Consider the following 85,435-nt stretch of genomic DNA (forward strand, 5'->3'; position numbering starts at 1 on the left):
GTTCCATCTCAATTCTTTCCTTAAAATTTCATGCTGATATCGAGGCCCGTGCTGCGGGGCTCACCCAAATCCCGCCACGTTGGTCACGCCGATGCGGGCGCCCAGCAAGCGGATGAGGCGCGACCTGCATATTCTGTACGACCGAACCGAGATCGGCCAGTTCCGTGCCGTCCGCTACCTGGGTCGGCGTGGTAGCCTGCGTCGTTTGCGCAAGCACCGGCGCCTGAATCACTGCCGTCGCCATGAGCAAGGGCATTATCCGCTTCATCCATCCCCTCCTTCCATGGTCCGGGCTCGATCAATTTTATTCTGTTGAGTCGATCGAGTGCTTATGTGGCGGTGGATGTTACGGGTCGTGTCCGCGCCGTGCATCCTCCATAATGATTACGCAAAATTTTGTGAATGGGGGAGAATTTTCTCGGAAAAGCGTAATAATGATGCCGGTATGGCACGAATCAGGCGATTGATCCGCGCATTGCGTTTCATCTGAGTTATAAATAGCTGGATTCTTGAAAGCGTAAATTCGCGCTCAGACGGAGGCTTGGTCGGCATGGCTGCGGGTTTGAAGATCGATGACAGCGCAAGAGGGCATCTCCAGGAAATTGCCAATTCTCCTCAATCCCCGCGGTCGCTGGTCCAGCGTTCGAAGATCATATTGGCGTCGAGCGTTCCGGGCGTGTCGGCTGCGGACATCGCGCAGCGGCATGGCGTGTCGGCGGCAACGGTCCGTCACTGGCAGAAGCAGTTTTCGGAACGCGGACTGGACGGTTTGGCGGACGCGCATCGGATCGGCGCGCCCCGTCAGATCGGCGATGCTGCGCGTTCGACCATTATCGACCTTCATGCCGCCGGCCTCGATACGCGCGAGATAGCTCGGCGCTGCGGCATCAGCCAAAGCTCTGTTTCCCGCATCATACGTCAAATGAAATCGGCTCCGGCCCCTGATCGGGTGGATCCGGACCTGGATTCCCTGGTGTTGGAATTGTTCGAAAGCCTGGCGGATGAAACTCCGCTAGTCCGATTTCTCAAGAAATTTCAACAAGCAACGAAATCCATATATTGCGGCCTGCTGACTTTTTCAAAAAATAAGCTGAAGCCGAGTCTGCTTTTGTCGGACGGTTTGCCGCTTCCGGGTACGGACGATTATATCAATACATATTATGCCAAGGAATTTCTTTGCTCTATTCCAGAAGGCGTAGTGGTTACGGCTAGCGACTTATTATCTGTCGAAGAAATGCGTGAAGAGGATTATTATAAGGAATATCTCAGCCAATATGGTGTCGGCTATATTCTGGGCATCGACGTTGGCACGGTGCGCGGAATTTCCGGAAAATTTCGCATGGTCCGGTTGGAGCAGGATGAAGATTTCGGTCCAAGGGAACGCGCGCTTTGCCAGGCGCTTGTCCCATATCTGCGCGCGGCGCTGAATATCTTCGTGATGCGTGTCGATATGCAGGCGGAAAGGGACGCCCTGTCGGCCACGGTGTCGGGCATGTCCGTGGGCCGCATCCTGGTCGATTCCGACGGCCAGGTGCTGGAGGCTAATCCGCCGGCGCTATCGATATTGGAGCAACGGGACGGCCTGTCCTTGTCGAGGGGCGCGCTGGTCCTGGATGACCCGAGAAAATCCAAGCAGCTTCACGATCTGATCCGGAAAAACGCGGAAGGCGCTTTTGAGCCTGCGGCGCGAGGATCTGCGCGAACCATGATGATCGACCGCCCCTCGGGGCGTGAAAGCATCAGCCTGCTTGTCCGCTCCGGCTCTTCCGGCGGGCAGATGACGATGCGGCAAACCGCGCTTATCCATCTGGTCGACCCGGCGCAGCCCCGTGTTCCCGTGATAGAAGCGCTGATCCAGCTGTTTGACTTGACTCCTGCCGAAGCGAAGGTGGCCCTGTCCCTTTCCAACGGGAATTCGATTGCTGAAACCGCGCAGGCCAGTTCGATCAGCACGAACACGATCAGATCCCATGTCCGTTCCATCTTTGCAAAAATGGGAGTCAACCGTCAGTCGGATCTGATCAGGACCGTCCTGATCAGCGTCGCGATGCTGCCCATGCATGACCAGCCATAAGCCCGATCATGCCGATCTTTCCATGGCTCGCAGAAGGCGGTTGAGGTGAAAATTGGAACTGTACCATGGTTCAGTTTTGTCGTTGACGAAGGCCGGGGATTTGCTATTTTGGCAAAAATAAAGAACAAACAGTTATAGGAGCATTGCCTGTCGCGCTTCATGATAACTGTACTATAAGTCAGTACGAAGCGAACGGCGAAGCGCTGCTGGAATTGGGTTAACACGACCGATTCAAAAGCAGTTCAGGAGAGAAGCAAAAATGACCGGTCTTCCAGAAATTCCTTCACTTCCCCATGTCGGCATCACGCCGATACAGCCGCTGATCGGCGCCGAAATTTCTGGCGTGGATGTCGGTAATGCCAGTGAGGAGGAGCGCCGACTCATCCATGCCGCGCTGCTGCGGTACAAGGTCATTTTCTTTCGCGACCAGAATCTCTCGCGCGCGCAGCATGTCGCCTTCGGTCAGCGTTTCGGCGAGCTTGAAGTCCATCCCCTTTCAGCGCATCCCGATCATCCCGAAATGCTGGTCCTGAAATCCGAGGGTGAAGCGCGGGAGGGCATGCTGGCGCCAGCGGCGGATTATTGGCACACCGATACGACCTTCCGGGAACGGCCGTCGGCTGCGTCCATCCTGCTGGGCTATGCCATTCCACCGCTGGGCGGGGACACTCTGTGGTGCAACATGGTGGCTGTCTATGAGGGGCTGGACGAAGAACTCAAGGCCCGGATCGAAGGGCTGGAAGCATTCCATAACGGGCTTGTATCCTTCGAGCGGCATCTGAATACCCCGGAAAAACAGGCAGCATTTCTGGAACGTTATCCGCCGCAGCTTCATCCTGTCGTCCGCATCCACCCGGAAACCGGGGAAAAGATGCTTTTCGTGAACAGCGGCTTCACCACGCATATCGCCGGAATGGCGGAAGAAGAGAGCAGGGCGCTGCTCGCCCGTCTCTACGATGAAGTGAAACGGCCCGAATATCAGGTTCGATTCCGCTGGCAGCCCGGCTCCATCGCTTTCTGGGATAATCGGTCCACCCAACATTATGGCGTTGCCGACTATCAGGGCTTCCGTCACCTTGAACGTGTGACCGTGGTGGGGGATAAGCCCTTCGGAGCCCCAGCGCGCCACTGAAAGAAAGGGTCGGAACGATGACGGCAATCAATCCGGCGCAGGAAGAGATCGCTATTGCCACGGACTCACTGTCCGCCTGGCTGATGCTTGGCGTTCTATTCCTGGTCCAGATGCTGGTCGTGGGCGGCATAGCCTATGGTTTCGGCCTGCTGGCCAAGCCGATGGCGGCGGAATATGGGCTGTCGCGCGCCGACATGAACATCGGGCTGATGGTGCTGATCGTCGGCATGGGGCTGTTCTCGCCGCTCGTCGGTCGCGCTCTGGACAGATTGCCGGGGCAACTGGTCATCACGGGCGGGGCGCTGCTCTTTTCATTGGGCTGCTTCATCGTTGCGATGGCGCCTTCGCTCCCGGTGATGATCGCCGCCTCTTTCCTGCTCATTGCGTCCGGCGGAGCAGCGCTCGGGCCCCTGCCCGGCTCTACCCTGACGGCGCGCTCCTTCGGCATGGCGCGCGGCCGGGCGCTCGGGATCGTGTCGGTTTCTTCCTCGGTCGGCGGACTGCTGGTCCTGCCGGCCATGGCATGGGTGGTCGAACATGACGGATGGCGAGCGGCTGTCGCGGTCATGGGCCTCGTCGTGCTGCTGGTCGGTTGTGGCCTCGGCTGGCTTGTGCGGGTCCCGAAGAGCGCAAACGGGCAGGGTGCCGGCAGGAACGGCGTCAGCGAATGGACCATCGGCAAAGCCATGGCGACCAAGGATTTCTGGCTGATAGCGCTTGCGATCGGCCTGATGATGTGCGTCGATCAGGCACTGCTCGCCTCGCTGATTTCCTATGGTACCGACCGGGGATTTTCCTTGCAGGCCTCTACCCTTATCGTGTCGCTCATCTCGGGTTTCGCCATTGCCGGGAAACTGGCGATCGGAAGCTTGTCGGACAGGATCGATCCGCGCTGGCTGTTCCTGTTCGTGGCGTCGCTCAATGCCGCCTTCCTGGTCGTGCTGATGCTGCATCCATCCTATCCGATGTTGCTGGGAGCATCCGTGATCGTCGGTTTGGGATTTGGCGGCACAATGCCTTTGTGGGCCGCGTTGATCGCAAATCGGTATGGCATAGCCGCGTTCGGGATCATCATGGGCATGATGACCCCGCTTCAGATGCCGTTCACCATCGGCGGTCTGCGCTATGTGGGCCATGTATATGACAGTGTCGGAAGCTATATTCCGGCATTTGGCGTTTTTCTGGTGCTGGTGGTGATGTCAGGCCTCTTCATCCTGCCGGTGCAAAGGCGGCGAGAAATCGTCTAGGCCGAACAGCTCGTCGAAAATGCGTGCGGATTGCCTGTCCAGGAAATCCCGGCGATGGCCCTTGGGTTGGATCAGCGCCCTTACGGCGAGCGAGGATGTCGCCGAAGACCAGACGATGCCGTCCAACTGATCGGCTTGGCGATAGCCGCGCGCCTGTAACCAGCGAAGGCCATCGACCCCGCGCAACTGCCGTAGCGTCAGAGCCAGTTCAGGCAGTTCGCCGGACCGTATCGCCGCATTGTTCAGCGCGACCATCGCCCCCATCTCCCATCTTTCTTCCTCTTCCTCGGTCAGGACGATGGTGGAAACAAATTCCGCCTGGGGCGTGCGTTCGTTGACCACTGCCTGCACCGCCTGACGTTGAATCGCGCGGAAGGCGTCGACGACGATGTCGTTCTTGGTCGCATAGAAATACGTTGTGGAGGCCAGCGATAGTCCCGCTTCCGCCGCGATCCTCCGATGGGTCAGGCGCTCCAGTCCCTGTGCGCCGATAATCCTGGTCGCTGCCTGGATGATCTGTTCCTTGCCCTTGGGCATCGCCGGGGAATGAGGCGAAAGTGGCAGGTCGTGCTTTGCCGGTACCAACGGCGTCGGCCGGCGGGCGATGCGATCCTGCGTACGCCAGATCACGGCGGAGATAAGCGCATCGCGCCGCGCATCGTCGGTGTCGAGCATGATCAGCGGCAACAGGCCCTGCGCCACCGCGGTCCAGACTTCGGCATCGTCGGCGGGCATGGACAGGGCGGCGAAAAGGGTCCGCCAGAAATGCCTGTCGGCCTCATCGTTCCGTTGCATCCGATCGCCCAGATCGATGTCGCCCCGCACGGCCATCCGGTTCAATTCCTGCAACAGCAGGGCGTGCCGACTCATGTGGCGCACCAGATGGCTGATGGTGGCGGCAATATGCGCCTGGGCAGGCATGAGATGCGCCAAGGGGTCGTCAAGGCTGCTTAACCGTCCCGCACGCCATTCCATCAGGGACTCATCGATCAGTGCGTAAATGGCGGACAACAGGCCGGCCAGCGATTTGAAATGATAGATCACCGCTGACGGCACGATGCCGACCTCTTGAGCAACCGCACGCAGGGTAACGCTTCCCGCGCCTTCATGCAGGGCAATGCGCATGGCGCTTTCAACGATGCTGCGCTGGATGTCCTGACCCGGAATTTTGGTGGGCATGTTCGTTCCCTAAGCTTTGGAAGGCTCTAGAGGACTGCGCATGGAAATAGGAACTGATTTTGTGTTTCAGGATAATCCGCAAGCGACAGCGACTTCGGGTCGGGCCTTGTTCCACCGATGGTGTGGGGTTATCCTTGGCCCGTGACGCAAAATGTGATGATCGATCTTCGCGATACGCCAGATTGCGTAACCCGTCCCTGGACGGTTCTCGCCGCGATGGACAGTGCGGCGGCATGGATCGAATTGCGCCGCTATGACCTGCCGCGACCCAATGAGATGTGGGAACTGGATGACGCGCCCATCCTGTCGATCACCATGCCCCGGGCCGAGGGAACGGAAGGGGAGATCATGTTCGACAGTGGCGAACGCCGCCGCCATCGCGTGGGCCGCCTGATGTTGCGTCCGGCGGGCATCGCGATGCACTCACGTGGCGATGGCGGGGTACTCGACATTTTGAGGTGCCGTTTCGATCCTGTCCTGTTCGCGGAAGTCACGGGGATATCCGATTGGGATTCGCGCTTGCTCGGCCAATGCGCTGCGTTGAGTTCCGCGCCGATCATGAGTCTGGCCGAAAAGCTGCGCCATGAAATGGTGACGCGCGATTTCGGATCGGATATGGCGGTCGAGGCGCTGGTGCGCCTGTTGCTGGTCGAAATCGGGCGGATGTTCCGTTCCCCCTTGCTGCGATCGCGCGGCCAGGCCAGCCTCGCGCCCTGGCAGATCGCCCGGGTCGAGGATGTGCTCCGCAACAGCGACGGAGCATGGCCGACGACGGAAGAACTGGCGGAACTGTGCGGCATCAGCCGTTCGCATCTGTCGCGCTCCTTCGCCGCGACGACGGGCCGGTCGCTGGCCGATCATGCCGCCGCCATCCGGCTGGAACGGGCGCAGGACATGATCCGTCTGGACAAGCTGCCGATGGGACAGATCGCGGAAACGCTGGGCTTTGCAACGGCCAGCGCCTTCAGCGCCGCCTTCCGCCGCGCCACTGGCTATACCCCCAGCCAGTTCCGGCAGAGCTTGCGCTGAAAACCGCAAGGCCTGAGCCGGAGTCCCCTGCCTCCGGCTCGCCCAATTTTTCGCAAGATGCTCTAGCGACGATAGGCCAGCGTGATGCTGTAGCGGCGCGGCGGCGAATAATAGGCCTCGGTGAAGCCGAAGCTGGTCGACGCGTCATAGCCCGCGGTGATAATCCGGCGGTTGGTGATGTTGTCGACGCCGGCCCGCACTGACAGGCCGCTATCCGCAAAGCGCAGTTCCGCGCTGGCGTTGAGAATGGCGTGGTCGGGCTGGCGCAGCAGGGGCGTGTTTTCCGCATCGACGAAGACTTCGCTCTTATAGGCGACGTCGAGGCGAAGAACGCCCTCCACCGCGTCGCTGAGCGGCGCCTGATAGACCGCGCTGGCGTTGGCGGTGATGTCCGGCGCCTGCTTCAGCTTGCGATTGCTGACATCCGTTGGCACGCCGTTGATGACGGAAACATAGTTCAGATATTTGGCGTCGAGCAGGCCGAGCGCGCTGGTCAACGTGAAGCGCGGCGTCACCCGGAAATTGCCTTCCAGTTCAATGCCCTGGATTCGCGACCGTCCGGCATTCTCGTTCCGCACGACGATGATGCCGGTCGATGGGCTGACCGTCGAGACAAGGATCTGCTGATCCCGATATTCATTGCGGAAGACGGCCAGATTGATCGTCGCGATCCGTCCGAACCCCGCCTTGATTCCTGCTTCATAGGCGGTCAGATGTTCAGGATCATAGGAACCGATTTCCTCCACCGACGTCGGGCGACCGTTGAATCCGCCGGACCGGAAACCCTTTGAGAAGGATGCGTAGGTCATCAGATTGGGCCGCACCTTGTAGGACAGCGAGGCGCGCGGGGTGAAGGCGTCCCAGCTTTTTTCCAATGTATAGCTGGGCGTCCCGGCCAGCAGCGGCTCGCCGGAATAGATGCGCATGGCGGATTGGGAAAACTTCTTCTTTTCCCACGTGTAGCGCGCGCCGAGCTCCAGCGACAGGCCGTCCACAAGTTCGTAATTGCCGTTGGCGAACAATGCCAGATTGTCGGTGCGCTGGCGGTTGCGGAAATCGATGTTGAAGTCGAGCGATGAGGCCGGGATGGCAAGGTCGGGACCGAGGGGGAAAGGGTCCAGTCCCGCCGCGACCAGCGCCGGATAAAGGCCGTCCGCTACAATCAGCCGGGTATTGTCGCGCGTCTTCTCGCGATAGGCGAAGGCGCCGAGCAGCAGCGTGCCGCGCCCGCCCAGGTCGAGCGCCAGTTGCAGCTCCTGGCTGATCTGCCGCGCCTTTTCGTCATGGATGTCGCCGGCATAGTTGATCGCCGCCGACGCGTCACCGTCACGCCCGAACAGCGCGTCGACATAACGATAGGCGGTGATCGACTTCAGCGTGGCGCCGCCCAGATCGGTGCTCAGCGTCAGCGACGTGTTGAAGGCGTCGGTCTGGTCCTTGTTGAGTTCCGGCGAGCTGTCGGTGCGGTCGATGTCGCCGGGCACCGTGCAGCACGGCGCGAGGAAGGTCGATTGCAGCGTCGAGAAGAAGGTCGGCGTGAACGCAATCATGCTGTGCGGCGCGCTGTGCTGGCGCCGGTGAAGCCCGTCGGCCTGGAATATGGCATCCAGCACCTCGCCCTTATAATGCAGCGCCATCTTGCCCGCGACGACATTGCGATTGCCCAGATTGTCGCCCGAGGGGATCTTCTGCCACCCCTCGCCAAACTCGCCGAGCGCCGCGACGCCCAGTGACCAGCGGTCCGATAGCGGCGTTTCCGCATAAACGCGGCCGCGCACCGTATTGAACGAGCCATAGCGCAGGTCGGCTTCGATCTTCTGATCCTGGCCGGGGATCGCGGACACGATGTTGATCGCGCCGCCCACCGTGTTCTTGCCGAACAATGTGCCCTGCGGCCCGCGCAACACCTCGATCCGGTCGATGCCCAGCAATTCGGTCGTGGCGCCGAAGGTGCGCGCAACATAGACGCCGTCGATATAGACGCCGACGGCGGGGTCCGACGTAATGATGAAGTCGTTTTCGCCCACGCCGCGAATGAACGGCGCGATGCCGCCGCTATTGCCGCCCTGTCCCGGCGTGAACTGGATATTGGGAGCGATCTGGCTGACCTGCGTTACATTGTCCAGGCCCCGGCTGTTCAGCGAAGAGGCGTCGACCGCGCTGACCGCGATGGGCACGTCCTGCAATCGTTCCTCGCGCCGTCTGGCGGTTACGATGATCTCGCTATCGTCGGAGCGGGCGGTCGGCATGGCTTGTGTCGGGGTCTGCGCCTGCACGATGTGGGGCGCCGCGAGAACGGCAAGCGACGTGACGGCCAATGATAGATGAGACACGGATTTCCTCCCCCTTTTTGGTTTCCGCATGTTTCGCAGGAAGCGCGCCGGCATCCCGATGGTGACGCTCCCTGCTTTTCCCAATATAACGCAATGCTGGCCGCGTGAACCCGGTTTTGGGTTGCCAATCCGGAAACGGCAGAGGCGATTTCGGTCATGGATACGCAAATATTGATATTTATCAGCGTTCCATCGCAGGAATGCGTCAGTTTTTCTGATGTTGTCTGTTGGAAATTCGAAATGGCGGCCTTATCGTCCAACGTCTAATCAGGGGTGGCGACCTCCCTTGTCGCGCTAGAGGAGAGTGATGTGAAGGCCATGATATGCGCCGCGTTCGCGCCCGTCGAAAGCCTGACGCACGGCGATTTCCCGGTTCCCGCAGCCGGCCCCGGCGAAGTGGTGATCGACGTCGTCGCAGCGGGCGTCAACTATCCCGACGTGCTGATCGTCCAGGGCAAATATCAGACGAAGCCGCCGCTTCCCTTCGTTCCCGGCAGCGAGGCCGCAGGATATATCGCCGCCATCGGGGAAGGCGTGGAGGGCTTCGCGATCGGGGACCGGGTCATTGCCTTTACCGGCAGCGGCGCTTTTGCCGAGCAGGTGAAGGCACCCGCGACGCAGGTCTGGACTGTGCCCGAAGGCGTCGATCTGGAGGTCGCGTCGGGAATCGCGATCACCTATGGCACATCCTATCACGCGCTGAAGGACCGTGGCGCGCTGAAGCCGGGCGAGACGCTGCTGGTGCTGGGCGCGGGCGGGGGCGTGGGGCTGACCGCCGTGGAACTGGGCAAGCATTTGGGCGCGCGCGTCATCGCCGCGGCGTCCGGCCCGGAAAAGCTGGCGCTCGCCAAGGCGCAGGGGGCTGACGACCTCATCGACTATGCGCAGGAGGATCTGCGCGAACGGATCAAGGAACTGACCGGCGGCAAGGGCGTGGATGTCGTCTATGACCCGGTCGGCGGCGCGACCAGCATCGTGGGCGTCCGCTCGCTCGCCTGGGGCGGCCGGCATCTGGTCATCGGCTTTGCGGGGGGCGAGATACCGGCCATCCCCGCCAATCTGCTGCTGCTCAAGAGCGCGGCGGCGGTCGGCGTGCTCTGGGGCAATATGGTGCGCGCCGATCCGGTCAACCAGGGCGCCAATATGCGGCAAATCCTCGACTGGCTGGCGCAGGGCGCGCTCAGGCCCGTGATCGACGCCCGCTTCGACCTGTCCGACGCAGTGGCGGCGCTCCAGCATCTCGAAAAACGCAAGGTGAAGGGCAAGGTGCTCCTGACCCGTCACAGCGCATCCTGAACAGGAAATAAAATGTCCGATACAGTCAGTTTTCACGTCCACGGCGCCATCGCCGAAGCGGTCGTCGACAATCCGCCGGTCAACACAACCTCCGCCAGCGTGCGGCAGGGCCTGGCCGAAGCGATCCGCAAGGCGGAGGCCGATCCGGCGATCCGGGCGCTGGTCATCCGTTGCGCGGGCAAGACCTTCATCGCCGGGGCCGACATCAAGGAATTCGGCAAGCCGATCGCGGAGCCGCATCTGCCCACGCTGCTGGAGATGATGGACCGCGCGGCCAAGCCGATCGTCGCGGCCCTCCATGGCACGGTGCTGGGTGGCGGGTTCGAGGTGGCGCTGGCGGCCCATTATCGCATCGCCCTGCCCGATACCCGCTTCGGTTTCCCGGAGGTCAAGCTGGGCGTCGTGCCCGGCGCGGGGGGCACGCAGCGCACGGCGCGGCTCGCAGGGCTGGAAACGACCATCAAGCTGACGACCGAGGGCGGCCAGATCAATGCCGCCAAGGCGCGCGCCAGCGGCCTGATCGACGCCATTGCGGAGGAAGGCGACCTTGCCGCCGCCGCGCTCGCCTATGCGGAGAAGCTGGTGGCGCAGGGCCAGGGACCGCGCAGCGCCGGGTCGCTGCCGATGCCCGCCGATGACCCCGCGCTGTTCGAGGAGGCGCGCAAGACGCTGTCGCGCAAGATGCGCGGGCAGACCGCGCCGCTGAAGATTTTGGATGCGATCCGCCTCGGCTACGAAATGGATTTCGACGCCGCGCTGGTGCAGGAACTGGCCCTGTGCCGGGAGAGCATCGCCGGGCCGCAGTCCAAGGCGCTGCGCCATATGTTCGCCGCCGAACGGGAAGTGGCGCGCATCCCTGGCCTTCCGGCCGACACCGCCACGCGCCCGGTCGACCGGGTGGGCGTCATCGGCCTCGGCGCGATGGGACGCGGCATCGTCATGGCGATGGTCAGCGCTGGCGTGCCTGTGATCGCGGTCGGTCTCGATCAGGGCCATGTCGATGCGGCGATGAAGGCGATCACCAAAATGTGGTCCTCCTCGGTCGCCAAGGGCAGCATGACGCAGGAGGCTATGGACAAGCGGCTGGCGCTGATCACCATCAGCACCGATCCCCGCGACCTCACTGCCGCCAACCTCGTCATAGAGGCGGTGACGGAAAATCTGGACGTCAAGAAGGCGGTGTTCGCGACGCTGGGGCAGGTGACGCGGCCGGGCACGATATTGGCGTCGAACACCAGCTTCCTGAACATCGATACGCTGGCGGACGCGTCGGGACGGCCGGAGGATGTGTGCGGGATGCATTTCTTCAATCCCGCCCATGTCATGCGCCTTCTGGAAAATGTCCGCGCCGCGAAGACCGACCCGGAAGTCGTGGCGACGATCATGGCGCTGGGCAAACGCATCGCCAAGCTGCCAGTGCTGTCGGGCGTGTGCGACGGCTTCATCGTCAACCGGATGCTGTCGAAGCGTTCGCGCGAAGCCTTCTTCCTGGTGGAAGAGGGCGCCAGTCCCGCCGTCGTGGACAAGGTTCTGCTGTCCTACGGTTTCCCGATGGGACCGTTCGCGCTGGGCGATCTGGCGGGTCTGGACGTGCAGGCCGCCGCGCGCAAGGCGCGGGCCGCCACCGCGACGGAGCGGGAACTGCGCGCCGATTTCGTCGAGCAGATGGTCGGCGAAGGGCGGCTGGGGCAGAAGAGCGGGTCGGGCTGGTACAGCTATGATGAAAACCGCAAGGCCAGCCCCAATCCGCAGACCGACGCGATGATCGCCGCCCATGCCGAGCGCCATGGCCTGACGCTGCGCGAGATCGGCAAGGAGGAGATCCAACAGCGGCTGCTCTACGCCATGGTCAATGAGGGCGCGAAGCTGTTGAGCGAAGGCATCGCCCCGCGTCCGCAGGAGATCGACGTGGCGATGGTCAACGGGCTGGGCTGGCCCAGCTATACCGGCGGACCGATGTTCTGGGCCGACCAGATCGGCCTCGACAAGGTGCTGGCGACCATCGAGCGGTTTCGCGCCGAACAGGGCGACGCCTATTGGACGCCCGCGCCGCTGCTGGTCCAATATGCGGCCGAGGGCAGGGGATTTTACGCATGAGCTATGAACCCAATGCGAAGACCGCCGATCTGCTGGCGCGGCTGCGCGCCTTCATGGATCAGCACATCTATCCCAATGAGAAGCGTTATTATGAGGAAGTGGCGACCGGCGACCGCTGGGCGCATGTCACGCTGATTGATGAACTCAAACCGCTGGCGAAGGCGGCGGGCCTGTGGAACCTGTTCCTGCCCGACAGCACCCATGGCGCGGGCCTCAGCAACCTGGAATATGCGCCGCTCTGCGAGGAGATGGGCCGGGTGCACTGGTGCCCCGCCGTGTTCAACTGCGCTGCGCCCGACACCGGCAATATGGAGACGCTGGAACGCTTCGGGACGCAGGAGCATAAGGAACGCTGGCTCAAGCCCCTGCTGGCGGGCGAGATGCGGTCGGCCTTCGCCATGACCGAACCGGCGGTCGCATCCTCCGACGCGACGAACATCGAAAGCTCGATCGTCCGGGATGGCGACGACTATGTCATCAACGGCCGGAAATGGTGGATTTCGGGCATGGGCGAGGCGGATTGCGCGCTCATGATCTTCATGGGCAAGACCGACCCGACCGCGCCCAAGCATCAGCAGCAGTCGATGATCCTGGTGCCGCGCGACACGCCGGGCATCACCGTGCTGCGGCCGATGACCGTCCTTGGCTATGACGACGCGCCGCACGGCCATATGGAAATATTGTTCGAAAATGTGCGCGTTCCCGCGTCTAACATGCTGTTGGGCGAAGGGCGCGGGTTCGAGATCGCGCAAGCGCGACTAGGGCCGGGGCGCATCCATCACTGCATGCGCATGATCGGCATGGCCGAACGCGCGCTGGAGGCGATGTGCCGCCGGGTCAAGTCGCGCGTCGCCTTCGGCAAGCCGCTCGCTGAGCAGGGCGTCATCATCGAACGCATCGCCAACAGCCGCATCATGATCGATCAGGCGCGGCTGCTGACGCTGCACGCCGCGCATCGCATGGACACGGTCGGCAACAAGGTGGCGAAGGCGGAGATCGCGATGATCAAGGTCGCGGCCCCCAACATGGCCTGCCAGGTGATCGACTGGGCGATGCAGGCGCATGGCGCGGCGGGCATCAGCCAGGATTTCTTCCTGGCGAACTATTATGCCCATGCCCGCAAGATCCGCTTCGCCGATGGGCCGGACGAGGTGCACCGGCACCAGCTCGGCCGCCTGGAACTGGCGAAATATGGCTGAGGCACGGGATGTCCATGCACTCGACCTGGCGCGCTTGGCGCCATGGTTGCGGGACCATGTGCCGGGCGCGGACGGCGCGATCGCGGCGGAAAAATTCGCGGGCGGGCAGTCCAATCCGACCTATCTGCTGTCGGTCGACGGCTCACCCCGCTTCGTGCTGCGCCGCAAGCCCGACGGGGTGCTGCTGCCCTCCGCCCATGCGGTCGAGCGCGAATATCGCGTGACCGACGCGCTCAAGGACACGGCGGTGCCGGTGGCCCGTCCGCTGGCGTTGTGCGAGGATAGCGGCATCGTCGGCACGCCCTTCTTCGTGATGGACTATGCGCAGGGGCGCAATTTCTGGGACGCGCGCCTGCCCGAACTGACGGCGGCGGAACGCGGCGCCGTCTATGACGAGATGAACCGGGTGCTCGCCGCGCTCCATGCCATCGATCCGGCCGATGTGGGCCTGTTCGACTATGGACGTCCGGGCAATTATTTCGCCCGGCAGACGGCGCGCTGGACCAAACAGTATCGCGCCACGGAAACGCAGCCCATCGAGGCGATGGAAAGGCTGATCTCGTGGCTGCCCGCCAATGATCCGGGGCTGGAGGCGAGCCGCATCGTCCATGGCGATTATCGCAACGACAATATGATCTTCGCGGCCGACGAACCCCGGATCGTCGCCGTGCTGGACTGGGAATTGTCGACGCTCGGCCACCCGCTGGCCGACCTTGCCCAGCATGTCATGGCGTGGCGCGTGCCCAAGGAGGGCTATCGCGGCCTGTCCGACGCCGACCTGCCCGCGCTCGGCATTCCGGCGGAGGCGGATTATGTGCGCCGCTATGGCGAGCGCAGCGGCGTTGGTGAAATCGATCCCGCCCATTGGCGCTATGCGCTGGTCTTCGCGATGTTCCGCAATGCGGGCATCCGGCAGGGCGTTTATCGCCGCGCCATCGACGGCAACGCGTCGAGCGAGGCGGCGGCGATCCATGGCGCGCGGGCGGGCGAGATTGCGGGGCTTGCATGGCGCATCGCCTGCGGAGAGGAGGATGCACGGCTGTGAAGGAACAGATGATCGACGTCGGCGGCTATCGCCTGCGCGCGGTGGAGCAGGGGGAGGGGCCGGTCGTCCTGATGATCCATGGCTTCCCCGGCCTTGCCTGGTCGTGGCGGCACCAGATGGCACCGCTCGCTGTCGCAGGGTATCGCGCCGTCGCGATCGACAGTTTGGGCTATGGCGGCAGCGACCGCCCGTCCGACCCGGCCGCCTATACCGCCGACCGGATGAATGATTATCTGCTGGCCGTGCTCGACCATTATGGCGCTGATCGGGCGGTGGTCATCGGTCAGGATTTCGGCGCGCAATATGCCTGGAATCTGGCGGTGCGCGCGCCCGAGCGTGTGTCCGCGCTGATCGCCACCATTCCCTATGATTATGACATGGCCGGGCGCGCGATGCTGGGCAGCGCGCCGCGCTTGCCCGCCGATGCGCCTGTTCAGCCCGATTCGGCATCCCCCGATCATCTGCCGACCGAACGGTTCGCGGTCATGGCGCGCGAGCATTTCGTTCATCTCCATTATTTCCAGCATGTCGGCCCCGCAGAGCGCGAACTGGCCGATCGAGCGCCGGAATTTCTGGCCCGGCTGTTCCATGAACTGTCGGCGGAAGGCGATCTCTGGCGCTGGAAGACCGTGCCTTCGGAGGGGAGCGGCTATCTCGATGTCCTGCCGTCCGCGCCGTCCTTGCCCTGGACCTGGCTGAGTGAGGCGGAGTTCGACCGCTTCGTGGCGGGCTACGACCATGCCGATCCGATGCTGCGCTTCATCGGCGGCCTCAACAGCTACCGCACCGCCGACGCCAATTGGCGTATCGGCAAGCAATGGGCCGATTGCGATGTCGAGACGCCCACCCTGTTCCTCTATGGCGCAAACGACCCGTCTTTCGTCTTCTTCCCCGATTGGGAAGAACGGTTGAAGACACGCGTTCCGGGCCTCAGGAAGATCGTCGCCGTGCCCGGCGCGGGCCATTTCGTGCAGCAGGAAACGCCCGAAGCCTTCAATATGGCCGTGCTCGATTTTCTGGCGGAGATGCGGGGGTGAAGGACAGGCTGCGCCTCGCCGGGCATCTGGGCCTCAGCGCCCCGGACCGGCCGCTGCTTGCGCATATCGGGCGGTCGGTCGATCCGCTCGACCAGATCGATGCGCTGGCGGACCATGGTTTCGCGGGCGTGCAAGACTTGTTCCTGAAGCTGCGGCCGCCATCGGAACAGGCGGCGATGGCGGAGCATATGGCGCGGCGCGGCCTGGCCCTGTCGAGTTTCGGCGGCGATCCGATGCACTGGAACCTGCCGCTGTGGAGCGCGGAGGATGAGGCCGGGCGCGATGCGGTGGAGGCGAGCGTCGCGTCAAGCTGCGACTTGGCGGCGCGTTTCGGCGGGACGGGCGCGGTGTGCGTCGCCGGCTTCGATGCCGCTCGACCTCGGAGCGCGCAACTGGCGGCAATGACCGAGAATTTGAAGCGCCATGCCGAAGCGGCCGCGCGCTCTGGGCTGGTGCTGCTGGTCGAACCGATTGCCGAGAGCCGCATCCCCGGGCTTCTCCTCCACAGGTTGGAGGACGGGCTGGACATGGTGCGCGCCGTCGCCATGCCGTCGGTGCGGCTGCTGTTCGACATCGGCCATGTCGCCATGATGGGCCATGATGTTCCTACTGCTCTGACGGCGTCTCGCGACGCGATCGGCCTCATTCAGCTGGCGGACATCCCGGGACGCGTCGATCCGGGCCTGGGACAACTGGACTGCGCGGCGATCCTGCGTCAGATCGCGGCGGAGGGCTATGCGGGACTCGTCGAACTGGAATTTGAGCCGGTGGACCAGACGGCGGAAGGTGAAAAGCGAATGCTTTCACGTCTTGCGGGCATGACCGGCAGCTGACGCATCGAGAATGCAACAAAGCCGGTTGGCAATCATATTCAGCTATGATACCCGATCCACGTAATTGAAAAAAAATAATAATACGCAAACCGCTAATCCGGTGGGCAGCTAAGGAGGATATTCGGCGTAAATCCCTGTTCGGCGCCTTCGATTATTCGAGGAGCGGAGACCATCCAAGCCGAACAGCCGCGTGCCGATAATCTGCCTCAGTTCCCCGAAATTCGCGCCAGTTTGACTATGAGTGAGAGGGAATGATGAAATCTGTCTTATCCGCCGGTGTTGCCGGTCTTGCGATGACATTTGCCGCAGCTGCGGGCGCGCAGGACCTGCCGCAAAATAGCGCGCCGCAGCAATCCAGCAATCTTGGTGATATTGTCGTGACCGCGCGGCGTTCGGCGGAAACGCTTCAGGACGTGCCCGTCGCCGTGACGGCTCTGGGCGGCGATTTCATCCAACGCCAGAATATTTCCAGTGCCGTCGACGTGCCGCAGTTCGCCCCGAACCTGACCGTCGCGCAGCAGCCCTCGAGCCTTTCTGCGGCGTCCGTGTTCATCCGTGGCATCGGCAACCAGGAACCTTCGTCCGTGTCCGAACAGGGCGTGGGCATTTATCTGGACGGCGTCTATCTCGCCCGTTCGGCAGGTGCGGTGTTCGATCTGGTCGATCTGGAACGCATCGAGGTGCTGCGTGGCCCGCAGGGCACGCTGTTCGGCCGCAACACCATCGGCGGCGCTTTGCAGCTGATCACCAAAAAGCCCGCCAATGACATGGGCGTTACCGCCAAGGCGGGATTTGCCCGTTTCAACGACTGGTATGTGCGCGCCCGGCTGGATACCGGCTATATTATCGGCGACGTGATCAAGGCGTCCATTTCGGCGCAACATCGCCAGTCAAACGGCTTTGTGAACAACACTTTGACGCCGTCGTCGGAGGATCCGGGCGCGCTTAATGCCGAATCGCTCGCCGTCGGCCTCCAGGGCGACTTTGGCGACCTGACCGTCAATTATAATTTCGATTATGACGACCGCCGGGGGACGCCGAGCTTTTTCCAGATCGTCGCCGCGACGCCGCTGGCGCAGGATTATTATTCACAATCGCCCAGCTATGGCGGCGCGCCCTTCCTGGTCAATCCGGTGCGGCAGGGGACGGTGCAGCAGGCGGGCTTCATCGATCGCAATGGCGATTTCCGCTATGGCAGCAAGACTCGCGTGCAGGGCCACGGCCTGACGCTCAGTTACGAGGCGACGCCGGAACTGACGCTCAAGTCGATCACCGGCTATCGCAAATTCTTTCAGGACACCATCCTGAACCTGTCGGGCAACGGTGTCCTGCGTGGCCCGGTGATCGACTTCACCTCGCCCACGCTCGTTTCGGTACAGCAGGTCACGCCCTATACCGGTAACAACGCGCCCCAGCGGCAGTGGCAGTTCAGTCAGGAATTTCAGGCGCTCGGCAAGGTCGGCGATGTCAACTATCTGCTCGGCATGTATTATTTCTATGAAAAGGCGAGTGAACGTAACCAGCAGGCGTTGACGGTGGTGACGCCCGTGGCGGGACTGACCGCGCTGGGCTTCGACCAGCCGACGGTGGACGCCATCACCGCTCTCAATCCTGGCCTCCAGACCGTTGGCCTTAACGCCAATCCGCTCCAGGCTTTCGGCGGCACGTCGCAGTCAATGGCGGTATTCGGGCAGATGAGTTGGAAACCGTCGGCGCTCGACGACAAGCTCGAAGTGACATTGGGCGGCCGTTATACGGGCGACGACAAGACCGTCTATCTGGCGGGCGACATCAGTCCGGTGCAGCGGGGCCGCAAGAGCTTCGACAACTTCTCCTGGCTCGCTTCGGTGTCTTACGACATCGTCCGGGACGTGATGATCTACGGCCGCGTGTCGACCGGCTATCGCTCGGGAGGCATCAATCCGCGCGCCAACACGATCAACAGTTTCGATCCCGAAAAGGCGACGGCCTATGAAGTGGGCGTGAAGTCGCAATTCCTCGACAATCGGCTGCGCCTGAACCTGGCCGGCTATGTCACGGACTATGACGATCTTCAGGTGCAGCAGTTCGCCGCGAGCAGCGCGGGCGCGACGTCCCAGATCGTCAACGCGGGCAAGGTGCAACTGTCCGGCTTCGAAGCCGAGATGACGGCACTGCCGTTCGCCGGTTTCCAGATCGACGGATCGGTCGGTTATGTGAAGACGAAATATAAAAGCTTCTTCTTCACCCCGACATTGGACGTCGCCGATCAGGCCAAGCCGCTTTACACGCCGAAATGGAGCGTTCACCTGGGCGCGGAATATTCCCATCCCATCGGCGATGCATTGATCCGCCTGCGCGGCGACTATTCGTACCGGACGAAAATCTATTTCAACGCGCTTGATTTCGCCAATACGACGCCGTTCAATGAAAATGTGATTTCGCCGGCGCAGAGCAACGTCAAGGCACGTCTGTCAGTAGAGGAAATCTCGCTCGGGAGCGGCAAGCTGGACGTCGGCCTGTGGGGCGACAATCTGCTCAACCAGAAGCGGCTGACCTACGGGATCGACTTCGGCCCGTTGGGCTTTGCCGGCGCGACCTTCAACAAGCCGATGACCTATGGCGTCGACGCCCGTATCCAGTTCTGATCGACTTCATCCAGTGCGGCGGTAATCCCGTCGCACTTAAAAGGGGCGCGATCCGGTTTCTGAAACCGGATCGCGCCCCTTTTTGCGTAAGCCCAGTCCGAGGAGCGCGCTGCGTTAAATCGAACGCAAATCGCGCGCTCCAGTGACGTGTTGCCGCACGATGCTCTATATGGTCGTCAGATCTTCGCGATCACCTCGTCCGCGAAGCGTGCCATGTCGTCCAGTTTCTGCTGAAGCGGCTGGGTATCTTCTTCCACGGCATAGAGGTTGCGGAAGGCGACCGGCATGTCGGTGACGCCCAGATCCGCGTGCCGCTTCACCACATCGGCGTCAATGGCGCCCATGGCGGTCGCGAAGATGCGGAACGGCTTGTCGAGCGTGCCCGCCTCGCCGCGATATTGGGCAATCTTCGCGACGACATTGGCCAGGTCGTCGGTGCCGCCATCGCCGCCCGCATACATGAAGCCGTCATTATGCGCCGCCCGCTTGAACGCCGCGTCCGAATAGCCGCCGATCAGGATCGGCAGCGGCTTGGTCGGTACGGGGTTCAGCTTGACCGGCGACAGATCGTAAAATTCGCCATGAAATTCAAAATAGCCGCCCGCGCAGAGGCCGCGCACGATTTCGATGCATTCGTCGAACCGCTTGCCGCGCTTGGCGAAGGATACGCCCATGGCTTCATAATCTTCGGGCCAGACGCTAAGGCCCACGCCCAGGTTGAAGCGGTTGTTGGTCAATGCCGCGATGGATGCGGCCAGCTTGGCCGAATAGAGCGGCGGGCGGACGGGAAGCTTGACGACATTGGTCGTCATTTCCAGCGTCTTCGTTGCCGTGCCGATCGCCGTGGCAAGGATGAAGCTTTCGATGAAGGGCTTGTTTTCAAGAAATTCCCGCCCGCCATCTTCGGTGTAGCTGTAGCTGGTGTCCGAAGCCTTGGGATAGATCAGGCTGTCGGGAATGGTGAAACCGGCATAGCCATGCGCTTCCGCAGCCTGGGCCAGCGGAACATAATTGGTGATGGCCGTCATGCTTTCGGCATAGTGAAACCGCATCTTGATCTCCTGTTTGTGGGAAAGGGGGGAGGCGGCGCGCGCCACTTCCCCCTGATTTGATGTCAGCGTCCCATCGCCGCGACGGCTTCGGCGGCGCCGCGGATCGCGCCCTCGATATAGGTAACGCCGGTGCCGTCGCCGATCTCCGTCACGTCATGGCCAGCGGCGCGCAAGGCGTCGGCCAGCGTCGAATCGCCATGCGCGCCCATTGCGACGACGACATGATCGGCGGCGATGTCTTGCGCTTCGCCCGCCTCGCTGGTGAAGCTGACCGCGCTCTTGCCGATGCGGATGTCCTTGGCGCCGGGGAACATGGCGACGCCATGTTCGCGCAGTTCGGCCAGCAAGCGCATCCGCCGCACCAGCAGCAGCCCGCCGCCGAAGCGGGGCGCTTCGCCGACGATGGTGACTTCACGCCCGCGTTCCATCAGGAATTCGGCCAGTTCGCAGCCGACCAGCTCGCCGCCGATGATCACGACCTTCTTGCCCAGCGGCATCCAAGTGTGGGTCGCCTTGCGCACGAGGTCGAGATTGGCGGTCGCGCCGGTGGCCGCGCCGACCTTGGTCGCGATGCGCGTCGCCCAGCTCGTCTTGCGGCGGATCGAGGCGCTGTCTTCGCCCAGCATCATGCCGCGCAGATCGTCGCCGGACAGCACGAAGTCCTGATCATTGCCCGGAATGGGCGGCATGTCGCGGACCGCGCCGACCGCCACGATCACCTTGTCGGGCTTCAAGCTGGCGATGAGTTCGGGCGTCGCCTGGGTCTTCAGCCGGACATCGACCGAGGACTTGTCGATCTCCCGCTTGAGCCAGTTGAGCAGCCGCTCATTGGGTTCATAGGCCAAAGCGGCAAAGCGCAGCGTCCCGCCCAGCCGGTCCGATTTCTCGATCAGGGTGACCTTCGCGCCGGCCTGATTCAGCCGCCGCGCGGCCTCCATCCCGCCGGGGCCGCCGCCGACGATGACGACATGGCCGGGAACGGCGGCGGGCGACCAGTCCAGATCCTCATAGCCCGTTTCCGACCGCACGGCGCAACGCACCTGCTCACGCAGATAGGCGGTCGACACGCAGGTGTAGCAATAGATGCAGGGGCGGATGTCGTCCGTCCGGCCTTCCGCTAGCTTCACCGGCAGGTCGGGGTCGGCCAGGATCTTGCGTCCCATCGCCAGAAAGTCGAACTGGCCGTCGGTCAACGCCTTCTGGCCCCGATCCAGTTCCACCCGGCCCGATGCGATCACCGGAATATTCACGACCTTGCGGATCGCGGCGGCGAATTCGAGATGGACGCCGGGTTCATGCGGAATGTTGGAGGCCGAGTGCAGCTTGCCCTGTCCGGTGTCGTGATAGGCGGTGACGGTAATGCCGTCTGCGCCCGCCGCCTCGACCATCGGCGCGAGTTCCAGCGCATGTTCGATAGCGATGCCGTTCTTCTTGCCGATTTCGCGCGAGTCCATCTTGACCCACATCGGGAAGTCCGGGCCGACGGCTTCGCGCACGGCGCGCACCACTTCCAGCAACAGCCGCGCGCGGCCCTTCAGGTCGCCGCCATATTCGTCGGTGCGCGTGTTGGTCGCGGGCGACATGAAGGAGGAGAGGAGATAGCCATGGCCGCCATGGATTTCGATGCCGTCGAATCCCGCAGCCTTGGAGCGCCCGGCGGCGGCCGCGAACTGCTGCACCGCAACCGCGATATCCTCTTTCGTTAGCACTTTGATTTCCGGCACGACAGTCCCGGCAAAGCGGCCCATTTCTTCCGGTAGGAAATAACTGGGGAAATCGCCCGAGAAAGCGGGAGGAATCGATGGAGCCCAGAGCGGATGGCCGCCGTCGTCGGCGGAATAACCCGCCACCAGGCCGCCATGGTGAAGCTGCGACGCGATCCGGCCGCCTGCCGCATGCACGGCGTCGACCAGGCGTTTCAGTCCCGGCAGGAAGCGATCGTCGGAAATCGCCGTCTGATTGGGCTGCACCGCGCCCACCGGCCAGGCGACGCCCGTCACTCCCATCACGATCATGCCCGCGCCGCCCTTGGCGTGAGCGACATGATAATTGATCAGGCGATCGCCCACCGACCCGTCTTCCTCGGCCAGGCTGACGCCCATGGCGGTGACGAAAATGCGGTTGGCGACGGTCAGCGAGCCGATCCGCCCCGGACTGGACAAGGTGGTGGTCCCCGAGGTCGTCCGGGGGGAAGTGGCCGCAGACATGGTGTCTCTCCTAAACATAGCGATGCGTAACTTTGACCTTTATCTATCACGCCAAAGAGCGCTAGTCCTGTCAAATAATTTTGTATCGCGTAGATTCCTTGCGGTTTGGGAGGAGAGTGATGTCACAGCCTTGGCTCGATCGGATGGCGCTGCACGATCTGGTGATGCGCTATTGCCGGGGATGCGACCGACGCGACTTCGCGCTCGTTCGCTCGCTTTATCATGACGATGCGCTCGACGATCACGGCACCATGTTCAGCGGTGGGCCGGATGCGTTCGTCGCCTGGCTGCGTGAAACGACGGAGCAATGGGATCTGACGCGCCACAGCATCTACAACAGCCTGTTCGTGATTGACGGGGATCGGGCCGAAGGCGAACATTATGTGGAGGCATGGCACCGCACGCGCGGGCCGGACGCCAGGCAGTATATCGTATTGGGCCGCTATCTTGACCGCTATGAACGGCGCGAGGGGGTGTGGAAATTCCTCTATCGCAGTCTGGTGTTCGACCATGGATCGATCGTCCCGGTGGATCAGGAGGCAATGGAGATCATGCGCAAGGATGCCCCCAATGGCCGCATGGATCGTGCCGATCCGTCCTTTTCCTATCCTTTGCTGGCGGGGCTGGGCGCATGAGGGGGGCGGTCTGGGACGGGACGTCGCTGTTCGTCAGCAACCGCCTGACGCTGCGTCCCGTGGGTGCGGGAGAGGTGCGGCTGCGGGTGCTGCGGTCGGGCATCTGTCATAGCGATCTTGCGATGATGACGCCTCATCTCCCCATGTTGCCGGTAGTGCTGGGGCATGAGGCGGCGGGCGAGATCGCGGAATTGGGCGCGGGCGTCGAAGGCTGGGCGGTGGGCGACCGTGTGGCTGTCGGCACGCAGACGCCCTGTGGCGAATGCCGCGAGTGTCGTCGGGGCGAGCCGCATAATTGCGACATAAATTGGGGATTTGTCCCCAGCTATCCCTTTTCGCTGGATGGCAAGCCCGTGGCATCCTTCGCCAACGTCTCCTCCTTTGCCGGGGAAATCGTGGTGAAGGCATCGCAGATTTTTGCCATTGCCGACATGCCGCCCGAACAGGCTGCGCTGATCGGCTGCGCGGTGTCCACCGGCGTATGTGCGTCGCGTGTGCTGGGTCGCGTGCGCGCCGGTGACAATGTCGTGATATTCGGTGTCGGCGGGATCGGCGTCAACGCGATACAGGGCGCCGCGCAGGAAGGGGCGCATGTGATCGCGATCGACGCCAACCCGGCCAAGGAAGCCGTGGCACGGCAATTCGGCGCGTCCGCCTTCATGTTGGCCGACCCGGCGCAGGACAGCGCTACCGCCGCCGCGATGCTGGCGCAGGAACATGGTCCGATCGATGTCGTCGTGGAGTGCAGCGGCGCGGTCGGCGCGATAGAAACCGCGTTGCGCTGCACGAAGCGCGGCGGGCGCGTGGTGCTGATCGGCATGTCCAAACCGGGCGCGCAGGCGTCGGTGCCGCTCGACAGCTTCGTTACGGGGGGCGAGGTGATCGCCACCATGAACGGCGGGGCCTTGCCGGGCCGGGATTATCCTGAACTGATCGCGCAGGCGCGGGACGGGCGGTTGAATCTGGCCGATCAGGTCAGCGGCGTTTGGCCGCTGGACCGAATTGGAGAGGCGATTGCCGCTCTGAAGGCCGGTGAGGTTACGCGCGCGCTGGTCGATCACCAACGTTGAGCGCCGCTCCGGCGCGGCTCCGCCTGCCCGGGCTGCCGGCATGAAACTGCGCGGCGGCCGTCTCGTAACTGCGCCGCGCTGCGTCCTCCAGCGGCAAGGCGCGCAAGGCGTCGGACAGGATTTCCACGCCATAGGGTCCGGCATAGCCCGTGCTTTCGACCGCCGCGATGAAGGACGGCAGGTCGAATTCGCCTTCCCCGCAAAGATGGCGATAGCGCATGGTGTCTTCAGTGATGGGTCCGCGCATCGACCGGTCGGCATCGCAAAGTTCGACCGCCTTGATGAAGGGCAGCGGAACATCCGCCACATCCTCGACCCTGCCGCCTGAGCGGACGACATGCCAGATGTCGATCAGCAGTCCTCCGTTCGGGGCGTTGGCTCGCATCACAAGCTCGAGCGCCGATGGCAGATCGGGCAGATCGGAAAAGGGGATCATCTCCAACGCCATCTGGAGGCCGTACCGGGCAGCATCCTTGCACAGCGCGGCATAATGTTCGGCCAGATCGTCGATATTCCGGCCTTGCCCGCCGAAGGGCGGCATGACCTTCACATGACGCGCGCCCAGTTCATCGGCGGCGCGAAACAGGTCCGACCGCGCGGCGTCGGACCAAAGGCGCAACTCTCCGTCCGCGAACCATTCCGCCAGATATTCCAGTTCGATGACGGTCAGCCCCGCATCGGACAAATGGGCGCGGAGCGTCGCATAATCGCCGCCGCGTTCCCGCCACAGTCTGAGGTCGCCGAGCCAGAAGCCGAACCCTGTATAGCCAGCCCTGGCCGCTGCCTCGATCCGCTGTTCCAGCGGCCAGAGGCTGCAATTGTCCGGTTGATCGGCACGGACATTGCCGGCGGTCGTCCAGCAAGTGGCGATGAGATCGGGGACAGAGCGGCGATCCGTCATCGGCGGCTCGTTCCCACCGCTCATCTGTCCCTGAACTCCGGCGCGCGCTTGTCGAGAAAGGCCGCGACTGCTCCATGATGATCCTCGGTCTGGTGAGCGAGGGCCTGATAGGCTGCGGCCAGTTCCAGCAGCGACGGCAGCTTCATATGGGCGCCTTCCCGCATCAGGCGCTTGGCCATGCGCGTGGCGTGACCCGGATTGGCGGCGATCCTGCGCGCCAGTTCCAGCGCGCGGTCGAGCAAGCCGGCGCCGGGCACGACCTCCGCCACCAGGCCATATTCCAGTGCTGTCGCGGCATCGACGGCATCCCCCGTCAGCGTCATCAGGCTGGCGCGCTGCGGCCCGATCAGGCGCGGCAACAGCCATCCGCCGCCGCCGCCCGGAATGATGCCCAACTTCACATAGCTTTCGGCGACGACGGCGGTGTCGGCCATGATCCGAATATCGCACATGCAGGCAATGTCGAGGCCAAGGCCGATGGCGGGGCCATTGATCGCGGCGATGACGGGGACTTCCAGTTCACTGATCGCGGGGCCGATCATCTGCACGCTGGTGCGATAATTGTTGCGGATCTCATAGGGGGTGCCGCCGAACAGGGCGGTCCGTTCCTGCATGTCCTTCACATTGCCGCCCGCGCAAAAAGCCTTGCCCGCGCCGGTCAGCACGATGGCCCGGACTGATGGGTCGCGCGCCATGCGCGCGCAGAAATCAACGATCTCCTCGCTATCGGAGACTTTGGAAATGGCATTGCGTTCATCGGGGCGGTTGAGGCGGGCGAGGACCACCGGGCCGTCACGTTCGACTAACAGGAAGGGGTCCACGGGAAGCTCTCCTCGCCCAACGGAGCGGATGGTCGGGCCCGACCTTTTTAAGCAGCCAGTCCGCGCATCCGCAACAGCGCATCGACCTCTGGCGCGCGTCCCGCGAAGGCCTGGAAATTCTCCGATGCCGGACGGCTTGCACCCGCAGCGAGGATTTCCCGGCGGAACGCGGTCGCGCCGCCCCCCGGGATATTGCCATGGGCGAAAATCTCGAACGCGTCGGCGGACAGCAGTTCCGCCCAGAGATAGGAATAATAGCCCGCCGCATAGCCGCCCGCGAAAATATGGCTGAAGGCATGGGGAAAGCGGTTCCATGCCGGTGGATGCACCACCGCGACGGCGGCGCGAACCTGATCCAGCTTGGCAAGGACCTGTGCGCCTCTGGCCGGATCATAATCGCGATGGAGCAACAGGTCGAAGGTCGCGAACTCGATCTGGCGCAGGATCGCCAGTCCCGCCTGGAACTGGCGCGCGGCCAGCAGCCGGTCGAACATGGCGTCGGGCAACGGCTCGCCGGTATCGATATGGCCGGACAGGCCGATCAGCGTGTCCCTGTCCCAGGCGAAATTCTCCATGAACTGGCTGGGCAATTCCACCGCGTCCCATTCTACACCATTGATGCCGCCGATGGACGGAAGATCCACCTCCGTCAGCAGATGATGCAGCACATGGCCGAATTCATGGAACAGCGTCTCCACATCGTTATGCGTGAGCAGGGACGGCCTGCCCCCCGCAGGCGGCGCGAAATTGGTGGTGAGATAGGCGATGGGCCGGTGGAAACGGCCGGCGTCGCGGAAGCGGGAGCGGCATACGTCCATCCAGGCGCCGCCGCGCTTGCCAGCGCGGGCGAAGAGATCGAGATAGACCCCCGCCACGACCGCGCCATCGGCGTTGAGGACATCGTAAAACAGCACATCGGGGTGCCAGACCGACACGCCTTCCCGCGCGATCAGGCGAATGCCGAACAGCCGCTCGATCAGGGCCTGCGTTCCGGCGATCACGCGCGGCAGGGGGAAATAGGCCTTCAACGCTTCCTGATCGACGCCGTGCAGGGTGCGGCGCATCGCTTCGGCCACATAGGAAAGATCCCAGGGCTGAAGGTCGTTGAGGTCAAGATGTTCGGCGGCGAAGGCGCGGGCCTCGGCCAGTTCGTCCGTCGCCACCGGCTTTGCGCGGCGGGCGAGGTCGGCCAGGAATTCCAGCGCCTCATCGGCGTCGGTGGCCATTTTGGTTTCCAGCGAATGAGCGGCGGCATCGGCGAAGCCCAATATCTGCGCCGCTTCGTGTCGCAACGCCATGATGGCGTCGATCCGTTGGCTATTGTCATGGCTTTTGTCGTCAGCCTGGTCGGAGGCGCGGGTGTTGTGGGCGCGATAGACCCGTTCCCTCAGCGCGCGATCCTTTGCGTGCAGCAGGATCGCCAGCACGCTCGGCTGGCGCAGGGTGATGAGCCAGCCCGTCAGCCCCTTTTCCTGCGCATAGGCGGCCAGAATCGCCTTGTCGCTGTCCGACACGCCGGCAAGCATCGCCTCGTCGATGATATGTTCGCTCCATGCCTCCGTCGCGTCGAGCACGGCATTGCCGAATTTGGTGCTGAGGTCGCTGAGCGCCACGCCGATGTCCAGGAAACGCTGCCGCGCCTCGCCCTCCAGCGCCACGCCCGCCAGCCGGAAGCCGCGCAGGGCAAGGTCGACCGCTCTTTTGCCGGCAGCGGGCAGGTCGACGAAATCGGGCCGGGCGGCGACGCGAGCGACCGCGTCGTGATGCGCGCGGTTTTGGCCGGCTTCCATGAGATAGGCGGTGAGTAACGCCTGCGCGGCGGCATGGGCTTCGCGCAATTCGGGCGTGTCGGCGACCGACGCCAGATGACCGACCGGCGACCATGTGCGCGACAGCAGGAAGTCGGCGCGCTCGGCCGCCAGGATCACCTCGTCGAAATCATCCGTGCCGCCAGCGGCGATCGCTTCGACGGCTGCGCGGTGTGCGGCGATCGCGTCTTCCATGGCCGGGACGACATGGGAGGGTTGGATTGCCGCGAAATCGGGCAGGTCGAGATCGGCGAGAAGGGGATTGCTGGTCATGGTCACTCGCGGTTTGGATGGTCCCCCCTAATTGGGTCATCCAGCGCGGCTCTTCAAGCGTCGATGCGCGGGCGTGATACTGCCCGATTTCCAATGGCCCAGTCCGAAACCGGGGAAACACGGCACCGTCCTTCGTTTCGGCATGGCCAGGGGGCAGGCGGTCGCGCGGCGGGACCTGGCCGGTAATCGCCTTCAGTTGCGCGAACCGATCGCTTGAGTCGTGACGGGGTTTTGCATAAATATGGCTATCCGACTGAAAAGATTGCGCGGATTTGCCTATGCTGAATTCCGATGAACTGCGCCTGTTTCTGGCCGTGATGCGAGAGGGCAATATGCTTGCCGCCGCGCGCCGGATCGGCGTGGATCACAGCACTGTCGGGCGGCGTATCGGCCATATGGAAGCGACCCTCGGCGCGCGGCTGTTCGACCGGTCCCCGCGCGGGGTGACGCCCACGCCCGCTGCCTTCGCACTGGTCCCCCATGCCGAGCGGGTCGAGAGTGAATTGCTGGCGGCGATGAACAGCATCGCCGGGCGCGACCGGGAGGTGGAGGGGACGGTGCGGCTGGCGACGCCTGAGGCCTTCGCCGCCTGTCTGGTGGCGCCTCATATTGCGGACTTCCGTGCCCGCCATCCCCGGCTGACGCTGGAACTGGCATCGGAAAGCAGGGCCAGCAGCCTGTCGAAGCGTGAAGCCGACATGGCCGTGATGCTCAAGCCGCCGCCCAGGGGCCGGCTGATAACGCGCAAGCTGGTGGACTACCGGCTGGGGCTTTATGCGTCGCGCGCCTATCTTGAGCGGCACGGCGAACCCGGTGGGCGGGCCGACCTCCATCGCCATGCCTTCATATCCTATATCGAGGAACTGGCGGGCTTTCCGGAGATGATCGCGCTCGACCAGATTTTGCCCGGTGCGCCCATCGCTTTCCGCTCGAGTTCCAGTGCGGCGCAGCATGCGGCGGTGGCGGCGGGATGCGGTATCGGCGTGTTGCACGCCTTTTCCGCGGATCAGGATGAGAGGCTGGTTCGCCTGCTGCCCGGACAGGTGGAGGTGTGGCGCAGCTATTGGCTGGTGGTGCACGCCGACCTCCAGCGATTGCCGCGCGTCCGCGCGACGGGGGAGTTTCTGGACGAAGTGGTGCGCGCGACGCGGACCCGCTTCTGAGGCTGATTGAGGCGAAGCGGCCGGGATCAGGCCGGTTCCAGCCTCTTGTGGATGATGGCGCTGGCGGCCTTGGCGTTGACCTCCGCGAAATGGTCGAACGCCGCTTCGAAATGCGCCATGCCCTGGCTGAGCGATCGCAGTTCCGCCTCCAGCCCATGCAGTTCCGCGCCGGGCAGCAAAATCTCGATCATATCCCAGCGCGACCAGCCCTCCCGGGGCGCGATCCCCAGCAACTGGCCCCTTTTGCTCGCGAGATAGGACGTCACGCGGGAGGTGGCGGTACCGGGCGCGGCGATCGAAACCTGCGCGAAGGGTTCCAGCAGATAGGGGCCTGCCCCGGCCAGCGCCTCCGCCATGGCCGTCCGCCCCGCCAGGCGAAAGGCCAGTTCGGAACTGTCCACGCTGTGGAAGCTGCCATCGATCAGCGTGACCGCCACGTCCACGACTGGAAAGCCCAAAGGCCCCTTCATCATCGCATCGCGGACGCCGATTTCGACGGCGGGAATCCATTGTTTGGGTATGGCGCCGCCGGTGATGCGTTCCTCGAACCGAAAGCCCTGATCGCGCTCCAACGGGCGGATTTCCAGAACGACGTCGCCAAACTGGCCATGGCCTCCGGACTGCTTTTTGTGCCGGCCGCGTTGGGTGACGGATTTTCGGACGGTTTCGCGGTATGCGACGGGAGGCAGATGGGTCGATATGTCGACATTATAGCGCCGCTTCAGCCGTTCGAGCGCGACGGCAAGATGTTCGTCCGTCACTCCGCGGATCAGCATTTCCTGACTCAGCGCGTCCGGCGACCAGTCCAGCCCCGCATCCTCCTCGACCAGACGCCCGATGGCGGAGGACAGCAGCACTTCATCCTTGTGATCCTTGACCGACAAGGCGAGGGCGCAGTTCGCCATGATCTTTTCCGCGGGCAAAGGGGCAGCCGCCCGCTTGCCCGCGATGCTGAGCCGATCGCCCGCCTGTACCCCGTCCAGCTTGGCAATGCCGACGACATCGCCTCGCTCGACCGAGCGCAGCTTGGCGGCGGAAGCGCCCTGCAAAGCGAACAGCGCGCCCGCGCGCAGGGGGCGGCCTTCGTCATCCACCCAGTCCGCGGTTTCCGATGCCGGTCCGCCAAACAGGCGCGTCAGCGCGAGCCGCCCGACCGGACTGCCGTTCATGATCTTGAAGACCGGCGCTGTCCCTTCGTCCAGGCCCAGACGCTGCGCTGTTTCCTCCATCGCCGGGGTGTCGTGACGCAGCATCTTCAGCAGCCGGCGCACCCCGAAACCGTTGAGCGCCGAACCGAAAAGGACGGGCACCGCCTGTCCCGCCGCCATTTCCCGATTCAGGTCGGCGAATATGAGGTCGAGGCCGGGCACCGCATCGTTCAGCAATTGCTCCAGCAATATGTCGTCATGATCGGCAAGCTGCTCCAACATATGAAAACGCGCCGCCGCCTCGATCTCCTGGATATTGGCCGGCATGGGAATGCGTTCGGACGGTTCGCCGACCCGGTAGTGAAAGGCCCGTTCCAGCGCCAGATCGACGAAGCCATCGATATGCTCGCCCGACCGGATGGGGATTTGCCGAGCCACCAACGCCGCCTTGGAGAGCGGCTGCAAGGCTTCCAGAAGTTCCTCGATGGTGGCCCGGGCCTGGTCGATCTTGTTGACGAACAGGGCATGGGGCATGCCCAGCATTTCCAGATGGCGCAAAACCGGTTCGACCTGCGGCGCCCGGGCCGGGTCGGGGTCGATCACGACCAGCGCCAGGTCCGCCATGCCCAACGCCGCCCGGCCGTCGGCGGCAAAGCCGGGGGAGCCGGGAATGTCGAGCAGGACATAATTTTCGTCCATCCAGCCGAACCGCATCAGGTTCAACTCGGTCGAACCGCCCCGCGCCCGCGCCTCCGGGCTGGCATCGCCGGTGCTGCTGCCCTGTTTGACCGCGCCGAGCCGGGGGATGGCCCCCGCCGCGAACAGCAGGGATTCCGCCAGGCTTGTCTTGCCCGTGCCCGCCGGTCCGATGAGTGCGATGACCTTCGAGCTGTTGCCGATTGCCTTCATGTCCCCTCTCCATATCTCGTGCGTCATAACCACGCGGGAGGTCGTTTGCCGGAGTCGCAAGGATCGACCCAAGCGGACTGCAAAGCAAGAGGGGGCAAGACGGAAAGGTTTATACCCGACCTGTATCGTTACAGGCCGGGTCGGGCATCAATCCAGACCCAACAATTGCCGCGAGGTTTCGTTGAGCGAGGGGTTCGCCCGATCGGCCAGGAAGGCCGCACGGCTCTCGACCGATTGCGCGGTCATCGGAGGATCGTTGTCGACCCAGAATTCACCGGCCGCGATTTTCGCGATGAAGCGGCGGCATGCCTCGTCTGTTTCCATGCCGTGGGCCGCCATCATGTGAGCCATGACCGCACGATTCCGGGCTGCGTCGGCAGGCTCGCCCTTGCCCGCCTCCGCGTCGAAGATGCTGGATTTGACCATCGCCGGAACGACCGAACTGACATGGATCGGCGCGCCCGCGACCTGCATTTCCAGATAGAGGCATTCGCTGAACGCCTGGATGGCGTGCTTGCTCATGATATAGGCGGTCTGCGTCGGCATCTGCCCAAAGGCGCCGATGGAGGCGAGATTGGCGATCCACGCCTCCTGGCCCGCGCGCAGCATATGCGGCACGAAGGCGCGTACGCCGTGAACGATGCCATGGATATTGACGTTCAGCGTCGTTTCCCACCGTTCCACCGGGATTTCCCAGGTGAAGCCCAGCGTCTCGATCCCGGCATTGTTGATCAGCAGCCGGACCGGGCCATGCCGGTCGACGACATCCTGCGCCAGCGCATCCAGCGCTTCGGGTCGGGAGACATCGACCCGGATGGCTTCGGCCTTGCCGCCCGCCGCGACGATGCCGGCAGCAACCGCTTCGGCGCGCGCGCCATCGACGTCGGTAACGATCACCGTCATGCCGATTTCGCCGCAGCGCCGCGCCAGCCCCATGCCGATCCCGGCACCCGCGCCGGTGATGACGGCGACGCCGCCGGAAAAGATCCGCTCTTCTTCAGTCATGACAACCCCTTATAATTCGACGACCGACAGGATGTGGCTATCCTTGCCGGGGAAAACATAATCCAGTTCCAGCACCATGGACTCGCCCAATGGCCCGCTGCTCAACAAGTCGGTTTCGACAAAGACCTGCACGCCGTTGCGGCCATAGGCAAAGCGGGTCACGCCGCCAAAGACCGGGGAAGCATCCAGCCGTGCGTCGATGTCCGCATCGCCGGGCCGAGGCCGGTTCACGATGATGCTGAGCCGTCCCTTGAACGCCGGATCGCTGTCCTCCAGTGCCTGGAGCGCCAGCGTGACGCGCTCCAGTTCCTCCAGAGAATCCAGCAGGGCACCCACATGGAAACTATATTCGGGGTCGCCGTCCAGCGCGGCGCGCAGGCCGGCTATGGCGGGATGCGCCTGCGGCGTACCATGGCCCAGGGCCTCCCGCGCGGCGGCGATCAGCGCCGCCTGCGCGGCGGGAACGGTGCTGAGGTAAATAATGCCATCGCCCCGCTTGCTGTGTCTTTCATCGACGACGAACCGATAAAAGTCGCCATCCGGCAAAGGGAGCTTCTGCGTTTCGACAAAGCCAATCACGTTCAGCAAGCGGGCGGCGAGCGGCCCTGCTTCCTTGCCGGGATAATGCAGGGCAACATGACCCATGGTCCGCATCTGGGGCCGCGCATCTTCCATCCATCCGCTCCCGTTCAATTGGCTGTTCTCGATGCGGAACATTATATCGGAAAACAGGATAACGCAATGACGGGTTGATCAAACCCTACGCATTATATCATCATGAAAAGACGATAATGTCATTTTGCGGATGATTTTGACAAGGAGGCCGGATTCCGCCCCATCGCCACACTACGAAAAATTAACTTTTCGAAGCTGCCCGGACTTTGCAAAAGAAGTCCGCATGAGCCTGGACGAAAAACATGGCGTGGCGGCGCTGTACGGTCTGCATCAGGCCGAATTGCGGCGTCTGCTGCTCGCCCGTACCGGCGATCCGGCGGAGGCGGAGGACCTGCTCCAGGAATTGTGGCTGCGCGTGCGGCAGCGTCCGACGGGGCCGGTCGCCAATGGCAGGGCCTATTTGTTCCGCATGGCGCAGAATATGGTGGTGGATCGCCTGCGGGAGCGCCAGCGGCGCATGGCTCGCGACCGCCGCTGGGCCGATCAGGAAACCGATTTCGCCGGGCCCGGAATTGAGCCGGTCGACCGGCATGACAATGCCGAACAGCAGATGATCGCGCGGGAGGAGGTGGCGACGCTGGTCTCTGCCATTGCCAACCTGCCCGACGGCGCGCGTCGCGTCTTTGAAATGCATAAGCTGGAAGGGCTGAACCATGCCGAGGTCGCCGCGCGGCTCGGCATCAGCAAGAGCGGCGTCGAAAAGCACATGGCGGTGGCGATGAAATATTTGCGCCGCGCCCTGCTGGGCTGGGGTAAGGGATGAACGTTGCCGTCTGGTGACTTGTGACAGGGAAGAAAGGGACTCGCCATGACGGCGCGGTCGGACATTGACGAAGGCTTGATCGAGCAGGCCCTGCATTGGCAGACGGCGCTGGAAAGCGACGATGCCGATTGGGACAGCTACCTGGCCTGGCTGGAGGCAGATAGCCGGCATCGCGATGCCTTCGACGCGGTTGCGCTGGTGGCCGCTGCGGTGGATGAGTATAAGGATGCCGTGCGGGCCTTGTCGGAAGCGCATGTCGCGACGGACGCGCGGCGCCCGGGGCGCAGCAAGTGGCTGTGGGGCAGTGGCGCCGCGGCCGCGCTGGCGCTGGTCGTCGCCGTGCCGATGCTGCGCGCGCCCGAAACGGCGATGATCTATGCGGCGGATGCCGGAGCGAGCCGGTCGGTCTCGCTGGCCGGCGGGACCGCCGTCACCTTGTCGCCCGCGAGCCGGATCGTGGTGCGCGGCAAGGATGCGACGCGCATCGAGATGGCCAGTGGCGAGGCCTATTTCGCGGTCAGGCACGACCCCTCCCGCAGCCTGACGGTACAGGTGGGTAATTACCGCATCACCGACATTGGCACGCGTTTTTCCGTCAATATTTCCGATGGCGGGTTCCGCGTCGCAGTGTCGGAGGGCGCGGTCGCCGTCTCCTCCGACACTGCGGAAGGAGAGGTCAAGGTGACGGCCGGGCACCAGTTGATGGCGCGGCAGGGCGAAGGTCTGGCCCTGTCCCCGGTCGTGGCGGCGGAAATCGGCAGCTGGCGGCAGGGACGGCTTTCTTACAGCAACGCGCCGCTTTCTCTCGTCGCGGCAGATATTTCCCGTTATTCGGGCAAGCGCGTCATTGTCGATCCTGCGCTGGAGGCCGATCATTTTTCGGGTACGCTTGTCATCGGTGATGGATCGAGGTTGCTGGCTGATCTGGCGGCGGTCATGGATCTTTCGGTCCATGCCGAGCGTGCCGGGAACGGCGATGCTCTTCGTCTTGGCAGGACTGGCGGCCGCTGAGGCTCCGGCAGAGGCGCGCGAGCCGAGCTACAGTTTCGACCTGCCGGCCGGACCGCTGGCAGCCAGCATCGCCCGCTTCTCTCAGATTACCGGCCTGTCGGTGGGCTATCCGGGCGATCTGCCCATGGTGGTGGCGCGGCGCGTCACGGGCACCCTTTCGGCGGAAAGCGCGTTGCGCAAACTGCTCGAAGGCACGCATCTGCGCGCGGTGAAGGTCGGGCCGGGATTGTATCGCCTCGAACGCAAGGCGAAGCATGAGGATGCTGCGTCGGCCGCCGCGCCGCTGGCCGCCATTGCCGGGGCGGACATCATCGTCACCGGGCAGAAGCGGGAGCAGGCTTTGTCCGCCATACCGCTCTCCGTCTCGGTGCTGTCCGCCATCGACAGCGGCAAGGCCGCACGGTCGCTCGGCAGCCGCGACATGAGCCTGGACATGGAGGGGCTGGCCATGACCAATCTGGGTCCGGGACGCAACCGCCAGTTCATTCGCGGGGTCGCGGACAGCCCCTTTGACGGCCAGAGCCAGTCCACCGTCGCGGTGCAGGTGGACGAGGCGCGCGTCACCTTCAACGCGCCCGATCCGGACTTGCGGCTGATCGACGTCGACCGGGTGGAGATATTGAAGGGCCCGCAAGGTCCGCTGTATGGATCGGGCGCGTTGGGCGGCATCTATCATGTCGTGACCCGCCGTCCCGATCCGGCCGATAGCGCGGGCTGGATCAGGCTGTCGGGTTCGGCGGTGGAGCATGGCCGGCCCGGACATGGGGCGGAGGCGATGGTGAACCTGCCGCTGGTGGACGACCGGCTGGCGGTCCGCCTGGTGGGATATGATTTCCTCGACGGCGGCTGGATCGACAACGCGGGCGTGGGGAAGGACAGCAATTCCACCCATACCAACGGTCTGCGGCTGGCCCTTCAGTGGCGCCCCTCCGACCGCTGGACTGTCGATGCCGGTTACTGGATGCAGAATATCGATTCTCGCGACAGCCAATATGTCATGGCAATCGAGCATGATCTTCGCCGCGACAGCCCTATTGCGGAACCGACCGACAATGATTTCAAAATGGCCCATGCCGCGATCACGGCCATGCTGGGCGGGTTGGAACTGCTGTCTGCCACCAGCTATGTCGAGCAGCGCTTTTCCACCACGCTCGATGCCAGCGCGTCGGCGGGCTTTTTCGGGCTGACGGGCCGCGCGCGGTTCGACGATGCCCGCCGATATTCGGTGTTGAACCAGGAATTCCGCCTGTCGGAGGGCAAGCGCAGTCGCTGGGTGGCAGGCATGTCCATTTTGCGGGCGACGACCCGTGACCTGGGGAGCATCACCGGAGACGATGGCGCGCCCCGCACGGTCGAGGATTTGCACCGCGTGGTCAGCGAATATGCGCTGTTCGGGGAAGGGAGTGTCAAGCTGGCGCATCGGCTGGATGCGACAATGGGCTTGAGGCTGTTCTATTCGCTCGCCAAGGACGATGCGAAGGCCGACCGGGCGGAGGCGGAACGGCTGCGCAAGAGCGGCAAGCTCATCCTTTCGCCCAGCATTGCCTTCTCCTATGCGCTGCCGGACGATGGCCTGCTTTTCCTGCGCTATGCGCGCGCCATGCGGCCGGGCGGCCTTGCTCCGGCGGGGATGAAAGCCTCGGGCCATTTCGACGCCGATGAACTCGGCACCTTCGATCTGGGATATAGAAAAAGCTTCTGGGACAATCGCCTGTCCGTTTCGGCGGGCGCCTATTATACGCTGTGGAACGAGATTCAGTCCGACTATCTGCTCAGCAACGGGCTGGTTTCCACGCGCAATGCCGGGAGTGGACGGATCGTCGGGCTGGAGGGCACGATCGATTGGCAGATGGGCGGCGGCTTCGCGCTATCGCTGGGCAGCACGGTGCAGGATGCGAAGCTGCTGCGGTCGGAAACCGGGCAGAAGCTGGACGATCGCCGCTTGCCGGTCGCGCCCGACATCACGGCGCGCGCCGCGCTGTCCCGTCATTACCGGATCGGAGGTTGGAACGGGCAGAGCACGCTTCAGGCCAATTTCATCGGTAGCGCGCGTTTGTCTTTCGACGACGATCTGGATCGCAGCATGGGCGATTATACGGTGATGTCGGCCAACAGTTCGATGGAGCGGGGGGCCTGGTCGGTGGCGGTGCGGCTCGACAATCTGTTCGACGTGCGGGGCGACAGCTTCGCTTTCGGCAATCCCTTCTCGATCCGCCAGGCGCCGCAATATACGCCGCTTCAGCCCCGGACGCTGACGCTTTCCCTCGCGCGGCGATGGTGAGGGTGCTAGACGGACGCGGCAGGGGATCATCACCGAAGCTTTTGGCATCGAAACATCAGGACGCAATCATTGTCTCTGCATCTCCTCATCGTTGAAGACGACGATGCGCTGGCCGCGCAACTGGCCGAGCAACTGCGCCAGTCCGGCCACGAGACGACCCTGGCCGCGGATGGCCGTATCGCGATTGAACTGGTCGCCAAAAACCGTTTCGACCTCATCATCCTGGACCGCATCCTGCCGAAGATGGACGGCATCGCGGTTCTCAAGAGTTTGCGCGAGCATCAGATCCTGACGCCGATCATCATGATGACGGCGCTGGGTCAGTCGCGCCAAAAGGTCGAAGGGCTGGAGGGCGGCGCCGACGATTATGTGGTGAAGCCGGTCGATCCCGCCGAGCTCAACGCCCGGATCAACGCGCTGATGCGCGCGCGCGGCTGGACCGGGCGGGGATCGGAAGAGACGCTGCGCGCGGGCGATCTGCTGGTCAGCCCGACCAAGCATAGCGCCTGGCGCAACGGCAAGGCGCTCAACCTCCAGAAGATCGAATTCAAGCTGCTGACCGAACTGGTCCGTAATGCCGATACGACGGTCACGCGCGCCATGCTGCTGGAGCGTGTGTGGAATTATGATTTCGAACCGGCGACCAATATCGTGGAGGCCTATATCCGCCGGTTGCGGATCAAGCTCACCGAATTTGGCGACGAGGATCCGATCAAAACCATTCGCGGCGTCGGCTATATGTTGAGGGGATGATTTGCAGTTGCGATCGCTGCGGGCGCTGACGCTCGCTTTCCTTCTGGTCTTTCTCTGCGCGACGCTGGCGACGGCCTTCGGCATTTACTTCGCGACATTTCGGACCATCGACCATCTGGTCGAGCAGCGCATCGGCAGCACCAGCGAAATCATCGCCCCGCGGGGGGAGGCCGCGAGCGCCCGGCGCATCGGCGCGCGGATCATGGCGGCATCGCGTTACCGGGATACCGGCGATCTTGGTTTCATCCTGTTCGAAGGGGGGCAGCAGGTGGCGGGCAACGTCCGCGTGACGCGTCCATTGCCGCTGGGCCTGTCGCGGGTCGACGTGGCCGACAGGATCAAGGGGCTGACCGATGGCAAGGTGCTGACGCGCGATCTGGGCGGGGACCTTCGGCTGGCGGTGATCGCGGAAACCGAACCGTTCGATCATTATAATGCGGCGCGCCAGCGCATCTACCTGATCGGCTTCGGATCGATCGTGGCCATTGCGCTGGCTGCCGCGACGACCTTCACGCTGATCGTGCGGCGGCGCATCACCGACATGCGCCGCACGGTGGAGGCGATATTCGAGGGCGACCTGTCGCAGCGGGTTCCGGTCGACGGATCGGGCACCGCCTTCGACCGGCAGGCCGAAGCCTTCAACCGGATGCTGACCCGGATCAACGAGTTGATGGAGGAGGTCCGCAACGTCACCAACGGCGTCGCGCATGAGCTGCGCACGCCGCTGGCCCGGCTGCGCAATCAATTGAGCCTGATCGCAAGCGATCCCGTCGCCGCGCCGGTGCGGCCGGGCATCGTGGCGGCGCAGGCGGAGACGGACCGGCTGCTCGCGCTGTTCGCGGCGCTGCTGCGCATCGCAGAGGTGGACAGCGGCGCGCGGCGGGCGAACTTCATGTCCGTGGACCTTCGCGCGCTGGTGGAGGAGAATGTCGAGGCGCTGGAGCCGGTGATCGAGGAAAGCGGGCACCGGATCGCGGCGCTGACGCTTGCGCCGATGGTCCTGACCGGCGACCGGCAGTTGCTGACGCAACTGGTGGTCAACCTGATCGAAAATATCCTTCGGCATACGCCTTCCGGGACGGTCATGACGATCGCCTTGCAAGGCGAGGGGCGGATGGCGGTGCTCAGTATCGCCGATAACGGCCCCGGCATCGCGGCGGAGGACCGGACGGTGGCGCTGGATCGCTTCGGGCGGTTGTCTGCCGGCGGCAATGGCAAGGATCATGAAAAGGGCCATGGCTTCGGCCTGCCGCTGGTGGCGTCCATCGCGCGGCTGCATGGCGGCACGATGGAACTGGACGATGCCCGGCCCGGATTGCGGGTGACGGTGCGGCTGCCCTGCGCCTGAAGCGGGTCCCGGTAATTGGCGCATGAAAAAGGGGCCGTGGCGTGCGGGGGTGCACGCCACGGCCCCTTTTCTTACCCGGATCAGAAGTTGACGGTGCCTTCGATGCCCCAGGTGCGGGGCGCGTTGAAATTCGCATAGTCACCCAGCGTCGCGGCATTGGCAGCCGAACGGCGATAGATATGCGCTTCGTTGAACAGGTTGCGGCTCCAGGCGGAGACGGTGAAGGTCTGGCCGTGATCGTTCATGCGGATGTCGGCCAGCGCGATGCGGCCGTTCACGATGAAGCTGGAGTCGGTCTTGGTCGGCTCGTTCTGGAAGCTGTACATGCTGTCGGCATAGTTGCCGTCGACGTGGAAGCGCAGCTTGGTGTCGCCGCCGATGACCGAAACCGGCACCTCATAGTCGATATAGCCCGACGCTGCGTTGCGCGGCGTGAACACCACGAACACCTGGGTCAGCGGATTGCCGGCCAATTGCGGGTTCGGTGTCGCCGGGATCTTGGTGTAGGTATAGGCGTAGGAAGCGCCGATCGTCAGACCGTCGATCGGGTTCGTGGTGAAGTCGGCCTCAATGCCCCGGATTTTCGAGGTACCGGGCGCATTGGCCGTATCCTCGGTGTGGAGGTTGAAGGTCGGGTTGGGCGCGCCATTGGCCAGGGTCGGGCTGGTGTCGACATGGTCGAAGTCGATCTGCGTGCCCTTGCGGTCCATGATGTAGCCGGCCAGGTTCAGGCGAACCTTGTGGTCGAGCATGTCCATCTTGGCGCCGACTTCATAGGATTTGACCTTTTCCGGGCCGAAGGCGCCGAAATTGGACGAACGGTCGTTGGCGCCGCCCGCACGATAGCCGGTCGCATATTTGGCGTAGAGGTGGACATCCTTGGACATGTCGAAGGCCAGGGTCGCCATCGGATCGAAGCGGTCGTTGTCGAAGGAGAAGGTCCAGGGCGTAGGCACGCCCGACACCATCGTCAGCGCGCCGCTGCGCTTGTCCCTGGTGTAGCGGCCGCCCACCGTCAGGTGCAGCATGTCCATGCCCGCCGGGGTCCAGGTGGCCTGGGCGAACGCGGCATAGCTGTGTGCCGTGGCATGGCTGTCACGCTGAATGAAGCGCGAGCCATAGGCCCAGCCCTGGTTGCTCGACGTGATCGGACCGAACACCTGCGGCTGGGTGATGGAATAGGCCGTGCCGTCGGCATTCCACTGGTTGGAAGACGGCGTCGCTGCCGATTCCCGCGCATTTTCCTGGAAATAGTAAAGGCCGACGACATAGTCGAGATTGGTCAGGCTGCCCACGGCCTGGAATTCCTGGCTGAACTGATGCTGGGTCAGGTCGGACAGGCTGTAACGGCTGAAAAGGGCATTGGGAGCGAACACGGTGCGGTGCGCGCCGCCCGAATTGTCCCACTGGGCCGTGGTCACGCCGCGCCATGCGGTGATCGAACGCAGCTGGAGGTTGGACGTCGCGTCATATTTGATGGTCGAGGACACGCCATGGGTCCGGTCGACGCTGAGCTGCTGCGGCACGCCGATGTCGGCGACCTTCATTCGGTTGTCGCCGCTGACGACGACCAGCGGGGACAGCGGATTGATGCACTTGGCGGCGGCGCAGCTCAGCTTGCCGTTGGCCAGCGTGGCGATCGGCAGGTTGGTCGGGTTGTAGTTGACGAGCTGGCTGTAGAAGGGCGTGTTTTCGTCCTTCGCCTGATCGTAGGCGACCTCCACCGACAGGCCGTCGACCGGCTTCCACAGGGCCGAGGTGCGACCGCCGTAACGGTTGTAATAGTTCCAGCCATAATTGCCGGGCAGCGGGTTCTTCACCGTCGCGTCCTGATGCTGGATGACGCCGTCGAACTTGAGCGCGATGTTGGCGAAGGCGGGCAGGTTCAGGTGAATTTCGCTGTTGTAGCTGCCATAATTGCCGATGCCGCCCATGAAACGGCCGCCGAATTCACCGGTGGGCGCCTTGGTCACGATGCTGACCGCACCGCCTTCGGTGTTGCGGCCGAACAGCGTGCCCTGCGGGCCGCGCAGCACTTCCAGACGCTCGACGTCGAACAGCGCCGCGTTCAGGCCCTGCGAACGGCCGAGATAGACGCCATCGACATAGACGCCGACGCCGGTGTCGCGGGCGGTCTGGTTCTGGTCGAACGGCACGATGCCGCGAATGCCGACCGTCAGCGCCGACTGGCGCGCTTCGAAGGTGGCGACGCGCAGCGACGGGATGGCGCCGTCGGTCAGGTCGAACAGGCTCTGGACGTGGCGATCCTTCATGACGGTGGGGTCGATCACGGAAATGGCGATCGGCGTTTCCTGAAGGTCGGTCTCGCGCTTGGTGGCGGTGACGACGATGGTGCCCAGCCCTGCCTCTTCCGCAGCCGCGGAGGCTTCGGCAGGCTGTTGATCGGTGGCGGCAAAGGCCAGCGAGGGCGCGGAAACCGACGCCAGCAGCAGGCCGCCCAGCGACATGCGCAGCAGGTTGGTGGAAGAGCGAATCATGACAGTAACCCCTTTTCAAATCCATCGGATGGATGCTTTGCGGGGCGGCCACTAGGACGGCATCACAACAGTTTTGTGACAAACGCTGTCATAATTATACTATAATGAATGTCATTTTCGGTTCATTTTTCATGAAATCAATTATAAGATCATCATATTTAAATATAGATTCTTACTTGGGTAAATATATTTTAGAAAAAAATGTCCATATAATTTATATAAATATTGATGAACGTCGTAATGGGGAAAATTGTCTTTATTTATAATTTCATTCCATTGAATAATGGTTCAGGCTGATCGTCTGATATCGAATATCCCCGTATAGCCGACATGATCCGATAGCATCGTGCCCGCCGCGTCATGACCGAAGGGAATGGCGATCCCACGCAGCTTCAGGTTCAGGGTCCGGCCCGGCGCGAAAAATTCCCAGTCGCGGGCGCGTTGGCGGGAAGATAATGCATCTGCGGTCAGGGCGATGCCGCCGGCCTGCGCCGCATCATAGGCATTGTCGATCCGCACCCCCGGCACCCAGGTCCGCGTCGCTCGATCCATCAGTTCCGCCCGGCGCTCCGGCGTCTGCCCGGCGTTGAAATCGCCCGCCACGATCAGCGCGTTGCGCGGGTCGTGATTGTGCCGGATGAACGCGCTGAGATCGGCAAGCTCCGCCGTAAAGGCATGGTTCGACCGTTCATCCGCCACGCCGGACGCGCGGCGGCTGTTGAGATGCGTGGTCACGACATCCACCGCGCCGCTCTGCCCGGGCAGCCGGATGCGGGCAAGCAGCGCGCCTTTGTTCGCCAGGCAATCCCATCCGGCACAGGCAAAGGCGGGAAAGACCATCCGGCGAATATGGACGATGGGATAATCGGACAGGATCTGCAATCCGCTGCCGACATATTTGCCGATCCCCTCGCCATGAATCCATGAATCCCGTGCGGCAAAGCGCAGGTCGGCGGAACTGGGGAGCGCGCCGCTGCCCGCATCCTCATCCGCGCCATCGGCAATATATCGATATCCAGCCGCGCGGCCCATGGCCTGGGCCTGACTGGTAAAGGCTTCCTGAAGCACGACGATGTGCGGGTTTTTGCCTCGCGCACGCAGGGAGCGCAGGGTGGCCGCCATCCGCTCGAAATCGGCGGGCCTGTCCCAGGCGACCGGCCAGGGTGCGCCATGAATATTATAGGTCATCACCGATAACCGACCGGAAAAGGGCACGGGAGCGGCCGATGGCGGCAGGTTGCGCGGATGGGTCGGCGGCGCGATGGCGATCAGTGCGGCGAGCGCGATTCCCCGGGAAATTCCTGCGAAAAAACCCACCGTCTTTCTCCTGCCGCAACGGGCGGAGGACGGCAGGGGAAGGACGCAGCCTCAGTTGTCGGCGAAGATGAAAAAGAGTTCATGATCCTGTTCGACTGCGGTTGCGGTCCGGGATGCCGTCCTGAGGTCAGGAGCGAAATTCCAGGCATGATCGAATCTGTCATCATCAAGTCATCGGTGGCAAGCATAGCGGCGCCCGTAATTGGGTATGCTTCAGTCTGTAGGGGGCAGTCATGAAGAAACTTCTTCTGTCGATTCATGATGTTGGTCCGCGCTTCGAATCCGAAGTCGATCTGTTGCTGGACCGGCTGACCCAGCATGTCCCGGTCGATCGGCTGGCCATGCTGGTCGTGCCGTACCATTGGGGCGCCTATCCGCTGCGGCCTGAAAGCGCCTTTGCGGGGCGGCTGCGGGGCTGGTCGGATGCGGGGGTCAGCATCTTCGCCCATGGCTGGTTTCACCGCGACATGGCGACGCACTCCAGCGCGGCGGCGCGTTTCAAGGCGCGCCACATGACAGCGGGAGAGGGCGAATTTCTGGGGTTGGACGCTTCGACAGCGGAGCGGCGCATGGCCGCCGCACGTGACCTGATCCAGTCCATCACCGGGCGTCCGGTGGCGGGATTCGTTGCCCCGGCCTGGCTCTACGGCCCCCAGGCGCTCGACGCTTTGGCGAAAACCGGCTTTGCGCTGGCGGAGGATCATATGAAGGTGTGGCAACCGGCGACGGGCCGGGTGCTGGCGCGCGGGCCGGTGCTGACCTGGGCCAGTCGCAGCCGGGCGCGGATCGCTTCTTCCTTGCTGGCGGCGCGGCTGCTGCCGCCATTGCTGCGCCATGCCTCCGTCGCGCGCGTTGCTGTCCATCCGGGCGACGCGCAAGTCCCGCGCCTGCTGGCGAGCATCGACCGTGCCCTGCGCCGCCTGACGCGGACGCATGAGGCCGGTCGCTACGGCGATTTGCTGAAGAACTGAAAGATGCGTGTCCTGACCTTCCTCCACAGCTTCGAACCCGGCGGGGTCGAACGGGTCGCGTTACGGCTGGTCCGCCAGTGGCGCGAGCAGGGCGTCGATGCGCCGCTGTTCATGGGGCGCCGCGACGGCGCGATGCAGCGGGAATTGGGCGAAGAGCTTGACGCGGACATGCCGCCGCGCGCCCGCTTTTCCATTGCATGGTGCGAAACGCTCTGGATGATCGCGATGCTGCCCGCCGCGATCCGGCGTTGGCGGCCCGACGTGCTGTTCTGTGCGGGTAACAGCTATGCGGTGGTCGCGGTGGCGATGAAATTGCTGCTCGGCGGTCGCTGTCCTCCGGTGGTGGCGAAGATCAGCAACGATCTGGAACGACGCGACATGCCTTGGGCGGGACGGTTTTTTTACCGCCTCTGGCTGCGCGTGCAGGGGCACTTCATCGATCATTTCGTTGCCATGGCGCCCGGTCTGGAGGCCGAGATCGCGACGCTGGCCCGTCCTCGCCGTCCGGGGATCGGCATCATTCCCGATCCGGCGCTGTCGTCGGCACAGATCGACCGGCTGCGGGCGCGGACCTTGTCCGGAACGGCGGGAGAAGGCCGTCGCTTCGCGGCCATCGGCCGGCTGGTACGGCAGAAGAATTTCGCCCTGATGCTGGAGGCTTTTGCACTGGGCGCGGGCGTGCGGGACCGGCTGACCCTTTATGGCGATGGTCCCGATCGGGAGCGGCTGAAGAAGTTGGCCGACTGGCTGGGTATCGGCGAGCGCGTCGATTTCGCGGGCCATGTGACCGATCCTCTGTCCCGGATCGGGCGGGGCGATATTGTCCTGCTCTCCTCCGATTATGAAGGCGTTCCCGCCGTCATATTGGAGGCGCTGGCCGCCGGGCAGCCGATTATCGCGACGGAGTGCAGCGCGGCGATGCGTGCCTTGCTCCTCGACGGTGCGCTGGGTCGTCTGGTGCCGGTTGGCGATGTGACGGCCTTCGCCTGCGCCATCGCTGATGCCGAACGGATCGTTCAGGATGAAGCGGCCAGTCTTGCCCAGGCCCGCCATTTCACGCTGGAGGCGGCCGCCCCCTCCTATCTCACCCGTTTTGCCGCCACCGCGCGCCTTGGCAGTTCCGGCGAAAAATCCTGCCCGGAGCAACTGAGGCGCCCGCTCGGCGGCAACGTCACCTCTTCCAGCCAATGAGAATGAGCATCCTATGACCGGCGAATCCTCAACCGGCCTTTTAAGCCCCACGGTCGCATCGCTGGACAGTGCGCTTGATCCCAAGCCGCTGATCCAGTCGGGCCGCAACTGGACCCGATGGGCCGGGCCGCTTGTGTCCGTGCTGATCCTGGTCGTGGCCCTCCACCAATTCCGCGACATCGATCCGCGCCGCCTGTGGGCGCTGATGCCGGTGTCGTTCGCGTTCTGGATCGCCTTTGCGCTTTATTATCTGGGCGGGCCGATTTCCGAATGGGTGATCTTCCGGCGGCTCTGGGCGATCCCGGCGGAGGGCTTCGTCGCGCTGCTGCGCAAGCTGGTCAGCAACGAGATTCTGCTCGGCTATCTGGGCGAGGTTTATTTCTATGCCTGGGCGCGGCGCAACGCCAGCATTACCACGGCTCCCTTCGGCGCGATCAAGGATGTGACCATATTGTCCGCGCTGGTCGGCAATGGCGTGACGCTGTTGATGGTGGCGCTGGCGCTGCCGCTGCTGGGCGCAGTCGATGCCGGGCTGAACCGTTGGGAAGTCGGCGGGTCGATCCTGTTTGTATTGGCGTCGTCGCTGGTGGCGATGCTGCTGCGGCGCCGGCTGTTCACCCTGCCGCGCGGGGATTTGTGGATGGTTTCGTCCATCCATCTCTTGCGTATCGTGGCGACGACAATGTTGGCGGCGGTGATGTGGCATTTGTTGTTGCCGGACATTGCGATCAGTTGGTGGATATTGCTCGGAACTCTTCGCCAGCTCATCTCACGCCTGCCGCTGTTGCCCAACAAGGATGTGGTGTTCGCCAGCATGGCCGCCTTCCTGATCGGGCGTGACAGCGAGATCGCGTCGGCCATGGCGCTGATGGCGTCGCTGATCCTTGCCGCGCATCTGCTGGTTGGCATGGTGCTGGGCGTGACCGAACTGCTGCGCGAAAGCCGCGCCCAATGATCGCCGCGTTCCTTCTCGCAGGAGCGGCGATCCCGTCTACGCCTGATCTCGGCAAGGCTGAAGGGCAATGCCGGGCCAATGAAAACGGTCCGGCCTTTCTGGTAGAGGTACTAGGCCTCAAGGACCGCGCAGGCCGGCTGAAGCTGGAGCTTTATCCCGCCAATGACCAGGATTTCCTGGCCGACGACAATGTGCTGGTCGCGGCGGGCAAGACGTTCCGTCGGGTGGAGGAGGCGGTGCCGTCGTCCGGCCCCGTTCAGCTCTGCATCCGCGCGCCCGGTCCGGGCGTCTATGCGCTCAGCCTGATGCATGACCGGGACAGCAATCGCCGTTTCTCGCTGTCGGTCGACGGCATCGGTTTTCCGGGCAATCCCAAGCTCGGCTGGTCGAAGCCCCATGCCGCCGTCGCCAGGGCGACGGTCGGATCGGGGCCGGCGCGGATCGCCATCACAATGAACTATCGCCGGGGACTCTTCTCCTTCGGCCCGCTGGAGAAATGACGCGATGCGCATCGTCGATGTCTGCGCCTTTTATGCGCCCCGGGGCGGCGGGGTGAAAACCTATGTCCAACGCAAGCTCCAGGCCGGGGCGCAGGCGGGGCATGAGATCATCATCCTCGCCCCGTCGGACAACGACCGCGTGGTCGAAGCGCAGGGAGGAGGGCGCATCGTCATGCTGCCCGCGCGCCGCTTTCCGCTGGACCGCCGCTATTCCTATTTCGACGACGAACAGTCGCTGCACGCCATGCTGGACCGTTTGCAGCCCGATCTGGTCGAGGCATCCTCGCCCTGGGCCAGCGCGGCGATGGTCGCCCGCTGGCAGGGCGATGCGCCCCGTGCGCTCATCATGCATGCCGATCCATTATCGGCCTATGCCTATCGCTGGTTCGGATCGGTGTTGAGCCGCGCGACCATCGACAGGGGCTTCGACTGGTTCTGGCGCCATTTGCGGCGGCTGGATCAGAGTTTCGATCTGGTGGTGAGCGCCAGCGACAGCCTGTCGCAGCGGCTGTCCGCCGGGCGGCTGGAGCGGGTGGCGACGCTGCCCATGGGTGTGGAGCCGGGCTATTTCTCGCCTCGCCATCGCAATGCGGCGTTGCGGGCGCGCTTGCTGGAGCGTTGCGGGCTGAAGGAAGACGCGACGCTGCTGCTCGGGGTCGGACGGCATGCGCCCGAAAAGCGCTGGCCGCAGGTGATCGAAGCGGTGACATCGGCGGGCTATGCCAATCCGGTCGGGCTGGTGCTGGTCGGCGACGGTCGCGACCGGGCGCGGGTGCGGCGGGCAGCGGCGAACAATCCGCATATTCAGCTTCTGGCGCCCATGCATGACCGCGCCATGCTGGCGGAGATGCTGGCGAGCGCCGACGCGCTGGTGCACGGTTGCGAGGCGGAAACCTTCTGCATGGTCGCGGCGGAAGCGCGGGCCAGCGGCATTCCGATCATCGTGCCCGACGAAGGCGGCGCATCGGACCAGGTGGGGCATGGCGTGGGAGTGCGTTACCGGGCGGCACAGACGGACAGCCTGGCAGCGGCGATCACCGCGTTCCTCGGCAGCGATCCCCGGGCGCAACGTCGGCGCGCCGCCCAAATGGCGGCATCGGTCATGACCATGGACGATCATTTCACGCAGCTTTTCGCCATGTATCGCGAACTGGAAGGGAAGCGTCGCCATGCTGCCTGAAATAATTTCAGGCCAGATGGCGTCGCCCATCCATGCGGACATCGCAGAGAATGAAGGCAGCTGGACCCTGTTTCGAGTGCGGGAAAAGGCAAACCGGTCCGCGCGGCGCCCTTTCATCCGATCCATGCCTATCTTTTCCATGCGCAAACGGAACCGCTCCAATCCGGCCGACAGCGCGTCCGCCGCTGGGGAGGCGCATCATTGCGGCCTCCGCCACGTCCACAGCTGCGGCAACTGGTCGATCATGGCCGCCATATTGTGGTGGGCGTTGCGGACCCCGAAATAGCCGTTTTCAGGAAGCCGTATCGCCGGACGGGATCAGGGCGTTGCGCGCGGCGGCCATGATCTCCTCCGACAGGGCCGGGTCGGCGACGGCGCGGGCAAGGACCATGGCCCCGACCATCTGCGCCATGCGGGCGAGGGCATCCGGGCGCGAAATGTCCGGTGATGAAGTTTCAATGATATTCGTCAGATCGTTGAAACCGTTACGAAAAGCTGCGGATAATTCGCCACCCTGCCGGGCCGCGTCCGGACCGAGCGCCAGCAGCGCGCAACCCGTTTCCGGTGCGTCCCGATTGCGTATGCTCACATAATCGGCGGCTATGGCCGATGCCGCATCGTCCGGCCCTGCCTCTTGCGCCAGCGCGCGCCAGCGTTTCGCGCCATTGGCCAGCGAACGGGCGCAGGCTTCGGCGGCGAGCGTCTGTTTCGAGGCGAACTGATTGTAAAATCCGCCATGGGTCAGCCCGCATTCGCGCATCACTTCATTGATGCCGACGCCTTCCACGCCGCGCGCGCGGAACAGGCGCGATGCGGCTTCGATCACCTTCTCCCGATTGTGGGCTGCCTGTTCCCGGCTAACCTTCATATCCACAGCGCTCCGATTGGCCTCTTGACCTTATATATGATGACTATCATTTAACGCCAGTCTGATTTTTGCCGCGAAATGGGGACTCGCATGTTTTCCGCCGCTCTGGCCCGCTTTCTGGCAGGCCGCCATGTTCATTATGGATGGGTGGTGCTGTTCGCCACCTTCCTGACCATGCTTGTGGTCGCGGGCGCCGTCGGCGCGCCGGGCGTGTTCATCGTGCCGCTGCAAAAGGAATTCGGCTGGAGCGCGGCGGATATTTCGGGCGCGCTCGCCATCCGCTTCCTGCTGTTCGGCGGCATGGGACCCTTTGCCGCCGCGTTCATGAACCGCTTCGGCGTCAGGCGGATGATGCTGATTTCGCTGTCCATCGTTATCACGGGACTGCTGCTGTCGCTGGGCATGAACCAATTGTGGCAGCTGGTCTGGCTGTGGGGGATCGTGATCGGTATCGGCACGGGCCTGACCGCCGTAGTGTTGGGCGCGACGGTGGCGACGCGCTGGTTTACGGAACGGCGCGGATTGGTCATGGGACTCCTGTCGGCCAGTACCGCGACCGGGCAGCTGGCGTTCCTGCCGCTGCTCGCCAGCCTGACAGAGCATTTCGGCTGGCGCGCGGCGATGCTGCTGGTGTGTGGCGCGATCCTGCTGGCGGCGGCGGCCGCACTGCTGCTGATGCGCGACCGGCCCTCCGATCTCGGCTTGCCGCCCTATGGCGAAAGCGAGGTTCATCCAGTCATGCCACAGCCCGCCAGTCTCGGCGCGCTGTTGATGACGCCGCGGCGGATCCTGGCCGAAGCATCGCGCGTGCGGAGTTTCTGGATCCTTTTCTTCTCCTTCTACATTTGCGGGGCCAGTACCAATGGCCTCGTCCAGACCCATTTTATCTCTCTCTGCGGCGATTACGGGCTGGCGGCGGTGGGCGCGGCGTCGATGCTGGCGATGATGGGGTTGTTCGATTTTGCGGGAACGCTCGGATCAGGCTGGCTGTCGGACCGGTTCGACAATCGCTGGCTGCTATTCTGGTATTATGGGTTGCGCGGGCTTTCGCTGCTCTATCTGCCGTTCAGCGATTTCTCGCTCTACAGCCTGTCCATCTTCGCCATGTTCTATGGGCTGGACTGGGTGGCGACCGTGCCGCCGACGGTCAGGCTGACGGCGCAGCGCTTCGGGCCGGAAAGGGCGAATGTGGTCTTCGGCTGGATCTTCGCCGGGCATCAGCTTGGCGCGGCCAGTGCGGCGCTGGCGGGCGGGCTTTCCCGCACGGCCTGGCAAAGCTATATGCCCGCTTTCGTCGCGGCGGGCCTGTTGTGCCTGATCGGCGCGGTGCTGGTCTTGTTGATCGATCGCGGGCGGAGCCGGTCTGTCGCGCTCGCCTGACGGATGGGGAAGGGAAGCATGCTGCAAGGAAAGACCGCCCTCATAACCGGTGCCGCGCGCGGGTTGGGGCGCGAGATCGCGCGCGGTCTGGCGGGGGCGGGCGCGCATGTGCTGCTCCATGCCCGCAGCGCGGAACCGCTTGCGGCGATAGCCGCCGACATCATCGCCTCGGGCGGAACGGGCGAACCGCTGACCTTCGACCTGGAGGACGGCCAAGCCCTCCAGGCCGCGCTGGAGCGATGCGGCTCCATCGACATATTGGTCAATAATGCGGGCCATCGGGATCGCAGGCCGATCGAGCAACTGGACCGGCCTGCGCTGCGGCGGATGCTGGAGGTCAATCTGGTCGCGCCGTTCGACCTCGCCCGGTCCATCGTGCCTGCGATGAAGGCCGGCGGGCGGATCATCAACATCACGTCCATCGCCGGTCAGATCGCGCGGTCCGGCGACGCCGCCTATACCATGTCGAAGGGCGGGCTCGACGCGCTGACCCGCGCGCTGGCGGCGGAACTGGGCGGGCGGGGCATCACGGTCAATGCCGTCGCGCCCGGCTTCTTCGCCACCGACGCCAATGCGGAGATGATCGCGGACCCCTCCATTGCCGAGCATCTCGACCGGCGAACCTCCCTGGGCCGCTGGGGCCGGCCGGAAGAAATTGTCGGCCCGGTCCTGTTCCTGGCTTCGGACGCGGCCTCCTATGTCACCGGGCAGGTGCTGGCGGTGGACGGCGGCTACACCGCCCACTTCTGATCCGCTCAGACGCGCTCGGGACGGAGGATGACGTCGCTGCCGCCGTCGATGAAGACGATCTGACCCAGCATATAGCGATTTTCCATGTTCAGCAGGAAATCGAGCAGTTCGGCGATCTCCGCCCGCCGGGCATAGCCGTCGACCGCGGCAGACTCATTACCGGCAAGGCATAGATCCACCACCGTGCGGTTGGACGGCAGGAAGGCGGCGGTGGAGCAGATGGCGACGGCGCGCGGACGGGCGGATTTCGCCAGCATCGGCCGCAGGCCGTCCAGCGGTGGCGGCGCCGATCCCCGATGCGGCGCCCGTGACAACGATGGTTCGGCTTATCCGAATACGTCCATCGAACCGATGACTGCGCGATTATGCTTGTGCCGTTCGGACAGCTGCCAGCGCCCGTCGATACGAACCCAGACGTCGTGATAATCGCCCAGCGAACGAAAATTGGGTTCCGACGCATCGCCCCGACCCAGATGCATGTCGCTGACATAGCAGCGGCTTCGCGCCCGGTCGCCCTCGACCTCCACGATCAAATTGCCCAGCAGATGCTGACTGGTGCCGCAGGCGTCCAGATATTGGCGGATGAGGGCGACGATGGCGTCGCTGCCCTTCAGCGGGCCGGTGCCTAATTCGGCCGTCGCGTCCTCGGTCAATATGGCCTTCAGCGTCGGCCAGTCGCGATCGTCCATGGCGCGGGCGAACCGCGTCAGTTCCCGGCCGATCTCATAATGCGCCTGCATGGCTTCCATGTTCATCCCGTCTCTCCCAAGCGTAAAGGGTTTCCGTCAACCATGTTCGACCCGCAACCGGCTGAGACGGATGGCGGCGATCTTCCATTCGCCCGCGACGTGGCGATAGCGTTCATGATAATGGCCCCAGCCATGCAGCCAGCGGTAGGGCAGGGTTGAAGAGGCGTCGGGCCACACCCAGTCCTCCATGGCCCAGATGCCCTGCGCATGGTCCGCATCCTCCAGCCGGATTTCGGGCATATGCCCATGGTGGACCGTCGTCACGTTCGCCAGCGTCGGCGCCAGCATCGCCACATAGGGCTCGGCGCCGTGGATCAGCAGGGCCTCATTGCGTTCCGGCGCCGAGTCCCGGAAATCCGCGATCAGGTCTGGCGTGAACACCGCCTGCAACCCCGCCCAGTCCTTGCCGTCCATCGTGCGGAAATAGCGGGCCTTGAGCATTTCGATTTCGCGAAGGGCGAGCAGCCGTGCCGCATCATCCATATCGACTTGCCTCCCCCTTCATCAGGCGCGCCGCCATTCGATGCTGACCAGATCGCCGCCGACCTCCGCCTCCAGGAACAATCGATCGCCCTCGAAGCGGAACCGGCGGGGTTGCTGTGATCCGGTCCAGTCCGGATACCATGCGCCGTCGACGTGATGCGTGACGATCCCCGCCGCGTCGTCGACGGTGTAGGCCCCGAAATAGCCGCTATAGGCGCGCACGGCGGTGCCCAGCGCGGCGTCCTTGACCTCATCGATGGTAAACGTGCCCAGCGGCGGCCGGTTCGCCATCATCAGATGGCAGCTCATATGGCCGTCGGCGCTGTACATGATCTGCCCGATGGCGTCGCGGCCGAAGGGGAACGCATCGGTCCCATCGGCCCGATGCGTCGTCCAGAGCACCAACTGCCAGGCGCCGACGAATTTTTCGCGATCGCCCACGTCGTCCCTCCTATCCCGCCACCGTGTAGCCGCCGTCGACCGGCAACGTCTGGCCCGTGATCCAGCCCGCCGCGGGGCTGGTGAGGAACAGGATGGCGCCCGCAATATCGGCGGGCTCGCCCAGACGCCCCAGCGGGGTACGCGCCAATGTCGGCGCGGTCCATTGCTCCTGTTCGAAAGTGCCCGCCGTCATGTGGCTGCGCGTAAGGCCCGCCGCGACCGCGTTGACGCGGACGTTGCGCGGTCCCCATTGCACCGCCAGCGTGCGCGTCAGGCCGACGAGGCCGGTCTTCGCCGCGCCATAGCCCGGCACGATCCCTATTCCGAAGAAACTGCTCATCGACGCGACGCCGACGATCGACGCGCCACCCTCGATGCGGCTTTGCTCCAACAAGTCCACCGTGCGCCGTGCCATGCGGAACGCACCGACCAGCAGCATGTTTACCGAACGCGCAAAGACATCGGGTTCATATTCGTCCAGCCCGATGCTGGGCAGCGCCATCCCCGCATTGTTGACGAGAATGTCGAGCCGGGGGAGGGCGGCGGCCACCGCGTCGATGCTCGTCCCGACCTCCACGTCCATTTGCAGATAGCGATAGCCGCTGAGGTCCGCGTCATACTCGGCTGCGCTGCCGCGCGTGCCGGTGATGGTGACTTCCGCGCCCGCGTCGCGATAGGCCGCAGCGGTCGCCGCACCGATCCCGCTCGTGCCGCCCGTGACCAGCACATGCGCGCCGGCATAATCATGATGAATATTGCTCATAGTTTTTCTACCTCCACCCAACGACCTTCGGCAGCGGAACGGCGGGCGGCGTCGAGCACCGCCTGTCCGGCCGCGGCATCGCGGAAATCGCCTGCCGGATCGGGCAAGGGCGGCTCGCGGCCTTCCATCGTCGCCCTGATCTGGCCGAACAGCTTGGCATAGGGCGCGACATCGAAGCCCTGCGTGTGCCAGCGGTCCATCTCGGTCTGGATCAGCGCCTCGACGCCGAAGGGTTCGGGCGTGGGGTTCACCAGTTCGGGCGGCATCGCTATCTGGCGTTCTCCGTCCGTATCCTTGACCCACAGCTGTTCAGGATCGCCGAAGGCCGCGCCCGACTGAATCCAGGCCGCGCCGCGCGTGCCCGCCACCTTGGTCGCCATGACGAACGGACCGGGGAAATATTGCCCCGCCTCGATCACGCCGCGACAGCCATTTTCAGTGACGAACTGGATGTTGTAATAGTCGTCGGAAGTCATGGCCGGGCGGCCGGGGGACAATTTGCGCAGGATCGCGCTGACCGCGACGATCTCGCCCACTGTCGAGCGCACCTGGTCGATCATGTGCGTGCCAAACGCCCCCAAAAAGCCGCCGCCCTGCTGCGCATCCGTCCACCAGTCGGCCAGCGGTTCATCGCCGCTGCCGCCGGGCTGTTGATAGATGCGGCTGAACATCAGCGGGTCGCCGATCATGCCGTCCTTTACCACCCGGCGGAGCAGCGCCTGTGCGCTGTCGAAGCGGAATTCCGCGCCCAGCGCATGGACGACGCCCGCCTTTTCGGCGGCGGCCAGCATTTCCCGCGCCTGCGGCAGGTCCTTGGCGAAGGGCTTTTCGCACATCACGGCGCGCCCGGCGGCGATGGCCTGCATCACCGGGCGGTAATGCGCATGGGGTGGCGTGGCAACCGTCACCAGCCGGATCGCCGGATCGTCCGCCAACACCTGTTCCAGATTGTCGGATGCGACGGGAATGTTCAGCGGCGCGGCCCGTTCGGCGGTGCGTTGCCGGTCGCGGCCGACGATGGCGCGCACTTCGATGCCGGCCTGACGCAAGGCCCGGACATGGGTGAACAGGCCAAAGCCCGTTCCCACCACGACGGCGCCCATGGGTTGGCTGTCATTGCTCATGATTCTTTCCTTGCCCTGTCGATGATGGCATGGGTCGCTCCGGTCCAGTGCCGGATCGTCTCTGCCATGGGTTGCGATGCCGTTTCCGTGGAGAAAATCTCGACCGAGACGGAAGCGGTGCAGCCGGTCGCATCCAGCGTGCGGATAAAGCCGATCAGGTCGAGATCGCCTTCGCCCGGCACCAGCCGTCCAGCCATGGTTTCTTGCAGCAGATTTTCGCCAGGCTGCGCTGGCGCGTCGTTGATTTGCACGCTGAAAATGCGCTTCCCCGGAATGGTGCTGAGCAGGTCCAGCGATGATCCGCTGCGGAAGAAATGCCAACTGTCGATCATAAGGCCGCCATTGGGCCTGTCCGCCGCCTGTACGATGGCCCATGCGCGAGCAAGGTCCGGTATCCCGCCAAAGGGCAGGAATTCGATATGCGCCTTCAGCCCCTGGCCCGCCGCCATGTCGCACAGCCGGGCGAAGGCTTCGGCGGCTTCGTCCAGAGAAGGGGTGACCCCCATCATTTCCACGACCGTGATGGATGACGACCCCGTCCGCGCCGCCGTTTCAACCACGCGTTCGGGTGTCAGCGCCCGCAACAGCGCGGCCATGGGAACATCCTCGCCTACATTGTGGTGCGAGGGCAGCCAGCAGGCGATGCAGTCCATTTCCATGACGCGCAGGCCGTGATCCGCGAAACGCGCGCGAATTTCGGTGGCGTTCATCCCTTCCGCCTCCAACGACCAGATGTCGCCGGGCATGACCGACATGCCGCTGAAGCCGGCGGTGCGGGCCGGGGCGAGCCGGTCGAGCAGCGGGATGTGGCCGAAGGGTGGCCCCGCAAGGCCAAGGTCGACGGACAGCATCAGCATGACTCCATGCGGAAATTCAGTTCGAGCAGGACGCCATTTTCTTCCAGAACGAAGATCTGGGTCAGGTTGGCGGGCGGATAGTCCTTGCGAGTGAAAGTCCGGCCCGTAGACGCGATCCGCTGAACCATATCGTCCACATCGTCGCATTCCAGCGCGACATGATGCACCGCGCCGCTACCCCGCGCCGGGGTGAAGGGCAGCATGTCATCGCTGGGATAACGTCCCTCCGATGGGCCGATATGTACGATCGGGTGCCCGCTCGGGTCATGGATCCAGCAGCCCTTGTCGATGTCGTCGGCCCCCGGCGCAACCCTTGCTTCCAGCCCCAATATATCGCGGAAGAAGGCGGCCGTGGTCGGCACGTCGGCGGTGCGGATGTTCACATGATCGAGCGAGCGGACAGCCATGGCGTCAGTCCACGAACTGGCCGGTGTCGACCGCCTGCGCCGGATCGAGCGCCGCCGCGCCCTCTCGCTCCAGCCGGTCGAGCGGCAGCCGCCAGAGCTTGACCGGCGGCGTCACCTGCGTCTGGACGAAGCGCAGGCCCCACTGGCCCTTGTCATGGCCGAAGCTGTTGACCCAGTTGCCGCCCGCGCCCGGATCGCTCTCGGCGATGACGATGCGCACGCGGCCATCGGGCTGCGCGACGAAGCGGCTGTTGTTCACCCAGCCATTGCCATCCTCGAATGTGTCGAGATTTTCCTGCCAGATGTTGCAGATCTGGAAATTCCAATATTCGCAGGGAGGCGGCGTGAATTCCAGCACCAGCGCCTCGTCCTTGTCCTTCTGCCAGCCCCCGAAGGCGACATGGCGGTCGGGCACCCCGCCGTTGGAAAGATATTGGGCGCGACTATAATCCAGCCGGTTGAGCTTGGCGGAAAAATTGCCCTGATTGCCCTGCCACCAGTTGCGCACCAGTTCGGCATAGCCGAGCACGCCTTGCGCCGCCCAGGCGAGATTGTTCGCCATCAGCGCAGGCGTGATCGGTTCCGGCGCGACGCCGTCCATCCGTTCGATGGTCATTGCGGGCGCGGTCTGGCTGGAACGGTCGCTCCAGACCAGACGGATGAGAATGCAATTGGTGTCGGGGGCGAGCTTCAGCCAGTTCTTGCCGGGGCCGGGGTCATTCTGCGACAGGATGATCTCGAACGTGCCATCCTCGGCGACGACGAGTTGCTGGCTGGCGAGGAAGCCGGTCGTCTTGAGATTGGACGGATCGAACTGCGTCAGGCCCTCGACGCCCAGCGGCGCCCAGTCCTGGGCACCCGGATCGCCGGGGGCGGGAGCGGTCAGCACCGCCATCACGAAATAGGGGATAGTGCCGCGCGTGCCGGTGATGCGGTAATCGCGCGCCTCGTCGAACTGGCACATCAGATGGTCCTGATCGACCGTCTGGAAATTGATCGACTGCCGCCAGACCATATCCCGCAGCCGGGGCCGGGTCGGCTCGGCATTCTCGATCAGCCGCTCGCAGCCCGACCGCGTGAGGCGCGACAGAAAACGATACCATTCGGCGCGATCCAGTTCGGACGGCTGGTCGCCGAATTGATCGATCATCCGACCGGCCACCTTCAGCGTATCGCAGAAATCGTCCCATGCCGCGCCGGAAAGCAGGCGTTCCGCAGCCTTGTTTTCAGCTTTCATATCAGTTCTCCAGCTTGACAGGGAAGCGATTGTAATAAAATCTGAAACGATCGCGCAAAGCAGCTACGTCGACGCCGAAAACGCCTTCGAGATCATAGATCACGCGGCCCAGCGCATGACGCGGATTTTCGTCCAGATAGCCCAGCAGCGCGCGTTCCGCCTCCGGCGTCAGGGGCAGGCCCGCCAGTTCATAGACGCGGCGCATCATGCCTTCCTGATCGGCCATATATTCGTGGAACAATATGTCGATGGACTGGTCTGGACCCCATACGTCCCGCTGGTCGAGGCAGGCGTGCAGCAGCCGCTCGATCCGGTCGGCCCAGTGCCGCGCAAGACCCTGCGGATCGGTCGGATCGCGGCGGATACGGTCGGAATAGCCCAGCATCGTGGTCAACGACCGCAGCACCGCCACCGGGTCGCGATGGGTGATGACCAGCGTCGCGTCGGGGAACGCCGCCTTCAGCGGAGCGAGATTTTCCATATGCTGCGGCGATTTGAGGATCCAGCGGTTCGGCCCCCGGAACCAGGTCAGCACCTGAAGCACCTTCTTTTCATAAAGGTAGCTCGGGGTGCGATCATGCGCGAAATAATGGTCGATCCAGCGCGGAATGCGGGTCTGGAATTCCCAACTGTAGCAGTTGAGGTCCATGTAGAGCAGTTCATTGTCCTCATGGATCGACGCGGCATCCATGCCGTGCATCGCCGCCATGTGCGGTAGCATGGATTCGAAATGGCCCCAGAATTCAGCGCTGCGCAGCGCGCGCGGGTCCGGTTCGCCCGGCGGGGGAGGCGGGGCGCTGGGCACGGGCTCCTCCGATTCCCAGAGAGTGAGCGAGCGCAGCCGTTCATCGCGCGCCAGCCAGTTGACCAGATGGGTCGTACCCGAACGGGGCAATCCGGCGATGATGAGCGGCTTTTCGATCTCGATGTCGAGGATTTCCGGGTGACGCTTCACCAGATCCTCGATCCGCAGCCGGTTCGCCATCACCCGGATCGCATGGTCGATGATCGTGATGCGACCGCCGCGCGTCAGTCCTTCATCCTCCGCCAGCGATTGCAACACCACGGCCAGACGCTCGCGAAATCCCGTATCCTCGCCGAAATCGCTGAGGCCGCCCGTCATGGCGCTGGCACGGGAGAGGATTTCATCGACCCCCATATTCTCGTCAAAGTCCGCTGGCCCCTCCCGCGCGGCGATGATGGCGGGTGTGAGGCGCGGCTGCGCCATATCGTCGATAATGATGTCCTGCGGCGCGCTCATGCGGGCTCCTCTGCGAATGTCAGCATGACCTTGGCCGATCGGTCGGGATCGGCGGCTGTGGACAGTGCCGTATGGAAATCGCTGAAATCATATTGATGGCTGATGAGCGACGCGAGATCCTGCTCGCCTGCGGCAATCATCGCCAATGCCTCTCCGAATTCGGCGGCACGGTCCATGGCGATCGAGCCGCTCATCGTTATTTCATTCGCCATCATGCGCCACAGGTCGAGAGTGACCGGCTTCTTGTAGAGCGCGACGATGGCGATGCGGGCGCGATATTTGGCGATGCCGAACGCCTCGGTCAGCGCGGCCGGCGCGCCCGCTGCGTCGATGAACACATCGGTGCCGACATAGGGTGCGCCAAAACGGTCGCCGCCGCCATGGACGCGGGCGAGGGCGTCCGTCATCGTCCCCGCCGTGACGTTGCAGGCCAGCGTCGCGCCCAGGGCGCGGGCACGGTCCAGTCGGCTTTCCACCCGGTCGAATATGGCGATGTCGGTAACGCCCAGGTGGCGCAGCATGGCGATGGTGCACAGGCCGATCGGTCCGGCGCCCAATATCGCGACCTTGTCCTGCGGCTGGACCTTCATCAGCTTCAACGCGTGCAGGCCCACTGATAGTGGCTCGGCCAACGCTGCCTCGGCAAAGCCGACATGATCGGGCAGGGGGAACAGGGTCTCGCCGATGCGCGCCCCACTCACCCGGATGAAGGGCGCCATGGCGCCGTCCGGGCCGCCGCCGCCGATGAAGGCGTGGTCCGGATTGACCGCCACCCGCATTCCGGTGGCGATTCCGCCCATTCCGGGACCGGCGGCAACAACCGTCCCGGAAAATTCATGACCGATGGGTAATGGATTTTCCAGCGGCTCCACGCCGCCCAGTCCGCCTTGCGCGATATAGCTGAGGTCGCTGCCGCAGATGCCGCAGGCCGCGACCTTGACGATGACCTCCCCAGGACGGGCTTCGGGCATCGCCACCTCGTCCAGTCGGACATCACCTGGACCGTGCACGCGCGCAAGCTGCATCATCCTGCCATCCTCTCCGCTTCTCTGTTTCGTTGCGTTGAAAATGCCACTCCGGACTGCGCATCGCCAGCCTTTCTTCTGTCGATGGCGTGAGATTATCGTTTTCCTGTGACCCAAAATGCTGCTTCATCCGGCAAAAGAAGAAACCGCATAAACGAAGAGGGTCCGGAGCCGTGCCCAGCTCCAGACCCTCTTATGATTGTGAACGAGGTTGAACGCCCTCAGCCGGCCGTCTGGCCTCCATCGACGGCGAAGGCGACACCGGTGATGCGCTTGGCCTCGGCTGACGCCAGGAACAGCACGCTATCGGCGATTTCGTCGGTGGTCGCCATCGCGCCGCTGTCAAGCCAGGAAGCCGAGCGCATGACCATGTCCCAATCGATATTCTCGGGCGGAGCCTGTTTCGTCATCGGCGTATCGACACCACCGGGGCAGACTGCGTTGACCCGTACGCCTTCCTTGGAAAATTCGAGGGCCAGTGCGCGAGTTATCCCGACCACGCCATGTTTCGTCGCGCAATAAGCGGCGTTGAAAGGCACGCCGACAAGTCCGGCGGCGGACGACATATTGACGATGTTGCCACGGCGCTCGATCAGGTGCGGCATCGCCGCATGGCACATTTGATAAACGCCGGTCAGGTTCACGGACACCGTCCGGTCCCAACGGCTGCGATCGACTTCGGAAAAGCGCCCGAAATCGAGAATGCCTGCGATATTGCACAGAATGTCCAGCCCACCATGATCGCTCACGGCCCGGTCAATGATAGCCCGGCAGGACGCTTCGTCCGCAACGTCCAGCGCCATCGCCGTGGCGGACTGTCCAATGGACTGAGCGGCCTCTTCAACCCCGGCGACGTTGCGGTCGCCGATGATGATCTTCGCACCTTCGGCCGCGAATTTCCGCGCTACCGCCAGCCCGATTCCCGATGCCGCGCCGGTTATGACCGCAATCTTGCCTTCCAGACGCATATCCGCTCTCCCTTCCCTGTAGTCCGGCATGAAATGCGCCATATTCATACGCATTTCAAGGGTGACACGGATATTATAACAGCAAACGCGAAGAATTTTCAGGGTGATACGATGGATTATGACCGCCGTGGTGGAAGATGCCGGCCTGCGATTATATAATCATTTCGCCGCATTGAACGGATTCGCCCGCCGGCAGGCGGGCGCGATACGGAGGATATGAGAAATGGTGCAATGGTGCGCAGGGGTGGCGATGCTCATTGCGGAGCCTTCGCGCAATAGCAACGGCAGGCCGGCATGACCCGTGCGCTCCCGGCCTTTTGCCTGGATCATCTTTCTCTCATCGACCTGGATGCCAGGACGGTGATCGATGTCGCGGCGCGTGCCGGTTTCGAAGCCGTCAGCCTTTTCGTCACACCCATTCCGATCAGTCCGACCCCCGATCTCGTGGCGGATCGGGCGGCCCGGCGGGAGGTGATCGCCGCTTTGCGCGACACAGGATTGCGACTCGCCGTCGTCGAGCCCTTCATGCTCGACGCCTCGCCGGATTGGCGTCTGTTCGAACGAAGTGCGGCGCTGGCGGCCGAATTGGGCGGAACGGTCAGCCTGCTGGGACTCGATCCGGACCATGCGCGATTGATGGAATCCCTCGGGCGCATGGTGAACATCTGCCGGAAAGCCGGGGCGCCCGCGATCATAGAGGCGTTCCCGTTGGCTGCGATCGCATCCCCGGCGCAAGCCATGCAACTGGCGCAGGCGTTGGGACCGGACGTGGGATTGTGCATCGATAGTCTGCACGTCATTCGCGGTGGCGGTAGCTGGGAGGATATCGCCGCGCTGCCGCCCGACCGTATCCGTCATGTCCAGTTGAGCGACGGTCCTCCGCAAGCGCCCGCCGACCGGATTGAGGAAGCGGTGTTCGACCGGTTGTTGCCGGGTTCGGGCGCCTTCGATCTGCGGGCCTTGCTGCCCTTGCTGCCGGGTCATGCCACGATCGCAGTGGAAGCGCCGTCGCGTGCTCTGGCGCGGCTCGCACCGCAGGAGCGCGCTGGGCGCTTGATGCAGGCGATGCGCGATCTTTGGGCCATGCTTCCCGATATTTAACATAATCCTTATTATCGGACTTTGAAAATTGGGAGCGCGCTATCGAAATGAGACTCGCCCGCTGCGCGCCCTCCCCTCAGCGGCTATGACCGCTTCCTGTTCGCAGTCTGCTTGACGCGGATTTCTACAAGACGCTGCGGGGCAAGATGGAGCAGTTGCGCGAGCTGCCGGCCCTCATCCTCTTCGGCACGCGACGGCATGGAGGCTTTCGCCTTCGTCCTACCGGTTCAGCTTCCAACTCCAGCTAATGTTGAAGCGCCAGTCGCCGACGCCGGCGAACGGGGTATCAATCACCCGCGCCCCCTCCAGACCCAGCGATGCTTTCGAAGCATAAGCCAATCTTATTCCGCCGCCGGCCGAAGCGAGGCCATAGTCGCTGGCCGCGAAACCGGCGCGGCTGTTGATCCGCACCTTGGCCCCGTCGATGAAGCCGTAGATTTCCGTACCCTTGAGCCGTGGCGTCAGTTCCGGGCGGAAGGCGAGTTCGAAAGAGCCGGCGACGCCCCGGTCGCCGCTGAGCAGCGCGGTGTCGAAGGCGCGGCCATAGTCCGGCCCGCCAACCGCCAGCCGTTCATTGCCCGAGAGCCGGTCGGCGCTATATTGCCCCGTCATGCGCAGGCGGCCCACGAAGCGCTTGCCCAGCATCCGGTCATAGGCTGCGCGGGCCGTGACCTTGGTAAAGACCGTATCGGTAAAGCCCGGCGTCCCGCGTGCATCCCATATGTCGAGGCCGCGACTGATGGTGAGGCCGGCCGTCAGCACATCCTTGTCGCCGATCATGGAATAACCGACCGCTGCCCGCGCGGCGCGGATATGGTCGGAAGAGAGGACCGCCCCCAGCAGCGCGGCGTCGCTGTCCAGGCCGTCGAGCCCGGCGCTGACCGTCAGGTTGCGCTTATAGCCGCGAATGAGGGGGTAGCTGAGCGAAACCCCGGCGGTCTTCGCCTCGCCCGTTACCGGGAAATTCTTGAGCCGGGTGCGCAGCCACGATCCCGACAGACCCAGGGTGAGGCCATCGGACCCCAGCGGCGTCTGGTGGCTGAGTCCGATATATTGGTAGCGCTTGAGGTCCGTCGCGCCGAGCAGCACCAGATCGGTCCGGTCGCCGTCACGCAGCAGGCTGTTGGCTTGGGCGGTGGCCCGCAACTGTCCGCTGCCGAGGCCGCTCTGCGTACGGTTGTCGACGCCGAAGCTGGCGTCGAAGCGCTTGCGCGTCGGCGTGATCGCCAGCTTGACGCCGCCGGGCTTCGTGCCGCGTTCCAGCGCGACCTCCACCTTTGCTCCGGGAATGTCGCGGATCAGCGAAAGATAACGCTCCAGTGCACGACGGCTGAGCGGCTTTTCCGCCCGCATCCGCTCGGCATAGGCGCGGATCAGCGGGCTCGCGCCCTTGGGATAGACAATGTCCTCCACAAAGCCCTCGGCCAGCAACACCTTGACCTGTCCTGTCGACAGATCCTGCCGGGGGATGGCGACGGTGTAGAGGGCGATGTCGCTCTCGGCATAGGCGTCGGAGATCGCCCTGGCGAGCGCGGCGAGCGTCTGGCGCGATGCGGGACGGCCGAGAAACTGGCGAGCGGCCTGCGCGACCCGCTCCGGCGCGTCCACGCCGACAAAGTCGATGCCGCGAATGGCCGCGCCGCTATCCTCAGCGTCCACGGCGATGGCGCGTTGAACCGGGGCGCCACTGGGCTTTTCCGTGAGGTTCGGCTCGGAGGGCTGCTCGCTCTGTTGGATCAGCGGCGGTGACAGTGTTGAAGGCGGCTGCGCGGCCACGAGCGCGGGCAGCGCGGCGAGGACAAGGAGCATGAAGCGTTCCTGCGATAAGAGCGGCAAAGCCGGGGCACGCTAGTGGTCCGATGCTGACATTTGGTTCCGTTCCCGGCCAGATAGTGCCCAAATGTCAGAATCTTTTCGGACCACTAGAAGATGTTGATTCTAGTGGATTTTTCGATTTTGGCATTTGCGACCGTCCTATCCGGCTAGCGGGACGGAAATGTCAAAATCAATCCACTAGCGGCGGCATGCCCGGTCAATGAGTTAGCGGCTCAGGTTGAGCGCGCCTGTCAGCGTGTTCACCGTATTGCTGACCGTTCCCGTCACCGGCGCGAGCAGTCCGCCTGGGTTAGCCGTGGCGGTGGTTCCAGCGCCAGCGGTGGCCGTCGTCCCGGCCGCCGCCGTGGTGCCGGCGCTCACGCCCAAGGGTGAAAGGGCGCTCCCGGCCACGCCCTGCACGGTCGAGGTGACACCCGCGCCGACCGTTTCCACGGCGGATGTCACGGGGGCGAGAACGCCCGTGGCGCTGCCCGTACCGGTGGGGCTGACGCCATTGGGCAGCAGATTGGCATTCACCAACGCCGGATCGCCACTGCCCAGAAGTTGGTTGCCGCCGAGCGCGACGTTCAGGAGATTATCGGCAATGCCGCCGGTCGCGGAGGTGACGTTCGTCACCCGCACATCGGCCACGCCATTGACCGTCGCCAGCGCCGTATTGCCGGCGTTGAGCACGCCGACGCTGGCCAGCGTGCCGGTAGGCTGCGTATTGCCCAGCACGCCGACGCCGATCGCGCCCGTCGTGCCGTCAAGCCCATTGGTGACCGTCCGGCCGCCGACGTCGATTGAGACGAGATCGCCTACGACACCCTGCGCGCCCTGAAGGAGGAGGGTTCGCCCGGCACCCGCATCCACCAGCACGGTGCCGGTGTCGTTCAGGACGCGCGTGATCGTGCCGGTAACCGGTTGCAAGACGGGAAGCGCGGTGGCGATAGGCGTCGTCACGTTGCCTTGACCATCGGAAACGCCCAGCACCGCATTGCCGGCGGTGGTGAGTACTGGCGACACCTGCTGGAGGAGACCCGCCGCGGTCGTTGTTCCACCCGTACCGTCCGTGCCAGAGCCAGTGCCGTCCGAGCCGGTGCTTCCCGTACCGCCGCCCCCCGTCGCGCCGCCGCCGCTGGTGTCGGTGCCTGATCCGCTGCCCGACCCGCCGCTGCCGCTACCGGCGCCCGGCGTGTTCGATCCGACGCTGGCGACGCGCAACCCGCCGCTGCTTTCACAGGCGCTCAGCAGAAGGGCGAGTGTCGAACAGGCCGATATGGCCAGCAACCTACCGTGAGATGATCTCCGATCAAACGAAAACACTGGCTTTCTCCTAACTTGTACGGGCGCAGAGGTGCGCGGCAGGAGGGCTGCTCAGCGACTATAAGGTCGGAAAGTTGCGCAATGTTTTTACAAGATAGGGCGCTTTTCCATCGAACCACAGTCCTTCGACAGCCCCGCTCCCTTGTCACCAAGGCCGGAGGCTTTGCGTCCCGGCGTCACCGCCGGTTTGCCATTATCGGGATCTTCCTGATCCTTCGTCCGTAACGGACGACCAAGGAAAACGTTCAATAAAATAGCAGTAAAATAAGATAATAATAGTTAATTTACAATTAGTTCTTGCTACCGGCTGCAACGGGTATCCAGATAATCTTGGACTGCCGTGCCCTCTGCCAATGGCATCTTCAACCGGTGCTTGGCTACGACATGCGGGCTGCATGGCAATCGACCCCCGACCGCCGCGGTGTCGAGGTGCCCGCACCCACATGCGCAAAGTCGATCTAGGGCCGCATGGAGCTTCCGCCATCGACGCTTATCACCTGCCCGGTAATATAGGAACCTTCGTCAGACATCAGCAGAGCGCTCATCGCGGCTATATCTTCGGGTCGTCCCAGCCGCGACTTGATCGGGGTTCGGGAAAGCGCCCACTGACGAAATTCTTCCCCCGTAGCATCAGCGAGCGATTGGTGAAGGATCACGCCGGGCGCGACCACATTCGCGCGTACGTTATCCGGCCCATGTCGTGTCGCGACCACGCGCATCAGCGCATGTATGGCTGCCTTGCTCATGGCATAGGGTGCCCGGACGGGAGAAGGCGCATGCGCGGCGCCCGAGCTGGTGTAAATGATCGATCCGCCCCCGCGAGCCAGGATGCGGGGTAAGGCCGCTTGCGTGCACAGCAGAAAACCGCGCGCATTCACGCGCATCACCTCGTCATAAATGTCGAGAGGCAAGTCCAGCACGCCGACTTGCAGCAGACCATCTGCGAAGCTCGCAAAGTTGGCGTGGAGCCCGTCCAAGCCGCCAAATTCGGTACAGGCGAGTTCAACCGCCTTGTCGATTGAGGCTCCGTCGGAGCCATCCAGCCGCGTGACCAGTACCCGTCCGCTTCCCTTTTCAAGTCCTCCGAGCGCTGTTTCCGCCGCCTTTTCGTTCGCGTCGCCCAGCACGACATTTGCGCCCTCAGCCGCATAGCGCCGGACAAGTTCGCTACCGATACCGCCGGCCCCTGCGACCAGAATTGTCTTGTTGGAAAGACGATCCAAAATTTTTCTCCCAGTCTGGCTATTCGACGATGGGCTGCCAGTCGCGCGTCACGTCGCGACCATCCCGCGAAAGACGCGTCCCTAACGCGGTCTTTCCCTTCAATGCATCAGGCAAGATTTTCCTCTCGCCGGCCGGCAGCAGCTGATTCCGTTATCGACATGAAAAACGGAACGGAACGGTCTTGTCAAGTTAACGGCTCCGGAGGAGGAGCGTTCATCACGCCCTGGAGAAACACATCGACAAGCCTGTCCAGATGGTCCGCTCGCCCCTCGGCATTGTAGGTCTGGCGATACAGATAGCGCCGCTCACGATCGCCGGTGACCAAATAGAGGAGAATTTCCGCAGCCAAGGCTGCCGGCTGCTTCAGGCATCCCTTTCTTTCGTATCGCTCGAAGAATTCAACCAGCGCATTTTGGAATTCCGACCAACCGCCAGCTTCCACCATATCCATCAATTGCGGGAACCTGTTGATTTCGTTTCGCAACAGATTGTTGAGGCGCTGCGCCCCGGGATGTTCCAGCATCTTCGCAACCGCCTGTGCAAGCTGGCGCACGGCGATTTCGAACGGTAGCATTTCCTCCGGAAATACATGGCTGAGGTCGATCTTCGCAGTCCGCTGCGCCACAGCGAGGAAAAGTTGTTCCTTGTCCCTGAATTTGACATAGAGGGTCTGCTTGCCAATTCCCGCGGCTTTGGCGATGCGCTCCATAGATGTGGCGCTGAACCCTTCCTCAAAGAACAGATCGGCCGCAACTTTAAGAAGATGGTCGTTCCGTCGCGCAGCCTCATCTCGGGATGGGCGTCCTGTGGGATGTTTTGTCTTTTTTGGAAGCGCTTCGGTCACTGTGGAACGATAGCTGCCTCACTATCGATGTAAAGCGTGGAAGGATCAGAGTGCACCAGGCGGGTTCACCGGGCCCGGCGACTGATTCGACTTTTCATTGAAGAATGTCACTTTGGTTGCATTGTCTATCGAGAAATTGCGCTATTTCTATTCTACAGACCCATCTGAGAGGAGGCCGGATGAGCGACATTTATTCCCCTCGCGCCAAACTATGCACGGAGGGGGACAGTCCCGATGGACTGGGGCGCAGTCTTCTTCGGAGGCGGCTCGCCTCCTCGATTGAGGAGTGCAAGCTGTGAACAACGAGAAATCCCTCAATACCCCGGCGCCGGCCCGCAAGCGTATGACCTTATTCCGTGCGGGCGAAAGCATCGCTCTCGATCACGAAACAATGCCCTTTGAGGGTGTCGATCCAGCGACCATGGCCGGTCTGGGGCGGATCATGGCTTCAGGCCCCAGGGCAGCCGATGCTTCGCACACGACCATCCTCTTCCAATCGGCAGGCGAAGAGGGCGTGAGCCTGAGCCATGCCTGGTTCAAAACCGGTTTCATATCGCCGCGTCACAGCCACAATGCCGATTGCATTTATTACATTCTGGCGGGTGAAGCCCGATTTGGATCGGCGCGTCTCGGGCCGGGAGACGGGATTTATGTCCCGGCCGAGCAAGCCTATGTCCTTGAAGTCGGCGATGAGGGATGCGAACTGCTCGAATTCCGCAATGCGGCGCAGTTTAACATCCATTTCAAGGGTAATGACGAGGCCCATTGGGCGAAGATTGCCCAATCCTACGCCCGGCATATGCCGCAATGGGAAAATGAGCTTCCTCCGTCACGGCGATAATATTGCGTTATTTCTGCCAAGGAAAAGGTTGATGGCAATGGGCACAATCCAGCATTGACGACCCAGACGCCGTGCAACCGCTTTGCCCGCGAAATCTAGCCGTTAGCGACGGCCCGCAAGCGCTCCAGATCGCATAGCGTGATCCGGCCATAGCCGACCTCGATCAGCCCATCTCGCTCGAACGCGGACAAATGGACATTCACGGTCTTGCGGGTGAGGCCGGTCATTTCGCCCAGCAATTCCTGGCTGAGCCGGATGGTTGGGGCGGGTTCCTCCATTGGTTTGCGATGGCCGTCGACCGCAGCCAGCAGGCGAGCGGCGATGCGCTCGCGCGGGCGCAACGAAATCACTTCCGCTGCCATGCGCACCATGCTGCGCATATTGGCATAGGCGAAACCGGCGATGGCACGCCAGATTTCAGGCCGGCGTTCTGCCACCCGTTCCAGCGCGGCTTCCGATATCTCCAGCAGGACACTGGGTTCCACGCAGACGGTGGTGACGAGCCGGGGACCGCCACTGAACCGCGTGGCGTGGCCGACCACCGATCCCGCCTCGGCAAGGCCGATCATCACTTCCCGATCGCCCGGCGCCGCGCAATAGGAATGCAGCACGCCCTCGATCACCACGAACAGGCCGCTGCGGTTGTCGCCTTCAGCCTGGGCCCATTCCCCGACATTCAGCCGTACCAGGCTGCCCTCCGCCAACATGGCTTCCGCCAATTCGCGCGGATAGTCCTTCAACCATTCGGTTTTCCGCAGCACGCTAAGCGCCAGATTTCGCTCGTCACTTTTCATTTTGCAATTGTAACGTAAGGGACGGTTTGTTGTCAGCATATTCGTTAGGCTCGTTCTGAGGACAAGAACGGAGCGGATGGAAAATGGCGGGTGCTGGCGCAGACAAGGTTGTACGAATCGGCGGGGCGACGGCGTCCCTTTCCGACACCGCGCTCTCGGTCCCGCAATTGCTGGCGGGGGGACGGCTCGACTATCTGATCTTCGACTATCTGGCCGAAGGGTCGATGGGCATTTTCGGCGGGATGCAGGCGGCCGATCCGACGGCAGGTTATGGCACCGATTTCCTGACGGTGCATGTCGGCCCTCATCTCCATGAGATTGCCGCGCAGGGGGTGAAGATCGTCGCCAATGCCGGGGGCGTCAATCCGGCCGGGCTGGCCTCCGCGCTCGAACGGCTGATCGCGGACGCAGGCCTGTCGCTCAGCGTCGCCTATGTCGACGGCGACGACCTTCGTCCCCGGGTGGCTGAATTGCGCGCGGCGGGGCATCGCGACATGTTCACTGGAGCCGGCTTTCCCGACGCGGTTATCAGCGCCAACGCCTATCTCGGCGGATTCCCGATCGCGGCGGCGCTGGCGAAGGGCGCGGACATCGTCGTCACCGGGCGCGTGGTGGACAGCGCCCTGGCGTTGGGGCCGCTGATTCATGAATTCGGCTGGGGTGCGGACGACCTCGACCTGCTGGCGGCGGGAACGCTGGCCGGACATCTGCTCGAATGCGGCGCGCAGATCACCGGCGGCACCTTCACCGATTGGCGCGACGTGCCCGACTGGGCGAATATCGGCTTTCCCATCGGCGAATGCCACGCCGACGGCAGCGTCGTGATCACCAAGCCGGAAGGGACCGGCGGGCTGGTGTCGGTCGGCACGGTGGCCGAACAGCTTTTGTACGAAGTTAGCGACCCCGCCGACTATATCGTGGCGGACGTCCGTTGCGACTTCAGCGCCGTGACGCTGGACCAGATCGGCGAGAACCGGGTGCGGGTGAGGGGCGCGCGCGGTCGCGCGCCGACCGACAGCTACAAGGTGTGCGTCATCTTTGACGGCGGCTGGCGCAGCGTCGCCTATCAGCCGATCATCGGAGAAGATGCCGCCGAAAAGGCGCAGCGACAGGGGCAGGCGCTGTTCGCGCGGGCGCGGCAATTGCTGCGCGCGCAAAATCTGCCCGATTTTTCCCTGACCGACACGGTTCTGATCGGCGGCGAGGCGAGTTTCGGCGCGCATGGCCGGCAGGGGGGGACGCGGGAACTGATTAGCAAGCTGGTTGTCGATCATCCGGACCGGCGCGGCGCGGAAATCTTCGCGCGGGAACAATGGGCGGGCATTTCGGGGATGTCGGTCGGAACCTCGATCAACCTCGCCACCCATGTGTTGCCGAAGACGGGGACATTCCTGTTCCTGCTGGACAAGACATCCGTGACGGCGCGGATGACCTTTGCCGGGGTGACGCAGGACGTGCCGGTGGCGGCCGGACAGCCATGGACGGCGGTTCCGGTCAGCCCGGCCGCCCTATCGGTTTCCGCCGGACCGGGCAGCGTCGCGGTCGATCTGGTCCGGTTGGCCTGGGCGCGCAGCGGGGACAAGGGCCATCTTTTCAATGTCGCGGTGATCGCGCGCCGGCCCGAATATCTCCCTTGGCTGCGGGCGGCGCTGAGCGCCGAAGCGGTGAGCGACTGGTACCGGCATCTCGGCCAGGACGGCGAAGCACCGCGGGTGGATCGTTTTGAGGTACCCGGCTTTCACGCGCTCAATTTCGTGCTCCACAACGCGCTGGAGGGCGGGATCAACGCGAATACGCGGCTTGACCCGGCCGCCAAGGGCATGGCGCAGATGATGTTGCGTTTTCCCGTTCCCCTTCCCGTCGCGCTGGCCGCCGAACTGGGGTGCGGCGTGACACTTGAACAGGACATTTGAACATGGCTGACTATTCCTATCTGATGAGCGGGATCGAGAAAGTTTCGACCGACAGCAGCGTGCTGATCAGTTCGTCCCGCTATCTCAATGATGCGCGGGTGCGCGATTGGGTGGCCACGCACCTGTTGCGTCGGAACGGACCGGATATTCCGACGCCGTCGGATTCGATCCAGCTCGTCCAGATCCTGCGGGAAGTACAGGATATCGACCATATCAACGCCCTTTTCGCAGCGGAGCGGCAGAAGAATCCCGCCCTTGATGCGTGGTTCAAAGAAGGCTTTGTCTCCACCTTCGGTCTGGATGAGCTGAAGGATTACGGCCCGGAGACGGTGGGCGGCATCTTCTACGCGCAGCTCACCGACAATGGTCTTCAGGTCGATATTGTCCCGCCCTTCACGCCGCGCAACGATTATGAATATTTCCAGCTTCGCGCCGGACAGACGCACGATCTGGAGCATATCCTTGGCGGGGGTGGGTTCGATTTTATCGGCGAGCTGGTGCCCTATTATATGCGGTTGACCAATTTGTTCGTCCATATGAGTCCTGAACTGGCGGGCGAACTGTCGGCTTTTTCCATCCTGGGATCGACGCGGATCATCACCCGCGCCGTGCTGCATTATCCCCAAACCTGGCTGGTTACGCAGAACGCGGTCGAGCGCGGCGCGAAGGTCGGCCGGGAATCCGCGCCGATCTATATGATGCGCTACGAAGATGTGCTCGGGCTGACACCGCAAGCCGCGCGGGAAGCGCTGGGCATCAAGGGCGTTCAGCTTGCCGATACGGCCGCAGCATCGGCCCAATGGTGCTGAGCGGTTAGGAGAGACTTGAAATGGAAATGTCGCAGCGACGCATCCCTACACTTGCGGAACTGGCGCCCATGCCGGGCCGCTACCCGTTGATCCCGGACCTGACGGCGCGCCAGCAACTCGCCCTGCTGTGCCGGGCGCTCCATCGCGAAGGCTATGACGATCATATCGCCGGGCATATCACGCTGGCCGAACCGGACGGCAGCTTTCTCGTCAATCCCTGGGAACTGGCCTGGGATGAACTGACCGCATCCGATATCATCCGCGTGGACGGCAGCGGGCGTGTCATCGAAGGCGACTGGAACGTCACGCCGGCCATCGGACTCCATCTGGCCGTCCACCATCGCCGTCACAATCTGCGCGTCGTGATCCACAATCATTCGCGTTGGGGTTCGGTCTGGTCGGCTTCGGGCCGTATCCCGCCGGTTTACGACCAGACATCGGGCCAGGTGGATGAGGATCCGGTGTTGTACGATGAATATGCCGGAACGGTCGATGGCGCGGAAGAGGCACAGGCCGCCGCCGAGGCGCTTGGACAGGGCAAGTGGGCGCTGCTCAAGAACCATGGCGTGTTCATCGTCGCTGAGAATCTGCGTCAGGCGCATCTGCGCGCGATCACGCTGGAACATCGCTGCCGGCTGGCCTGGCATGTCGAAGCGCTTGGCGAAGGTCAGCCGATCACCGATCCCGAAAGCCTGCGCGTCGTGCAAATGTCCGACCCGATGGGCTTTCCGTTCCTGTGGGAAGCCATGGCCCGGCGAGAAATTCGCCGGGACAGGTCTGTGCTCGACTGATTGGCGCGCGGTCGCAAGCCCGCCTGCCACCATGCTCTGATCAAAGGAAGAACGATATATGTCCGCAACGAAGATCGCGGCCGGCCATCGCCCGCGATGGCGGGGCATGGGCGCCCTCACGGCCCTATTGCTCGCATCGTCATCGCCTGCGTCCGCCCGGGTCGTCGCTGACGCGATCTACACCAATGGCGTGATCCGGACAATGGAAGCGCCGGACGATGTCGCTCAGGCCGTGGCGATCCGCCAAGGGCGGATCGTGGCGGTCGGGTCAACCAAAGCCGTGCTCGCTTACCGTGGATCGGGCACCCGCATCGTCGATCTGCACGGCAAGACGATGCTGCCGGGCTTCATCGACGCCCATGGGCATCTTTCGATGCTGGCGAGTTTGATCGATTTTGCCGATTTGTCGCCGCCGCCGGTCGCGGGCGTTCGCGATATTGCCTCGCTCCAGTCGACCTTGCGCAAATATGTCGCCGAACGGGCCATTCCCGCCGGCCAATGGGTGCAGGGTTTCGGCTATGACGATGCGGCGCTCGCCGAGCGGCGCCACCCGACCCGCCAGGAACTCGATGCCGTGTCGAGCGATCGGCCGATCATGCTGCTGCACGCCTCGGGTCATATGTTGACCGCGAACACGCGCGCCCTGGAACTGGCGGGTCTGCTGCATGATGCGCCGAACCCGACCGGCGGCGTGATCCGGCGTGAGGCGGACGGCAAGACAGCATCCGGCACGCTGGAAGAAGCCGGCATGTACCGGGTGATGGCGTTGCTGCCCAAGCCCAGCTTTGAACAGCGCCTGACCGCGCTTCGGAAGGCGCAGGATGTCTATGCCCGCTACGGGATCACGACCGCGCAGGATGGCGCCGCTTCACCGGATGACTATGCCTTGCTCAAGGCGGCCGACGAGCAGGGCGCGCTCAAGATGGACGTGGGGGCGTTGCTGTTTTTCCGCGCACCCTGGCAGGATATGAACGCCATGCCCGTCAGCGCGCCGCGCCAGACGCGCCTGCGCATTCTTGGCATCAAGCTGATGCTCGACGGATCGCCGCAAGGACGGACGGCGTGGCTCAAGGAACCCTATCATCATGTGCCGGATGGCCGCGCGACCAATTATCACGGCTATCGCCAGATGGAGGATAGCGAGCTTCGCGGCTGGATCGACCGGGCAGCCGATCATCACTGGCAGGTCTTCGTCCACGTCAACGGCGATGCCGCGATGCAGCAGCTGATCGATGTCACGGCCGCCGCCGACGCGGCGCGACCGGGAGCGGTGGAACGGCTGATCGCCATCCACAGCCAAATCGTCGGTCCGGGGCAACTGGCGCGCATGAAAGCGCTGGATATTCAGCCCAGTTTCTTTGCGGCCCACGCCTTTTATTGGGGCGACTGGCATCGCGACGTGACATTGGGAGCGACGCGCGCGGCCCATATTTCGCCGATGCGCGACGCGATCGACCTCGGACTGGTGCCGTCGATCCACAATGACGCGCCAGTCGTGCCCCCGGACATCATGCGACTGGTCTGGTCGGCGGTCACGCGCACGACGCGGTCCGGCGTGCCCCTTGGGATAGAAGAGGCGGCTACACCCTATGAGGCGTTGCTGATGACGACCCGCAATGCCGCCTGGCAAATCCACGAGGATCAGGAAAAGGGCACGATTGCCGTCGGCAAACAGGCAGATCTGGTCGTGCTCGACGCGGATCCGCTGAACGTCGACCCGGCGCGTCTGGATAGTATCCGGATCAACCGCACGATCAGCGACGGCACGGAAATCTATACTGCAAAAGACTGAAAATGAGCGCGTTTTGTAAAAGGGCCGCGCCGTCGTCAGCCGATCCGCTCGTTGACCGCTTGGGGGCGGATGTCCTCCCTTGTCATCCATCTATCTATTTGGCGTGTTCCCTGGATTGACGGAACCCCGCGCTGAGCGCAGGGTCCATCACCGCAATCGAACAGAGCGAGATGGTATGCCGCCAAGCCATCTCTGATCACGGGCAGCTTAAACTTGCGCCAACAGGAAATCCGAAAGAGGGGGTCAAATCGCCTTGGCCCCCTATCGATACGAATAAAATGGAGTGGCTGTGTCAAATCATGAACTCGATCGCGAGCATTTGCTCAACATCCTCTATGAGAGCCTCTCCGCGATCCCGGCATGGCACGAATTTTTAATCGCAGCGGGCGAGACGTTCGCGTCGCCTTATGTATCGCTTATCCTTGATGCGCGCGTCTATGGCGATGGTTGCGAACCCGTGATCATGTTGAACATGGACGATGCCGGCGAAGCGGTGAAGGCGCTTCATCGATCCGGCTTCTTCCGGGCGGGCGCGGAGGATCAACCCGATGAGCACAGCCAGGTCGCCCTGACCGGCAGCGTATCCGGAATAGCGGGCGGCGTCGCGCGCGTGCTTACCGTGTCGATGAACTGCCGGGAATATGGCCTGGCCCATTTCACCTTATGGCGCGATCAGGCCGGCGATCCATTCGACGGAAAGACCCGCAGGCTGCTGAAGGAACTGGTCCCTTCGTTCCAACGGGCACTCAAGCTGTTTTTCCAGACTGTCGGGCTGCAAAGGCGGCTGCTCATGTCCACGGCTGCGCTGGAAACGAGCGGCATCGGCATCATTCTGGCGACGCCGGACGGAACGATGCTCATGACCAACTCGATTGCCGACGTCATTCTCGCCGAGGGAGCGGGCATGTGTCTGTTTCGCGGCAAGCTGAAGGCAACCAATGCCGATGATACGGCCCGCCTGCTGAACGAATTGCGCCTGATGGCCGCCGAACAACAGGCCGAAGCGGATTGGCGCGTTTACGCCCCGCTGGCGTTGCGCCGGCCGGAAGGTTTCCTGCCCCTGACCGTAATCGTCCGCCCCGGCCCGGCCTTCCATCCGCTGAGGAACCCGTTGCAGCGCACGGCTTTGCTGATCCTGCGGGATCCTGAGCACCGGCCGATCATCCCGGCCAGCACCCTTTCGCATCTGTTCGGGCTCACTCCGGCAGAAGCCTTGCTGGCGAGTGAGATCGCGCGGGGCGCCAGCGTGGAGGAGGCTGCAAACCATATCGGCATCAGCCGAAATACGGCTCGCAGCCAGCTTCAGTCGGTATTCCTCAAGACCGGCACCAATCGCCAGGGCGAACTGGTGCGCATGTTGTTGAGTTCGGCGGCGTCCCTATCGACATAAGGCCCTATCGACATAAGGCCTTGTCAACATCAGGCCGGTCGACAGGTCCGCCGACAGGTTCACAAGCCCAGCGGCGCCATGTTCTTCATGTCGATTTCGATCAGCGAAGGGCCTTCCACTGCTACCGAGCGGGCCACCGCCGCTTCGAAATCCCGCGGATTGTCGACGCGCTCAGCAGGCATGCCCATGCCCTGTCCGATAGTGACGAAATCCGGCGTATGCAGATCGACGCCAAAGACCGAAACCTTGTTCATCTGCTGAAGAGTCTTGAGAATCTGGTAGCCATTGCTGTTGAATATGAGGAGCGTCACCGGCGCCTTCATCTCCACGGCGGTCGCCAGTTCGCCCAGATTCAGCATCACGCCGCCGTCCCCGTGGACCGCGATCGTTCGGCGGCCGGTGCCGAGGGCCATGCCGATCGCCAGCGGTAGAGCGGGACCGATCGCCAGGCTGGTGCTGTAGGTGAAGCCCCGGAAGGTCCGCACCGGAAGCCGGTAGCTGCCCCAACTGTTGCCGACCATCGTCGCGTCGCACACGATGTTGCGATCCGCGGGCAAAGCCCTGTCCAGCGCGTCACACAGCGCGACATGATCGACGCCGATGCGCTCCGCACTGTCGGCCAGCAAATCGGCCGCCACATTCCGGGCCAGATCGCTGTAGCCAGGATCGACCTGTCCCGGAGCGCAGGCCTGGCGCAGCGCGACAAGCGCCTCCTCCGCGTCGCCGACGATACCCACCGCCGCCGGGTAATTGCGCCCGATCATTTCGGGATCGGCGTCGATCTGGATCAACTGCTTGCCCAGCGGCAAGGACCAGAAGCCCGAAGGAACAGCCTGAAAGCGCGTTCCCACCGCCAGCACCAGATCGGCTTCTTCGAGCAGCCGGCGGAAAGGCGGATATTGGGTGCCCGACCCGACGACCAAAGGATGATCGGTGGCAATCGCACTGCGACCATTGGGGGTCGTCACCACCGGAGCGCCCAGATGATCGACCAGCGCCCGGACAGCCTCCTCCGCGCCGCCCCGGACGCAGCCGCCACCCAGCCAGAGGAGAGGCCGACGCGCCTTGGCAAGGAGTTCCGCTGCCTTGGCGATGGCCGATTCCTGCGGCATGATCCGCGGAACCGCAGCCATGGCCGGGCGGTCGGCAGGGCACAGTTCATCCAGCACATCGGAGGGAATTTCGATCGCGCCCGGCTGCGGCCGGCCCGTGAGAATATCGCGCGCCAATGCGATCATGGTCGGCACGATCTCATGGGCATAGCGCACCTGATCGGCGCGGCGCGTCACGGTCTTCAACATTGCCAGCTGGTTGCTGGCATCATGGATCGCCCCCTTTTCGCGCCGCAGCCAGCAGCGATTGATCTGGGTGGTGATCAGCAGCACCGGCGATGAGGCGAAGCCCGCCTCGTAAAGCCCGTTCATCGCGTTGGCCGTTCCGGGGCCCGTGCTGACGATGGCGACGCCCAATTTGCCGGTCGCCCGCGCATAGCCGTCGGCGGCGTGAACGGCGCCGGCTTCATGGCGGGCACCGATGACACGAATGCTATTGGAATGGCTCAGCGCTTCGTAGAGCGCCAGATTCTGCTGGCTCGGCACACCGAACACATGGTCCACGCCGAGCGCTTCCAGCGCCGCGCACACTGCCTCGCCGCCGTTCATCTCCTGCTTCATGATCCACCTCTCATCTTATCTGAAATCGGAAAAAGGAGGGCAGCAATTCGGTTAGCCGTCGTCCGCCCCCGCGCCTGACTTTATGCCAAGCCGATCGTTCGTTTCAGATATGTCCGGTTATCGGTACCGATCATCATTCAAACGCATGATGCGGTGAATTGCCCGTGGAAAATTGCGCAAAGATCATAGTGGAAGAGGCGGTGCGCGGAGATGCTCGATTGCAAGCGCGTTGAAGCGGACAGGTTGCCTCCCCTGCCCGCCTCTCTTCAATTCGCGCTCCGTCTTTCAATCAGGCATTGCCCCCCGTCATGTGACGGACGGCAATATAGCCGAAGGTCATCGCCGGCCCGATGGTGACGCCCGCGCCCGGATAGCTTTCGCCCATGGCCGAAGCCGCGTTGTTGCCCACCGCATAAAGTCCGGGAATGATATCGCCCGCCTTGTCGATGACCTGCGCATGGGCGTTGGTCGTCAATCCGCCATTGGTCCCGATATCGCCCGGATAAATAGGCATGGCATAATAGGGGCCCTTGTTCAGCGGACGCAGGCACGGGTTGGGACCGTGGCGGGGGTCGCCATACATTTTGTCATAGGCAGTCTGACCCCGGTGAAACTCAGGGTCTTCCCCCTTCGCGGCATGGGTGTTGAAGCGGGCGACCGTGGCGGAAAGCGTTGCCGGGTCTGCGCCGATCTTCCCGGCCAGGTCCTCGATGGACCGGCCCTTCTTCAATATCTTCCGCACGCCGCTCTTTTGCAGGAAGGTGGGCATCAGCGGATAGAGCGGCCCCATCGGGAATTTATTCCGGAACTCATGGTCGAAGATCATCCAGCTTGGCGATGCATCGCCATGTTCGGCATTCCGCCGCGCCATCTGCTGGCCGACGATATGATAGGAGGCGGCCTCGTTCAGATAGCGCTGCCCCTTCTGGTTCACCATGATGCAGCCCGGCAGCGCACGATCCAGGGTGCTCAGCCGCCCGCGATCCTCGCCCGGCACGTAGAAAACCGGCGCGGCCCAGGCCGACTGCATGTTCATCGTCCCCGCGCCTACGGCCTCGCCCGCGCGAATGCTGTCGCCGGTGTTGCTGGCCACGCCCCCGGAATATTGGGTGGATGGATAAAGCGGCGCATTTCCATCGCGCATCGCCTGGCTCTTGTCGAAGCCCCCAGCCGCAAGCACCACGCCCTTGCGCGCGCCGATGCGATAGGGCTTGCCGTCCTTCTCCACGACCGCGCCGGTTATCTTGCCGCCTTCGCTCACCAGCTCCTTGAGCGGCGTTTCCAGCCAGAGCGGCACGCCCTGCCGATTGAGCGCCATGCGCAATCCCCCGGTCAGCGCATTGCCCAGCGTCAGCCGCCGGTCCTTGCGGGAGGTCAGGCGGAAAGGCAGGTCGAGCCAATATTTCGCCATGTTGACGATGAGATGCTTCAGCCACCCCTTTTGCCGGTACAGCAATTCATGGGTTTCGGAGAAATGCCAGTTCAGATAACCGAACAGGCTGGCTGCGGGCGAGGAGAAACGCTGCTTGCGAATATCCGCGCCCAGCGCCTTTCCGTCGATCGGCAGGGGCAGATGCGTGCGGAATCCCTGCGCGGATCCGCCCGGATTTTCGGCATGATAATCGGGATAGGGAAAGGCCAGATAATGAACCGGTGTATGCGCCATGACCCAACGCAGCATCGGCGCGGCATTGTCGACATAGGCCCGGATATTCTCATCGGGCACATTGTCGGCCGACAGGGCCCGCACATAGGCAAAGGCATCGTCCAGATTATCCTCGAAACCGGCCGCCTTCGCCGGATCGCTGCCGGGAATCCAGATGCCGCCGCCGGACGTCGCCGACGTGCCTCCCCACAGATCCGCCTTTTCGACAATGAGGACATCAGCCCTGCTGTGAGCGCCCATCAGCGCCGCCAGCAAGCCGCCCGCGCCCGAACCCACCACGAGGATGTCGACTTCCTTGTCCCAATTGCTCATGCTTGTCCGTCCTGAATCCTGTCCAATGCTCAGGATCGAAGACCGGCACGCCCCTCCCCCGCCATACCCACGCAGAACTCAGCTTTGTCGGCCGCAAAGTCAACGTCCTGCGTAGTGTTAATATAAATAATCTACGACCATTCGCGCTTATGGGGGCAAAGATGACGCGCAAACAGTCGTGATCCGGGCAGGCTCAGCCGCCCTTGTGCATGGCCTCCGCCCGGGCCTTGAGCGCCTTTGCGGTATCGTTGAAGGCCCGCGTCACCCAGGGACCGCAGAAGCGCATGACGTGGATGCCGTTGGGACCGAAAAAGGCGTCGGTCGACTGGTACCGGCATTTGTCCGGTCCCAGCGCCTCGATCATCTGGTCCCGCCGGGCCGGATAAGGCCACGCTTCGCTATCCGGCAGTTCCCAGGACAGCAGCCGCCCCGGCTCGAACGCGCAGACATATTCGCAATTGGGGGCCAGCGATCCGGGATTGGCATAGTTGACCAGCCGCATATGGACGGCCGCCCCCATTTCCAGCGTCGACTGCGCCGACACGCAAAAGGGGTTCCATTCGCCATAGCGCGGCAGATCCGTCAGAATCTCCCACACCAGCATCGCCGGTGCGTCGATCTCTATGGGATCGGACGCCACCAGCGTTTCTGGATCGTAGAGCGCGAATGGATCATGGCGTTGAGCGGTCAGGGTTTCGGCGGGCATCGGCTTCTCCTTTGGCACCTGGATTTTTATCGGCGCTTACCCCGTGATCCTGCTCGCAAAACGACCGCCGCGCAAGGGTGAGCCAGCGCGATTGCCGAGATGTCTGGACATATCATTCTTGACCTGCGTATCGAATTGTCCAATTTCGTGCGCAGGATGCCTTTCACGACGACGCGCGACCGGGGCTGTTCCAACCGCGTTTCCTGTCCCAATCGCATATCGTGTGCCCAGGGGAAGATCATGGCCGACACTTACGACTTCATCATTGCGGGCGGCGGATCGGCGGGATGCGTTCTCGCCGGCCGCCTGTCGGAAGATCCCCGCAACCGGGTTCTGCTGATCGAGGCGGGCGGCAGCGATCGCAGCATTTTCATCCAGGCCCCCGGCGGCCTGTTGCCGATCATGTATCGCGGCATGTTCCAGTGGATGCATGTCAGCGTGCCGCAGTCCCATGCCGCCGGGCGGCAGATGTACACGCCGCGCGGCAAGGTGCTGGGCGGATCGTCGTCGATCAACGGCATGGTCTATGATCGGGGCACGGCAGCGGATTATGACGGCTGGCGCCAACTGGGCAATGAAGGGTGGAGCTATGACGACGTGCTGCCCTATTTCAAGAAGCTGGAGGATTTCCAGCCCGGCGGCGAAGATGGCTATCACGGTCGGGGCGGCCCGGTCCGGGTGACGCGGCCGGGAATCGCGAATCCGCTGGCCAAAGCATTTCGTAATGCCTGTTTGGAGGCTGGCGTCCCCTATAATGACGATCCCAGCGGATCGAAGCGCGAAGGCGTGGTGCCTGCTGACGTCACCGCCTCGTCCGGCCGTCGCTGGAGCGCGGCGCGCGCTTATCTGAAACCCGCGCGCAACCGGGCGAATTTGCGCGTCGTCACCCACGCGCAGGTCGAACGCGTGATCGTGGAGGAAGGACGGGCAACCGGCGTCACATGGCGGCGCGGCGGCAGGCTCGAACAGGCCAGCGCCACGCGGGAAGTCATCCTTTCGGCAGGCGCGATCCACTCACCCTGGATATTGATGCTGTCGGGCATCGGCAATGGTGAGGATCTGCGCGGGGTCGGCGTGCCGGTCGTTCACCATCTGCCCGGCGTCGGGCAGAATTATCGCGACCATGTGGCGGTCAGCGTGAAGCAATATTGCACACAGCCAGTATCGCTGTTCAACGTGTTCCATCCGCTGGTCGCAGCCAAGGCGGCGGCCAATTTCGCGCTTTTCCGCAAGGGACCGCTGGCGCAGCCACCCGCCGAGGTGAGCGCCTTTCTCAGGACCATGCCCGGCGCGGAAAGCCCCGATATCAAGGTGCACTTCGCCATGGCGCTCTATGAAGCGATGGGACGCAAGTTCATCATGGAGCATGGCTATCTCGCCCATGTCGATCTGCTGAATCCGGAAAGCGTGGGTGAAATCAGACTGACCGGATCCGATCCGTCGACACCGCTGTCCATCGACCCGAATATCCTGTCCACCGCGAACGACATGGCGATGGGCCGGGCGGCGATCCGCGCGGTACGGACGATTTTCGCGCAGAGCGCCTTCGATCCGTTCCGCGGCGAGGAACTGGCGCCGGGCGTCCATATCCAGTCCGACGATGAGCTGGACGATTATCTGCGTGCGACGGCGATTTCCGACATTCATGCCGTGGGCACCTGCCGCATGGGCCATGACCCGATGGCGGTCGTCGATCCGCTACTGCGCGTCCGGGGCGTTTCCGCTCTGCGCGTGGTCGATGCATCGGTCATGCCGCGCGTGCCGGGCGGCAACACCAATGTGCCCACGATGATGGTGGCGGAAAAAGCGGCTGACATGATCCTGCGCCATTGACCGAGAATGAAGGAGAGGACCGCCATGTTCAAATGCATCGCCCTGCTGCGCCGTCGCCCGGATCTGAGCAGCGAAGCCTTTGTGGATTATTATGAGAACCGGCATGCGGTGCTGATCCGCCGCCTGCTGCCCGACATCGCCGATTATCGCCGCAACTATGTGGATCGTGAGGGCGCCTATATTTTTCCCGGCGCGGCGCCCATGGATTTCGATGTCGTGACCGAGCTGCGCTTCGCCGACCGTGCCGCCTATGACCGCTTCGCCGCCATGGCCGCCGAACCCGACATTGCCCGTCAGATCGCGGAAGATGAGGAAAATCTGTTCGACAGGAACGCGACCCGCATGTTCGTGGTCGAGGAAAGGACCGGTGCGCCGGCGGGTGGGCAGGACATGCTCGCCGCGATGCGGGACGAACGCGACATCGTCCGCGCCCTCTCCCGCTTCGCCCGCATCCTCGATAACAAGCAGTGGGACCGTTTGGGCGAGGTGTTCGCGCAGGACATCGGCTTCGACTATGGGACCGGGCAGGAAGAGCGCGGCATGGCCGCGCTGACGCACAATATGCGCCGCTATCTCGACAAATGCGGCGGCACGCAGCATCTGATCGGCAGCCTGCTGGTCGATGTCGAAGGGGATCGCGCGACCAGTCGCGCTTATGTGCAGGCCCGCCATCAGCGTGTCGATGACGCCGCCGGACCGATCTTCGATTCCAACGGCGAATATATCGACCAGTGGGAAAGGCAGCCCGAAGGCTGGCGCATCGTGCGCCGCGACGTGATCTGGGCGGCGCATGCCGGCGATCCCGGCATATTGCACGCCGGAACCGACCAGTTGGGCTAAAGCGTCGTGGGAAAAGGTGGAACCCGGCTTTTCGCAAAAAACGATGCGACAACCAAAACCCAGAGCGCGCGATCTGCGTCGATTTAACGCAGCGCGCTCTAGGATGATTTCCCGTCGGATGGCATCATCCGACGGTCAGGAAATCGGGGTGAAATCAAGAAAGAGAACGCCCGATCCGATCGGGCGTTCTAACGCATTCCGTCAGCTGTCAGGGCCCAGATCCGGGACCCAGTTGACTCCGTTGATATGGCCGCCGCCATCGACGAAAAGCGTGTTGCCGGTCAGGTAACGTGCATCCTCGCTGGCGAGGAACAGCGCGACACCGCCGATATCGGCTTCCGGATCGCCCATGCGCCCCATCGGGTTCGCGGCGGCGGTGGCAGCGGCGACGGCGGGCGCCTGCTCCTGGAATCGTCGATAGCTGGAGGAGATCGCCGCCGGGCACAGGATATTGGCGCAAATGCCATAGCCCGCCCATTCCCGCGCGGCTGTCCGGGTGTAGGCGCGCAAGGCCTCCTTGCCCGCATTATAATCGGCGGTCCCCATATGAGCGTTCACGCCGTTCAGCGAAGCGACATTGATGATCCGCCCCCAGCGCTGCGCGCGCATGTGGGGAAAGGCGGCCTCCATCGACCATTTCGCGGCATAGAGGCACATCGCCATGCTAGCGCCGAACACCTCGTCCGACTTGGCTTCGATGCGGCTGTGGCCAGCGCTGCGATAGGCATTGTTCACCAATATGTCGATGCTGCCGAAACGATCGACGCAGGCCGCTACCGACCCGAGAACATCGGCCTTTTGAGTCACGTCTGCGCGAAAGAAATCGGCCTCCGCCCCCATGGCGCGCAAGTCGTGGGTTACGGCCGCGCCCCGTTCGGCGTCGAAATCGACCACCAGCACGGCTGCGCCTTCCTGCACGAAGCGCCGAGCCATGCCCTCCCCGATGCCATCGGCTGCGCCGGTAATCAGCGCCGCCCGCCCGGCGAGCCGTCCCTCAGTCATTCACCATTCCTTACTGCTCATTCCTGACCCGCCATGAAGGGCAGGCAAACACTGTCGAAGCCCAGGACATGGGCCACGCGCCCCAAGCCCGTCCATGCCGCGACGCTGTGCGCCAGATCGACGATCTCCGCGTCGGAGAATTGCGCATGGGCACGCTCCCAGAAATCCTCGTCATCGGCCAGGATCTTCGGCTCTTCCGCGAAACGCTCCGCAAATTCGATCGCGGTGCGTTCGCGCGGACTGAACAGGGGAGACGTGCGCCATTGTTCGACGGCTTCGTAAAAGCCCTCGTCAGGGGCAGGACCATTGTCGGACACCAGATGGTCCGGCCGCACCCCGGTCGCCGCGAATATCGACGGCGCATCCTTTGCCGCGCGGAATTGCTGGCAGATGATGCAACCGTTGATCTGTGCGATGCGCGACCGGGCGCCCTCGAATTCGCGCAAAGACAATATGCTGTGCTGATACACGGCCTTGGAAAAGACTTCAGCCGCAGCCATGATTTCCCGACCATGCACGCGGGCGGCATAGCCATAGAGATTGGCCGCCTGTTCAGCGGGAATGTCGATGCGGATCATGGGCACGCTCCTTCCATCGGATTGTTAGCGGTTCTCCGTCATCAGACACCCGGAGCGCCGGGCATCCCCTCATAATATTGTCCGGTCAGCATCCCGCCATCGACCGCGATTTCCGCCCCGGCAAGATAGGAGGCATCGTCGCTGGCCAGAAACAGCGTCGCCTTGGCCACTTCCTCGGGGCCGCCCACGCGCTGCAAGGGGATGTTGCGGAATCGTTCGCTCACCGCTTCCCGGCTGCGTCCCTCATAATTGGTCATCACCGTGTCCACGCCGCCCGGATGCACCGAGTTGACGCGCACGCCGCGATGGCCCAGTTCCAGCGCGGCGACGCGGGTCAGGCCGCGCACGCCCCATTTGCTCGAGGCATAGGCAGCCAGGCCATTGGCGCCCTTCATCCCGTCGACCGAGGAGATATTGACGATCGATCCCTTGCCGCGGGCGACCATGCCCGGCGCGACGGCCTTGATGCCCAGAAATTCGCCGACCAGATTGACGTTCAGGACCTTCTCATACTCCTCCCGCGTCGTTTCCAGCAGCGAACGGAAGAGCAGGATACCGGCATTGTTGACCAAAATGTCGACCGGGCCGAAATCCGCCTCGACCGCCGCGACCAGGCTTGCCCAGCCTTCTTCGCTGGTGACGTCATGATGGTAGAAACGGGCCGTGTCGCCCAGTTCGGCGGCCAGAGCCTCTCCCGCTTCGTCCAGCAGGTCGGCGATGGCCACCTTGGCGCCCTCCGCCGCGAACAGGCGACTGGTCGCTGCCCCCATCCCACGTGCGCCGCCGGTGACGATGGCGACCTTGTCCTTCAAACGAGCCATGATTGTCCTTTCTCGAATATGCAGTTTTTCAGGCGGCCGGAATAGGCTGCGCCATACCGGTCGACGCCATTAGGCGGCCCATCGACAGGAAGATCAGCGCGACGATGGCCGCGCCGCCGATAAGGATGCCGACGACCGAGCCATAGCCGTCCACGGCGTCATGCAGCACCCCCGCCATCGGCGGCAAAACGAAGGTCATGGGCAGGGAGAAGAGAACGAAAAGCCCCATCACCCGCGGCAGCGACCTCTGGCCGAACAAGCGCCCCGCCAGCATGGTGACGGCGGGAAAGACCCCTGCCCCCCCCGAACCCATCAGCAATGCAGCCGCCGCCATGAGGGTGAAGTTCAGCGTCGTGGAAAGCGCCACCCAACTGAGGCACACCGCGCCAGCGATCACCGCCAGGGTGCGCGCCGCGCCCAGCCAGGCGCTCAGCCAGCCAATGGCCAGGCTGCCGATCATGCCGGCGCCGCCCATGAGCGACAGCAGCAACGCGGCATGATCCGTCTCCAGCCCCCTCTCAATGGCAAAGGCAGCCAGATGCGACACGCTGGTGATACCGGCCGCATTGAGGTAGCCTGCACCCAGGCACATCATCCAGAAGACGGGTCGGCGCAACACCTCCCCGGTCGACAGCATGTCCTGCCCGGCAGACCCATGGACCTGCAGGTCGTGCCGAGCCGCCGGAGCGTCCTTTACGGTCAGCACGAAAGGCAACAGCAGCAGGTGCAGCGCGGCAAGCGTGAGATACAGGGCGGTCAGGCCATGATCGCGGATCAGCACCGAACCGACGACCGGGAGCAGCGCGACGAACAGCGGAATATTGGTGACCCCCAACGCGGGGCCCGGATTGTCCGCAAACCAGTTGCTGGCCAATACGCTGGAAGGAAAAGGCCCGAACATCGCCAACCCGACACCGATTGGCAGGGCATAGAGCAACAGTACCGCCGCCATGTTGGGCGCGACGGCCAGCATCGCATAGCCGGCGGCGGACATCAGCGTGCCGATCGTCATCAGCCAGCGCAAGCCAATCCGTCCGATCAACATGCCAGCGACTGGGCTGAAAACCCCCATCATCAGGACGCAGAGCGCCAGTGCCAGTGTCGCTTCGCCCCGGCCAGCGTCGAATTTTTCCTGTAGGGAAAGGACCGTAACGCCAAAGGCGCCGAAAGCGCATCCCACCGCGACATTCTGCGCCAGAAAGGCGCGGAACACCATTCCGTGCCCGCGCCATGACCGGGGCATGGCCGTGTGGGCGGTACTACCGCTGTCGGGGCTTGCAGCCATTTCCTCTCCTTCAAGAACAAGCAGTTCCAAACCGCGAATCGATTCGCGCTTCTCATGCTTTCTTCCTCGCTATCATTGAAATGCGTAGCCATTGGACGCAAGAGGCGATTGCGAAGGAAATCACCGGAAGGGTTATCGGGCGGTGCTCAGCTCAAGCGGCACCGCCCTCCTTTTTTCATTTTCAGGGCATGTAGACGCCGCCG

Annotated in this window: 73 protein-coding genes and 1 riboswitch; of the genes, 36 read left to right on the forward strand and 37 right to left on the reverse strand. The window is 63.5% G+C overall.

The features are described 5' to 3' along the window. The first annotated feature begins 550 nt into the window (after nucleotides 1-550). The 3 genes from F7P65_RS17655 (at nucleotide 551) to F7P65_RS17665 (ending at nucleotide 4,453) form a co-directional block, all read left to right on the forward strand. Nucleotides 551-2,074, forward strand: a complete 1,524-nt coding sequence (locus tag F7P65_RS17655; protein WP_150294040.1) for a helix-turn-helix domain-containing protein — start codon at nucleotides 551-553, stop codon at nucleotides 2,072-2,074. Nucleotides 2,075-2,333: 259 nt separating this feature from the next. Continuing rightward, a complete protein-coding gene (locus F7P65_RS17660) occupies nucleotides 2,334-3,206 on the forward strand; it encodes a TauD/TfdA dioxygenase family protein (protein WP_150294042.1) in 873 nt (290 codons plus the stop codon). 17 nt (nucleotides 3,207-3,223) lie between these two features. After that, nucleotides 3,224-4,453 carry an MFS transporter gene (locus F7P65_RS17665; RefSeq protein WP_150294044.1) on the forward strand — a complete coding sequence of 410 codons (1,230 nt, stop codon included), beginning with the start codon at nucleotides 3,224-3,226 and terminating at the stop codon, nucleotides 4,451-4,453. Here the strand turns inward: F7P65_RS17665 and F7P65_RS17670 are convergent. Continuing rightward, on the reverse strand, nucleotides 4,406-5,632 hold the full coding sequence (locus tag F7P65_RS17670) for a TetR/AcrR family transcriptional regulator (RefSeq protein ID WP_150294046.1): 1,227 nt from the start codon (nucleotides 5,630-5,632) through the stop codon (nucleotides 4,406-4,408). The two genes, F7P65_RS17665 and F7P65_RS17670, sit on opposite strands and share 48 nt — an antisense overlap. 156 nt (nucleotides 5,633-5,788) lie before the next feature. Between F7P65_RS17670 and F7P65_RS17675 the strand changes: the two genes are divergently transcribed. Beyond that, nucleotides 5,789-6,661 carry a helix-turn-helix transcriptional regulator gene (locus F7P65_RS17675; RefSeq protein WP_162854698.1) on the forward strand — a complete coding sequence of 291 codons (873 nt, stop codon included), beginning with the start codon at nucleotides 5,789-5,791 and terminating at the stop codon, nucleotides 6,659-6,661. A 62-nt stretch (nucleotides 6,662-6,723) separates the two neighbouring features. Here F7P65_RS17675 and F7P65_RS17680 read toward each other — a convergent pair whose 3' ends face one another. After that, nucleotides 6,724-8,994, reverse strand: coding sequence for a TonB-dependent receptor (locus F7P65_RS17680; RefSeq protein ID WP_240334365.1), 2,271 nt, complete (start codon nucleotides 8,992-8,994; stop codon nucleotides 6,724-6,726). A 318-nt stretch (nucleotides 8,995-9,312) separates the two neighbouring features. Between F7P65_RS17680 and F7P65_RS17685 the strand changes: the two genes are divergently transcribed. The 7 genes from F7P65_RS17685 (at nucleotide 9,313) to F7P65_RS17715 (ending at nucleotide 19,128) form a co-directional block, all read left to right on the forward strand. Next, nucleotides 9,313-10,290 (forward strand): NADPH:quinone oxidoreductase family protein, encoded by a 978-nt coding sequence (locus tag F7P65_RS17685; protein WP_240334377.1) that lies wholly within the window; start codon nucleotides 9,313-9,315, stop codon nucleotides 10,288-10,290. Between the two features lie 12 nt (nucleotides 10,291-10,302). Next, entirely contained in the window at nucleotides 10,303-12,387 is a 2,085-nt protein-coding gene (locus tag F7P65_RS17690; protein ID WP_150294053.1) for a 3-hydroxyacyl-CoA dehydrogenase NAD-binding domain-containing protein, read from the forward strand. After that, the gene (locus F7P65_RS17695) at nucleotides 12,384-13,586 is read left to right on the forward strand and encodes an acyl-CoA dehydrogenase family protein (protein WP_150294056.1); all 1,203 of its coding nucleotides are present in this window, start codon (nucleotides 12,384-12,386) and stop codon (nucleotides 13,584-13,586) included. The genes F7P65_RS17690 and F7P65_RS17695 overlap by 4 nt, the downstream gene beginning before the upstream one ends. Beyond that, nucleotides 13,579-14,631: a phosphotransferase family protein gene (locus F7P65_RS17700; protein ID WP_205452149.1), complete on the forward strand. Its 1,053-nt coding sequence runs from the start codon at nucleotides 13,579-13,581 to the stop codon at nucleotides 14,629-14,631. The genes F7P65_RS17695 and F7P65_RS17700 overlap by 8 nt, the downstream gene beginning before the upstream one ends. Then, nucleotides 14,628-15,668 carry an alpha/beta fold hydrolase gene (locus F7P65_RS17705; RefSeq protein ID WP_240334366.1) on the forward strand — a complete coding sequence of 347 codons (1,041 nt, stop codon included), beginning with the start codon at nucleotides 14,628-14,630 and terminating at the stop codon, nucleotides 15,666-15,668. The genes F7P65_RS17700 and F7P65_RS17705 overlap by 4 nt, the downstream gene beginning before the upstream one ends. After that, nucleotides 15,665-16,501: a sugar phosphate isomerase/epimerase family protein gene (locus F7P65_RS17710; protein WP_150294062.1), complete on the forward strand. Its 837-nt coding sequence runs from the start codon at nucleotides 15,665-15,667 to the stop codon at nucleotides 16,499-16,501. The genes F7P65_RS17705 and F7P65_RS17710 overlap by 4 nt, the downstream gene beginning before the upstream one ends. A 251-nt stretch (nucleotides 16,502-16,752) precedes the next feature. Further along, nucleotides 16,753-19,128, forward strand: a complete 2,376-nt coding sequence (locus tag F7P65_RS17715) for a TonB-dependent receptor (protein WP_240334367.1) — start codon at nucleotides 16,753-16,755, stop codon at nucleotides 19,126-19,128. A gap of 176 nt (nucleotides 19,129-19,304) precedes the next feature. Here F7P65_RS17715 and F7P65_RS17720 read toward each other — a convergent pair whose 3' ends face one another. Then, entirely contained in the window at nucleotides 19,305-20,180 is an 876-nt protein-coding gene (locus F7P65_RS17720; protein ID WP_150294066.1) for an LLM class flavin-dependent oxidoreductase, read from the reverse strand. Nucleotides 20,181-20,242: 62 nt separating this feature from the next. Further along, the gene (locus tag F7P65_RS17725; RefSeq protein ID WP_150294068.1) at nucleotides 20,243-22,387 is read right to left on the reverse strand and encodes an oxidoreductase; all 2,145 of its coding nucleotides are present in this window, start codon (nucleotides 22,385-22,387) and stop codon (nucleotides 20,243-20,245) included. A gap of 119 nt (nucleotides 22,388-22,506) precedes the next feature. Here F7P65_RS17725 and F7P65_RS17730 point away from each other — a divergent pair, with 119 nt between their 5' ends. Both F7P65_RS17730 and F7P65_RS17735 read left to right on the forward strand, forming a co-directional pair. After that, nucleotides 22,507-23,022 (forward strand): nuclear transport factor 2 family protein, encoded by a 516-nt coding sequence (locus F7P65_RS17730; RefSeq protein WP_150294070.1) that lies wholly within the window; start codon nucleotides 22,507-22,509, stop codon nucleotides 23,020-23,022. After that, nucleotides 23,019-24,092: an alcohol dehydrogenase catalytic domain-containing protein gene (locus F7P65_RS17735; RefSeq protein WP_150294072.1), complete on the forward strand. Its 1,074-nt coding sequence runs from the start codon at nucleotides 23,019-23,021 to the stop codon at nucleotides 24,090-24,092. Before F7P65_RS17730 ends, F7P65_RS17735 begins: the two co-directional genes overlap by 4 nt. On the opposite strand, the gene F7P65_RS17740 is transcribed toward F7P65_RS17735, so the two are convergent. The 3 genes from F7P65_RS17740 to F7P65_RS17750 are packed head-to-tail and all read right to left on the reverse strand — an operon-like array spanning nucleotide 24,061 to nucleotide 27,895. Then, nucleotides 24,061-25,017, reverse strand: coding sequence for a sugar phosphate isomerase/epimerase family protein (locus F7P65_RS17740; protein WP_240334368.1), 957 nt, complete (start codon nucleotides 25,015-25,017; stop codon nucleotides 24,061-24,063). The two genes, F7P65_RS17735 and F7P65_RS17740, sit on opposite strands and share 32 nt — an antisense overlap. After that, nucleotides 25,014-25,814, reverse strand: coding sequence for a crotonase/enoyl-CoA hydratase family protein (locus F7P65_RS17745; RefSeq protein ID WP_150294074.1), 801 nt, complete (start codon nucleotides 25,812-25,814; stop codon nucleotides 25,014-25,016). Before F7P65_RS17745 ends, F7P65_RS17740 begins: the two co-directional genes overlap by 4 nt. 47 nt (nucleotides 25,815-25,861) lie before the next feature. Further along, a complete protein-coding gene (locus F7P65_RS17750; protein ID WP_150294076.1) occupies nucleotides 25,862-27,895 on the reverse strand; it encodes a M3 family metallopeptidase in 2,034 nt (677 codons plus the stop codon). A gap of 278 nt (nucleotides 27,896-28,173) precedes the next feature. On the opposite strand from F7P65_RS17750, the gene F7P65_RS17755 reads away from it, so the two are divergent. Beyond that, nucleotides 28,174-29,058 (forward strand): LysR family transcriptional regulator, encoded by an 885-nt coding sequence (locus F7P65_RS17755; RefSeq protein ID WP_150294078.1) that lies wholly within the window; start codon nucleotides 28,174-28,176, stop codon nucleotides 29,056-29,058. A 26-nt stretch (nucleotides 29,059-29,084) separates the two neighbouring features. Here the strand turns inward: F7P65_RS17755 and F7P65_RS17760 are convergent, their stop codons facing one another. From F7P65_RS17760 to F7P65_RS17770, 3 genes are all read right to left on the reverse strand, one after another. Continuing rightward, a complete protein-coding gene (locus F7P65_RS17760) occupies nucleotides 29,085-31,115 on the reverse strand; it encodes an elongation factor G (RefSeq protein ID WP_150294080.1) in 2,031 nt (676 codons plus the stop codon). 147 nt (nucleotides 31,116-31,262) lie between these two features. Next, complete coding sequence (locus tag F7P65_RS17765; RefSeq protein WP_150294082.1) at nucleotides 31,263-32,120, reverse strand: SDR family NAD(P)-dependent oxidoreductase; 858 nt, start codon at nucleotides 32,118-32,120, stop codon at nucleotides 31,263-31,265. Nucleotides 32,121-32,129: 9 nt separating this feature from the next. Further along, a complete protein-coding gene (locus F7P65_RS17770) occupies nucleotides 32,130-32,795 on the reverse strand; it encodes a hypothetical protein (RefSeq protein ID WP_150294166.1) in 666 nt (221 codons plus the stop codon). 223 nt (nucleotides 32,796-33,018) lie between these two features. Here F7P65_RS17770 and F7P65_RS17775 point away from each other — a divergent pair, with 223 nt between their 5' ends. The 5 genes from F7P65_RS17775 (at nucleotide 33,019) to F7P65_RS17795 (ending at nucleotide 38,951) form a co-directional block, all read left to right on the forward strand. Further along, nucleotides 33,019-33,558, forward strand: coding sequence for an RNA polymerase sigma factor (locus F7P65_RS17775; RefSeq protein WP_150294084.1), 540 nt, complete (start codon nucleotides 33,019-33,021; stop codon nucleotides 33,556-33,558). 45 nt (nucleotides 33,559-33,603) lie between these two features. Beyond that, nucleotides 33,604-34,569 (forward strand): FecR family protein, encoded by a 966-nt coding sequence (locus F7P65_RS17780; RefSeq protein WP_150294086.1) that lies wholly within the window; start codon nucleotides 33,604-33,606, stop codon nucleotides 34,567-34,569. Next, nucleotides 34,511-36,850, forward strand: coding sequence for a TonB-dependent receptor (locus F7P65_RS17785; RefSeq protein ID WP_240334369.1), 2,340 nt, complete (start codon nucleotides 34,511-34,513; stop codon nucleotides 36,848-36,850). Before F7P65_RS17780 ends, F7P65_RS17785 begins: the two co-directional genes overlap by 59 nt. A gap of 69 nt (nucleotides 36,851-36,919) precedes the next feature. Further along, entirely contained in the window at nucleotides 36,920-37,603 is a 684-nt protein-coding gene (locus F7P65_RS17790) for a response regulator transcription factor (protein ID WP_240334370.1), read from the forward strand. Nucleotide 37,604: 1 nt separating this feature from the next. Then, a complete protein-coding gene (locus F7P65_RS17795) occupies nucleotides 37,605-38,951 on the forward strand; it encodes a sensor histidine kinase (protein WP_150294088.1) in 1,347 nt (448 codons plus the stop codon). Nucleotides 38,952-39,031: 80 nt separating this feature from the next. On the opposite strand, the gene F7P65_RS17800 is transcribed toward F7P65_RS17795, so the two are convergent. Beyond that, nucleotides 39,032-41,449, reverse strand: coding sequence for a TonB-dependent receptor (locus tag F7P65_RS17800; RefSeq protein WP_240334371.1), 2,418 nt, complete (start codon nucleotides 41,447-41,449; stop codon nucleotides 39,032-39,034). Between the two features lie 288 nt (nucleotides 41,450-41,737). Continuing rightward, nucleotides 41,738-42,766 carry an endonuclease/exonuclease/phosphatase family protein gene (locus F7P65_RS17805; RefSeq protein ID WP_150294090.1) on the reverse strand — a complete coding sequence of 343 codons (1,029 nt, stop codon included), beginning with the start codon at nucleotides 42,764-42,766 and terminating at the stop codon, nucleotides 41,738-41,740. 233 nt (nucleotides 42,767-42,999) lie between these two features. Between F7P65_RS17805 and F7P65_RS17810 the strand changes: the two genes are divergently transcribed. The 6 genes from F7P65_RS17810 to F7P65_RS22100 all read left to right on the forward strand — a co-directional run bounded on the left by F7P65_RS17810 (nucleotide 43,000) and on the right by F7P65_RS22100 (nucleotide 47,849). Next, the gene (locus tag F7P65_RS17810) at nucleotides 43,000-43,737 is read left to right on the forward strand and encodes a polysaccharide deacetylase family protein (protein ID WP_150294092.1); all 738 of its coding nucleotides are present in this window, start codon (nucleotides 43,000-43,002) and stop codon (nucleotides 43,735-43,737) included. A 3-nt stretch (nucleotides 43,738-43,740) separates the two neighbouring features. Continuing rightward, nucleotides 43,741-44,928 (forward strand): glycosyltransferase, encoded by a 1,188-nt coding sequence (locus tag F7P65_RS17815; protein WP_150294094.1) that lies wholly within the window; start codon nucleotides 43,741-43,743, stop codon nucleotides 44,926-44,928. Between the two features lie 13 nt (nucleotides 44,929-44,941). Further along, the gene (locus F7P65_RS17820; protein WP_150294096.1) at nucleotides 44,942-45,883 is read left to right on the forward strand and encodes a hypothetical protein; all 942 of its coding nucleotides are present in this window, start codon (nucleotides 44,942-44,944) and stop codon (nucleotides 45,881-45,883) included. Continuing rightward, nucleotides 45,880-46,383, forward strand: a complete 504-nt coding sequence (locus tag F7P65_RS17825) for a DUF2141 domain-containing protein (protein ID WP_150294098.1) — start codon at nucleotides 45,880-45,882, stop codon at nucleotides 46,381-46,383. Before F7P65_RS17820 ends, F7P65_RS17825 begins: the two co-directional genes overlap by 4 nt. 4 nt (nucleotides 46,384-46,387) lie before the next feature. After that, the gene (locus F7P65_RS17830) at nucleotides 46,388-47,563 is read left to right on the forward strand and encodes a glycosyltransferase (protein ID WP_150294101.1); all 1,176 of its coding nucleotides are present in this window, start codon (nucleotides 46,388-46,390) and stop codon (nucleotides 47,561-47,563) included. A 139-nt stretch (nucleotides 47,564-47,702) separates the two neighbouring features. Further along, nucleotides 47,703-47,849, forward strand: coding sequence for a hypothetical protein (locus tag F7P65_RS22100; protein WP_162854699.1), 147 nt, complete (start codon nucleotides 47,703-47,705; stop codon nucleotides 47,847-47,849). Between the two features lie 6 nt (nucleotides 47,850-47,855). On the opposite strand, the gene F7P65_RS17835 is transcribed toward F7P65_RS22100, so the two are convergent. Continuing rightward, nucleotides 47,856-48,431 carry a TetR/AcrR family transcriptional regulator gene (locus F7P65_RS17835; RefSeq protein ID WP_150294103.1) on the reverse strand — a complete coding sequence of 192 codons (576 nt, stop codon included), beginning with the start codon at nucleotides 48,429-48,431 and terminating at the stop codon, nucleotides 47,856-47,858. A 90-nt stretch (nucleotides 48,432-48,521) separates the two neighbouring features. On the opposite strand from F7P65_RS17835, the gene F7P65_RS17840 reads away from it, so the two are divergent. Beyond that, complete coding sequence (locus F7P65_RS17840; protein WP_150294105.1) at nucleotides 48,522-49,811, forward strand: MFS transporter; 1,290 nt, start codon at nucleotides 48,522-48,524, stop codon at nucleotides 49,809-49,811. 18 nt (nucleotides 49,812-49,829) lie between these two features. After that, on the forward strand, nucleotides 49,830-50,561 hold the full coding sequence (locus F7P65_RS17845) for an SDR family oxidoreductase (RefSeq protein WP_150294107.1): 732 nt from the start codon (nucleotides 49,830-49,832) through the stop codon (nucleotides 50,559-50,561). A gap of 5 nt (nucleotides 50,562-50,566) precedes the next feature. On the opposite strand, the gene F7P65_RS17850 is transcribed toward F7P65_RS17845, so the two are convergent. The 12 genes from F7P65_RS17850 to F7P65_RS17905 form a co-directional block, all read right to left on the reverse strand. Continuing rightward, nucleotides 50,567-50,875, reverse strand: a complete 309-nt coding sequence (locus tag F7P65_RS17850) for a hypothetical protein (protein WP_150294109.1) — start codon at nucleotides 50,873-50,875, stop codon at nucleotides 50,567-50,569. Between the two features lie 12 nt (nucleotides 50,876-50,887). Continuing rightward, nucleotides 50,888-51,316 (reverse strand): nuclear transport factor 2 family protein, encoded by a 429-nt coding sequence (locus tag F7P65_RS17855; RefSeq protein WP_150294111.1) that lies wholly within the window; start codon nucleotides 51,314-51,316, stop codon nucleotides 50,888-50,890. Between the two features lie 30 nt (nucleotides 51,317-51,346). Next, nucleotides 51,347-51,793 carry a nuclear transport factor 2 family protein gene (locus F7P65_RS17860; protein ID WP_150294113.1) on the reverse strand — a complete coding sequence of 149 codons (447 nt, stop codon included), beginning with the start codon at nucleotides 51,791-51,793 and terminating at the stop codon, nucleotides 51,347-51,349. 21 nt (nucleotides 51,794-51,814) lie between these two features. Continuing rightward, nucleotides 51,815-52,234 carry a lipocalin-like domain-containing protein gene (locus F7P65_RS17865; RefSeq protein WP_150294115.1) on the reverse strand — a complete coding sequence of 140 codons (420 nt, stop codon included), beginning with the start codon at nucleotides 52,232-52,234 and terminating at the stop codon, nucleotides 51,815-51,817. Nucleotides 52,235-52,244: 10 nt separating this feature from the next. Then, on the reverse strand, nucleotides 52,245-52,997 hold the full coding sequence (locus F7P65_RS17870) for an SDR family NAD(P)-dependent oxidoreductase (RefSeq protein ID WP_150294117.1): 753 nt from the start codon (nucleotides 52,995-52,997) through the stop codon (nucleotides 52,245-52,247). Further along, a complete protein-coding gene (locus tag F7P65_RS17875) occupies nucleotides 52,994-54,121 on the reverse strand; it encodes a Gfo/Idh/MocA family protein (protein WP_150294119.1) in 1,128 nt (375 codons plus the stop codon). The genes F7P65_RS17870 and F7P65_RS17875 overlap by 4 nt, the downstream gene beginning before the upstream one ends. Beyond that, nucleotides 54,118-54,978 (reverse strand): sugar phosphate isomerase/epimerase family protein, encoded by an 861-nt coding sequence (locus tag F7P65_RS17880; protein ID WP_150294120.1) that lies wholly within the window; start codon nucleotides 54,976-54,978, stop codon nucleotides 54,118-54,120. Before F7P65_RS17880 ends, F7P65_RS17875 begins: the two co-directional genes overlap by 4 nt. Continuing rightward, nucleotides 54,972-55,385: a VOC family protein gene (locus F7P65_RS17885; RefSeq protein WP_150294122.1), complete on the reverse strand. Its 414-nt coding sequence runs from the start codon at nucleotides 55,383-55,385 to the stop codon at nucleotides 54,972-54,974. The genes F7P65_RS17880 and F7P65_RS17885 overlap by 7 nt, the downstream gene beginning before the upstream one ends. A gap of 4 nt (nucleotides 55,386-55,389) precedes the next feature. Beyond that, nucleotides 55,390-56,622 carry a DUF1214 domain-containing protein gene (locus tag F7P65_RS17890; RefSeq protein WP_150294125.1) on the reverse strand — a complete coding sequence of 411 codons (1,233 nt, stop codon included), beginning with the start codon at nucleotides 56,620-56,622 and terminating at the stop codon, nucleotides 55,390-55,392. 1 nt (nucleotide 56,623) lies between these two features. Continuing rightward, on the reverse strand, nucleotides 56,624-57,883 hold the full coding sequence (locus tag F7P65_RS17895; RefSeq protein ID WP_150294126.1) for a sulfotransferase family protein: 1,260 nt from the start codon (nucleotides 57,881-57,883) through the stop codon (nucleotides 56,624-56,626). After that, on the reverse strand, nucleotides 57,880-58,911 hold the full coding sequence (locus tag F7P65_RS17900; protein ID WP_240334372.1) for a zinc-dependent alcohol dehydrogenase: 1,032 nt from the start codon (nucleotides 58,909-58,911) through the stop codon (nucleotides 57,880-57,882). The genes F7P65_RS17895 and F7P65_RS17900 overlap by 4 nt, the downstream gene beginning before the upstream one ends. A 218-nt stretch (nucleotides 58,912-59,129) precedes the next feature. Next, complete coding sequence (locus F7P65_RS17905; protein WP_150294128.1) at nucleotides 59,130-59,876, reverse strand: SDR family NAD(P)-dependent oxidoreductase; 747 nt, start codon at nucleotides 59,874-59,876, stop codon at nucleotides 59,130-59,132. 294 nt (nucleotides 59,877-60,170) lie between these two features. On the opposite strand from F7P65_RS17905, the gene F7P65_RS17910 reads away from it, so the two are divergent. Continuing rightward, nucleotides 60,171-60,977, forward strand: a complete 807-nt coding sequence (locus F7P65_RS17910; RefSeq protein WP_150294130.1) for a sugar phosphate isomerase/epimerase family protein — start codon at nucleotides 60,171-60,173, stop codon at nucleotides 60,975-60,977. A 219-nt stretch (nucleotides 60,978-61,196) separates the two neighbouring features. Here F7P65_RS17910 and F7P65_RS17915 read toward each other — a convergent pair whose 3' ends face one another. From F7P65_RS17915 to F7P65_RS17935, 4 genes are all read right to left on the reverse strand, one after another. Continuing rightward, nucleotides 61,197-62,786, reverse strand: a complete 1,590-nt coding sequence (locus tag F7P65_RS17915; RefSeq protein ID WP_150294133.1) for a ShlB/FhaC/HecB family hemolysin secretion/activation protein — start codon at nucleotides 62,784-62,786, stop codon at nucleotides 61,197-61,199. 231 nt (nucleotides 62,787-63,017) lie between these two features. After that, a complete protein-coding gene (locus F7P65_RS17920; RefSeq protein ID WP_162854700.1) occupies nucleotides 63,018-64,118 on the reverse strand; it encodes a hypothetical protein in 1,101 nt (366 codons plus the stop codon). 124 nt (nucleotides 64,119-64,242) lie between these two features. Then, a riboswitch (cyclic di-GMP riboswitch) is annotated at nucleotides 64,243-64,320 on the reverse strand. Between the two features lie 256 nt (nucleotides 64,321-64,576). After that, on the reverse strand, nucleotides 64,577-65,341 hold the full coding sequence (locus F7P65_RS17930; RefSeq protein ID WP_205452151.1) for an SDR family NAD(P)-dependent oxidoreductase: 765 nt from the start codon (nucleotides 65,339-65,341) through the stop codon (nucleotides 64,577-64,579). Nucleotides 65,342-65,526: 185 nt separating this feature from the next. Continuing rightward, nucleotides 65,527-66,186, reverse strand: coding sequence for a TetR/AcrR family transcriptional regulator (locus tag F7P65_RS17935; protein ID WP_150294140.1), 660 nt, complete (start codon nucleotides 66,184-66,186; stop codon nucleotides 65,527-65,529). Between the two features lie 295 nt (nucleotides 66,187-66,481). Between F7P65_RS17935 and F7P65_RS17940 the strand changes: the two genes are divergently transcribed. Then, nucleotides 66,482-67,027: a cupin domain-containing protein gene (locus F7P65_RS17940; RefSeq protein ID WP_150294142.1), complete on the forward strand. Its 546-nt coding sequence runs from the start codon at nucleotides 66,482-66,484 to the stop codon at nucleotides 67,025-67,027. 95 nt (nucleotides 67,028-67,122) lie between these two features. Here F7P65_RS17940 and F7P65_RS17945 read toward each other — a convergent pair whose 3' ends face one another. After that, the gene (locus F7P65_RS17945) at nucleotides 67,123-67,788 is read right to left on the reverse strand and encodes a Crp/Fnr family transcriptional regulator (protein WP_240334373.1); all 666 of its coding nucleotides are present in this window, start codon (nucleotides 67,786-67,788) and stop codon (nucleotides 67,123-67,125) included. A gap of 116 nt (nucleotides 67,789-67,904) precedes the next feature. Here F7P65_RS17945 and F7P65_RS17950 point away from each other — a divergent pair, with 116 nt between their 5' ends. The 5 genes from F7P65_RS17950 to F7P65_RS17970 all read left to right on the forward strand — a co-directional run bounded on the left by F7P65_RS17950 (nucleotide 67,905) and on the right by F7P65_RS17970 (nucleotide 74,516). After that, nucleotides 67,905-69,734: an acyclic terpene utilization AtuA family protein gene (locus F7P65_RS17950; protein WP_150294146.1), complete on the forward strand. Its 1,830-nt coding sequence runs from the start codon at nucleotides 67,905-67,907 to the stop codon at nucleotides 69,732-69,734. A 2-nt stretch (nucleotides 69,735-69,736) separates the two neighbouring features. Further along, nucleotides 69,737-70,543 (forward strand): Coq4 family protein, encoded by an 807-nt coding sequence (locus F7P65_RS17955; protein ID WP_150294148.1) that lies wholly within the window; start codon nucleotides 69,737-69,739, stop codon nucleotides 70,541-70,543. Between the two features lie 20 nt (nucleotides 70,544-70,563). Continuing rightward, entirely contained in the window at nucleotides 70,564-71,334 is a 771-nt protein-coding gene (locus tag F7P65_RS17960; protein WP_240334374.1) for a class II aldolase/adducin family protein, read from the forward strand. A gap of 58 nt (nucleotides 71,335-71,392) precedes the next feature. Further along, nucleotides 71,393-73,126 carry an amidohydrolase gene (locus tag F7P65_RS17965; RefSeq protein ID WP_240334375.1) on the forward strand — a complete coding sequence of 578 codons (1,734 nt, stop codon included), beginning with the start codon at nucleotides 71,393-71,395 and terminating at the stop codon, nucleotides 73,124-73,126. 289 nt (nucleotides 73,127-73,415) lie between these two features. Next, nucleotides 73,416-74,516, forward strand: a complete 1,101-nt coding sequence (locus tag F7P65_RS17970) for a helix-turn-helix transcriptional regulator (RefSeq protein WP_150294150.1) — start codon at nucleotides 73,416-73,418, stop codon at nucleotides 74,514-74,516. A gap of 59 nt (nucleotides 74,517-74,575) precedes the next feature. Here F7P65_RS17970 and F7P65_RS17975 read toward each other — a convergent pair whose 3' ends face one another. From F7P65_RS17975 to F7P65_RS17985, 3 genes are all read right to left on the reverse strand, one after another. Then, nucleotides 74,576-76,189, reverse strand: coding sequence for a thiamine pyrophosphate-binding protein (locus F7P65_RS17975; protein WP_150294152.1), 1,614 nt, complete (start codon nucleotides 76,187-76,189; stop codon nucleotides 74,576-74,578). A gap of 289 nt (nucleotides 76,190-76,478) precedes the next feature. Beyond that, complete coding sequence (locus tag F7P65_RS17980) at nucleotides 76,479-78,167, reverse strand: FAD-binding protein (RefSeq protein ID WP_150294154.1); 1,689 nt, start codon at nucleotides 78,165-78,167, stop codon at nucleotides 76,479-76,481. Between the two features lie 193 nt (nucleotides 78,168-78,360). Next, nucleotides 78,361-78,873 (reverse strand): SRPBCC domain-containing protein, encoded by a 513-nt coding sequence (locus tag F7P65_RS17985; protein WP_150294156.1) that lies wholly within the window; start codon nucleotides 78,871-78,873, stop codon nucleotides 78,361-78,363. Between the two features lie 240 nt (nucleotides 78,874-79,113). Here F7P65_RS17985 and F7P65_RS17990 point away from each other — a divergent pair, with 240 nt between their 5' ends. Both F7P65_RS17990 and F7P65_RS17995 read left to right on the forward strand, forming a co-directional pair. Then, nucleotides 79,114-80,706 carry a GMC family oxidoreductase gene (locus F7P65_RS17990; RefSeq protein WP_150294181.1) on the forward strand — a complete coding sequence of 531 codons (1,593 nt, stop codon included), beginning with the start codon at nucleotides 79,114-79,116 and terminating at the stop codon, nucleotides 80,704-80,706. Between the two features lie 24 nt (nucleotides 80,707-80,730). Continuing rightward, nucleotides 80,731-81,546, forward strand: coding sequence for a nuclear transport factor 2 family protein (locus F7P65_RS17995; RefSeq protein WP_150294158.1), 816 nt, complete (start codon nucleotides 80,731-80,733; stop codon nucleotides 81,544-81,546). Between the two features lie 201 nt (nucleotides 81,547-81,747). Here F7P65_RS17995 and F7P65_RS18000 read toward each other — a convergent pair whose 3' ends face one another. The 4 genes from F7P65_RS18000 to F7P65_RS18015 are packed head-to-tail and all read right to left on the reverse strand — an operon-like array spanning nucleotide 81,748 to nucleotide 85,232. Next, a complete protein-coding gene (locus F7P65_RS18000; RefSeq protein ID WP_150294160.1) occupies nucleotides 81,748-82,548 on the reverse strand; it encodes an SDR family NAD(P)-dependent oxidoreductase in 801 nt (266 codons plus the stop codon). A 17-nt stretch (nucleotides 82,549-82,565) separates the two neighbouring features. Beyond that, nucleotides 82,566-83,126, reverse strand: a complete 561-nt coding sequence (locus F7P65_RS18005; RefSeq protein WP_162854701.1) for a carboxymuconolactone decarboxylase family protein — start codon at nucleotides 83,124-83,126, stop codon at nucleotides 82,566-82,568. A gap of 41 nt (nucleotides 83,127-83,167) precedes the next feature. Then, a complete protein-coding gene (locus F7P65_RS18010) occupies nucleotides 83,168-83,947 on the reverse strand; it encodes an SDR family NAD(P)-dependent oxidoreductase (protein ID WP_150294162.1) in 780 nt (259 codons plus the stop codon). Between the two features lie 28 nt (nucleotides 83,948-83,975). Then, nucleotides 83,976-85,232, reverse strand: coding sequence for an MFS transporter (locus F7P65_RS18015; protein WP_240334376.1), 1,257 nt, complete (start codon nucleotides 85,230-85,232; stop codon nucleotides 83,976-83,978). Nucleotides 85,233-85,435: the final 203 nt, after the last annotated feature.

The organism is Sphingobium estronivorans, from assembly GCF_008692605.1.
In the GTDB taxonomy this organism is placed as follows: Bacteria; Pseudomonadota; Alphaproteobacteria; order Sphingomonadales; family Sphingomonadaceae; genus Sphingobium; species Sphingobium estronivorans.

Excerpts from the sequence above, each read along its gene's own strand:
- F7P65_RS17655 (WP_150294040.1), top strand. The coding sequence starts at position 551 with ATGGCTGCGGGTTTGAAGATCGATGACAGCGCAAGAGGGCATCTCCAG.
- F7P65_RS17660 (WP_150294042.1), top strand. The coding sequence starts at position 2,334 with ATGACCGGTCTTCCAGAAATTCCTTCACTTCCCCATGTCGGCATCACG.
- F7P65_RS17665 (WP_150294044.1), top strand. The coding sequence starts at position 3,224 with ATGACGGCAATCAATCCGGCGCAGGAAGAGATCGCTATTGCCACGGAC.
- F7P65_RS17670 (WP_150294046.1), bottom strand. The coding sequence starts at position 5,632 with ATGCCCACCAAAATTCCGGGTCAGGACATCCAGCGCAGCATCGTTGAA.
- F7P65_RS17675 (WP_162854698.1), top strand. The coding sequence starts at position 5,789 with ATGATCGATCTTCGCGATACGCCAGATTGCGTAACCCGTCCCTGGACG.
- F7P65_RS17685 (WP_240334377.1), top strand. The coding sequence starts at position 9,313 with ATGATATGCGCCGCGTTCGCGCCCGTCGAAAGCCTGACGCACGGCGAT.
- F7P65_RS17690 (WP_150294053.1), top strand. The coding sequence starts at position 10,303 with ATGTCCGATACAGTCAGTTTTCACGTCCACGGCGCCATCGCCGAAGCG.
- F7P65_RS17695 (WP_150294056.1), top strand. The coding sequence starts at position 12,384 with ATGAGCTATGAACCCAATGCGAAGACCGCCGATCTGCTGGCGCGGCTG.
- F7P65_RS17700 (WP_205452149.1), top strand. The coding sequence starts at position 13,579 with ATGGCTGAGGCACGGGATGTCCATGCACTCGACCTGGCGCGCTTGGCG.
- F7P65_RS17715 (WP_240334367.1), top strand. The coding sequence starts at position 16,753 with ATGATGAAATCTGTCTTATCCGCCGGTGTTGCCGGTCTTGCGATGACA.
- F7P65_RS17720 (WP_150294066.1), bottom strand. The coding sequence starts at position 20,180 with ATGCGGTTTCACTATGCCGAAAGCATGACGGCCATCACCAATTATGTT.
- F7P65_RS17725 (WP_150294068.1), bottom strand. The coding sequence starts at position 22,387 with ATGTCTGCGGCCACTTCCCCCCGGACGACCTCGGGGACCACCACCTTG.
- F7P65_RS17730 (WP_150294070.1), top strand. The coding sequence starts at position 22,507 with ATGTCACAGCCTTGGCTCGATCGGATGGCGCTGCACGATCTGGTGATG.
- F7P65_RS17735 (WP_150294072.1), top strand. The coding sequence starts at position 23,019 with ATGAGGGGGGCGGTCTGGGACGGGACGTCGCTGTTCGTCAGCAACCGC.
- F7P65_RS17740 (WP_240334368.1), bottom strand. The coding sequence starts at position 25,017 with ATGAGCGGTGGGAACGAGCCGCCGATGACGGATCGCCGCTCTGTCCCC.
- F7P65_RS17750 (WP_150294076.1), bottom strand. The coding sequence starts at position 27,895 with ATGACCAGCAATCCCCTTCTCGCCGATCTCGACCTGCCCGATTTCGCG.
- F7P65_RS17755 (WP_150294078.1), top strand. The coding sequence starts at position 28,174 with ATGCTGAATTCCGATGAACTGCGCCTGTTTCTGGCCGTGATGCGAGAG.
- F7P65_RS17760 (WP_150294080.1), bottom strand. The coding sequence starts at position 31,115 with ATGAAGGCAATCGGCAACAGCTCGAAGGTCATCGCACTCATCGGACCG.
- F7P65_RS17765 (WP_150294082.1), bottom strand. The coding sequence starts at position 32,120 with ATGACTGAAGAAGAGCGGATCTTTTCCGGCGGCGTCGCCGTCATCACC.
- F7P65_RS17770 (WP_150294166.1), bottom strand. The coding sequence starts at position 32,795 with ATGGAAGATGCGCGGCCCCAGATGCGGACCATGGGTCATGTTGCCCTG.
- F7P65_RS17775 (WP_150294084.1), top strand. The coding sequence starts at position 33,019 with ATGAGCCTGGACGAAAAACATGGCGTGGCGGCGCTGTACGGTCTGCAT.
- F7P65_RS17780 (WP_150294086.1), top strand. The coding sequence starts at position 33,604 with ATGACGGCGCGGTCGGACATTGACGAAGGCTTGATCGAGCAGGCCCTG.
- F7P65_RS17785 (WP_240334369.1), top strand. The coding sequence starts at position 34,511 with ATGCCGAGCGTGCCGGGAACGGCGATGCTCTTCGTCTTGGCAGGACTG.
- F7P65_RS17800 (WP_240334371.1), bottom strand. The coding sequence starts at position 41,449 with ATGATTCGCTCTTCCACCAACCTGCTGCGCATGTCGCTGGGCGGCCTG.
- F7P65_RS17810 (WP_150294092.1), top strand. The coding sequence starts at position 43,000 with ATGAAGAAACTTCTTCTGTCGATTCATGATGTTGGTCCGCGCTTCGAA.
- F7P65_RS17815 (WP_150294094.1), top strand. The coding sequence starts at position 43,741 with ATGCGTGTCCTGACCTTCCTCCACAGCTTCGAACCCGGCGGGGTCGAA.
- F7P65_RS17820 (WP_150294096.1), top strand. The coding sequence starts at position 44,942 with ATGACCGGCGAATCCTCAACCGGCCTTTTAAGCCCCACGGTCGCATCG.
- F7P65_RS17825 (WP_150294098.1), top strand. The coding sequence starts at position 45,880 with ATGATCGCCGCGTTCCTTCTCGCAGGAGCGGCGATCCCGTCTACGCCT.
- F7P65_RS17830 (WP_150294101.1), top strand. The coding sequence starts at position 46,388 with ATGCGCATCGTCGATGTCTGCGCCTTTTATGCGCCCCGGGGCGGCGGG.
- F7P65_RS22100 (WP_162854699.1), top strand. The coding sequence starts at position 47,703 with ATGCGCAAACGGAACCGCTCCAATCCGGCCGACAGCGCGTCCGCCGCT.
- F7P65_RS17835 (WP_150294103.1), bottom strand. The coding sequence starts at position 48,431 with ATGAAGGTTAGCCGGGAACAGGCAGCCCACAATCGGGAGAAGGTGATC.
- F7P65_RS17840 (WP_150294105.1), top strand. The coding sequence starts at position 48,522 with ATGTTTTCCGCCGCTCTGGCCCGCTTTCTGGCAGGCCGCCATGTTCAT.
- F7P65_RS17845 (WP_150294107.1), top strand. The coding sequence starts at position 49,830 with ATGCTGCAAGGAAAGACCGCCCTCATAACCGGTGCCGCGCGCGGGTTG.
- F7P65_RS17855 (WP_150294111.1), bottom strand. The coding sequence starts at position 51,316 with ATGAACATGGAAGCCATGCAGGCGCATTATGAGATCGGCCGGGAACTG.
- F7P65_RS17860 (WP_150294113.1), bottom strand. The coding sequence starts at position 51,793 with ATGGATGATGCGGCACGGCTGCTCGCCCTTCGCGAAATCGAAATGCTC.
- F7P65_RS17870 (WP_150294117.1), bottom strand. The coding sequence starts at position 52,997 with ATGAGCAATATTCATCATGATTATGCCGGCGCGCATGTGCTGGTCACG.
- F7P65_RS17875 (WP_150294119.1), bottom strand. The coding sequence starts at position 54,121 with ATGAGCAATGACAGCCAACCCATGGGCGCCGTCGTGGTGGGAACGGGC.
- F7P65_RS17880 (WP_150294120.1), bottom strand. The coding sequence starts at position 54,978 with ATGCTGATGCTGTCCGTCGACCTTGGCCTTGCGGGGCCACCCTTCGGC.
- F7P65_RS17885 (WP_150294122.1), bottom strand. The coding sequence starts at position 55,385 with ATGGCTGTCCGCTCGCTCGATCATGTGAACATCCGCACCGCCGACGTG.
- F7P65_RS17890 (WP_150294125.1), bottom strand. The coding sequence starts at position 56,622 with ATGAAAGCTGAAAACAAGGCTGCGGAACGCCTGCTTTCCGGCGCGGCA.
- F7P65_RS17895 (WP_150294126.1), bottom strand. The coding sequence starts at position 57,883 with ATGAGCGCGCCGCAGGACATCATTATCGACGATATGGCGCAGCCGCGC.
- F7P65_RS17900 (WP_240334372.1), bottom strand. The coding sequence starts at position 58,911 with ATGATGCAGCTTGCGCGCGTGCACGGTCCAGGTGATGTCCGACTGGAC.
- F7P65_RS17905 (WP_150294128.1), bottom strand. The coding sequence starts at position 59,876 with ATGCGTCTGGAAGGCAAGATTGCGGTCATAACCGGCGCGGCATCGGGA.
- F7P65_RS17910 (WP_150294130.1), top strand. The coding sequence starts at position 60,171 with ATGACCCGTGCGCTCCCGGCCTTTTGCCTGGATCATCTTTCTCTCATC.
- F7P65_RS17915 (WP_150294133.1), bottom strand. The coding sequence starts at position 62,786 with ATGCTCCTTGTCCTCGCCGCGCTGCCCGCGCTCGTGGCCGCGCAGCCG.
- F7P65_RS17950 (WP_150294146.1), top strand. The coding sequence starts at position 67,905 with ATGGCGGGTGCTGGCGCAGACAAGGTTGTACGAATCGGCGGGGCGACG.
- F7P65_RS17955 (WP_150294148.1), top strand. The coding sequence starts at position 69,737 with ATGGCTGACTATTCCTATCTGATGAGCGGGATCGAGAAAGTTTCGACC.
- F7P65_RS17960 (WP_240334374.1), top strand. The coding sequence starts at position 70,564 with ATGGAAATGTCGCAGCGACGCATCCCTACACTTGCGGAACTGGCGCCC.
- F7P65_RS17965 (WP_240334375.1), top strand. The coding sequence starts at position 71,393 with ATGTCCGCAACGAAGATCGCGGCCGGCCATCGCCCGCGATGGCGGGGC.
- F7P65_RS17975 (WP_150294152.1), bottom strand. The coding sequence starts at position 76,189 with ATGAAGCAGGAGATGAACGGCGGCGAGGCAGTGTGCGCGGCGCTGGAA.
- F7P65_RS17980 (WP_150294154.1), bottom strand. The coding sequence starts at position 78,167 with ATGAGCAATTGGGACAAGGAAGTCGACATCCTCGTGGTGGGTTCGGGC.
- F7P65_RS17985 (WP_150294156.1), bottom strand. The coding sequence starts at position 78,873 with ATGCCCGCCGAAACCCTGACCGCTCAACGCCATGATCCATTCGCGCTC.
- F7P65_RS17990 (WP_150294181.1), top strand. The coding sequence starts at position 79,114 with ATGGCCGACACTTACGACTTCATCATTGCGGGCGGCGGATCGGCGGGA.
- F7P65_RS17995 (WP_150294158.1), top strand. The coding sequence starts at position 80,731 with ATGTTCAAATGCATCGCCCTGCTGCGCCGTCGCCCGGATCTGAGCAGC.
- F7P65_RS18000 (WP_150294160.1), bottom strand. The coding sequence starts at position 82,548 with ATGACTGAGGGACGGCTCGCCGGGCGGGCGGCGCTGATTACCGGCGCA.
- F7P65_RS18005 (WP_162854701.1), bottom strand. The coding sequence starts at position 83,126 with ATGATCCGCATCGACATTCCCGCTGAACAGGCGGCCAATCTCTATGGC.
- F7P65_RS18010 (WP_150294162.1), bottom strand. The coding sequence starts at position 83,947 with ATGGCTCGTTTGAAGGACAAGGTCGCCATCGTCACCGGCGGCGCACGT.
- F7P65_RS18015 (WP_240334376.1), bottom strand. The coding sequence starts at position 85,232 with ATGGCTGCAAGCCCCGACAGCGGTAGTACCGCCCACACGGCCATGCCC.